Origin of the sequence: Pseudomonas sp., assembly GCF_046581935.1 — a bacterium.
Lineage (GTDB): Bacteria > Pseudomonadota > Gammaproteobacteria > Pseudomonadales > Pseudomonadaceae > Aquipseudomonas.
Map to the genome: position 1 here is coordinate 172,214 of NZ_JAYGFK010000012.1, position 115,343 is coordinate 287,556.

The following is a 115,343-nucleotide window of genomic DNA, read 5'->3' on the forward strand; positions in this document are numbered from 1 at the left end:
AGTCGACAATCTCACCCTCTGGTTTGTAACCACTAACAGTCTCGCGCAACAACTGGCGGACCCGATCATAGTCATCTCGCTCTACCGCATTCAAAAGCGCGCTCAACACCGACTTGAATGCCTCCCAAGACAGATGTTCCTCATTAGCACGCATGATCATCGGGTGCTCGGTAGGGCTAACGTTATCGCCGATCAGCAGCTCCTCATACAGCTTCTCGCCAGGTCGTAAGCCGGTGAACTCGATAGCAATATCACCATGGGGATTTTTATCTGAACGCACGCTCAGGCCGCTGAGATGAATCATCTTTTCGGCCAAAACAGCGATTCTGACTGGTTCCCCCATATCCAGCACAAACACATCACCACCCTCGCCCATAGACCCGGCTTGGATGACCAGCTGCGCGGCCTCAGGGATAGTCATAAAGTAACGAGTGATATTGGGATGGGTAACCGTGACGGGCCCACCCTTGCGGATCTGCTCGTGGAACAAAGGGATCACCGAACCAGATGAACCCAACACATTGCCAAACCGCACCATTGTAAAGCGTGTTTTGTTGAGCCGATGCAGCGCCTCATCATCGTCAAATAACACGGGAGCGGACTCACAACTTAAAGCCTGCAGGACCATCTCAGCCAACCGCTTGGTACTGCCCATCACATTAGTCGGACGCACCGCTTTATCGGTGGAGATCAGGACGAAATTATCAACGTTGGCCTTAACTGCCGCCTGAGCCGTGAACGTCGTTCCCAACACATTGTTCAAAACACCTTCTGCGATATTGTGCTCAACCATGGGCACATGCTTGTAGGCCGCAGCGTGATAAACAGTATTCACAGACCAAGTAAACATCACATCGTATAAACGACCTAGATTGCGAATAGAACCCAGAACAGGCACTAAACGAACCGATAAAGACTCACGTTTAACACGTTGCTCCAGTTCTGTATGAATACTATAAAGATTGAACTCACTATGTTCGAAAAGTATCAATGTAATCGGCGAGTTCGCAACAATCTGCCTACACAGCTCCGACCCAATTGAACCGCCAGCACCGGTAACCATAACAACCTGGCGAAGGAGACAGCGCTCAAATAACTCCCTGCGAGGTGGCACTGAATCTCGCCCAAGTAGATCAATAACATCGACCTCCTGCAGGTCACTCACACTGACCTGGCCACTGGCAAGGTCCATAAACCCCGGGATTGTCCGCACATGTAAAGGGTAAGACTCTAGCTCCGCCAATATTTCCCGACGCCTACTACGTGATGCAGAAGGAATGGCCAACAGCACTTCCTGGGCATCGGTCTGCAAAATCATCTGCTCAATTTCACTCGACCTATAAACCTTGACGCCACTGATGACTCGCCCAACAACACCCGCGTCATCATCAATAAAAGCTACTGGCTCCATGCGCCGCCCGATACGAAGCGCTGCAAGCAACTGATTTCCGGCAGCGCCTGCCCCATAAATCGCGACCTTAGGTGAACAGTTGCTAATAGTGCGACGTACCGAGAACAACTCACCACTGAAATACTGCCGCATAAACAGGCGAAGACCGCCCGCAAAAAATAACGAAAGCGCCCAATAAATAAAGATGACCGAGCGCGGCATAAGCTCTTCTGGTCTCATCAGGTATATCACCACCGCCAAGAGTAACGCAGAAAGGCTGACGGCATTGAAAATGGTGACTAGTGCGTCGCTGCCAAAATAACGCAACACTGCGCGATAAAGTCCAAAGCGGATAAATAACGGGATAGCAGTGACAGGCGCGGCGACGAACAGCCAGAGGTAATCACCAAAGGGATTAATCATCCCATCGAACCCCAACCGGATAAAGAACGCCAGCCAGAGCCCCCCCCAGAGCAGCAATACATCAGCTAAAACCTGTAGGGCACGCTTTCGCTGCCGTGACATCTGCAGAAGAGAACTGCGCAGCATTTAAAACCTCTTTAGAAAATATGACATAGGCTAAATACAGGTACAGCACACCTGAAGAAGCAAAGATTAAACAGGACGACGCAGAGTACTTAACCGTATTAATTAATTGCTCCAGCCAAAGACCGCTCTCAATCTTCCGCCTTGCCTGCATTGAACCTGAGTGCCAAAACAACCAGTGGGGCATAGGCCAGCAATACACCAAGCAAACCATCTAGCCAGCCGAGTGATACCACCAGTGCCACCGGGAATAGCCAAAACAGGTTGATCGCAAGTACGCCCATGGTTACAGGGAAGTGCCGCCCTAACTGACGAGTTGCAAATTGATAAGCATGACTACGATGAGCTTCATACACCTTTTCTCGACGTAACATCCGGCGTAATAAAGTTAGGGTTGCATCGACAATAAAAACCCCAAGCAGAATCAACCACCCCCAGAACAGCATCGGGTTTGCCCAGCCGGCCTGCAACGAAAAAATGCCAAACACAATTCCGAGAAAACCGCTACCTGCGTCCCCCATAAATATCCGCGCAGGAGGAAAGTTCCAGATCAAAAAGCCTGTCACACCAGCCGCCAACATCAACAGTGAGAGCACGGTAACTGGAATGAGCGAACTGGTACTCGTCACCGCGTAGAGCACTGCGCCGCCTAGGCAAACACAGATCGCCTCAACACTGGCAATGCCATCGATGCCGTCCATAAAGTTGAACAGATTCAACAACCAAACCAGATAGAACGCAGCTAGCGCATGACCAACCCAGCCCAAATGCAGGATGCCACCGAATACAGTTAATGTCGGCATACCGCCAAGCCAGTAAAGCGCCCAAGCAGCCGCAGCAAAATGTCCGAGTAAACGCCAGCGCGCAGCAATATGGCCGTGATCATCAAGAAACCCGAGCATAGCAATACTCAAGCCAGCACCAGTAAGAGCATAGAACAGATCGGAGTAAATGCCCAAGCCAGTGAAGAAGGCAACACACAGGCCGAACAGGAACGTGATAACAATTGCCACCCCCCCCCCACGTGGGGTTGGCAGGCTATGCGAGCTTCGAGCATTAGGCACATCCATCAAACTGCGAACGAGTGCATAGCGGCGTAACAAGCCAGTCAAAACCCAGGACAGCACAGCCAATACAGCAATAAAAAGCACAAAAGTCATGATTTCAGCTGTTCCAAAAAATGCGCCGCAGTCAAAGCCAGTGCCTGATTGACGGTAACAGGAGGTGTCCAATTGAGTCGCTCACGGGTCTTGTCGATATTCACTTGTAGCGAACCGCAGATACGCTGGCTCAGGTCCTCACGACCAATAAACCGCGCACCGCCCTCCAACCAAGACTGTGGTACCGGCAGCAAGTGTGCAGGACGGCCCAGAGCCTGTCCTATACGGCGAAGCAATTCACTGGTCGATAAGTCCTCGCCATCACTCACAAGGAAGCGCTCTCCAACTGCGGCTGGGTGCACGAGGCAAAGAACCAGCAAATCTACAAGGTTATCCAGAGCCACCAAGCTGCGGCGATTTTCAATAGCTCCAAGTGGCAAAGGAATTCCCTTATTCAGCCAACGCAGCATGCTCTGGAAGTTGGCCTTGACTCCCGGCCCATAGATAAGCGGTGGGCGAACGATGACCACTTCAAGTCCACTCGCAGTCGCCAGAGCCAGCAAGCCTTCTTCGGCTTCTAGCTTGGAGATACCGTAAGGATCATTTGCAGCGGGCGCATCATCGGCACTGAACGCTTCACCCGGCAGAGTCCCCTCACCATTAACTTTGATTGAACTGACAAAGACAAATCGCCGCACTCCTGCCTCAACAGCCTGCTGCGCTAGACGCAGCGTCCCCTCGACATTTGTGCGGCGAAACTCGGCCAACGGGTCAGCCGCCTGCTCCTGCATCACATGCACTCGCGCAGCGCAATGGATCACTGCATCGACATCTTGCAGAGCCATATTCCAGTCGGCATCTGGACCTAACGCTGGAGCGACGCAGAACTCAAGCTTGCTGGGCGTCTTACCTGGAAGCTGGCGCATAGCACTACGCAACGAATGTTGATTGTCCGAAAGCAGGCGCGCCTGTACGGCGCGCCCGACAAATCCGCTAGCGCCAGTTAGCAACACGCGCATGCTCAGCCCTTACGCCAGACGGTACGATTCACATAATCCGTGTAGCTCAGCACCACGCGTACAACCTGCTGCGATACGGGGCCACCTTCGTAGTCAGGCACAAGCGGTATAACCCGCTCACCTGCCTGATGCTGACTAGTAATGACTTTGACCGCCGCCAGCACCGAAGCCTTTTTAAGACCGCTCATGATGAGCGTGCCTTGATCCATACCTTCGGGACGCTCATGGGCATTACGCAGTGTCACCGCCGGCAGGTTGAGCAGCGAAGCTTCCTCTGTAATGGTGCCGCTGTCTGATAAGACACAGAACGCCGACATTTGCAGCTTGATGTAGTCAAGCAAACCGAACGGCTTAACAAAACGAATTAGCGGATGCTCCAGCGATTCCCCTAGCGCTTCAAGGCGCTTACGGGTGCGCGGGTGAGTCGAAACAATCACTGGATAGCCATATTCATCAGCCAGTGCACGCAAGGTTGCAAGCAAGTCGCGCAGGTTATCCGGCGTATCGACATTTTCCTCGCGGTGAGTGCTGACGATAAAGAACTTTCCAGCGTCAAGACCGCTACGCGCAAGCACGTCAGACTGCTCGATCTTCGGCATGTAGTAGCTGAGCACTTCCTGCATATGCGAGCCGGTCTTGATGATTGTTTCGGGGCGGATACCCTCGGCAATCAGGTAGCGACGTGCATGCTCGGTCAGCACCATATTGATGTCGGATAAGTGGTCAAGAACCTTGCGGTTAAGCTCTTCTGGTACACGCTGATCAAAGCAGCGATTACCCGCTTCCATGTGAAACACCGGGATTTTTCGGCGTTTAGCTGAAATTACCGCCAAGCAGGTATTCGTATCTCCGTAGAGTAACAGCGCATCGGGTTTCTCTAGCTCAAACACTTCATCGGCTTTGGAGATGACCTCAGCAATGGTCTTTGCGGCGGTTTCGCCAGCAGCACCGAGGAAGTGGTCCGGTTTACGAATTTCCAGATCGTCGAAGAAAACCTGATTCAGCTCGTAGTCATAGTTCTGCCCGGAGTGCACCAGTACATGATTAACCTGGCGATCTAGCTCAGCGATTATCCGGCTCATTTTGATCAATTCTGGGCGGGTACCCACCAGGGTCATGACCTTAAGCATCAAGCTGCTCCTTGATGTAGTCGAGTTTCAGCAGTAACTGTTTAATACCCGCCACATCCAGACGCTCGGTGTTATGCGAGGTGTAATCGTCAAACTCGGAGATTCTCTCCTCACCCTCGACGAAGTATTTCTTGTAGTTGAGGTCGCGGTTGTCCGCAGGGATACGGTAATAGCGCCCCATGTCCTCGGCTTTGGCCATTTCTTCGCGAGAAACCAGCGACTCATAGAGTTTCTCACCGTGGCGAGTACCAATAACGCGTACCGGATTCTCGCGGCCAAACAGCTCCTTAAGCGCCTGTGCTAAGTCACCGACAGTAGATGCAGGCGCCTTCTGCACAAACAGGTCGCCCTGCTCGCCATGCTCAAAAGCATGCAGCACCAGATCAACGGAATCTTCCAACGACATCAGAAAGCGCGTCATCTGCGGGTCAGTAACAGTCAATGGTTCACTGGTGCGCATCTGCTCGACGAACAACGGAATTACCGACCCCCGTGAGGCCATTACGTTGCCGTAACGAGTAGCGCAGATTACAGTGCCACCAGCAGGAATCATGCGTGACTTGGCAACCATCAATTTCTCAGCCATGGCCTTAGAAATGCCCATGGCATTGATCGGATACACCGCTTTGTCCGTAGACAACACCACCACACGTTTCACGCCACGAGCAATCGCCGCATTAAGCACATTTTCGGTGCCGTTGACGTTGGTACGCACCGCCTCCATCGGATAGAACTCGCAGGAAGGGACCTGCTTCAATGCCGCCGCATGGAAGATGTAATCGACACCTACCATGGCCTGCTTCAGGCTGTCATAGTCACGCACATCACCGATGTAGAATTTGACCTTATCGTTGGCCAAGGCAATGCGCATATCTTCCTGCTTTTTCTCATCACGGGAGAAGATACGAATCTCGCGCACATTGGTATTAAGGAAACGCTTCAACACCGTATGACCAAAAGAACCGGTGCCGCCCGTGATCATCAATACCTTGTCGTCGAACATAAAACCTTCCAAGTCGTTGGAGCGCGGCCTGCTAGGCCGACGAATAAACCCCCTCCTGATTAGGAGAAGGCTGGCTAGGGGTTCTATCCCCTCCGCAATTTTACCGCTTGGCGCTTAACGGCTCGCATGCATACTGCGAATCAGCTCGGGCCATGCTGGAGCAACGTAACCGGTCGCATCGCAAAACCGTGATCCATCTAGAGAGCGGTCAATAACCAGTGCATCATCCGGACGAATATCGATCTGCTTGCCATATTCAGCAGCGACCAGTTGCAACAAATCAAGCTTAGCGATCGGCTCAGCAGCGACATGATACAGACCATTGAGTTGCGGGTGCGGAACAATGAAGTCCTTCATAACTCGAGCCAGCTCGACGGTGGGCAAACCAGAGAACACCGCCTTGCGGAACCCACGCACGCTGCCCTGCTGAGCCAGGAACCAATCCACCAAAGCATAGTTTGAGCCCAGCTCGTGGCCGATGATGGAGGTACGCAGCGTGATAGCGTGCGGCAGGTCGTGCAGCTCGCCGATGTATTTGGATTTACCGTAGAGGTCATCGGCATCGGACGGATCGCTTTCCAAGTAGCCGCCTCTCTGCCCGGAGAATACGCAATCGGTGCTCACATGGATCAACCTTGCCCCAGCCACTTCACACAAGCGAGCCAGCCGGTGGGGCAGCATCGCGTTGATCGGCAAGGCCGTGAGCGGGTCTTGGGCATCGGCCAGCTGCTTGATCAAACCGATGCAGTTGATCACCACCTGCGGGCGGGATTTTGCCAAGGCGCCAAGTAGCGAGTCCTGATCGAGCACATCTACACCCGACAGCAGACGCTCACGCCAGGCCGGCACAAACTCCTTGGCGGCTGCGGAGCTGCGCAACGTGCCCCACACCTCGTGCGTAGCGTCAGCAGAAAACACCTTGAACACGGCATTGCCCAACATGCCGGACGCGCCCAGAACCAGAACTCTCATGCGCTGCCATCCTCTTCAACTTGGCGGCCCAGGTGCTCCACCAATATGCGCACCTGACTGTTCATCTCAAAATTAGCTTCGAAATAGGCTTTGCCCGATTCGCCCATAGCCGCGCGCTGCGTCGCGTCCAACTCCTGCAGGCGGCGAATGTTGGCCACCAGCGGCAGCACTTTTTGCGCCGGCGAAGCAAAGCCGGCGCCGGCCTCGGTAACCACGCGGGCACACTCGCCGTTCATGCAGGCCAGAATCGGCCGACCTGCGGCGAGATACGCCTGAATCTTGCTGGGAATGGTCTGGGCAAAGACCGGCTCGTCATTCAGCGACACAAGCAGGGCCGAGGCGCGCTCGAAGATCTGGGGCATGGTGTCCATCGGAAATCGTCCCGGTAGTATCAGGTTGTCCAGGCCCAACTCCTGCTTCTGGGACTGGAGCCAGGCCAGACGGCTGCCGCTGCCCACCAGCACCAGTCGAATGTGCGGCTCATCACGTAGCTGCACCGCTGCCTGCAGCAGAGTATCGAGGGCCTGGGCAGTGCCCAGGTTGCCGGCGAACACTACGCAAAAATGCTGTTCAAGCAGCTCAAGAAGCTCGGAAGGCACCGGAATGACAGCCTTCGGGCTGCTGATGTTCATAGAATTAGGGTAATAGTGGATTTTCGCGCGATCAGAATACTGCGCCACCGGTTCAACGAATGCCCGCGACTGCACCAGCAGGGTGTCGCATGGGCGGTAGATGGCGCGCACCATCCAGCCTACCGCACGCAACAGGTACGGATTACGCACAAAGCCGGTGGCCGAGAGACTCTCCGGCCACAAGTCCTGCACCCACAGGGCCAGCTTTGCCTTCTTCAGCCACGTGAGCAAGATCGCCGGGATCGCCTGGGTGATCGGCGATGGGGCAAACACCAAGATGGCGTCGAACTCGCGCTTGCGCAGCATCCAAGGTAAGCACAGCAGACCGCTGAATACAAAGGACAGATAGTTGAGAATCAGATTCTTCGCCCCACCCTGTCCACGCGGCCACAGGGGCACCCGTAGCACATCGATACGCCCTAGATAGCGCTCGCACTGGGTACCCGCAGCGCGATAGCCCTCAAAGACCTTGCCGTCTGGATAGTTGGGCTTGCCGGTGGCGACCACCACCTCATGCCCCTGCTCGTCGAGCGTACGCACGATGTCGTTGATGATGAAACTTTCGGGCCAGAAATATTGGGAAAGGATCAGGATGCGCACTGGGACCTCATGACAAAGGCTTCAATTGACGGTAATGACCAAGCAGCCTTTGGACCAAGCGATCCCAGCTGTAGGTAGACACCACCAATTCGCGCAGCCGTGCCCCTCGTGCTTCCAGTTCACTAGGCGAACTGAGCAATTGGCAAAGCCCCTGCGCAATAGCTGAAGCTTCTGCCGCAACAACCGCACCACCGTCCACGTCAGCCACCTGATCAAAACCGCATTGGTCGGTTAACAGCACCGGGGTACTCACCAGCCCCGCTTCCAGCGCCACCAAAGACATTGCTTCATGGCGCGACGGCACCACCAGAAGATCTGCACCGGCTAATGCGTCCTGCTTCTGCTGACCGCCGACAAAGCCGGTGAAGCGAACGCGATCAGATATTCCATAGCGTGCCGCTAAGGCTTCCAGCTCTGTTCGCATACCTTCATCAGGACCGGCGAGGACCAACACAACACTCGGAAATCTTTGAGCGATCTGGTGGAACGCATCGAGCAAAAGATCAGGTCCCTTGATTAGGCTCAAACGCCCAAGAAAAAGCACAACAGTGGCTCCTCCCAAGCCATGCTGCCGCCGAAAGGCATCAGGCTGCGGCACCAGCGCATCGGCTACATGCACGCCGTTGGGTAATACCTGAAATTTGCTTTGGGGGACACCGAACGTACGAAACTGATCCAGCTCCAGTTCCGTTACCGCCAAACAGGTCGCGGCCCCCATCACAGCACTACGTCCGAATAACCAATTGAAAAGGCGCTTTATAAAAGCTGAACGCCCGAAGATACCAAGTGAACCAGCAGGACTGTATACGTAGGGCTTACTTTGACGCTGGGCCGAAAAACAAACTCTCGCCCCCAACAGGCTCCAGTGTCCCATCACGTGGATGGCATCTGCACGCGCCACCAACTGATTGATACGCTTAGTCGAAATTATCGGCATCAAGAAACGCTTCAGCAACGTCGGGACTGCCAACACATCGACCCCGTCCATCTCTTTAATACGCGCGTCGCTTAAACCCAGGTTAGTGCAAAGTACAGTGCAGGTTGATCCCAACCGCACGACAGCTTTGGCCATCTGGAAGGTTCGCTCCGCTGTGCCCCCACCGAACTTTGGATCAAGAAAATCCACAACATGCAAAATATGTTGCTGCACGCTCTTACCCCGCCAGTGCTTTATCAAGAAACCCGAAGCAACGGGCGCGTTCAGAGGCCAAGCGGGCGTAGGCCTGGTCGAAGTCGAGCACCTGAGACACTCGCTCAAAATCAGCGGGCTCCGAGACAAACTGACTCTCCAGTCCCAGTACCTTTAAAAGGCTCTCCACCCGATTGGAGTGCGTTCCCGGTGAAACTGCAACGAACGGGCAGCCGAAAATGATCGAAAAACAAACCCCGTGAAAGGAGTCCGTCAGCACAAACTCTGCGCCACTGAACAAGGCCAGAAAGTCCAAAGGACCGGCATCACGGATCTGCTTATCCACCCTGGCAACAGAACACACGTCTTGGTCGATGGAAATCACCTTCAAGCCCTTTTTAGCAGCGAAGTAATCGACAGCCTGACGCAATAGACTGGTACGCGGAACGCTATACACCAGGATGTACTTGCTTGTCGGAACAAGCGACGGCTCCACAAGCTCTCGCCATTGTTCAGTACCCAGCAGCAAAGTAGGGTCAAGCACATGCTGCACGTGACTAATCCCCAGATCGGATAGGTATTGCTGCGAATCTTGCTCACGAACCGAAACAGCGTTGAATCTCTGTAGATAGGAGTGGACCTTGGGAATCTCCTGTTCAGTAAATTTGTAGCCTCCCAGGCTCGATGCATAGGAAATCTTGATCGCGTCCTGCGGTGCAAACCCCAGAAAATAGATGGGGTCGAGCGCTCCATCGAGGCTGACGCAGTTCGAGTTCCACACCTGATCACTGCCAACCACATAACAGTTGTACTTCGAGCAGGCTCGAGCCATCAGGGCCGACTGGGAATATTTGGCTGACAACCGGTAGCGGGTTCGAATAAAACAGTTGAACTTGGCAAGCAGCCGAACTCGGGGCGCAAGCCGCACAAGGTCCTTAGCAATACTCAGGAAACTTCGCGCGCCACCAATCCAGCGCAACGGCCAAAGGGTCCGACCAATATAACGGTTGTCGTAATCAATTATTTCGACCTCTCCATACTGTGCCAGGCATTGCTGTAGCGCATACGCCTGTAGAACGGCCCCATAGTTATTCGCCTTATGGACCGTCACCATTCCAATCTTCAAATTCACCCCCAAAACAAGCCCGAGCATTTATTGCCTTCGTACCCCGAAGCACCCCAAAAGCGAAACTATACTCGCTTGGGGTTGGTCCCCAAGACTTCCCCGAACTCTGCTAGAACTATGCGAAACACTTCTGCCGAGTCCTGCCGCAGGAGAGAATCCGGGCTCAGCAACTTGTGATTGACAAAGCAGGCCAGAGGCTCAGGCCCCTTGGTCCCTGTTGCGAAGTCACCCACAACATTCTTAAGGAACATAGGCTGCGTTAAATCGACACCGGGTGCTGCAAACACCTCCTGTTGGGTATTACAAGTCACGCCATCCGGTGCTTGGACAACAATGTCCGGAAGGTACTTCGCATATTTAGATTTTGCCGGCCTTTGAGTAATGACCGCCTTCAATCCAAGCTGGAGAAATTCTCTTTCCGCATTCAGTCGGCTCGCGATCCGTTGCGCAACGGCAGTAATGCCAGCGCTATCCACTGGGCCACCAAACCGCACCCAGTCATTTACATAAATGCCCAAGAAACTGGAACCACGGCCAGGGCAGAAAGCCTCGCTTCGCTTACTGTCGAAATTGCTGATCGCCGCATATTCCCTAGCAACCGCCTGATTGCCCTTGAGCTTCTGGCGAAGCGCGTAAGGAACCAAGTGTTTATAACGTTGCGCTAATGCCATCAGTCCATTCTTACCAACTGGCGGATATTGAAATCCGAGACTTCTGAGGATCGCGTTCAGGTTTACACGAGTATGGGCGACTACCGTTCCATGGTCCGATACCAGACCCACCCGTTCTGTGCCTACGGATTCAATTAGGCGCTTTAACGCACCATCAAAGTGCGCATAGAAATCCTGCATGGCCTCAATAAGGCGCGGATTAAAATCCCCCTGCCCAGAAAGAAACTTCTTGTACTCACCGATACAGATGTTCTCAACCACCACCACAGACCTGAACACAATAAAACCAAAATCAATCTGATACTGCTCACCAAGCTTGATGAACGCATCAACCCGACGATCCGTCATCAACTTCAGGCGACTGAAGAACGCTGTTTCATCATAAAGTTTCTTTTCAAAGAGCAGCGACGGAACCCTTTCGTCAACGATATATTCCAAGTCATCTAGCGTTTTTTTCACATCTGCGGGGTAGCACTGCGAAGGGCAGATTTCATCACGCAGTTGGGAGCCACCACCGCCACCCGATACAAAAAAACCATCAACTGCCGGCGCAGGATTGGTGGTAGGTACGTTCATCACCCCGACCCGTATGCCAAGACAATTCAGCCTGCTCCAGAGGGTAGGAATATCAGGATCTTTGCTAATCTGCTCCAGGAGGTTGTATTTGGTTGTGGAGGCCGAGGTGCCGTTCAGGCGTGCTCGCTCGTAATATCCATCGCTATCGATGGCATGCTGCCCGGTACAAATCTCGACCCAGCCCCGACTAAGCAAATCCTCGTGCAGCTTCAGAGAGACCCCCTGCGCAAGCAGCCCTTGAGTATAAGGCATCGGATAGCGTTGAATGGTTTCGGCCTGACAGCCATCAATCCCGATTAGCAAATACTTCATTCATCCTCCGACGAGAAAACAAGCTCGATAGCTCGCGTGGTGGAAAGGCTAGCGATACGCCCACATGACGCCTTACATAAAACGCAGCCAATATATTTTTGATCGATACCCCCAATGAGGTCGCCAACGCTGCGCCTAGCGCATCAAAGAAGTGAAGCAGTGGCCAAGTGAAAAACAGCGCAAACAGCGCCGCAATTACAGAGGCACGCCGATAGTACCGAGCATTGCCCGATAACATGAGCAGATAGCCCACCGACCCGGTGGCCACGTTAACCAATTGCCCAAGCGCCAGGATAATCAATAGCAGATACGCCGAGCGGTACACCTCACCGAACAGGCTCAACAAAAACTGCGGAAACAGCAAATAAACCGCCAGCGGGAGGACTGCCACGCCCAGTGCCAACATGCTGCTATAGCGATATACATCGACGACAGCTGGTAGATCCTGACGATCAAAAGCGCGCGCATAGACAGGTGCCGAAATGCTGTTGACCACGATCAGAACAAATGAAATCAGGATCGCCAACCGTTGCGCCACGTGGTACTCAGCCACTGCCTCCATGCTCGACACCATCGTCAACGCCAGCCCCGAGCACCAGATCACACAGAAGTCGAGCAGTGTTGCAGTCATAATAGAGCTGCCTTCACGAAAATCCCCAGCGGTAGGTAACTCTGCTCCTGGCTTGCCTCGCAGGGAAAGCACGATGATAACTACAGCCAATACTGCGACGAGAACCGTGACTGCCGCATAGGCGATTGCAGAAGATCTCAGATCCACTCCGGTGATCGAAAGCAACGAGACAATAAGCAGCGTAGGCACTGCTCCCGCCTCCAGAAAATTCGCCAGCGGAGCATGTCCGCGCGCCTTGGCGTAGCCTGCCGAAAGCCAAATGATCGATACCGCAGGCGAACAATGAACAAACATCCACAGCGGCGACGGAATATGAGCGCCCCAGATCGCCCGAACCCCATAGGCCAGCGGCAATACCAAGATCACGTACAGCAACAGCATAGCGATGGCATAACCGACGAAAACACGCGTGACTCGGTCAGGGTTGGCGGCAGAGCGAATGATCAGCTGGTCCAGCCCGCAGCGCAGAACTATCGCCAACGCCGCCACCACCGTCATGCCTGTGAAGTACACCCCAGCCGCATCTTGCGAAAGCAGTCGGGTAATCAGCAAGCTGAGCAAGAGAGCAGCGACAGCAGACCAGCCACGCGCCATGAAGGACATTAAGACAACTCTCACCACTAATTCCCAACACCGCCGTGAGAAGCAAAATCGAATAGCAAATAGCTGCCGGGAAGCACTTGGAGCAGTGGTCCAGAACCAGTATTCGAGAAGACAGGGTTGGCTTGGCCAAACCACCGATCAGTAACTGACAGACATTCTAACAGCGACAACCGCCCCACGCATGGGTTTAGCGCCAGGAGAGCCAAGCGTTAACCGCAGGAGCCTAAGGAAGTCAGATGATGAGACTCAAGCCGCCGGGCATCGGCACGCCTAAATTTTAATTCAGCCTGCCTAAGTTGATACCTAAGCAGTGACACCACCAGTCCTGCGAGCAACAAGCCGACCAGCCCACCGAAGACAAAAGCCGCGATCACGAACAGCGAAACACACACTTGCTGAGTAACACCCCCAGACAGATCAAGACCGAGTCTTGCTGAATCTCAAGCACGAGCACCAGCGTCGCCAGAGCCAAAATGGCCACAAGGGCGAAACCCAGTGCGCGCTTAAACTAGAGCATAGCTACCTCGTCAGGAGAAGAAGATCGGATCAATCATTGACTCTATCACGCAACTCCTTACCCGGTTTAAAGTGCGGCACGAACTTACCATCCAATCGTACAGAATCTCCAGTCTTAGGATTGCGCCCCACCCGCGGCGCACGGAAATGCAGCGAAAAACTACCAAAGCCACGGATTTCGATGCGATCGCCTGTCGACAGCGACTGCGACATTTGCTCAAGCATGGTCTTGATCGCCAGTTCGACATCCTTGGACGAGAGCTGCCCTTGATGGGTAACGATGCGCTCGATCAACTCCGACTTGGTCATGGTTTTCCCTTCTTTTTCAAGCGGCTAGATCACTAGATAGAAAGGTTTTAGCATGCTTGATCAGATTTGAACAGCCTATAAAACAATACGTTAGCGATTTTCAGGCACAAAAAAGGGCGACCGAAGTCGCCCTTTTTCTGGATTACCTGAACTTAGTTCTGGTTTTCCATTTGTGCGCGGATCAGATCACCAATGGTGGTCGGACCAGCAGAAGCAACTTCGTCCTGCTTAGTGCGCATTTCTTTGATTGCTTCTTTTTCGTCTTCAACGTCTTTCGACTTGATCGACAAGCTAATTACGCGGCTCTTACGATCAACGCTGATGATCTTGGCTTCTACTTCTTCGCCTTCTTTCAGTACGTTACGCGCGTCTTCAACGCGGTCACGGCTGATTTCGGAGGCTTTCAGAGTTGCTTCGATGCCATCGGCCAGGGTGATTACAGCGCCCTTGGCGTCAACTTCTTTCACAGTACCGCGAACGATAGTGCCTTTGTCGTTGACTGCAACGTAGTCGGAGAACGGATCTTCTTCCAGTTGCTTGATGCCGAGGGAAATGCGCTCACGCTCCGGATCAACGGAGAGGATAACGGTTTCCAGCTCGTCGCCCTTCTTGAAGCGGCGTACAGCTTCTTCGCCTACTTCGTTCCAGGAGATGTCGGACAGGTGAACGAGGCCGTCGATGCCGCCATCCAGACCAATGAAGATACCGAAATCGGTGATCGACTTGATGGTGCCGGAGATTTTGTCGCCCTTGTTGAACTGACCGGAGAAATCTTCCCACGGGTTAGTTTTGCACTGCTTGATACCGAGGGAGATACGACGACGCTCTTCGTCGATATCAAGAACCATAACTTCCACTTCGTCGCCGACGTTAACGACTTTCGAAGGATGGATGTTTTTGTTGGTCCAATCCATTTCGGACACGTGCACCAGGCCTTCCACGCCTTCTTCCAGCTCTGCGAAGCAGCCGTAGTCGGTCAGGTTGGTTACGCGCGCAGTAACACGGGTGTCCTGCGGGTAACGCGCCTTGATGGCAACCCATGGATCTTCGCCCAGCTGCTTGAGGCCGAGGGAAACGCGGTTGCGCTCGCGATCGTACTTAAGGATTTTGACGTCGATTTCATCGCCAACATTGACGATTTCAGACGGATGCTTGATGCGCTTCCAAGCCATGTCGGTGATGTGCAGCAGGCCGTCGACGCCACCCAGATCCACGAACGCGCCGTAGTCGGTGAGGTTCTTGACGATACCTTTGACTTGCTGACCTTCCTGCAGGGATTCCAGCAGAGCTTCGCGCTCGGCGCTGTTCTCGGCTTCCAGTACGCTGCGGCGGGAAACGACAACGTTGTTGCGCTTCTGGTCCAGCTTGATGACTTTGAACTCGAGTTCTTTGCCTTCCAGGTGAGTAGTATCACGCACCGGACGGACATCGACCAAGGAACCTGGGAGGAACGCACGGATGCCGTTAACGTCGACAGTGAAGCCGCCCTTAACCTTACCGTTGATAACGCCCGTAACCACTTCCTCAGCGGCGAAAGCTGCTTCCAGAACGATCCAGCACTCTGCACGCTTGGCTTTTTCGCGGGACAGCTTGGTTTCACCAAAGCCATCTTCAACCGCGTCCAGGGCAACGTGAACTTCGTCACCGACCTTGATGGTCAGCTCGCCAGCGTCGTTGTGGAACTGTTCCAGTGGGATGAGGCCTTCAGACTTCAAACCAGCGTGAACGGTTACCCAACCAGCTTGGTAATCGATGTCGACGATGATAGCGGTGATGATCGAGCCAGCCTGAAGATTCAGGGTTTTTAGGCTTTCTTCAAACAGTTCAGCAAAGCTTTCGCTCATTTTAATTCCTGTTGATTCAGGGCGGGGAATCCGCCCAAACCACACTCCAGACAATGTGGGTACGTTTATATAAAAAGAAACAATCGGGTCGAGGACTGGGTTCCCGAAAGCTTCCTTGGCGAGCTGGTCAGCTTAAAGCAGCTGTAGCTCTGATCATCCAGCGAGGTCGCGATTGGCGACTTCACTGAGAATTCGTTCAAGCACTTGTTCGATCGAGAGCTCAGTGGAATCCAGCTGAATTGCATCGGCTGCCGGCTTGAGCGGAGCGACTGCACGCTGGGTATCGCGTTCATCACGCGCCTGAATCTCGTCAAGAAGACTCGCGAGGTTAACATCATTGCCCTTGGCCTTCAACTGCAAGTAACGACGGCGAGCACGCTCCTCGGCACTCGCGGTGAGGAAAATCTTCAGCGGTGCATCGGGAAATACCACTGTTCCCATGTCGCGGCCATCGGCCACCAGCCCTGGCATTTCTTGAAACGCTTGCTGTCGCTGCAGCAGCGCATCACGCACTGCAGACAGTGAGGCAACCTGCGAAGCACCGGCACCAACCTGCTCGTTGCGGATCAGGTCAGTGACCTCTTCACCCTCAAGAATGATGCGCTGGCCATGGCCGTTACCGGCGGCAATAAACTGCACATCCAGATGAGCGGCGAGCAGCTTCATCGCTTCTTCATTGGTTAGGTCGACACCGTGATTACCCGCCGCAAACGCCAGCAGACGGTACAGCGCACCTGAATCCAGCAGATTCCAGCCCAGCTGCTTTGCCAGCAGGCCGGCAATAGTGCCCTTACCCGAGCCGCTAGGCCCATCGATGGTAATAACCGGTGCGACGATCATGCTTTGCCCTCCTCGACCACGCGAATACCCACCTGAGCCGACAACGCGAGGAAGTTGGGGAACGAGGTGGCTACGTTGGCGCAATCATGAATGCGTATTGGCGCAGTGGCGCGCAGCGAAGCAATGCTGAAAGACATAGCAATACGGTGATCACCGTGCGCCCAGACTTCACCACCACCGATGCTGCCACCTTCGATAATGATGCCATCCGGGGTTGGCTCGACCTTGACGCCGAGGGCGATCAAGCCATCTGCCATCACTTGGATACGATCCGACTCCTTGACCCGCAGCTCTTCGGCGCCACGCAGCACAGTACGCCCTTCAGCGACAGAGGCGGCAACGAACAACACCGGGAATTCGTCAATGGCCAACGGCACGAGGTCTTCGGGGATGTTGATGCCTTTAAGTTTGGCGCTGCGCACGCGGATATCGGCCACCGGCTCGCCGCCCACTTCACGCTGGTTTTCCAGGGTGATGTCGCCGCCCATCAGTTTGAGGATATCGATCACACCCGTACGGGTCGGGTTAATTCCGACATGCTCCAGCAGCAACTCGGAATCTTCGGCAATGCTGCCGGCTACCAAAAAGAACGCGGCGGAAGAAATATCCGCTGGGACTTCGATAGAACTTGCCGTCAGCTTGTGGCCGGATTCAACACTCGCCGTGCTGCCATCCACCGTAACGGGATAGCCAAAGCCGCGCAGCATACGCTCGGTGTGGTCACGGGTCGGCGCTGGCTCGGTCACCGAGGTTGTGCCTGCGGCGTAAAGCCCGGCCAACAACAAACAGGATTTAACCTGGGCGCTGGCCATGGGCATCTCATAGTTCATACCGGTCAGGCGCTGACCACCCTTGATATTCAACGGCGGACGGCCTTCAGGCCCGGTTTCGATCACCGCCCCCATTTCCCGCAGTGGCTTGGCTACGCGATTCATCGGGCGCTTGGACAGCGAGGCATCACCGGTCAGGGTCGTATCGAAAGACTGCGCCGCCAACAGGCCGGACAACAGGCGCATGGAGGTGCCGGAATTGCCCATATATAGCGGGCCGACTGGAGCCTTCAGACCATGCAGACCAACCCCGTGCACGGTAACCCGCCCATGGTGCGGGCCTTCGATAACCACGCCCATATCGCGGAACGCTTGAATGGTCGCCAGCGCGTCCTCACCTTCCAGGAAACCTTCAACCTGGGTTGTACCTTCAGCCAGCGAGCCGAGCATGATCGAACGGTGAGAGATGGATTTGTCACCCGGAACGCGAATACGCCCTGAGAGTTTGCCGCCTGGGCTTGCCAGGAAAATCAGATCATTCGAGTGCATAGCGTCCACATAGGCCCTGCGGGCGAGAATTTTGCCGAAATGCTCACGGGCCACCCGGGCGCGGGTAAATACGCCCAGCAGTTGATGCCCGTCCCCTGCGTCGACCGCGTCGCGCAAGGCGTCGAGGTCGTCGCGAAATACGTCTAACGTGCTCAACACCGCCTCACGATTGGCAAGGAAGATGTCGTGCCACATAACTGGATCACTGCCAGCAATTCGTGTGAAATCACGAAAACCACCGGCGGCGTAACGAAATATCTCCAGGTTCTCACTGCGTTTGGCCAGCGAATCAACCAGGGTAAATGCCAGCAAATGCGGCAAATGGCTGGTCGCGGCGAGCACCTGATCGTGGTGTTCGACCTCCATGTGCTCAACATCCGCGCCCAGCTCATGCCACAACGCGTCAATCATCTCCAGCGCCGGCGCATCACTCTGCTCACACGGCGTAAGAATCACCTTATGTCGACGGAATAGCTGTGCATTGGCCGCTTCCACTCCGCTCTGTTCGGAGCCGGCAATCGGATGCCCCGGCACAAAGCGCACCACCTTGCCGCTAAAAGCCTGACGCGCCGCACGCACCACATTACCCTTGGCGCTGCCGACATCGGTGAGCACCGACGCTCCCAGATCAAGCTTGGCCAGCTCGGCAAGCAACTTTTCCATGGCGAGAATAGGCACTGCCAACTGGATGACTTCAGCCCCCTGACAGGCAGCGCGCAGATCGACCTCACAGCGATCAACAACGCCAAGTTCAACCGCCAGACGACGTGATTCAGGGTCCAGATCGAGGCCTATCACCTCACGGAACAAACCACTCTCACGCATCCCCTTGGCAAAGGAACCACCGATCAACCCCAGGCCAATAACCACCAGGCGACCGAGCTTAGGGGGCGCAGATTGCACCAGAGTGACAGCAGACTTGGCCTCGCTCACACGCTTAACGCCCCGGCCAGAGCCTCAAGAAAGCGAGCATTTTCAGCAGGCAAGCCAATTGAAACACGCAGGAAGTTCGGCATGCCGTAACCAGCCACCGGCCTAACGATAACCCCAGCTTGGAGCAGCGCCTGATTGATCGCAGCTGTGTCACGACCAAAGTCCACTGCAATAAAATTGCCTTTCGAGGGAATCCAGCTCAAGCCCAGCTCACGCAAACCGGCTTCCAACTGCAGCATGCCGGCATCGTTTAGCTGACGGCCTTGCAGCAGGTAATCCGCATCGTCCAACGCCGCACAGGCAGCCGCCAGGGCCAAACTATTCACGTTAAACGGCTGGCGCACGCGGTTGAGCACATCGGCAATCTGCGCCGAGCTGATCGCATACCCCACACGCAGCGAGGCTAAACCATAGGCTTTGGAGAACGTACGCGAAACCAGCAGGTTGTCATAACGCGCCAGGTACTTGAGGCCGTCGGGCAGCTCATCACCTTCGGCGTATTCGATATAGGCCTCATCGAGCACTACCAGCACATTGCTTGGCACGCGAGCCAAGAAATGCTCTAGGGCGTCAGGGCCGAACCAAGTGCCCGTCGGGTTGTTTGGGTTGGCGATAAACACGACGCGCGTATTGGCGTCGATAGCCGCAAGCATGGCCTCCAGATCGTGGCCAAACGCTTGCGCCGGCACCACTTTGCCCTGTGCACCCACCGCCTGAGTGGCAATCGGGTAGACGGCAAAGGCGTACTGACTGAACACCGCATTAAGCCCCGGCGCTAAGTAAGCGCGGGCGACCAGGTCAAGAATGTCGTTAGAGCCATTACCCAGGGTGACCTGATTCAGCTGTACAGCACAACGCTTAGCCAGGCGGCTTTTCAGCTCGAAGCCATTGCCATCGGGGTAGCGGGTCAGCTCGGCCAATTCTTCACGAATCGCCGCCAATACTTTGGGGCTAGGGCCAAGCGGGTTTTCGTTGCTCGCCAGTTTGACGATGCTGGCTGGATCTAGATCGAGCTCACGCGCCAGTTCATCAACCGGCTTACCCGGCACATAGGGCGACAGCTGCTGTACACCTGGCTGGGCCAGGGCGAGGAAATCGGTCATAGCAAGGCCTCACGCTTAAAGCCGCAAGCCCCAGGTACAGCCCGGCGTCGATGCGCGTTTAGCTTGAGACCTGAGGCATGCCGCAGCAGTTTTAAAGTACCGCTTTGGGGTAGGAGCCCAGCACTTTCAGCGCCACAGCTTCCTGATTGATTTTTTCCAGCACACCCTTGACCAGCGGATCACGGTGATGACCTACGAAATCGATAAAAAACACATAGGTCCACTTACCGCTGCGCGATGGGCGGGTTTCGATGCGTGTCAGGTCAATACCACTGTTGTGGAACGGCACCAACAGCTCATGCAAAGCACCCGGCTTGTTGCGCATCGAGATGATGACCGAGGTCTTGTCGTCGCCAGTGGGCGGTACTTCCTGGCTACCGATGATCAGGAAGCGCGTGGAGTTGTCCGGGCGGTCCTCAATCTTCTCTGCCAGCTTGCTCAGGCCATACAGGCTGGCCGCCATATCGCCGGCAATGGCCGCACTGTTCCACTCGCTTTTTACCCGTTTGGCCGCATCGGCGTTGCTCGATACCGCTACACGCTCAACATTGGGGTAATGCGCATCCAGCCACTTGCGGCACTGCGCCAGGGACTGAGCATGGGAATAAATGCGGGTGATCTTGTCGGCTTGGGTGGTTTCGCCGACCAGCAGGTGATGGTGAATGCGCAGCTCAACTTCGCCGCAAATAACCATATCGTGCTCAAGGAAACTGTCGAGCGTGTGATTGATCGCACCCTCGGTGGAGTTTTCCACTGGCACCACGCCAAAGTTAACGGCACCAGCCGCCACTTCACGGAACACTTCATCGATGGCGGCCATCGGCACGCTGATCACCGCATGGCCGAAATGCTTCATCGCTGCTGCTTGGGAGAAGGTGCCTTCTGGGCCGAGGTAAGCAACCTTGAGCGGGTTTTCCAGCGCCAGGCAGGAAGACATGATTTCGCGGAATAACCGCGCCATTTCCTCATTACCTAACGGCCCCGGATTGCGCTCCATGATGCGTTTGAGCACCTGAGCTTCGCGTTCGGGGCGATAGAAAACCGGCTTCTCGCCTTCCGGCAGGGCCTTCATCTTGACCCGCGCGACTTCTTCGGCGCAGCTCGCACGATCACTGATCAGCTCAAGAATTTTCTCATCGAGGTTATCGATGCGCACACGCAGTGCCTGTAATTCCTGCTCGGAGATTGCATCTGCCATCAGCCGTGCTCCTTCTCGAACTCGGCCATGTAGGCCACCAGCGCTTCGACAGCGTCCAGGCCCACGGCGTTATAGATAGAAGCACGCATACCGCCGACCGAACGGTGCCCTTTCAAATTGAGCAGGCCGCGCGCATCAGCACCGGCAAGAAACGGCTTATCCAGCTTCTCATCGGCCAGACGGAACGGCACGTTCATCCAGGAGCGGGCATTTACCGCAATCGGATTGCTATAGAAATCGCTGGTATCGATGGCCTTGTACAGCAGGTTTTTCTTAGCGCGATTAATCCGCTCCATGGCAGCAACCCCGCCCTGCTCTTTCAGCCACTCAAACACCAAGCCGGACAGGTACCAGGAGAAGGTTGCCGGGGTGTTGTACATCGAGCCGTTGTCGGCGGCGATTTTGTAGTTGAGCATGGTTGGGCAGACGCTACGGGCACGGCCCAGCAGGTCTTCACGCACAATGGTCACTACTAGGCCGCTGGGACCGATGTTCTTCTGCGCGCCGGCGTAGATCAGGCCGAACTTCGACACATCAATCGGACGCGAGAGAATGTCGGAAGACATGTCGGCAACCAACGGGACGTCGCCAACCTCAGGAATCCAGTCGAACTGCAAACCACCGATGGTTTCGTTGCTGGCGTAGTGCAGGTAGGCGGCGTCTTTCGACAATTGCCATTCGTTCTGCCCTGGAATGGCGAAATAGTCATACACCTTGGCGCTGGCAGCGACATTGATGTTGCCGTAGCGGCTGGCTTCTTCGATGCTTTTCTTCGACCAGATGCCGGTATCGATGTAATCGGCAACACCGTCTTCTGGTAGCAGATTGAGAGGGATTTCCGCGAACTGCTGGCTGGCACCGCCCTGCAGGAACAGCACCTTGTAGTCGGATGGAATAGCCATGAGGTCGCGCAGATCCTGCTCGGCCTTTTCCGCAATGGCTGTGTATTCCTCACTGCGGTGGCTCATCTCCATGACTGACAGGCCTTTGCCCTGCCAATCAAGGAGCTCCGCTTGGGCGCGCTGCAGAACAGCTTCAGGAAGCGCGGCAGGGCCGGCGCAGAAGTTAAAGGCTCGCTTGCTCACATCCACTCTCGCTCAAAATAGTGGGCGGGCTGGTGCGTGCCAGCAACCGCCAAATCCTTCCAGCCTGTTACGCAATCAGGGGTGAGCGTACCCACCCCGGCAGATCACTCTTCGCTGATTGGGCTTTCGTCTTCGCTCGTTTCGGCTGCATCAACTGCATCCTCACTGACCTCGACAAAACCTTCTTCACCTTCCAGCAACTCGACCTCATCTTCAACCGAAGGCTCCTGCACACGCTCAAGGCCAACCAGGGTTTCATCCTTGGCCAGCTTGATCAGTGTTACACCCTGGGTGTTACGACCAAGGCTGGAAACTTCGCTGACACGGGTACGTACCAGGGTGCCCTGATCGGAAATCAGCATGATTTCCTCGCCCTCAAGCACCTGCACAGCGCCGACCAGCTTGCCGTTACGCTCGTTGCTGACCATGGCGATCACGCCCTGGCCGCCACGACCACGACGCGGGAACTCTTCCATGGCGGTACGTTTACCGTAACCACGCTCGGAGGCAGTGAGAATCTGCGCATCGGCTTCCGGAATCAGCATGGAGATAATCTCCTGGCCTTCCGGTAGACGCATACCGCGCACACCGCGAGCGGTACGGCCCATGGTGCGTACTTTGCTTTCTTTGAAACGAATCACCTTACCGCCATCGGAGAACATCATCACTTCGCGCGCACCGTCGGTAACGGCGGCGGCGATCAGAGTGTCATCTTCATCCAGTTTGAGGGCGATCAGGCCCGAGCTACGCGGACGACTGAACTGCACCAGCGGAGTCTTCTTCACAGTACCTTTGGCCGTGGCCATAAAGATGTAAGCACCGGTCGGTTCGTCCGGAGTTTCGTCGTCGGCATCATCGCCTTCGACCAACTCTTCAACCTCTTCAGCCTCAACCAGCACGCCTTCGATATCGTCCGGCTCGTCACCTTCAGGAGCCTGCTGACGCAGAGCCTCCAGATCAATCTGCAGCATGGCGGTGATGTGCTCACCCTCACCCAACGGCAACAGGTTAACCAGCGGACGACCACGGGCAGCACGGGAGGCTTCCGGAATTTCGTAAGTCTTCAGCCAGTACACCTTGCCCTTGCTGGAGAACAGCAACAGGGTGGCGTGGCTGTTGGCGACCAACAGGTGGGCGATGTAGTCCTCATCCTTGATCCCAGTAGCCGACTTGCCTTTACCGCCACGACGCTGGGCTTGGTAGGCGGTCAGTGGTTGCGACTTGGCATAACCGGTGTGAGAGATGGTGACCACCCGCTCCTCTTCAGTAATCAAGTCAGCAAGGGTCAGGTCCAGTCGGTTGTCGAGAATTTCGGTACGACGGGCATCACCAAACTCGGCCTTAATCGCTTCCAGCTCTTCACGGATCACTTCCATCAGGCGCACGGCGCTGGTGAGGATGCGGATCAGCTCACCGATCTGGGTAAGAATTTCTTGGTATTCGGCCAGCAGCTTTTCATGCTCAAGCCCGGTCAAACGGTGCAGACGCAACTCAAGGATGGCCTGAGCCTGCTCCGGCGACAGGTAGTACTTGCCTTCACGCAAACCGTACTGCGGATCGAGATCATCCGGACGGCAGGAGTCAGCCCCGGCACGCTCAACCATCGCCTCAACTGCGCTGGATTCCCAGGCATTGGCAATCAGCGCGATTTTAGCTTCAGCCGGGGTCGGCGACGCCTTGATCAAGGCAATTACCGGGTCGATGTTGGACAGCGCAACGGCCTGACCTTCAAGAATATGCCCGCGCTCACGCGCTTTGCGCAGCTCGAACACGGTGCGCCGGGTAACCACTTCACGGCGGTGCAGAATAAAGGCTTCGAGCATGTCCTTGAGATTCAGGACCTTCGGCTGACCGTCGATCAGCGCCACCACGTTGATGCCGAACACGCACTGCATCTGGGTTTGCGCGTAGAGGTTGTTCAGCACCACTTCTGGCACTTCACCACGACGCAACTCGATAACGATGCGCATACCGTCCTTGTCGGACTCGTCGCGCAGCTCGGTAATACCTTCGAGTTTTTTCTCTTTAACCAGCTCGGCGATCTTCTCGATCAGACGTGCTTTGTTCAGTTGGTACGGCAGCTCGCTGACGATGATCTGCTGACGACCACCGACCTTGTCGATGTCTTCGATAATCGCGCGGGCACGCATGTAGATGCGGCCACGACCGGTGCGGTAAGCCTCGATGATGCCGGCGCGACCGTTGATGATCGCCGCAGTCGGGAAGTCCGGACCGGGGATGTACTGCATCAACTCATCGACAGTCAGCTCGCCGTTGTCGATCAGCGCCAGGCAACCATTGATCACTTCAGTGAGGTTGTGCGGCGGGATGTTAGTAGCCATGCCCACAGCGATACCGCTGGAGCCGTTGACCAACAGGTTGGGAACCTTGGTCGGCATGACCGCTGGGATCATTTCGGTGCCGTCGTAGTTCGGCACCCAGTCCACGGTTTCTTTGTGCAGGTCAGCCAGCAGCTCATGCGCCAGCTTGGTCATGCGTACTTCGGTGTAACGCATGGCGGCCGCGTTATCACCGTCCACCGAGCCGAAGTTACCCTGGCCATCAACCAGCAGATAACGCAGGGAGAATGGCTGCGCCATCCGCACGATGGTGTCGTAAACCGCGGTATCACCATGCGGGTGATATTTACCGATTACGTCACCGACCACACGGGCAGACTTCTTGTATGCCTTGTTCCAGTCGTTGCCCAACTCACTCATGGCAAACAGCACACGGCGGTGCACGGGCTTCAAGCCATCGCGTGCATCCGGCAGTGCGCGCCCGACAATTACGCTCATTGCGTAGTCGAGGTAGGACTGCTTGAGTTCGTCTTCAATATTGACCGGGAGGATTTCTTTGGCCAGTTCGCCCATGAGTAGCCTTGTTCCTTTTTCTGGTGAAACTCCGCGCCGCTCGTCCTGAGTGGTGGGGAGCCTGTCGCCGTGCTTTGCGGCTTACAGCGACTCACGACAAATCAATAAGTTATGCCATGTATCTGCGCAGGTAAGAGGCCCGCAATGGGCACCCTCGAAAACCGCCGGAGCTTACCACAATCACTGCCGCGCACCTATCCCCAGCGGCAGCGGACCGACTAGGTGCACATGACTGGAGAAAACCTCAATGCAGGCGCTTGCGACACATCAATTGCGCCATTTTTTCTGTATCCGGCCGGTCGACCACACCCTTTTCAGTGACCAAGAAGTCGATCAGGTCTGCAGGCGTCACGTCGAACACCGGATTGAGCGCGTTGATGCCACCGGCAATACGCTTACCACCCAGCTCCAGCAACTCTGCGGCATCGCGCTCTTCAAGCACGATGTCATCGCCGTGCTCCATGGTCATATCGATGGTCGAACTCGGCGCCACCACCATAAAACGCACGCCATGGTGCATGGCATTTACCGCCAACTGGTAAGTGCCGATTTTGTTGGCTACGTCACCATTCGCCGCAATGCGATCAGCGCCAACGATGACCCAGGTGATGCCACGGGTTTTCATCACGTGCGCAGCGGCTGAGTCAACATTGACCGTGACCGGGATGCCATCTTCCGCCAATTCCCAAGCAGTCAGACGCGAGCCCTGCAGCCAAGGCCGGGTTTCATCGGCATACACACGCTCAAGCAAGCCGTCGTGAAAGGCCGCGCGAATCACCCCGAGCGCCGTGCCAAAGCCCCCCGTGGCCAGGGCACCAGCATTGCAATGGGTCAGCAAGTTTTGCTGATTAGCCTGATGCTTACGAATCAGCTCAAGGCCCAACTGGGCCATGGTCAGGTTGGCCTCGCGATCACTCTGGTGAATGCCGATGGCTTCGGCCTCAAGCAGTGCCAGCGCATCATCACCCGCTTTGAGCCGATCCAGCCGCTCACGCATGCGACCGAGCGCCCAAAACAGATTAACCGCCGTCGGCCGCGAGGCGGCCAGCAGGTCGAAATCCTCTTGCAGCACCGCACGCCAATCGCCGCCAGCTTGCAGCCGCGCGCGCAAGGCCAGGACAACCGCATAGGCCGCGCTAATACCGATGGCCGGCGCGCCGCGCACCACCATGCTGCGGATTGCCTCTGCCACATCCGCTGCCGAGTGATAGCTAAGCCAGGTTTTCTCGAAAGGCAGCGCGCGCTGATCGAGCAGGTGCAGAGCGCCGTCACGCCACTCGATGGCCTTGACCGTCTCTGCCGCTAGCAATTGCTCGCGCATCTCACACCTCCGTCGGAAAAAGCCGACCATTATACGCACAGCGCCCTGCCTATCACGCCAGATCAGGTGCGCGTGCTTCAAGCCTAGGGCGTTCCCCTATAAACTCGCGACTTTAATGATCGCCGGAAGCCGCTCTTATGCCCCAAGCACCGCTCGACCTTCTGCTCCTGCCCACTTGGCTGGTCCCGGTCGAACCCGCTGGCGTAGTGCTACTGGAACATGGCCTGGGCATCCGTGATGGGCGCATCGCCTTGATCGCACCACGGGCCGAAGCCCTTACCCACAGCGCCCTGCAGGTTATTGAGCTGCCAGGGCGACTGCTCACGCCCGGCCTGATCAACGCCCACGGGCATGCCGCCATGACGCTGTTCCGCGGCCTTGCCGATGACCTGCCATTGATGACCTGGCTGGAGCAGCACATCTGGCCGGCCGAGGCCAAATGGGTCAACGAACAATTTGTCCAGGACGGCACCGAACTGGCCATCGCCGAACAGCTCAAGGGCGGCATCAGCTGCTTTTCTGACATGTACTTCTTCCCGGAAACCGCCAGCCAACTGGTGCATAGCAGCGGCATCCGCGCACAGATCACCATTCCCGTGCTGGATTTCCCGATTCCCGGCGCACGCGACGCTAACGAGGCGCTACGCAAAGGCCTGAGCCTATTCGACGACCTCAAGCATCACCCGCGTCTGAAAATTGCCTTCGGCCCCCACGCGCCTTACACCGTGAGCGACGACAAGCTGGAAAACATCCGTATGCTCGCCGAGGAGTTGGACGCCGGCATCCACATGCACGTGCACGAAACCGCCTTCGAGGTGCAGCAGAGCCTTGAGCAACGCGGCGAACGCCCATTGGCACGCCTGGCACGCCTCGACCTGCTCGGCCCGCGCTTCCAAGCCGTGCACATGACCCAGATCGACGATGAGGATGTGGCCCTGCTGGTGGCAAGCAACAGCCACGTGATCCATTGCCCAGAATCCAACCTCAAGCTGGCCAGCGGCTTCTGCCCAGTGGAAAAGCTCTGGCAAGCCGGCGTCAACGTCGCCATCGGCACCGACGGCGCAGCCAGCAACAACGACCTCGACCTGCTCGGCGAAACCCGCACAGCCGCGCTGCTGGCCAAAGCGGTTGCAGGTTCCGCCACCGCCCTGGACGCCCATCGCGCGCTACGTATGGCCACCCTTAACGGTGCCCGCGCCCTCGGCCTGGATAGCCAGATCGGCTCACTGGAACTGGGTAAAGCGGCCGACATAGCGGCATTCAACCTTTCCGGCCTGGCCCAGCAACCGGTCTATGACCCGGTATCGCAACTGCTCTATGCCGGCGGACGCGCCTGCGTCGAACACCTGTGGGTGGGCGGCAAGCAACTACTGGACGCCGGCCAACTGACGCGCATGGATGAACAACGAATCATCGCCAACGCCCAAGCGTGGGGCGCGAAAATCGCTGCAAAATAAGCGCAAGCTCAGGAAATACGAGCACTGCGACAAACTGACATATATTGATCGCCCAACAGGCGTCCAATCCACCCGGCGAAACTGGCAACATGGGCATCTTGCGCCCACCACCTCGCCGCAGCCTGACTCAGGGATTTATATGAGCAACGTCGACCACGCCGAAATCGCCAAATTTGAAGCCCTCGCCCATCGCTGGTGGGACCGCGAGAGCGAATTCAAACCCCTGCATGACATCAACCCGCTGCGGGTCAACTGGATCGACGAACGCGTCGGCCTGGCCGGCAAGAAGGTATTAGATGTCGGCTGCGGCGGTGGCATTCTCAGCGAATCCATGGCTCAGCGTGGCGCAACCGTCACCGGCATCGACATGGGCGAAGCACCGCTGGCAGTGGCCCGACTCCATCAACTAGAGTCAGGCATGAACGTCGAATACAGGCAGATCACCGCCGAAGCCCTGGCCGATGAAATGCCCGGCCAGTTCGACGTGGTCACCTGCCTGGAGATGCTTGAGCACGTACCCGACCCAGCCTCGGTGATTCGCGCCTGCTACCGCATGGTCAAGCCTGGCGGCCAGGTGTTCTTCTCCACCATCAACCGCAACCCTAAGGCTTATATGTTCGCCATCATCGGTGCCGAGTACCTGATGCGCTTGTTGCCGCGCGGCACCCATGATTTCAAAAAATTCATCCGCCCTTCCGAACTAGGCGCTTGGAGTCGCGACGCCGGCCTGCAGGTCAAAGACATCATCGGCCTGACCTACAACCCGCTGAGCAAACGCTACAAGCTGGAAGCTGATGTGGACGTCAACTACATGATCCAGACCCTGCGCGAGGAGTGATGCGCATGCGCTTACGAGCAGTTTTATTCGACATGGACGGCACCCTGCTCGACAGCGCGCCGGACTTTATCGCCATCAGCCAGGCCATGCGTGCCGAGCGCGGCTTACCGCCGATAGCCGACAAACTAATCCGCGATCAAGTATCCGGCGGCGCGCGCGCCATGGTTGCGGCCAACTTCGCTATGGACCCGGAAGCCGAAGGCTTCGAAGCATTGCGCCTGGAGTTCCTCGAACGCTACCAGAGCCACTGCGCGGTATTTACCCAGCCATTCGATGGTATGAGTGAACTGCTCAATGACATCGAACAAGCCAAGCTGATCTGGGGCGTGGCGACCAACAAACCGGCGTGCTACGCCGAACCGATCATGCAGCAACTTGGTCTGGCGCAGCGCTCGGCTGTACTGGTCTGCCCGGACCACGTAAGCCGCAGCAAACCTGACCCGGAAATGATCCTGCTGGCCTGCGCGAAGATGGGTGTAGAGCCCGCCGCCACCCTGTTTGTTGGCGATGATGAACGCGATATCGAAGCCGGCCGTGCGGCAGGCTGCAAGACCGCAGCCGTCACCTACGGCTACATCCACCCACAGGACAATCCACGCAACTGGGGTGCCGATGTAGTGGTGGACCATCCACTGGAACTGCGCACAGTGCTCGACCGTGCATTGTGTAGCTGCTAACACCGCACACTGATCAATCAAGACCGGGCGCAACGCAAATCCGGTCGTTCCTGAAAAACGAGGCTTTACCCATGTTCGACTATTCCGTTCGCCCCGACTTACTCAAGGGCCGCGTGATTCTGGTGACCGGTGCCGGTCGTGGCATTGGCGCAAGCGCTGCCAAGACCTTCGCCGCCCACGGCGCAACGGTGTTACTGCTGGGTAAAACCGAGGAGAACCTCAGCCGGGTATACGACACCATCGAAGCGGCCGGGCACCCGCAAGCGGCGGTAATCCCATTCAACCTGGAAACCGCCCTACCGCATCAGTACGACGAACTGGCGGCAATGATCGAAGCCGAATTCGGCAAAGTCGACGGCCTGCTGCACAACGCCTCGATTATCGGCCCACGCACACCACTGGAGCAGCTGTCCGGCGACAACTTCATGCGCGTCATGCAGGTCAACGTCAACGCCATGTTTATGCTCACCAGCACCCTGCTGCCGCTGCTGAAGCTCTCAGCGGACGCCTCAGTGGTGTTCACCTCCAGCAGCGTCGGCCGCAAGGGCCGCGCTTACTGGGGTGCCTATGCGGTATCCAAGTTCGCCACCGAAGGTTTGATGCAGGTATTGGCTGACGAAATCGACGGCATCTCCAGCGTGCGCGCCAACAGCGTCAACCCAGGCGCAACACGAACTGACATGCGCGCGCAGGCCTATCCAGGAGAAAACCCAGCCGCCAACCCACTGCCCGAGGAGATCATGCCGGTGTATCTCTACCTGATGGGCCCGGATAGCGCAGGCGTTAATGGCCAGGCATTTGACGCGCAATAAACCCTGACGAATGCCGCCAGTTTTCCGGCGGCATCCACCCCACTGGCATCAAACTGCCAGCAACCATGCCGGTTAACCGGCAAAACCTTGCCGCATCCAACCTGGAATACGCATAACTAATTGAAATAAAAGGAATTTATAAACACATCCAAGATTGGCATGAAATTCGCTCTACCCAAGCTATCGCCGCGTACTGCGCTAGAGGTAGAGCTTCATGGCCCCGCACAACCAGTCCAACACTATTGATTTCGACGCCGCCAAACTGCAGCGCCTCGGTTACGCAGGACGCCTGCAGAAAACCTTGAAACCAATCAGCCTGGCGCAACTGCGTCAACAGCTGAACCTGCGCCTGCAGACCTGCCTGGAAGCCGAACGCATTCTTGAGCTGTTTTTCACGGAAGTGCAGCGCCTGGTACCACTCTGCGCAATGAGCTACCACCTGGCTTCTTGCGACTTGCGTTTGGACCTGGGTGAGCGCGCTAACCACTCGGCGGGCTATCGCCTGAACCATGACGGCGAATACTTGGGCGAACTGACTTTTCGCCGCAATCAGCGCTTTAGCGAAAACGAGCTTGGCCAGCTTGAGTCGTTGCTTGCTAGCCTGCTGTTCCCACTGCGCAACGCCTTGCTCTACCGCACAGCTGTGCAAAGTGCACTGCGCGACCCGCTGACAGAAACCGGCAACCGTATCGCCATGCAGCAGACGCTCAAACGCGAAGTGGACATCGCCCGACGCAATCAGCAGCCACTGTCCGTGCTAATGGTGGATATCGATCACTTCAAACGCGTTAACGATGAGCACGGCCACATAACTGGCGACCAGGCACTAAAAGCCGTTGCCAGCGCACTGAAAGATAGCCTGCGCAATGTCGACATGGTCTACCGCTACGGCGGCGAAGAGTTCGTGGTGCTGCTTTCTAACACTAGCCGCGAAGCTGCGTCGATGGTTGGTGAACGTCTGCGTCTCGCGGTATTGGGCATCCAATACCTAGTCGAAAATCGCGCCATCGAACTGTCTGTCAGTCTCGGCTGTGCCACCCTGCTACCGGGCGAATCCATGGACAGCCTGCTACGCCGCGCCGACAGCGCGCTCTACGTATCCAAGCGTGACGGCCGCAATCGCTTGTCGATGGCTGGGTGAAAGCCCCACGTAATAAAAAAATGGCCGGGAGACATTTTTAACGTCGCGCAGCGACGGCCCGCAGGGTGACCGCCATGTATCGCAGGACATAAAAAAGGCGACCCGTGGGTCGCCTTTTTATTACCTACAATCCATGACAGCGCCGCAAAGGGCTACTGCGCAGCAGGACTATTCCGACTTAGGACCACGACCAAAGCCCGGGCGCTGACCTTCGCGGGTCGGCTGGCTACGACGCTTAACTGGCGCACCGGCTGGTTTTCGCGCTGGACGATCGGTCAACTCAACGCTTGGACGCTGCGCACCAGGCTTAGCCGGGCGCTTTTTGTTGACGTCACGTGGGCGCTCGGCAACCGGCGTACCCTTGCTCTGATCATCACGCGGCGCACGTGGGCTACGTACCGGACGCTCGCCACGCTCAGCACCTTCACCACGCGCAGGACGCGAACGGCCCTGATCACTGCCCGCTGCCGGGCCGCTGCCATGAGCAGGACGCAAAGTCCGCTCTGGACGCGCGGCACGACCAACTGGCTTAGCCGATTTGCGCTGCAGACGGTCAATCTTGTCGCGGGCTTTTTCCTTCATATCCGGCAAAGCCACTGACTTGAGGCCGACTTCCTCGCTGAGGATATCCACTTCGCGCTGGCTCATTTCGCGCCAACGGCCCATGGTCAGATCCGAGGTAATAAATACCGGACCGAAACGCACGCGCTTCAGACGACTGACCACCAACCCTTGAGACTCCCACAAGCGGCGCACTTCACGGTTACGGCCTTCCATCACTACGCAGTGGTACCAATGGTTAAAGCCTTCGCCGCCTGGCGCTTCCTTGATGTCGGTGAACTTGGCTGGACCGTCTTCGAGCATCACGCCGGCTTTCAGGCGCTCAATCATCTCTTCATCGACTTCGCCACGCACACGTACGGCGTACTCGCGGTCCATCTGGTAGGACGGGTGCATCAAGCGGTTAGCCAGCTCACCATCGGTGGTGAACATCAGCAAACCGGTGGTGTTGATGTCGAGACGACCGATGTTGATCCAACGGCCATCTTTCGGCCGTGGCAGACGGTCAAACACCGTCGGACGGCCTTCTGGGTCGTCGCGGGTGCAGATCTCGCCTTCGGGCTTGTTGTAGATGATCACGCGGCGCACGCTTTCGGCGGCTTCTTCGCGGCGGATCACCTTGCCATCGACGGCAATCGCGTCGTGCAGGTCAACACGCACGCCGAGACTGGCAACCGCACCGTTGACCTTGACGCGGCCAGCACTGATCCAGTCTTCGATTTCACGGCGTGAAGCCAGGCCCATGCGCGCCATGACTTTCTGTAGTTTTTCGCCTGCGGGGCTGTATTCTTCGATTTCACTCATCTGGGCACCTCCCGGTGTTATCTCTAGTGATTAGGACGACATAGCAGAGTGTGCTATTCGTCGAAGGGGCGCGGAGCATACGCGAAACACGGCGCTTTCGCACGGATTGAGGCTAGCTGATCGCTGGCCGTCAGCTTTTCTTCCGACCAATGGCAGCCAGACTCAACAAACGCATATCCGCCTCAGCCAGCACAGCTCGCCGCGCCTCCTTGCCAAGCTTCTTCCAACCTTTGATCTCGGCCTTGCTGCGCCCACAACCGCGACAGATATCACGCTCGAACTTGCACAGTTTGATACAAGGATCTTTCACCGTAGCAACCCCTCGCTGACGCGGCATATGTCAGTCAGGCAGTTGTTCTTTATCCAGCGTTTGCTGGTGCTCATCAGCATCGACATCGGCAAGCGCTTCGTCCTGCTCGGGCAAATCGTCGAAGTCGGTCTTCAGACCCTGCTCCATCGAATCGAGTTCAGCCAGCAGGCTACTGAAGCTGGTTTCCTCGCCCGCCTCGACCGCCGGCTCATCGGCCAAGGCCATATCAGCACGGGCCTGCAAGCTTTGTGGTACTTCAGGGTCATCCTCAAAGGCCAGTGCCGGTTCGGGCTCCAGCTCACGCAAGGCAGCCAACGGCGGTAGTTCGTCGAGGCTTTTCAGATTGAAGTGATCAAGAAAGGCCTTGGTGGTGGCAAACATGGCCGGTTTACCGGGTACATCGCGGTAACCCACCACGCGAATCCACTCGCGCTCCAACAGGGTTTTGACGATATGGCTGTTAACCGCCACACCACGCACATCCTCAATCTCGCCACGGGTGATCGGCTGGCGGTAGGCAATCAGCGCCAGGGTTTCCAGCATCGCCCGCGAGTAGCGCTGCGGCCGTTCTTCCCATAGACGACCAACCCAAGGCGCATATTTTTCGCGCACTTGCAGGCGGTAGCCAGATGCCACTTCAACCAGCTCAAAAGCACGTCCATCACAGGATTTGCCCAGATGCGTCAGGGCCTTCTTGAACACCGCAGGCTCCGGCCGCTCGGCCTCTTCGAAGAGTTCGAACAAACGCTCCAATGATTGCGGTTTACCGGATGCCAGCAGGAAGGCTTCAAGCAGACTGGCCAGTTCACGCGGTTCGTTTAGGTTCATGCTTACTCAGCCCGTGCACGCACATGAATTGGTCCGAAAGCCTCATTCTGCACAAGCTCGACCAGCGATTCCTTGATCAATTCGAGTACTGCCATAAAGGTCACCACCACACCAAGCTTGCCCTCTTCAGCGCTGAACAGGCTAACAAAGGGCACAAACGCGCCGCCCTTGAGGCGCTCAAGCACTTCGCTCATACGCTCGCGGGTCGACAGTGCTTCACGGGTGACCTGGTGGCTTTCAAACATATCAGCGCGGCGCAGCACCTCGGCCATCGACAGCAACACCTCTTCCAGGCTGACATCCGGCAGCAGCTTGCGCGCCCGAGCTTCGGGGGCATCCAGGCGCGGCACGGTCAGGTCACGGCCAACCCGGCTAAGCCCGTCAATACCTTCCGCGGCGGCCTTATATCGCTCGTACTCCTGCAGGCGGCGGATAAGCTCAGCACGTGGGTCGTCTTCCTCAGCCTCAATCTCACTGGAGCGAGGCAGCAACATCCGCGATTTGATCTCAGCGAGCATGGCTGCCATCACCAAATACTCGGCGGCCAATTCCAAACGAACGGATTGCATCAGCTCGACATAGCCCATGTATTGGCGAGTGATTTCCGCCACGGGAATATCCAGCACATCAATGTTCTGTTTACGAATCAAGTACAGCAACAGGTCCAACGGCCCCTCGAAAGCTTCTAGAAAAACCTCCAGAGCATCCGGCGGAATGTACAGATCCAGCGGCATTTCGGTAACCGCCTGGCCATACACCAAGGCAAATGGCAGCTCTTGCTGGGCATTGGCCTGATCCTGGGGATGGCTATCGGGGTGTTCCTGGGCGGGCACGCTGGACATGGTCACTCTCGACAGTAGGCTCAGCGGTAATTCAAGCCAAGGGCAAGACGCACTTCACTGAGGGTTTCGCGCGCTTCAGAACGCGCACGCTCAGCGCCGTCGGCGAGGATCTGCCGAACCAGGTCAGGGCTGTCCTGATAATCCGCCGCACGCGCCTGCAGTGGTTGCAGTTCCTGCTGCAGCGACTCGACCAGCGGCCCCTTGCATTCGAGACAACCAATACCCGCACTGCGACAGCCTTGCTGAACCCATTCGCAGGTTTCATTGCTGGAATACAGCTGATGCAGCGACCACACGGGGCAATTGGCCGGGTTGCCAGGATCATCGCGATGCACCCGCGCGGGGTCGGTGGGCATGCGGCGGATCTTCTCCTCAATCACCGGGGCGCTGTCGCGCAGGAAAATCGCGTTGTTATTGGACTTGGACATCTTGCTGCCATCCAGCCCGAGCAACTTAGGCGACTCACCCAGCATGGCCTGCGGCTCAATCAGCAGAATTTTGCCACCGCCCTCAAGGTAACCATAGAGACGCTCTCGATCACCCAAGGTAATACTTTGCTGCTCTTTGAGCAGTGCCCGCGCGGTTTCCAACGCTTCGCCATCACCTTGTTCCTGATAGGCCTTGCGCAGGTTGTTGTAGAGCGTGGCGGTTTTCTTACCGAGCTTGATGATCGCGGCCTCAGCCTTTTCCTCAAAACCTGGCTCGCGCCCATACAAATGGTTGAAGCGCCGCGCTATATCGCGGGCGAACTCGATATGTGCCAGTTGGTCACTGCCCACCGGCACCACACCGGCGCGGTACAGCAGAATGTCCGCAGCCTGCAGCAAGGGGTAGCCAAGAAAACCGAAAGTACTCAGGTCCTTGCCGTGCAGCTGCTCCTGCTGTTCCTTGTAGGAAGGCACGCGCTCCAACCAGCTGAGCGGGCAAATCATCGACAGCAGCAGGTGCAACTCGGCGTGCTCAGGTACTTGCGACTGAATAAACAGCGTCGCCGAGCTGGGGCTGACACCGGCCGCCAGCCAATCCACAGCCATGTTCATAACCCGCTGCGGCAACGGGCCGACATCATCATAGTCAGTGGTCAGGGCGTGCAGATCGACAATGCAGAAGAAGCATTCATAGCTGTGCTGCAACTTCACCCAGTTTTTCAGCACACCCTGATAATGCCCTAGGTGCAGCAGCCCACTTGGGCGCATGCCAGACAGCACGCGACGTTCAGCGTCAACAAGACTCAAAACTGGTTACCTGAAAACTCGAAAGAACTGGATTATATAGAGCCAAGCTCAAAGATCATCCGTAAAAGGCGACGGATCACCGCAACCCACCCGAAACACCTCAGGCTCATCATCAAGCAAGCTGACCACGGTGGACGCTTCTAAGCCACCAAAACCGCCATCGATGATCAGATCGACCTGATGTTCAAGCATCTGGCGCATCTCATAAGGGTCGCTCATTGGTAGTGTTTCGCCAGGCAAAATCAGGCTGACGCTCATCAGCGGCTCATCAAGTTCAGCTAGCAAAGCCATGGCAATCGGATGACTAGGCACCCGCAGGCCGATGGTGCGGCGCTTGGCATGCAGCACCATGCGCGGCACTTCACGGGTGGCATTGAGAATAAAGGTGTAAGGCCCGGGCGTGTGGCTCTTGAGCAGGCGAAAAGCTGCGGTATCGACCTTGGCAAAGGTACTCAGCTGCGACAGATCGCGGCACACAAGGGTGAAATTGTGCTTGTCATCCAGCTGGCGCAAACGACGGATACGCTCCACCGCGTTTTTGTCGCCAATATGGCAGCCAACGGCATAGGAGGAGTCAGTCGGATAGACCACAACCCCTCCGTTGCGGATAATTTCCACGGCCTGTTTAACCAGGCGCGCTTGCGGGTTTTCCGGATGAATCTGGAAGAATTGGCTCACACTTGGATCCTGGTCAAATGGCGGTAGGCTGCTGGACATGTTGAAACCGTACCCACAAGGGCGGTAGATCCTCGGGCACCGGGCGGTAAACACCCAGCTCAGACCACTGACCCGGCGCATGGAAATCACTGCCTGCGGTGACGAACATGCCAAATTCCCTCGCCAGAATCGCCAGACTACCCACCTGTTCGGCCGGCTGCATACCATTCACAACTTCCAACGAATGCCCACCCGCGCCAACAAAGTCAGCGATCAATTTACGGCGTTTACTCCGAGTAAAGTCGTACTGCCAAGGATGTGCCAGGCTGACCCATGCGCCAGCGCGTCGCAGGGTATCGACGGTCTGCGCAAGCTCTGGCCAATGCTGTTTAACATCGCCCAATTTGCCCGAGCCCAACCACTTGCGAAACGCTTCAGCGCGATCCTTCACATAACCGCCGCGCACCAGAAAATCTGCAAAGTGCGGGCGCGCCGGGGCATTACCACTGTCACCCAATTCCTGCTGTAGCGCGCGCGCACCTTCAAGTGCTCCGGGCATACCCTTGGCCGCCAAGCGCTTACCGATTTCTGCGGCACGCAACCAGCGCCCCTCATGCAGCTCCGCAATAGACTGCTGCAGGGCTGGCGCATCACGGTTAAAGGCATAGCCCAACACATGGATAGTGGCACCGCCCCAGGTACAAGACAGTTCTATGCCATTGACCAACTGCATGCCCAACGCTTGGGCGGCAGCAGCGGCCTCATCCAAACCATCAAGCGTGTCGTGATCGGTCAATGCGAGCATACGCACACCGCGTTCGAACGCCCTCGCCACCACCACAGCAGGCGCAAGTGCGCCATCCGAAGCGGTGCTGTGGCAATGCAAATCAACGTCCATAGGTGGCACTTTCCGAGTTATTTATGTTTGTTATTATGCCGGCAGATGTAGATTCTTGCTGGCTTACACCAATATTTCCTCGACTTTGCCCAAGCAGGCTGCTTTTCTCCCCTAACTTCGTTCTGTACTTACCACGTTATTAAGGATTGAGATGCTCTACGCGATCATTGCCACCGATGCAGAAAATTCCCTAGAAAAACGCCTGAGCAACCGCCCAGCACACCTCGCTCGCCTGGAACAGCTGAAAAGCGAAGGCCGCCTGATCCTTGCTGGCCCGCACCCGGCCGTCGACAGCAACGACCCGGGCCCAGCAGGCTTTTCCGGCAGCCTGATCGTTGCGGAATTTGAGTCGCTATTCGCTGCGCAGCAGTGGGCCGATGCCGATCCTTTCCGCACCGCCGGGGTGTATGTCTCGGTGGCGGTAAAACCCTTCAAGCTGACGCTGCCTTGACTCCACCCAACTGAACACCCACAACCGCCACCAAGATAGGAGTTCCGATGCGCTCAGGCCTGCTGCTCTTACCCCTGTTGTGCTTACCGCTTATCACCCAGGCCGAAGAAAGCGCGCCTCAGCCCATATCTGAAGACACGTCAATGCAGGCGCAAATTGATGAGTTGCAACAACGTCTGGCGCTCAGTGAGGGACAGCGCGAAGCGCTCAATGCGGAATTGCAAAGTAGCGCCAACGAACGTGAAGCGGCCCAGTTACAGCGCCTGCGCCAGGAAAATCAGCGACTCAAGCTGGAACTGAAAAAGGTTCAAGCCAGCTCGCCGCAACCCCTGATCAGTGAGCAGCAAATGTGGTTTTCGATTGGCACCGCTGCCGGGCTACTCGGGGTATTGATTGGCGCACTGCTGCGCCGTGGCCGGGGTTCGCGTAGAGAGTGGCTCAATTGACGCCATGAGCAACTTATTACTTATCGACGACGACGTAGAGCTCTGCGAATTACTGACCAGTTGGCTGACCCAAGAAGGCTTTCACGTCAGCGCCTGTCATGACGGTAACAGCGCCCGTCAGACACTCGTCGAGCACAGCCCAGATGCCGTCATACTGGATGTAATGCTGCCCGACGGCAGCGGCCTGGAACTGCTCAAGCAACTGCGCAGTGATCACCCAGAACTGCCGGTATTGATGCTTTCGGCACGCGGCGAACCACTGGATCGAATTCTCGGTTTGGAACTGGGGGCCGACGACTATCTAGCAAAACCCTGCGACCCCCGCGAACTCACCGCCCGGTTACGCGCGGTATTGCGCCGCAGCCTGCCCGTTACCCCGGCTAACCAGTTCGACCTCGGCGACCTGCATTACAGCCAGGCCCGTGGCACGGTAAATCTGGGCGAGCAAGAAGTACTGCTGACCCTGTCGGAAAGCCGCATCCTCGAAGCGCTTCTACAGCAGCCGGGCGAACCGGTGGATAAACAGGAACTGGCGCAACTGGCCCTCGGCCGCAAACTGACACTGTATGACCGCAGCCTGGACATGCACGTCAGCAACCTACGCAAAAAACTCGGCCCACATGCCGACGGCCGCCAGCGGATTTTGGCTTTGCGTAGCCGCGGCTACTACTACAGCGCTTGAGTAAAGCTGTCGCGCTGCGCTCTTTACCTAAGCTTTACCTTGCCCTGACCGCCCTTGACCTTGACCACCCTAGACTGAGCTCATCCGGTATAGGCCGGTTTCAGACAAGGAGATACACCATGCGTAAAGCCCTGACTGCAGTACTGTTCGCCATGACCCTGCCAACCCTGGCCATGGCGATGCCAATGTCCATGCCTGAAGGCGGCCCACGACACGGTGGACCCGAGGCGGGCATGTTCAAAGAGCTCAACCTGAGCAAAGAGCAGCAGCGTGAAATCCGTAAACTGATGGGCGAGCAGATGCATGGTCGCCATGAAATCACCCAGCGCTACCTGGCAAAACTTTCCGCCACCGAGCAGAAAGCCATGCAGGACGAGCTGAAAGCAGCCAAGGACAAACAGCACAGCGCCATCCGCTCACTATTAAATCCTGAACAACAGAAGGCGTTCGACGAGCATCAGAAAAAGATGGAGGAGCGCCGCGCTGAAATGGCCGAGTTCAAGGCTTGGAAAGCTGAGAAAGCGCAAAAGGCTAACTAATATCTGAGTGCAAGCTCTTAGCCCACCCCAACCGCCGAGCCACGATGGCCCGGCGGTTTTTCTATGAGGAATCCCCGTGCGCTCACTGTTCTGGCGTATTTTTGCCAGCTTTTGGCTCGCTATCGCGCTGGTAGCGGGGCTGTCTATGCTGCTTGGGCGCATGCTCAATCAAGATGCTTGGTTACTCAGCCAACACCCAGCCCTGCAGGACTTCGCCGAGCACTGGGCACAAAGCTATGAAACACAGGGTCCGCGAGCCGCACAGGCACTGCTGGAGCAACGCAAACGTGAGTTTCGCATCGATGTGCAGGTACTCGACGACAGCGGCCAGCCACTGGTCAAAGGTACTTTTCCACCTCGCGCCGCCGCTTTTGAGAGGCGTCACGGCAATGAAAAACACCTACCCTGGCGACGCCTGAGTGCCGAATACACCAGCGCGCAAAGTGGTGAAACCTACCTGTTGATCTACCGCATCCCTCAGCCAGAGGTCGATGCCTGGCAACACGAAAGCCTACTCTGGCCCTTGAGCGCACTCGGCATCGCCATGTTGGTGCTGACCTTGTTCAGCCTCTGGCTAACACTCTCCATAACCCGCCCCCTGAACCGTCTGCGCGGCGCGGTACACGACCTCGGGCAAACCGCTTACCAGCAAAACAGCCTGGCTCAGCTAGCCGGACGGCGTGATGAACTCGGGGTATTGGCAGCCGACTTCAACCGCATGGGCGAACGCGTACAGGGGCTGATCAGCAGCCAGCGACAACTGCTGCGTGATGTTTCCCACGAGCTGCGCTCACCCCTCGCCCGCCTACGCATTGCCCTGGCACTGACTGAGCGCGCGGATGCTGTCGAGCGCGAAAAATATTGGCCACGCCTGAGCCAGGAATGTGATCGGCTGGAAGCGCTCATAAGTGAAATCCTCGCCCTCGCCCGCCTGGATGCCGAACCCGGTGCAGCCCAAACGATCAATCTCGATGAAATGCTGCACAAACTGCAAGAAGACGCTCACCTCGATGCCCCTGAGCAACAGATCAACATTCACCTGGAAAGCGGCCTGCAACTCAATGGCTGGGCGGATATGCTGCAACGCGCACTGGATAACCTGCTGCGGAATGCGCTGCGCTTTAACCCAGCTGCTCAGCCCATTGAAATCAGCGCATGCAAACAGGCTGGCCACTTGGAACTGAGCATCCGTGATCACGGCCCAGGCACCGCCGCCGAACACCTGGCGCGCCTTGGCGAACCCTTCTTTCGCGCCCCAGGCCAGACCAGTAGCGGCCATGGCCTGGGACTCGCCATCGCCCGCCGCGCCGCCGAACGGCATGGCGGTCAGTTGGAGCTGAGCAACCATGCGCAAAGCGGCTTTGTCGCCACCTTGCGCCTACCCCTCACTCAGCCGCAGCAACCGGCGGCCAAGCCCTGACAAAGTCACTGGGTTGGACTTGAGGCACCGCACGCAATTCGCGCTCAGGGGTACCCAGATAAAGGTAGGCGATCAGTTGCTCATCGGCAGCCAGGCCCAAGCCCTCGGCCACCTGCCGGTTGTAGGCCATATCGCCGGTGCGCCAAACCGCCCCGATGCCCTGGGCATAAGCTGCCAATAAAATGCCGTGAGCGGCGCAGCCTGCCGCCAATACCTGCTCCTGCTCCGGCACCTTCAAGCCAGCCTGCACACGAGCAATCACCAGCACCAGCAAAGGCGCACGCAAAGGCATGGCACGCGCCTTGGTCAGCGCCTCAGGGCTGGCGTTGGCAGGTAATGCAGTGGCAAACAGCTCGCCCAGTTGAACCAAGCCCTCACCTTCCACCGTAAGAAAGCGCCAAGGCCGCAGTTGGCCATGATCAGGCGCACGCAAAGCGGCACGAAACAGCAATTCCCGCTGCGCAGCATCGGGTGCCGGCGCCATCAGGCGCGGCGCGGATACACGGTTTAACAACGCATCAAGAGCGTCCATCAGCCACCTCGTAGATTGAGTCAGGCGAGCATTCTAGTGCCTGCGCTGCGCAGAGGGGTAACCCCTACTCAGGCCACCCGCTCCGGTGAAACGCTCGGCGTAACAGGCGGCATCAACGGCGGCAAGCCATGTGCGGCGCGCGCCGTATCACAGTTCGGGTTATGTTCGCCGTTGACCCAGGAGGCCTCGAACTCGCGACAAGTGCTGGAGCGCTCCTGATAGAGTGTGCAGCGCACACCCTGGCCCACATCACCCAGCAGAGCCGTACATCGCGTAGGCTTGCTTTCCGTACCACGCATGGCCACACGGTGCGGGGTGATCAGCACCACCTGATCGTCTGGCATCAAACCTCCAGCCGATTGGCACTCACCCCAGAAAAATGACACACGAAAATGCGCGCAGCACGCGCCACAGCTAAGACAAGGATTGTTATCGGACATGATTTTGATAGGCTCAGAAACCGGCAAGGGCCGGCACCTGGCGGCTATTCTATGCGCAGCCAAGCGCTTGTAAAGCGCGTATTTCAGCTGCTGTACAGCGGCTGCAGCACGGGTAGAATAGCGACCCTTTGCCCCAGAGCCTGAGCCGAATCCATGTCATTGCCGACACTGCGCGTCATTGCTTTTATTCTCGGCATATTCCTGATCACCCTGGCCGTCAGCATGCTGATTCCCATGCTGACGCTGCTGCTGTATTCGCGCACAGACGACATCAACGCATTTCTCTGGTCCAGCCTGGCAACGGCCATCGCCGGCCTTGCCATGGTTATCCCTGGCCGGCCCACGGACGCACAGCTGCGCCCGCGTGATATGTATCTGCTGACCACCTGCAGCTGGCTGATTGTGTGCATCTTCGCTGCCCTACCCATGGTGCTGACCCAACATATCAGTTACACCGACGCCTTCTTCGAGACCATGTCCGGGGTCACGACTACCGGCTCAACCGTGTTGGCGGGCCTGGATCACGCCTCACCGGGGCTGCTGATCTGGCGCTCCATGCTGCAATGGCTCGGCGGCATCGGCTTTATCGGTATGGCGGTGGCGATCCTGCCGCTATTACGGGTAGGTGGCATGCGCCTGTTCCAGACGGAGTCATCCGATTGGGGCGAGAAAGTCATGCCGCGCTCACATATGGCGGCCAAGTACATCTTGTTCATCTACCTGAGCCTGACCTTGAGCGGCTTCCTCGGCTTCTGGTTCGCCGGAATGAGCCCCTTCGACGCGATCAATCACGCGATGACATCAATCTCTACCGGCGGCTACTCGACGTCAGATGCCTCGCTGGCCAACTGGAGTCAACCAGCGGTGCACTGGGTGGCTGTAGTCCTGATGATCAGCGGCGGCCTGCCATTTACCCTCTACGTGGCGACGCTGCGCGGCAACCGTAAAGCGCTGCTCAAAGACCACCAGGTACGCGGCTTTCTCGGTTTTCTGCTGGCAACCTGGCTAATCTTCGGCACCTGGCTGTGGCTGCACTCGGAGAACAGCTGGCTGGATGCCTTCCGTATCGTCGCGGTGAATGTCACCTCGGTGGTCACCACTACAGGGTTCGCGCTGGGCGACTACACCACATGGGGTAGTTTCGCCGTACTGCTGTTCTTCTACCTGACCTTCGTTGGCGGCTGCTCGGGCTCGACCGCTGGCGGCTTGAAGATATTCCGCTTCCAGGTGGCCTACGTCCTGCTCAAGGCCAACTTGCAGCAACTGGTGCACCCACGCGCGGTGATCAAGCAGCAGTACAACAACCACAACCTCGACGAAGAAATTGTCCGCTCGCTGATCACCTTCTCCTTCTTCTTCGCCATCACCATCGGTGTGATTGCCCTAGGGCTGGCGCTGATCGGCCTGGACTGGGTTACTGCGTTAACGGGAGCCGCCACGGCCGTGTGTAACGTAGGCCCGGGATTAGGCCCGACTATTGGCCCTGCGGGGAATTTTGCTAGCCTGCCAGACTCAGCCAAGTGGCTGCTGGCACTTGGCATGCTGCTCGGACGCTTGGAAATTCTTACCGTGCTGGTGCTGGCAACTCGGGCATTCTGGCGACATTGAGGAATACTTGAGCAAACAATAAACGCTCACGCGCAAGCACAGCCCTCTAGACTCTTGCTATTAATGGAATGGAACCCGCTTAGATGGCTTGGCCAACCTTACGGATCATCGCGTTTATCAATGGCATTTTTCTCCTAACGCTGGCCATCAGCATGGCCGTGCCAATGCTGACCTTGGTGTTGTTCGATCGTCATCAAGAACTCGATGCCTTTCTCTGGTCCAGCCTGATCACCTTTGCCGCCGGCATCACAATGATCGCCCAGGGACGACCTGAAGATGTGCAGCTGCGCCCGCGCGACATGTACATGCTGACGGTATCCAGCTGGGTGCTGGTGGGGCTCTTCGCCGCCCTGCCCTTTATGTTCTCCCAACACCTGGGGCTGACCGATGCGGTGTTCGAAAGCATCTCGGGCATCACCGCTACTGGCGCTACCGTGCTGGTTGGCCTGGACAGCATGTCACCGGGCATTCTGATCTGGCGCTCGCTGTTGCACTGGCTTGGTGGCATCGGTTTTATCGCCATGGCCGTGGCGATCCTGCCGATGCTGCGCATCGGTGGCATGCGCCTGTTCCAGACCGAGTCGTCGGATCGTTCAGAGAAAATCATGCCGCGCTCGCACATGGTCGCCAAGTACATGGTCGCCGCCTATCTGGGCATTAGCCTGATCGGCTGCCTGTCGCTATGGCTGGCCGGCATGAGCCTGTTTGATGCGATCAATCACACCATGTCGGCGATCGCCACCGGCGGTTTCTCCACCTCGGATCAATCCGTGGGCAAATGGACAGAGCCGGCGGTGCACTGGGTCATCATCACGTTGATGATTCTTGGCAGCGTGCCGTTCGTATTGTTCGCCTCAATGCTGCGCGGCAACTACAGAGCGCTGATCAACGACCAACAAGTGCGTGGCTTCCTCGCCATTCTGCTGAGCACCTGGCTTGCCCTCGGCACCTGGTACTACTTGAGCACCGACCTGCATTGGTTGGAGGCCATCCGTCACGTCGCGTTCAACACCACATCCGTGATGACCACTACCGGCTTTGCCCTGGGTGACTACACGCTCTGGGGTGGTTTTGCCGGCATGCTGTTCTTCTATCTGGGTTTTATCGGCGGCTGCTCGGGCTCCACCGCTGGCGGGCTGAAGATCTTTCGCTTCCAAGTCGCCTACACCCTGCTCAAGGCCAACCTGATGCAGCTGGTGCACCCGCGCGCGGTGATCAAGCAGCAATACAACGGCCACAACCTCGATGAAGACATTGTTCGCTCGATTCTGACCTTCTCATTCTTCTTCACCACCACCATCGCCATCCTCGCGTTGGGGCTTACGCTGTGTGGCCTGGACTGGATAACCGCACTCAGCGGTGCAGCCAGCACCGTCTCAGGTGTCGGCCCTGGCATGGGGCCAATTATCGGCCCGTCGGGTAACTTCTCTAGCCTGCCAGGCACGGCCAAGTGGCTGCTGACCTTTGGCATGCTGCTAGGTCGCCTGGAAATCCTCACCGTCATGGTGCTGATGCTCCCGGCCTTCTGGAAACATTAAGGGCGCATCAGCGCGCAGCTACAACCGCGCGCGGTACTCGCCCGGCGTGGTGTCAAACCAACGGCGAAAGGCACGGAAGAAGTTGCTCGGATCAGAAAAGCCCAGCAGGTAGGAAATCTCCAACAGGGTCAGGTTAGCCTGACCAAGGTACTGCCCCGCTAACTCACGCCGGGTGTCATCGAGCAACTGCTGATAGCTGGTACCCTCATCCTGCAAACGCCGCTGCAAAGTCCGCTCAGACAACAATAATGCCTGCGCCACGGCTTCGCGCTTGGGCTCACCTTGCGGCAGCAAACGGCACAACACCTGACGGACCTGATGGATCACCCGCGTGCCGGAAAATCGCGCCAGATAATCACCGGCAAAACGATCATGTAATTGTGCCAATGCCTCATTGGCCGATGGCAGCGGCGCATCCAGATCAGCCCGTTCAAACAGCAGCGCATAGTGCTCGGCGTTGAACTTCAGCGGGCACTGGAACACCTCTTGATAGGGCTGCAGATCCTCCGGGGCAGGCCCCATAAAACTGACAAGTCGCGGTTTCAGCGGCTTGCCCGTCAACCAGCGGCAGAAGGCCAAAGAGTGCGCCAGCGAGGCTTCCGCACTCTGCCGCGCTGACGGCAAGCGATCACCATGGATCGCCAGGAGCATTTCATAACCTTCATGAGTCGGGTGAAAACTGAGATCGGCGCCCTCAGCAATAATCCGCTGATAACGCACCAAGCGGGCAAAACCCTCCTGCAGATTGCGGCTACTCATCACCGCGTAACCCACCACATTAAACGCCGATGGTCGTTGAATTTTCGCCATATTCAGGCCAATTGCCGGGTTACCGGAAGCCTGCACCGCCAGATGCCAGAGCCGGGTCATGGCATCCTGAGCAAAACGCGCATCAGGGTCGCTCAGCGCGGCATAGTCGAGGCCTAGTTGGGCAAACAGGTTATGGCAATCAACGCCACCCAGCTCCAAGGCTGCAACAATGCCCGAAGCCCAGCTGGAGGAAGTGGTTCGTTCGCTCATCAGTTGTTCTTATTAGGGTAAGAAGGACGACAGAAGGATACTAAACTGGCACCGAATGTCAGTGGCCCGGCACGCCAGGCAATCTAGACTGCTAGCAAGCCGCTGGCACTGCAACCCCGGCGGCTGCCAGAACAATAAGAGGAGCCCCAGCATGACCAGCGAAACCCACGAACACTTCAACAGCTTCGCCGAGTTTTACCCCTACTACCTGCAAGAACACAGCAACAGCACCTGCAGAAGGCTGCACTTCATCGGCACAACGCTAGTCTTGGCGATTCTTGCTTATGTGATAGTCACAGGCGCGCTCGGCATGCTTATCGCTTTGCCCTTTGTCGGCTACGGATTCGCCTGGATAGGCCACTTCTTCTTCGAACACAACAAACCCGCCACCTTTCTCTACCCACGGTGGTCGCTGATGGGCGACTTTGTCATGTTTAAAGACATGTTGATCGGGCGGGTAGCGTTCTAATATCTGAGCACATAAATAAAACCGCAGCAGACATGAGTGACAGTGCTCATTGTCCGCACTGCCGTTCAGCTGCTGCACTTGGCGGCGTTGGTGGGCTTGGTTATGATCCCTGGCTATTTTTCACGCCTGCTACGGCGTGTAATCCAGGCACCCGCTAGAGGTGCATGAGAACGCAGTAGGGATAGCCCCATCGGATGAATGTCAAAAGCCTCACACGACTTCCGGCATTGCCCGTATCGCCGCTACGTGAGTACTACACGCGCGTATTGGCTTATATCGCCATGGCCGCCAGTATTGCCGCGGGCACCTACACCCAACACTTTAGCTACGACATCCTCTGGATGGTGCCCTACGCGCTGCTTTACCCGCACCTGGCACACCACCTGAGTCTACGTTTCAAACGTGATCAGCCGCAGCGCACCACGCTCAGCCTGCTGTTTCTCGACGCCCTGCACTGTGGTGCGGCGCTAACTCTACTGGGCTTTTCAGTGGTTCCGTGCCTGATGGCATTGCTGATTATGACCTTTAGCGCACTGGTGATTGGCGGCCTGCGCTACCTCGGGCTTTCCGTGCTGATTGCCTTCAGCAGCGCTGTATTAACCCTCGCCCTGGTCGAAATCAAACCGAATTTTGACACTCCATCGCTGGTGTCCCTGGTCAGCATTGCCTTTACCGCGCTGTATATCTGCATCACGGCCTACTTTGTCCACCAGCAGAGCATACGCTTGGCCCAGGTGCGCATCGAAATCAGCCGCGAGCAGGAGAAAGCCGCCCGCCTCGCGCGCAACTTGGCCAAATACCTGTCGCCACAGGTATGGGAATCGATCTTCACTGGCAAGAAGAACGTGCGCCTAGAAACACAGCGCAAGAAGCTCACGGTGTTCTTCTCCGATATCAAGGGCTTTACCGAGTTATCCGAAGAGCTGGAAGCTGAGGCCCTGACGGACCTGCTCAACACCTACCTCAATGAGATGTCGAAGATCTGCCTGAAATATGGCGGCACAATCGACAAGTTCATCGGCGACTGCGTCATGGTGTTCTTTGGTGACCCCAGCAGCAAAGGTGCGAAAAAGGATGCGGTGAACGCGGTGTCCATGGCCATCGCTATGCGCAAGCACATGAAGGTGCTACGCCAGCAATGGCGCGCCCAGGGCATCACCAAGCCGCTGGAAATTCGCATGGGGCTGAACACCGGCTACTGCACTGTGGGTAACTTCGGTGCCGATACGCGCATGGACTACACCATCATCGGCCGTGACGTAAACCTCGCCAGCCGCCTGGAAAACGCCGCCGAATCCGGCGAAATCCTGATTTCCCACGAGACATATTCGCTGATCAAGGACGTGATCATGTGCCGCGACAAGGGCCAGATCACCGTCAAGGGTTTCACCCGCCCGGTGCAGATTTATCAGGTGGTGGATTTCCGCCGCGACCTGGGCGCCACCTCCAGCTATGTCGAACATGAGCTGCCGGGCTTTTCCATGTACCTGGACACCAACGGCATCCAGAATTTCGACAAAGAAAAGGTTATTCAGGCGCTCAATCAGGCAGCCGATAAGCTGCGTGACAAGGTAATCATGTAAGCGCCTGATCACGCCCTAATGCGTGTACGTCCTGCGCAACCGGTATGCAAAGCTCACCATCGAGCAACGGCTGCTGTGCGAGAAACTCCAACGCCGATGCGCGCCAGGACTGGCGCGCGGCTAACTCGGCGCAGCGCGCACGATCCAAGGCCAAGGCCGCTATACAGGCTGCACGCAAATCCTCATCCATGACCCCGCTAACACCCGCCTGCAACACATCCAACGGACCAGCTACCGGAAACGCCGCCACCGGCGTGCCGCAAGCCAGCGCCTCAAGCATCACCAACCCATAGGTGTCCGTGCGCGAAGGGAATACCAGCACGCTTGCCTGCTGAAAAGCCTGCGCCAGCGCCTGACCGTGCTGATAGCCGAGAAAGCGCACCTGTGGATAGGCCGCTTGTAGCGCATCACGCTGCGGCCCGTCGCCAACCACCTGCTTGTGCCCCGGTAAATCGAGGGTTAGAAAGGCCTCGATATTCTTCTCCGGGGCGATGCGGCCGACATACAGAAAGACCGGTTCAGCCACGCTCGGCGGCATTGATGATCGGCGAAACAATTGCGTATCGACACCCTTGCGCCAGAGCACCAAACGCTTGTAACCCCAACCCGCAAACTCGTCACGCATGCGTTCGGTGGTCACCAGCACGGCCTGGCTCGGTCGATGGAATGCTCGCAGAAAGGCATATCCCCAGCCCAGCGGTATCCAAGGCCAGCGGGTGTGCACGTATTCGGGGAAGCGCGTGTGAATGGCGCTGGAGAACGCCAAGCCGCGCTTGCTCAACCAGCGCCGCGCGGCCCAGCCCAGCGGCCCTTCGGTGGCCAGGTGGACACAATCCGGCTGGAACGCCTTGATCGCTGGCCCTACCCGCCAGAGGTCCCACACCAGCGGAATCTCTGGGTAACTGGGGCATGGCAGCGCGCGAAAATTAGCCGGTGACAACAGCTTGACCTGATGCCCCAAGCCTCGCAGTTCACTGATCAGTGCCTGCAAGCTAGTGACCACGCCATTAACCTGCGGCGACCAGGCATCGGAGACGATCAGAATCCTCACAAGGCCGGCTCGACAGCGGCAACTGACGATTCTTGCAGCTGCCGGGCCTGATCATCAGCTAGGCGATAGAGTTCAATGCTGCCATCCAAGTGTTCAATCAGTGCCGTGCAGGACTCCACCCAATCACCGCAGTTCATGTATTCCACCTCGCCCATCGGGCGAATTTCAGCATGATGGATATGCCCACAAACCACACCATTAAAGCCGCGTTTAGCACACTCATGCACGATGGCTTCTTCAAAGTCACTGATAAAGCTCACCGCCGTTTTGACCTTGTGCTTGAGATACGCCGACAACGACCAGTAACCGTAGCCATAACGTCTGCGCCAGTGATTCAGCCAACGATTGAGGGTCAGCGTGAACTCGTAGGCCGAGTCGCCGAGGAAGGCCAGCCAGCGGTGATAACGGGTAATCACATCGAACTGGTCACCGTGAATCACCAGCAGTCGGCGGCCATCAGCCGTGACGTGTTCAGCCTCGTCAACCAGCTGAATATTGCCGAGTATCAGGCTGGAGTAACCGCGCAGAAACTCGTCGTGGTTGCCGGTGACATAAATCACCTCGGTGCCACGCTTACTCATGGTCAGCAAACGGCGAATCACATTGGTATGCGCCTGCGGCCAATACACCCCGCTGCGTAGTTTCCAACCGTCAATGATGTCGCCCACCAGGTAAATCTTGTCGACCTGATAACGCTTGAGAAACGCTGCCAGGTGTTCCGCCTGACAGTCCCGGGTACCCAGGTGCACATCGGAAATCCACAAGGTGCGGACACGTTGTTTACGGCTGGGCTTGGCGAGCTGAGCGCTGGTCATGGGCGGCCTCCTGCTGGGTTTTTTCGAGTCTGCGCAGCCGCGGTGAAACGTGCATGACAGTGCCATGGCAATTCAGTGACAACGCACCGCTAACCTGCAACACCACGTCGACAACCCATATCGTCGTCCAACAGCCTGTTAGACTTGCCGACCTGAACAAGGAGCCCACCATGCCCTCGCTGCTCTCGTTGCGTCACTACAGTCATGACCTGCTCAGTCACAGTCATGACCACGCACAATTGGTGTTTGGCCTGAGTGGCTTACTGGATTTCGAGATTGCCGGGCATGGCAGCCAAGTAATCCGTCAGACCCTGGCAGTGGTGCCCAGCGATGCCCAGCACGCATGCGGCAGCAAGCGTGGCAGCCAATGCCTGGTGCTTGATGTGCCCTCCGAGAGCTGGTTGCAGCAACAGTTAGGCAAGCACCTCGACAGCACTCGCCGCCTACTGGAAAAGCCTGCAGCACTCAGCCTCAATCCCGCCCAAAGCCAGCTGGTGAGCTGGCTGGCGGCCAGCCCGATCAATGACCCGGTAATTGCCCAACAAGGCGCGGCGCTGCTACTGGCCAGCCTGGCCAATCAAGGCGTGCCGGCCCATGAAAGTAGTCGCCTGCCGCTGGCTGCCGTGGATGCCCACATCGACCAACATGCCGCCCATCCGCTGCAGGTTAGTGATCTGGCACGCCTGGCCGGCCTATCGGCGGCGCGTTTTCATGTGCGCTTTCTCAGCGAAACCGGGCAAACGCCCATGGATTACGTGCGCCAGCGCCGCCTTAACCTGGCGCGCCAACTGCTGCAAAGCAGCAACCTGGCGATCGGTGAGATCGCCGCACGGGTTGGCTACAGCTCGCAAAGCGCCTTTACTGCCGCCCTCTCCCGACAGTTCGGGCTGTCCGCGCGCGCCTTACGTTTGCGCCGCGAGTAACGCGACAAGCGCCGCAAGTTCTGCGACAGACTTCTACCCAGCCACACCCTAGACTGCAGCCATCAGTCCGAGGAGCCGTGGCATGCAACAGATCGAGTGGGAAGACTTTCAACGGGTGGAGCTGCGCGTCGGCACCGTGCTGTCCGCAGAGGTCAACGAAAAGGCCATCAAGCCGGCCTACGTGCTGCAAGTCGACCTCGGCGAGTTAGGCGTTAAACAATCCAGCGCCCAGCTAACTGCCCATTATCAATGCGCGCAATTGGTCGGTCGCCAAGTGCTTTGCGTGTGTAATTTTGCTGCCAAACGTATTGCCGGCATACGCTCCGAAGTACTGGTGACGGGCGTGTATGACGCCGACAACAAGGTGGTACTGGCCAGCTTCGACAAACCTGTAGCCAATGGCGCACGCCTGGCATGAAGCAACGTAACGCGCTGTGGGCCATCCATCTTGGCGCCCTGCTGTTTGGCTTGTCGGGCATTTTTGGCAAGCTGGCCAATACCACTCCCCAGATGATTTCTGCCGGCCGTGCGCTCTTCGCCGTTGTCGCATTGCTGCTGTTCGCCAAACTGATCAGCAAGGCTCGCTTGGTGCGCCTAGGCCTGCGCCAGAGCAGCTTGCTGGCGCTCGGTGGGCTGTTGTTGGGTGGCCACTGGTGGAGCTTTTTCGAGTCGGTACACATCTCCGGCGTGGCCATCGCCACCCTCGGCTTTGCCAGCTTCCCGGCCTTTACCGTACTGCTGGAAGGCTTGCTGTTCCGTGAGCGTACCCGAGCGGTTGAGTACGCCATGGTGGCGCTGGTATGCCTGGGCCTGGTGCTGGTTACCCCGGAGTTCAACCTGAGCAGCCAGGCCACCAGCGGCCTGCTTTGGGCTGTGCTTTCGGGTTTTCTGTTCGCCTTGTTGTCCTTGCTCAACCGCGCCAGCACGCGTGGCATCGAGCCGGTACAAGCAGCGCTGTACCAGAACCTGACGGTGTTGCTGGTATTTATGCCACTGGCTTGGCCAACTCTGCCCAGCGTGCAGGCACAGGACTGGCTGTGGATAGCGATGCTGGGGATTTTCTGTACAGGCCTGGCACATAGCCTGTTCGTCGCCAGCCTGCGGGTGCTCAAGGCGCGGACTACCGCAGTAATCTTCGCCCTGGAACCGATCTACGGAATTGCCTTCGCCTGGCTGCTGTTCAGTGAAGTACCGACGCTGCGCATGCTCGCTGGCGGCCTGCTGATCGTCAGCGCAATCTTTCTTTCGGCGCGACTGGCCAAGTAATTCGGGGTTTACTTACTAGCCCAACACTCAGTTCGCAGGGCGGTCGCTATGGCCTAAATCCCGGGCTGGGTCGATCTGATCGCGCAGACGCTGCTTGAGTACTTTGGCCTCAGGGAAACCAGCATCGGCCTTGCGTTCCCATATCTGCACACCGTCGCAGGTAATACGGAACACGCCACCTGTGCCCGGTTCCAGACTGACTCTGGACAGGTCATCACTAAAGGTTGAAAGCAGCTCCTGAGCTAACCAAGCCGCGCGCAGTAACCACTGGCACTGGGTGCAATAAGTAATAACCACTTCAACTTTGGGACTGGACATAGGCGCTCTCATAGTAAGTTAAGCGGAGATAATACGCCCCTGCCGGTAACAAAAACGCCCGCGTACCAGAGGCACGCGGGCGTTTATTAGCCTGGCAACAATCAGGCGATTTTTGCCAGCAGCTGACGCGCTTCCTGTTTCTGCTGCTCGTCGCCGTCATTGATCACTTCATTAAGTATCTGGCAGGCGCTGTCCAGGCTGCCTTGATCGATATAGGCCAGCGCCATATTCAGTTTGGACAGGTTGTCATGATTACCGGCCAACTGATCGAGGTCATCAAGCAGTTCGCCGCTGAACTCATCATTGTTCCAGTCGTCATGGGAGGATTCCTCCACCAACATGCTTTCAGCAAACGGGCTGCGGACGTCACGGTGACCAGAAAAGTCCAGGATCTCAGAGGCTTTTCGCTTGGCTGGCGTATCAGCACTGCTGCTTGCCTTGCCAACAATCTTGCTCGGTGCAAACGGACTGACCAGATCCCAGTCAGCATCTAGAGACAGATCATCCAAGTTGAGTTGGCCGTCATTGACCTCTTCCTCAGACACCGGCGACAGCTCAATTTCATCGAGTTGCAACACAGCATCGTCGAGCAAGCTGGCCGGCGGTGCACTGAACAACTCAGCGTGCCGGGCCTTCAGTTCATCAATACGCGACGGCGTAAAACCCGCTTCCCGCACGCGCACTTCTTCGGCTACAAAACCTTGTGCATCACCTAGCAGAGCCAGCACTTCAAGCAAACGAAAGCCGATATCGCTGCGTTGTGGCTGGTCTTCCCAGGCGTTACGCAAGGTATCTGCAGCCTCACTCAGACGGCCATAGGCGATATACACATTGGCACTCTGCAGTGCATCGTCCCCTTCAGTTGGCCACACCGGCCCGCCACGCGGCACCTCCGGTAATTTCGGCGCTAGCGCGGCTGGTGCGGCGACAACGGCTACGCTCGGCGCAACCGGCATAGGCGCAGCATGCACAGGTTCAACAGATGCTGGTAATGGTGCTCGTGCTGGCGCATCGACTTTTCTGCCGCGCCAAAACAGACCGACAACACCTGCCAATAGCAACGCCAGCAAACCGGCAATAATCGCCAGCCAGTTACGGTCTGAATCAGCCGCCGGAGGCGTCAGCTCAGTAGGTACAGGTGCAGGACTGACGTCGGCCTCTACCCGCCGAGCAGCCAATTCAGCTTGCAAGCCAGCAATCTGCTGATCACGCACCTCCATTTGCGCTTGCAGCTTTTGCATCTGCACACTCAACTCAGCCAAGCTCTGCTGCAGTTGCAGGGTTTCGTTAATCTGCCCAGCCAACTCCTGCTCGACGCGAGTCTGCTCCTGCTGTTGCAGCTCATCGACGGGGGCAAGCGGCAGCTCAGCATTGGCCTCAGGAGCGGTTTCAGGTTCCACTACGGTAACGGTGGCAACAGCCTGTTGCTTAGCTGATGCAGCGGCCAAGCTGTCTGGCAGTAATAAGCGCGCGCCGGCACTCAGTTGGCTACTATCACCGTTGATAAAGGCTTGGGGATTGAGTACATAGAGGTCGTCCATCAGCGCAGAAACAGCAACCTGCCCACCAGCATCTGCCGCCAGCCGCGTAGCAATTTTCCACAGACTGTCGCCACTCACCACGGTATAGCCGTGCCCCTGCTGCGCCGCTGGCAATACCGCTGGCCGAGCACGTTCAGCGGCGCTTACGCGGGGCGCCGCTGATCCAGCAGGCGCGATGGGTGCGGCAAGACCGCGATAAGCCGTGGAACTGGGTGGGTCCAGCAGCACAGTGTACTCGCGGTACAACTGGCCATTGGGGCGCGTTACTTCAACAATAAAGTTCAGGTAAGGCTCGCGCACCGGCTGGCTAGACACCACCCGAATCACGCTCTTGCCGCCACGTAGCAACGGGGTAAAGCGCAGGTCATTGAAGAAATACAACCGATCCACCCCAGAGCGGGCAAATACATCGGCGGGGGCCAGACGCACACGCATATCAGCGTCGGCCAGGTCACCCGCATCAAACAATTCGATTTCGGCATCCAGCGGCTGACTGAGCGCCGAATGCAGGGTGATTTCACCCAAACCCAGGGCAGGAACCAGCCCAGAGTACAAGGCCGAGCTAGATGCCAGGCCAATTAGCAGTTGACGAACATTTGCCATAAAAACGCTCCCGGTGAATCCGTCTCCTGAGCCTGCGCTACTACACGCCGCAAACGTGCACCTTCAGCATTTGTGAAGGGTAGAAGACAGCAGATGCTAGCGTGAGAAATACGCTCCATGTCGAGCCCGGCTTGTGCATGGCAATAGTTACGGTGAACTGAATACAGAAATGCTAATAGCCGTTTGGCAACACGTCATCACAGGCGTGAAGCATAGGCTTGCAGTCAAGAAAATGACAAGTACGTCACACTATCGAGCCCCGTCAGGCCCTAGTCGACTTAACGCCCCAAGCAGCCACAACGGTAATCGTAAACACCCCTGCCACCAGCCAAAAACTCTGCTTGAAGGCGAGCAGTTCCGCCCATTGATCGCCACCTTCGGCGCTGTGTCGCCACTCCAGAAAGAAGGTCAGCAAGTTGACCCCAAACGCCCCACCCAATTGACGAACAAAGGTAATAGCCCCTGCGCCCTGCGCCAGCTCTTCCGAACTGAGAATATCTAACGAGCCTGTACTCAGGGCCGGCAGCAGGACGCCAAGGCCGATACGCCCCACGCAAGCCCAGAAGCACAGGAGGACAAACGAAGCGCCCTGTCCAACCCAGGCTAATCCAGCCGCTGACAGGGCAAAAATCAGCAGACCAGCACTCAGCAGCACCGCAGCGGAAAGCCGGTCGCTAAGCCAACCACCAAAAAAGGATGCCATTCCCATCAACAATCCGGCCGGCAACAACAGCATGCCCGCTCGTCCGGCACTGAACCCTTCGACAGTCTGTAGATAGAGTGGTATCAGGTAAGTCGAACCATATAGACCTAGCCCCAGAGTAAGAGCGACCCAACTGGCACTGCGAAATCCGCCATGCCGCCACAATGTGAGAGGCAACAGCGGCTGAGTGGCGCGACGGCTACGCCAGATAAACAACCCAACCGTTATCACCGCCAGGGCACCCGTTAGCCAGACGCGGGGCGCTATCCAAGCAAAGCGCTGCGCTTCAGCCAAAAAGCCCAGCGCAGCAAAGATCGCTACACAGAGTAAAACGAAAGCCAGGACATCCAGGCGCGGAGTGCTGCGCAGGCGCTGGTCAGGCAACAACCATTGCCCCGCCAGCATAGCCAGTAGACACATCGGCAACGGCATCCAGAAGATCGCCGCCCAACCGAAGTTATCGACCAGATAGCCACCAATAGCCGGCCCCAGCGAGGGAGCAAGCATCACACCCAGTCCGTAGATACCTAGCGCCATACCGCGTCCGCCATCGGCAAACACACGAAAAATCAGCACCATGGCCAACGGCTGCACAATCCCAGCGCATAGCCCCTGAACAATGCGTAGAGCAATCAATTGCCAGGCCGCAAACGCGACCAACGCCAGCAGAGAGCTGATGATAAAAAGCAGCAAGCCACATTGCGCCGTACGCCGCGCGCCAAAGCGTGCCTGGGCCCAGGCAGCCAGCAGCAGACCAGCAGTCATCGAAGCGAGAAAGCCAGTCGATAGCCATTGCGCCAATGGCCGGCCAATGGCGAAATCCGCCATGATCGCCGGCAGAGCAACATTGATGCTGGTAGCGGCCAAGATCATGGCCATGCTGCCAACCATCAAAACCGCTAGCAGCCACTGCGGATAACGCGGACCAAAGCGCTGCTGCAACGTCTGCAGGTCATCCCCCATCAGCGTTTTTCCAGATTGCTCAATACTTGGGCATGAACCGCCTGACAGCGACGCAATTCATCTTCATCGATGCCGGCAAACACTTCCGCCCGCAGCTGTGCAGAGATGGCCTCAATCTTTTCAATCAACGGCTGAGCTTGCGGGCTGAGGGCAATCTTCTTGGCGCGACGGTCTTCGGGTACGGCCTGGCGGCTGACCAACCCCTGAGCCTCCAGACTGTCGAGCAGACGCGCCAGGGTCGGCCCCTCAACGCCGACGCTCTGCGCCAATTCACGCTGGGTCGGCAACTCAGCAAAGCGCCCCAAGTGCAGCAGCACCAACCAACGAGCCTGGGAGAGTCCCAGGCCGACGAGGCGGCGATCCAGTTCAGCGCGCCAGGCTCGGGATAGTTGGGCGACTTGCATGGCGAAACGGTGTTGATCGGTATGTGACATAGAAGCGGCTCTTAACTATAAAAACTAATTATTAGCCAGCTAACCATAAGCCCTTTAGCGAGGCAAGCCTGCAAAAGGTTTCACCACTTTACATATTGATCTTCGACAAAGCCCCAGAGGTTATCGATGCGTACTTCGGGGCGACCACAAGGGCGTAACACCCCGCTGAACTGGCCAAATACCTGTTTGAAGTTGCTCGCTAGCAGCCCCACATTCAAGCGTTCCTTGTGCAAGCCACGCCCTTCGAAACGCAGCTCCACCTGACCGTCATGGGAGTAAATCATCCAGGGCTGCAGCGGCTGGTCGCGATCAAAAGCAAAGCGCACCGTATCAACCTTAAGCAGTTCACCGTCAAGCCAGAAACAATTCTCGGTAAAACTGGTTTCATTGACTCCGCTAGACAGATTCAAGCCCACCCGCAGTTCGCCAACCTGAGCGGACAAACACGCCCAGTGCCAATGGGTTTCAGGCCGCATATAACCAGCTGACCAGTCGTGATGGGCGAAAGCGTCAATCTGCGCCAAGTCGAAATTCCCCAGCGCACTGCGCACTTGCCCCGTGCAACGTACACCGGCCACCTTTTGCGCATAAACCCAGCCATTGGCCCCAGCCTGCGTATTGATACACATCGGCTGGAACGCCGGCTGCGCTTCGGAGAAACATGCATCAATACGCGTGCCGTCATCCAACTCAACCAGCAAACGCTTCTCCTTAGGCATTGCGCTGTTCTCTAAACGCAGCAAATTGCCGCCACTGCGTAACTCACACACACCCTGATCCGGGGTTTGCGAAAATCGGCTACCAAAGGCCAATGGCAGCTTGAACTGTCGCTCAATCATCCGTCCGCTGGCGGGATGAAACAGATAGACAAAGCCAACACCCAGCAGGCTTAAGTTGGCCAACGCACAGCCGCCAATCAACTCATCGCTGATCAACCCGAAATACTGGAACTGATGAAACCGCCGCCATTTGGCGAACACTCCCAGCTTGCGCCCCATGGGCGAGCGAAAATCAAAATTGCGGTAATTGATCAGCACCGGCGCTGCGGGAAAGATGCCGTAATGGGGTTGGCCATTGGCTTGAATCAAACGATCCATTGGACTATTCATTCGAAGGGAAGCCCAGGATCCTAGCACCGGCACTTGCGCTCCGGCACTCACCTGACGCGCCAAACACAGCGACAAAATCGGCCATGCTCAAGGCTGAACAACAACGACTAATCGCACTGAATATTGGGCTTAGCCGATACGTGATTCAGCCTACGCAACGACCTGGTTACGGCCAAAAGCCTTGGCCTCATAGAGCGCGCGATCAGCGTGCTCATACAGCTGCGCAAGTGCACCGCCTTCATCAGGCTGGATGCAGGCAATGCCAATCGACATGGTTAGCATACTTGCTGTGCTGGACCCTTCATGCTCAATATTCAGGGCCAGCAAGGTCTGGCGCAACGCTTCAGCGTGGTTCCGCGCTTCAACCTCAGCAATGTCATATAACAACACAGCAAACTCCTCGCCACCCAAGCGAACGGCCATGTCCAACGGACGCCTCGCGGCATCCTGCAACAAACCGCCTATACGTTGCAGCACGTTGTCCCCGGCTTGATGGCCATAGCGGTCGTTATAGGCTTTGAAATGATCGATATCGCACAGCAACAGCGCCAGACTGCGCTGCTCACGCTGAGCCTGACGCCACAGCCGCTCGAATTGTCGGTTAAAGCTACGCCGGTTATTTAACCCGGTCAGGCTGTCGTGGTCAGCCAATACACGCATAAGCCGGCTAATCAGAAAATGCTCACGAGACTTGAACTCCAGCAGGTAACAACCCACCGCACCGACCAGATTTCCGGACAGTAAAAACAAGCTGTTGTTGATCAAACGAGCCAGGTCCACGCCACCCATAGTCAACTCGACAGCGATATACAACAGCATGACCAGCAAGGAACAACAAAGCGCCTCGCTCAGGCGTAACCCGGCCAAAAAGTATGCGGCCATGCATATCAACAAGAGCCCCTCATAGGGGTAATTGGGGTCAACACGATGGGCAATACCGACGACCAAAGATGCTGCGGCCCCCAACGCAAGCAAGCTGGCGAGACTAAGCGGCTGCAACAAATAAGTGTACTTGCGCTGAATCAGCAACCAGCCGAATAGACACAGAAGCAAGAGCACCCCCATGCGGATGGAAAAAATCCACCAGACTTCAGGTGCCTCGACCAAGACAAAGTCAAATGCGGCAAAGGCCAGCCATACCAAGATGCCAACGCTAAGGGCGATACGCTTCAGCTCGAGGCTATCGCCACGTAGGTAATCTCGATATTCCTGCTCTAGCGGCCGAGAGAAACGCAACCAACGAAACCCCAAAGCGAGTTGATCCGCATAGGGGCTGGGGCGTACATCGTCTAGCCAGGCATGAGAAAGCGGCACCGGAACCTCGAAGCGCAAGATAGCTCAAACCACCTTAGCTACTCACACACGGTGCCACAAGCGCTAACAGCGCTGAAAATAGCCGCCGAAGCAACCGGTCTCAGGCTTCGAACTCAGACTGCAGAGCCGCACGCACACAGTGCAAAATACCCAGTTCAACACGCCCGGCAAACTGCTCGCTGATTGTGGCGACTGGCGGTAACTCACCCTCACCATCGAGGAAAGCATCCTGAATTTCGCCGAGCAGTTGCTCCGGCACATCCAGGGCTTGCTCTAGGGAAAGCTGCTGGCGGCCAATGGCTTCAGCCAGCAGACCATAAACATTTTTTTCGCTGCAATTGAGCTGACCGGCGATCTGCGCAGGCGTCATCCCGGCACGGGCCAGGCTGACCAGTTCGTGACGTAAATCAACCACGGCGCGCGGCGCTTCATCTGCCGCGCCGAGCACGTTGAGGAAGGCCTCGCCGTAACGCTCTAGCTTACGCGCACCAACGCCACTGACCTGCGCCATCTCGGCCAAGGTGCTGGGCTTGCTACGCAGCATTTCCAGCAAGGTGGCATCCGGGAAAATCACATACGGCGGCACGCCATGCTCTTCCGCCAACTTGCGCCGCAAGGCACGCAACGCCTCCCACTGGCCACGTTCCTCGCCACGGACCAATTGGCTGGCAGCGCTACTGGAAGCCTTGGCGCTTTGCTGCGGTTTCAGATCGCGGCGTAGCTGCAGGCTGACCTCGCCCTTTAGCAAGGGCCGGCAACTGTCAGAAAGACGCAAACCACCAAAACCGTCGAGATCGACATCGGCCAAACCCCGCGCCACCAACTGGCGAAACAACGAACGCCACTCGCCCTCAGCCATTGCCTTACCGATGCCGAACACCGCCAAATGTTGATGACCGACGGAGCGAATCTTCTCGTTATCGCGCCCCAGTAACACATCAACCAGATGCCCCACACCATAGCGCTGCCCAGTACGATAAACCGCCGACAGCGCCTGGCGTGCCGGCTCGGTGGCATCCCAGGTTTGCACGCCGTCCATGCAGTTGTCGCAATGCCCACAAGGTTGCGGCATGTTTTCATCGAAATAGGCCAGCAGCGCCTGACGCCGACAGCGGGTTTCCTCACACAAGGCCAGCATGGCATCCAGCTTGTGCTGCTCCACACGTTTGTGACGCTCATCGCCTTCGGAGTTGTTGAGCATCTGTTTGAGGAAAATCACATCCTGTAGGCCATAGGCCATCCAGGCATCCGCCGGTAAACCATCGCGACCGGCACGGCCAGTCTCCTGGTAATAGGCTTCCAGAGATTTGGGCAGGTCGAGGTGGGCAACGAAGCGCACGTTGGGTTTATCGATGCCCATGCCGAAGGCAATGGTCGCCACCATGATCAGCCCTTCCTCGTTGAGAAAGCGCTTCTGGTGGTAAGCGCGCAGCTCATTGGCCAAGCCGGCGTGATACGGCAATGCAGGAAAGCCCTGCTCGGAGAGGAACGAGGCGACCTCTTCAACCTTCTTGCGCGACAGACAATAGACGATACCGGCATCGCCTTTGCGCGCGGCGAGGAAGTTCAGCAACTGCTTGCGCGGCTGCTCCTTGGGCACGATGCGGTAGAAAATGTTCGGCCGATCGAAGCTCGACAGAAAGCGTTCGGCATTCTGCAGATGCAGGCGCTGGACGATTTCCTCGCGCGTACGCATGTCCGCCGTGGCGGTCAGAGCGATTCTCGGCACGTTGGGGAACAGTTCGGCGAGCTGGCCCAACTGCAGGTATTCCGGGCGGAAGTCATGCCCCCACTGCGACACGCAATGCGCCTCATCGATGGCGAACAAGGCAATTTCAAGGCCCTGCAGAAAGCTCAACATGCGCGGCTGCACCAGCCGCTCCGGGGCCAGGTAGAGCATCTTGATCTCGCCTCGCTTGATCCGCTCGGCGATTTCACGCTGTTCGTCAGCACTCAAGGTGGAGTTCAGTGCGACGGCGGCCACACCCAACTCATCAAGGGTGGAGACCTGATCGTCCATCAGCGCAATCAGCGGCGACACCACCACTGCCAAACCATCACGCAGCAGGGCCGGCACCTGAAAACACAACGACTTACCGCCCCCGGTGGGCATCAGCACCAGGGCATCACCGCCACTGGCCACACGCTCGATAATCGCACCCTGCCGGCCACGGAAGCTGTCGTAACCGAATACGTCTTTAAGGATGCGCTGTGCGTGCTCGAGCATGAAAGGTCTCCGAAACAAGCGGCGCATTATACGCAAGTGCCGGAAGGCACGCGCAGCAGTGACCGCGTTTGATCTGATTTTCACTTGCCAGGGCCGCAGCTATGGCCGCTATGGCCGCTCTAGACTAGAATTCAGCCTCGTTTACTCCTTCAAGGTAGCCCCCGATGTCCTTCGCCGAGCAACTCTCCCGCCTGCAAGCCTTCCTCGATGCCGATGAGCTGCATGAAGAGGCACTGGACTACATCGCCGCCCATGGCTACCTGACCGCCCTGTCGATTTGCCCGGAGCAGGTTGCCGAGCGCGAATGGATCGACGCCCTGTTCTCCGAGCCGCCGCATTACCGCAGCGACGCCGAGCGTGAAGAGATCGAAGCCACCCTGATCCAACTGCAAAGCCACATCGCCCGCCAACTGGCCAGCGACGATGAGCCGGAAGTACCGTGCGATCTCGACCTCGGCGATGAGCCGGACGATTCCGACCTGCGCGGCTGGTGCATCGGCTTTATGGAAGGGGTATTCCTGCGTGAGTCGGTGTGGTTCGACGACGCTGAAGATGAAGTCAGTGAACTGCTGCTGCCGATCATGGTGGGTTCCGGGTTGTTCGACGAGCAGCCTGAGTTCGCCGAGATCGCCAGTGACCGCGACTTGGTCGACAGCATGGTCGAGCAAATCCCTGAGCTGCTAACGGCGCTGTTTCTTCTGTGCAATGCGCCAGAAGAAAAACCAGCGCTGTTGAAGCCGCGTCACCACTAAGACTGCGCCATGGCGCGCACGATCCAGGAACAACGCAACCCAGTTATTCGCTACGCTTTGCTGGCCATTGGCTGGTTGAGCGTAGCGCTGGGGGTGATTGGTATTTTCCTCCCCGTCTTGCCCACCACCCCGTTTCTACTGCTGGCTGCCGCCTGTTTTATGCGCAGCTCGCAGCGTTTCTACTTGTGGCTAGTCAATCACCGGCAACTTGGCCCGTGGATTGTCGACTACCTTGAAGGCCAGGGCATCCCGTTCAAGGGCAAGGTTTACGCCATCAGCCTGATGTGGCTAAGCATTGGCCTGTCGTGTTACCTGGTGCCGCTGTTCTGGGCCAGGGCTTTTATGCTGACCAGTGCGGTTCTGGTCAGCCTGTACATCCTCAAGCAGAAAACCCTGGTCAAACCCTGAACCAGGTTTCTCGTCAGCCATATTGAGTGCCGCATAAACACGCCATAGCAGGCGCTCATTCACCCCAGCAAAAACCCGCCCCAGCACCTAGACTTCTCGCATCTCGGATCGAGGCGCGGTACATGCAACCTCGTCAGCTCATTCACGGATGGTTCAAGCGCCTTAATCGAGCGTTACTAGGTGGCTGCATCCTGCTGATTGGTTTAGCCAGCGCGTTGGCCAACTGGGACTTCGAGCTGATCCTGCAAAAGGCCGAAAGCCGCTACGGCAACCTTGGCCCAGGCAAACAACGCATTCAGGCCTGGCAAGCGCAAATCAAGGCCAGCAGCGCCAGCAATGAATTGGACAAACTCACCGAGATCAATCGTTTCTTCAACCGGCAGATCCGCTTCTCCGACGACATCAACGTCTGGCAACAGAATGACTACTGGGCTACCCCCGTCGAGATGCTGGTTAAGGGCGAAGGCGACTGCGAAGACTTCTCCATCGCCAAATATTTCACCCTACGCCAGCTCGGCATCCCCAGCGACAAGCTGCGTATCACCTATGTCAAGGCACTCAACTACAACCAGGCGCATATGGTGCTGACCTACTACGCCAGCCCCAGCGCCGAGCCACTGGTGCTGGACAATCTAATCAACCAGATCAAACCGGCGTCGCAGCGCCGCGACCTGCTACCGGTCTATGCATTCAATGCCGAAGGGCTCTATCTCCCAGGCTCCAGCAGCAAAAAAAGCGACACCAAGAAACTCTCGCGCTGGCAGGACCTGCTTAAAAAAATGCGCACGGAGGGCTTCGCCATCGGCGAAGGCTAGGAGGAACCTATGTCTCTACTCAAGCAACTATTTCTCGCCATCTGCCTGTTCTTGGTCGTGGCCTTTACTGGGAGTTTTATCGCTGGGGTAGAGAGCTCGCGTGAGCAACTGCTCAGCCAACTACGCTCGCACGGCCAAGACGCTGCCACTGCGCTGGGCCTATCAATAACGCCACACGTAGATGACCCGGCGATGATTGAACTGATGGTCAGCTCGATCTTCGACAGCGGCTACTTCACCAGCATCCGTGTCGTACGCATTCCCGGTAACGAGGTGATTATCGAGCGGCGCAGCAGCGATGCCAGCGAAGAAAGCGTACCGGCCTGGTTTAGTCAATTGGTTGACCTGCAGCCGCAAGGCGGCGATGCCCTAATCATGCGCGGCTGGGAGCAAGCGGCACGAATCGAAGTACTCAGCAATCCGCAGTTCGCCCTGGCCAAGCTCTGGGACAGCGCCATCGGCAGCCTGCTCTGGCTACTGCTCTGCGGCATTGTCAGCGCAATACTCGGTGGCTGGCTGCTACGTACGCAATTGCGCCCACTGGACAACATGGTGCAACAAGCCCAGGCAATCTCCCGCAGAGAGTTTCTCACCCTGCCCAAGGTGCCGCGCACGCCAGAACTCAAACGCGTGGTCACCGCCATGAACCAGATGGTGGAGAAGCTGAAAACCCTGTTTGCCGAGGAAGCCGCACGCAGCGAAAAACTCCGTGAAGAAGCCTACCAAGACAGCATCACCGGCCTAGCCAATCGCCGCCTGTTCGATATTCGCTTGGCCAACCAACTGGTCGTCAGCGAACAAAATGCCGAGGGCTACCTGATCTTGCTGCGCGTCAACGACCTCGGCGGACTCAACCAGCGCCTCGGTAGCCAGCAAACCGACGCGCTGATTGCAGCCATCGGTGAGCTACTCAAGCGCCTGCTCAGCCAAACCCGTCGCTCTGACTGGCTGGCTTCGCGCAGCCGTGGCGGTGAATTCAGCCTGCTTGCACCCGGTATTGCCAGCGAGGAAGCCGACCTACTCGCCAGCGAACTGCACAACGGCCTGGAAAGCCTGCGTCAAACAGGTGCCAGCGATTGCTCCCCGGTAGCCCACATGGGTATTGCCGCGTTCCGCCCAGGCGAAGAACCCAACCAGGTCATCGGCCGCGCCGATCAGGCCCTAGCGCAAGCGCAGAACGACCCAAGCCGCGACTGGGTGCGTCTGGACGATTACCACGCACAAGCGACTCAGGGCCTGCATGACTGGCGCGGCTGGATTGATGAAGCCCTGAGCACACGCAAGCTGCAGCTGTACTTCCAACCGGTCATGTTATGCGCTGAGCGCAAACAGGTACTGCATCACAAGATACTCGCCCGCCTGCTTGACCCGCAGGGCGAGGCAATCGTTGCAGGGCGTTTTCTGCCCTGGATTGAGCGCCTGGGCTGGACCGCCCGCTTTGACTTGGCCATGCTCGAACACAGCTTGGCGCACCTGAGTGCGCATGCCGCACCCCTGGCCCTCAGCCTATCTGCCGCCACCCTGCGGGATACAGCAACGCTCAAACGCATACTGGACATTCTCAAGCAGAACCCCCAGCAGGCTGGCCGATTAACTCTTGAGGTGGACGAGCGTCACCTGCCACCTGCAGCTGAGCTGGAGGCGCTCAGCCAGCGTATTCGCGATAGCGGTTTCAGCCTCGGCTTACAGCACTTTGGCGGGCGTTTCAGCCTAATCGGCAATCTGACGCACCTCGGCCTGGCCTATCTGAAACTTGACGGCACCTATATCCGCGCCATCGACCAGGAAAGCGACAAACGCATGTTTATTGAGGCGGTATTCCGCGCCACTAACAGCATCGACTTGCCGTTGATCGCAGAAATGGTGGAAACCGAAGGGGAGCTTGCGATGCTCAAAGAGCTGGGCTTATACGGTGCTATGGGCCGCCTGCTGGGTGCACCGATGCCGTGGAAGGATTAATCAGAGTCGTAGCCGGATGTAATCCGAGGGAAATCTCGAGGATCACTCCCGGATTGCATCCGGGCCACACAAGCACTCGCGATCAGGCGTAGGGGGATGACGCTTTACCCATCCACCAATAGCGACCTTATGGTGGATAAAAAGAGCGTCATCCAGCCTACAGCTCTACAACATGCAGGCATGCTTGAATGCAGTAAGCCGAACCCTGCCTACTTAGCTGGCAAATAAATAGCTCTCTACATCCATGCCCGCATCACGCATCTGCGCCAGCTTGTAGCGCAGGGTACGCGGGCTAATGCCCAGGCGCTCGGCAGCCTCCTTACGGCGACCGCGTTCGGCACGCAGGGTATCGATGATCATCTGGAACTCATGCCGGCGCAGGTCATCGCCCAGTGCGCCGGCTTCTGCTGCCGCAGTCTCCTGCAGCTCAGGTGCTCTATTAGCTACCACAGCCAACAACGGCTGCACTGCCGGTGCCAGCGCAGAACCGATAGGCGCTAGCAGGCAGAGGTCCTGCGGCTGAATCAAACCACCCTGCTGCAGAATCAGCGCACGCTGAATGGCGTTATCCAGCTCACGCACGTTACCCGGCCAGCTATGGCTTATCAGGCTCATCTGCGCTTGAGGGGAAAGACGAATCGGCGCGTGATTCATTTTCTTCACATACTTGGCCAGCAGACGTTCGGCCAGTGGCACGATGTCCGCAGGACGCTCACGCAACGGCCGCCAAGCCAATGGGAACACCGACAAACGATAATAAAGGTCTTCGCGGAAACGCCCCGCCGCCACTTCCGCCGCCAAGTCGCGGTTACTAGTGGCCAGCACGCGAATATCCAAGATGATTGGCTTACGTGCGCCAACACGCTCCACCTCACGCTCCTGTAGCACACGTAGCAGCTTGGCCTGCAGCCCCAGCGGCATCTCGGAGATCTCGTCGAGCAAGATGGTGCCACCTTCGGCCAGTTCGAACTTGCCTGGCGCGCTGGCAATCGCGCCGGTAAATGCGCCCTTCTCATGCCCAAACAGAGTCGCTTCCAACATGTTGTCCGGGATCGCCGCACAGTTGATGGCGATAAAGGGTTTATTCGCCCGCGGAGACTGCTGATGAATAAAGCGCGCCAGCACCTCTTTACCGGTACCGGACTCACCAGTAATCAGCACCGTGGAGTCGCTCTGCGCCACCCGCGTGGCCAAGGCCAACAGCTGCACGCTGGCCGGCTCCTCTGCAACCGGGCCATCTTGCTCGCTTGCCGCCACGCGCCCCAGCGCATGGCGATCGACCAGGCTCAGCAACGCCTTGGGCTCAAATGGCTTAACCAAATAGTCTGCTGCGCCCTGACGCATGGCATCCACCGCCCGCTCAACCGCGCCAAAAGCAGTCATCAACAATACCGGTAACTGCGGCAGACGCTGACGAATTTGCGCAAGCAACTGATGGCCATCCATGCCAGGCATGTTCACGTCACTGACCACTAGGCTGAAGGACTCTTCAGCGATAGCCAGTAACGCCGCTTCGGCGCAATCAACCGCGCGGTAATCATGCCCACCCAGCGCGAGGGTATCGGCCAGCGCCTCGCGCAGTGCGCGGTCATCTTCGACCAATAGAATTTTGTTCGCCATGGATGGTTACTCCTGAATCAAAGGATGCACAGCACCGAGCAGTGGCAACGTCAGAATGGCGCAGGTACCGCGCCCCGGCCGCGAGCGCAGCTGCACGTCGCCCTGATGGGCCCGCGCCACTGCCTTGACCACGGCTAGGCCAAGGCCAGTGCCGGTGGTTTTGGTAGTAAAGAAGGGTTCACCGAGCCTCGACAACGTCGCGCTATCGATACCAGGCCCGTTGTCGCTGATGCACAGCCGCACAGTCTCGCCGCGCGAATAAAGATGAACTTTTAAGCGAGCTTCACGACCTGCTGCCTGAATCGCATTCTCGATCAAATTGAGCACCGTACCGACTAGCGTGTCGCGATTGCACAACAACTCACCGGCACGGCTATCGCACTGCCAGCGCACCTGCATATCCAACACATGCGGTTCGGCAGCGCTACGTAGGGCATCGAACAGCGCATTGGGTGCCAGGCGATCCGGCAGCGGCAACTCACCACGGGCAAAGATCAGCATGTCGCGCACCTGATGCTCCAACTCGTGCAAGCGCTCTTTCAAGCGACCGGCAAAACGCTGTTGCTGCTCCACCGGCAGAACGTGCTCGGTAAGGTGGCTGGCATAGAGTAAGGCAGCAGAAAGCGGCGTACGAATCTGGTGAGCAAGGGAGGCCACCATGCGCCCTAAAGCAGACAAGCGCTCGTGACGAGATAGCTGATCCTGCAAGCGCCGGGTTTCTGTCAGGTCAGTCAGCAGCACCAACTGCCCTGGCTCAGCGCGCAGTGAGCGGGTGGCGATCGACAGACGCCGGCCATCCTTCAGGGAGATTTCGTGCCCATCATCCTCGCGTGGAGCAAAGTTACGGGCGATTACTTGACGCCAGAGCATGCCAACCAGGGGCTGGCCCAGAAGATTGCGGGCAACCGGGTTGGCTTCACGTACCACGCCCTGGCCATCAATGACGATCACTCCACCAGGGAGCAAATCCAGCAGGCTCTGCAGACGGTTGGCCAAGCGCTCCTTTTCGGCCAACTCCTGCATTCGCTGGGCACTGACCAGAGCCAGTTGACCTTTAAGCTCGGTTACACGCGCTTCCAGCATGCTGTAAGAGCTGCTGAGCTGGGTCGACATTTGGTTGAACAAAGCAAAGGCGTGCTCAAGCTCGGCACGGCTGCCCTGCTCCACAGGTAACGCAGGCGCTTCAGAATGTTCAGGGCGTTGGAAGTTGCTGTTCATCGTTATCTCTCGCGCAGCGAGCCGTCATAAGACAGTCAGTTGCAAGAGAGTTAGCAATACCCGTGCCTGAAAAAATATCCTTTAAAATCAATGTGGTAAAAATAAAGCCGAGGGATTCGTCAATCCTTCGGCTTTATTTGACAGGTAACCGCCAAGTCACTGACGAATGAAGGAGGAAAACTTCAGTCGTCGAGCCCCTCGTCATCGCGCCGGCTCATGCCGTACTTGCGCATTTTCTCGACCAGCGTGGTGCGGCGAATACGCAAGCGCTCGGCAGCACGCGCGACCACACCACTGGCATCATCCAGCGCCTGCTGAATCAAGCCTTGCTCAAGGTTGCCCAAGTAGTCTTTAAGGTCTAGCCCTTCAGGCGGCAACATGGCGACCGAATCTACGCCTGGCAAACCGGCGATGATCGCACAACGCTCCTCGAGCTCATCGCGTAGGCCGGCAACCATACCCTCGCCTTCATCATCCACATGGCGGAACTTCTTCGGCAGCTCGCCCACGCCAATGACGCCATAAGGATGCATGATCGCCATACGCTCGACCAAGTTGGCCAACTCACGTACGTTGCCCGCCCAATCATGCTGACAGAGCGACATAATGGCTGCCGAGTTGAAACGGATAGAGCCGCGCTTCTCGAACTCCATGCGCGAGATCAACTCGTTCATCAATAACGGAATATCTTCAATGCGCTCACGCAGCGGAGCCATTTCGATGGGGAACACGTTCAAACGGTAGTACAGATCCTCACGGAAACTGCCGTCCTCAATCATCTTCTCGAGGTTTTTGTGGGTGGCGGCAATGATCCGCACATCGGCGCTCTGAGTTTTGTTGCTACCCACACGCTCAAACGTGCGCTCCTGCAACACACGCAACAACTTCACCTGCATGGGTAGTGGCATGTCGCCGATTTCGTCGAGAAATAGCGTGCCACCATTGGCCAACTCAAAGCGCCCGGCACGGCTGGTAATAGCGCCGGTAAAGGCACCCTTCTCATGTCCGAACAGCTCACTTTCCAACAACTCGGCGGGAATAGCCCCACAGTTGACCGGTACAAACGGTGCCTCGCGACGCTTGGAATGGTAATGCAGGTTACGCGCGACCACTTCCTTGCCAGTGCCTGACTCACCCAGAATCAACACGCTGGCCTCGGTATCGGCCACCTGCTGCATCATCTGCCGAACCTGTTGGATAGCCCGACTGGTGCCAACCAGGCTACGGAAAAGATTCGTCTCGCGCTGACGGCCGCGCTCACGAGCCTGGTCATACATTTCACGGTAGACCTGGGCGCGGTGCATCGAGTCGAGCAGTTTATTGTAACTCAGTGGCATTTCCAGTGTTGCCAACACACTGCGACGCTGCTCTTCAGGCCACTCAGCAGCCGCGTGCTCATTGAGCAACAAGGTCGGTAAAAACTCATCCCAGGCAGCTAACTGCTTGAGCATCTCCAGTACACCGCCCTTGGTTTTCACCTCCCCGAGCAGAACGCTAAGCACCTCGCGACTAGAGCCAAGTTCTGCAACACACTGCTGCCAGCCCTGGCTATCACACGCTAAATGCTCTTCACCTAAAAAATTCAGGATTACCGTCAGGTCGCGACGGCGCTCACTGTTGTCGTCAATCAGGAGGATTTTGGTTTCACGCCACATAGTTTTATTTGCTGATCCTGGAGTGAAGAACATGCCACTGACAAAAAACTCAAGCCAGTTCCGGCAACTGCGCCACTAGTTAAGTCATTTTCCTGCTCGTAGTCAATTTTATGGCGTGCTTTTTATTCTGCCTTAGAAGCAGTCTAGGCAGCCGCTTAGATCAAAGAAGGAAAAATAGCAGAAGTCGACACCGAACGACGTCGACCGGGCGGACCGCTCAACCAAATAGCTGGTAGACCTTCGCACCTTGTTGCGACTGATTCAACTGAACCAGTTCCTGAGCCAAACGCTGCTGCTCAGCCTGACAAACAGCAACCAGCTCACGATAGAGCTCCAGCAATTCCTGCATTCGTATACGCAAAACGCCTTCATCACTAGCAGACTCCACCATAGCTTCATCAACCACTTGGCGGCACTGCACGTCCAACTCGGCAATAACTGCCCAGTTACGTGTAGCCAGAGCATCGCGCATTGCAGTACCGGTGTCTTGTAGACGCTGCACAGAGGTAGTCATCGAAAAGCTCCCAAAAGGCTCTGGCGGCTTATTGGCTAATAGCATCCCAGCCAGTTTTTACGTTGCGCAACAGATCCGCGACTTCGTCAAGCGGCTCTGGTACGTTCTTTACATTGGCTTCAAGCAGGCGGGACACCATATATTCGTACAAGCTATCCAGATTAGCCGCCAACTCACCGCCAGCACTCATATCCAGACCGTTACGCAAACCACCGATGATGCCAATGGCCTTACCAATTAGCTCACCTTTGAGGGCAGTTTGCCCACGATCCATGGCACCACGCGCCTGAGCCAGACGCGTCAGACCGCCCTCCATGAGCATCTGAATCAAACGATGCGGCGTTGCTTCAACCGCTTGTACGTGGGTGTTCACATGCTGGTATTGGCGTAGGGCTGCCATTGCGTTCATCGTCACGTCTCGCTGTGCTGGATGCAGATACTTCTATATCGACACCCAACCCGGAAACTTTAATCCTTTCAGCCCGCCAAAGGCTCTACTTCGGCCCCTATCGCAAGCCAGGCGTCTTGCAACTGAACCAACAGCCCTTCAACCTCTTCAAGACTGCCGGCTTCGCGCTCAATGGCCACACCCGCCAAACGGCGCGTCATGTAGGCGTAAAGAGCATCTAGGTTTTCGGCAATTTCACCACCGAGCTGCTTATCCAAACTGGCCTGCAGAACACCAAGGATGGTAATAGTAGTGCCGACAGCCATACCGCGCACTTCACTGTTACCTTCGCGCTGCGCCAGACGTGCCAGTTTCACACGTTCAACAGCCCCTTCAAGCAGCAGAGCCACCGCACGGTACTGCGAGACCTCCTGACTGGTTTTAACCTTCTTGTAAGTATCGATTGGGCTTTTCATGGGTTAATTACCTTTTTTTACAACACCCGGCAGGCTGTCCAGCGCACTGGCCAGCGAATCACTGGTTCGGGTCAGCTGCCCCACCAATGAATCCATGGCATTGTATTGCTTGTAAAGCCGCGCTTGGATGGCTGCAACGCGGGTTTCCAGATCGGCTTTCTGCTCTTTAATGTCAGCATCGGTTTTCTGCAAACCATCAATACGCTGCTGCAGTACTCCGCCCGTTTTCACGTAACCATCAACGCGCCCACTGAGACGATTCATTAGCCCATTATCGCCAGTGATAAACGCCCCAACCGCATCGTAATTATCCTCAAGCGCAGCCGTGAGCTTGGTGTCGTCGATGGTCAACTTGCCATCCTTCTGTGTGGTAATCCCCAGATCAGCCAAGGCACGGAAAGCATCGCCGCTTTGACCTGCCGAGATATCCGTCAATTCCGAACGCAAGCCACTAAGCACATTGCGCACCGAGGAATCACCGACCAACCCTCCGACCAACGGTTCCTTGCCTTCACCGACAGATACCACACTGGTTAAACTATTGGTCGTTGTGATGAGTTTGTTATATGCATCAACAAACTTCTTCAGACTGTCCTTAACCGCAGACGTATTCTCACCCACGTTAAGCGTGGTGCTAACGCCTTCCTCGGCCTTAGCCAAAGTAAAGGTCACACCTTCAATCGCTCCACTGACTTCATTGGTAGCGCTTTCGAGAGCAAGCCCATCGATCGTGAACTTGGCATTCTGCGCCTCGCTAAGCGCAGCCGGCATGTCAGTTACCAGCCCTTGCAGGTCGGCCCCCGTTGCCGAAAGCGTCAAATCGTTGCCAGCACCAGTTTTACTGGACGAGAGAACCAGCTGCGACGTCCCGCCGGCAGGATCACTGACGATATTGGCACTAATACCCTTTTCACCAAGTTTGGTATTAATGGCATCGCGAATATCTTTTAGCGTGGCACCAGCCGCGACATCGACATCAAAACTATCGTCCCCCAGAGCAATGCTCAGGGTACCGCCAGAAGCGAAAGTACTACTCGAGTCGCCACTAACACTGCCCGAAGCGATCTTAGACGAACTGGCAAGCTGGCTGACCTCAACACGGTAAGCACCTGTGAGTGCTGTTTTCTCGGCACTGGCTGCTACACGTGCAGCATCGGAAGATGTAGCCTTGCGAGTACCGAACAAACTGGCATCATTTAGGTTTTTGGCCGCTGTCTGAAACTCACTCAGGGCACTTTTGAAAGTACCCAGCGAGGTAATTTGCGTTGTCGTCTTGGTCGTTAGTCGTTCCAGCTGCGCGTCCTTGGGCGCACGCTCAGCCGCGACAGACGCCTTGACGATTGCATCAATGTCGATGCCTGACCCTATACCTGTGATACCAGCCATGTTAGTTGCCTCGCCAAAGGGTTGACACCCTATTCCTGTTACCTAAGCGGTAAACAAGTTTCATGCCACTGCACTTATGCCTCAGCCGTAAATAACAGACTACGAACCTCCGTTAGGTTCTCGGCTAGCTTGAGTGCTTCCTCCGATGGTATCTGTCGAATCACGTCGCCAGAGGTGGCGTCAGTCACTTTTACTACGACGCGACCATTACCATCATCGAGGGAAAAATTGAGATCGCGCCGCACGGACTGCACGAACTCCTGAATATTGCTCATTGCAGTTTCCAGCTCGGCTCGACTTGCCGGCTGCTGCTCAGCCTGTTGCTCAGCCGCCACCTTAGCCTGCGCTGTATCTGCAACTGCCGACACAGTACTGCCCTTATCTGCCACATCAGTGGGCCGCGGCTTGACTGCCTCTGGTGCCAAACCACTCTGTACCTTCGAATCACGTATCGAACTAATGTCCATAGTCTTTTCCTCAAAATGAGGGAATGGGGAGGCAGGTCACCCTGGCTCCCCATCGATGCTACCCCGGACTTAGCCCAGCAGGCTAAGCACTGCTTGCGGCAACTGGTTAGCCTGGGCCAGGATCGCAGTACCTGCCTGTTGCAGGATCTGGTTCTTGGTCAGGTTAGCAGTTTCCGCAGCGAAGTCAGTATCCTGAATTCGACCACGGGCTGCCGACACGTTCTCAGCAATGTTTTGCAGGTTACCAATGGTGTTTTCGAAGCGGTTCTGCACCGCACCGAGGTCTGCTCGCTGGGAATCGATCGTTTGAATCGCCTGATCGATTACCAACACAGCCTCCTGAGAGTTCTGCACGCTGCTCACGTCAATATCGGAAATCTTATCCGTCGTCACTGCACTGGCAGCGCTATAAGTGCCTGCAGTGATGCCAGCAGGAGCGCCGCTAAAGGTAAGTGCAGTCAGCTCGTTAGCACCATCAGTTTGTTGCGAGATGATCTTCATAGTGCCGTCATCAGCGACGAAAGCACCCACACCCAAGTTGGCATCGTTGATTGCTGCACCCAGTTGACGCGCAGCTTCAACAGCGGTTGCACCGCTGGCGATATTGGTTGTGACAGTGACGGATTTACCATCAACGGTCATGGAGACAGTCGCCTCCCCAGAAGCAGTTGCTGTACCCGAGGTAGCCGAGACACTGCCCTCGTAATATTTACCGGTCAACGAGTCAGTACTCATCTCGTCGATTTTCACACTGATGGTTTCGTTCGCGGCACTACCCACCTGGAAGGTAGTAGTTTCGAAGGTACCGTCAAGCAGCTTCTTACCACCGAAGGTGGTGGTGTTGGAGATACGATTAAGCTCTTTCTTCAGCTCGGTTACTTCCGAGTTCAGCGCGGTACGCTCATCATCGCTGTTGGAACCGTTAGCCGATTGCAAAGCCAAGTCACGCATACGCTGCAGAATGCTGGTGGACTGCTGCAAAGCACCTTCTGCGGTTTGCGACATGGAGATGCCGTCATTGGAGTTCTTGACTGCAACGTTTAGACCGTTGATCTGGCTGCTCAGGCGGTTGGAAATCTGCAGGCCGGCGGCATCGTCCTTGGCACTGTTGATTCGCGAACCCGTGGACAGACGCTGCAAGGAGGTGTCCAAGGCCTTCGAGGAAGTGTTCAAGTTGCGCTGAGTGTTGAGGGACGCAATGTTCGTGTTGACTGTAAGAGCCATGATGTATGTCCTCCATCGGACCTAGCTTGTTTGCCTGAGGCTGCGAAACCCGACTCTGCAGTTCTCAGACAGCCATTGAGTTCGCATTCGTAAATCTTATCGGCCTGTGTTGCGGGAGCTTTAGGGACAAAGTGAATTTTTTTTCATCTCGCCTTGACAGCACCCGTACATCTCACCCGCGCATTAGATCTATCGGCATAACTCGCAACAGCTTTAAACAAAACTTGAAACGCATCAGGCCGCTCGGTAGCGGCCTGATAGGTTCTCAATCGGGAAGCCAGGCCGCTCGCCAGGCCCGCAGGTTCTCGCCCTCAAGCATCCAGTCACGCCGCACCGCGCTACGTAGCGCGTCTCCTGCTTGCGCACAGGCATCAAGATCAGCGACATGCATACGAATGGCATCAACCCAATCGCGGAAACGGTTTTTCACCCGTGTAACAGGTAATGTGCCTTGATAACAACGCACATCACTGCTAATCACCGGAAATCCACAGGCACCGTATTCCAACAAGCGCAGGTTGCTCTTGCACTCATTGAACAAATTCTGTTCAACAGGTGCCAGGGCAAGGTCCAGATTAAGAGCGGCAAGGGCCTGCGGGTAGCGGTTAATCTCCACACCAGCATGGAACTCTTTCACCAAAGGACGAATTACCTCCGGGCACATACCAAAGAACACCCAGTCCACCTCCCCTGCCAGCTCCTTGACAACGTCAATGATCATTTCCAGATCACCGGTATGGCCCGCACCACCAGCCCAACCGACCCTCGGCCGTGCAGAAGTTCGTCGCTGACTCTTCAAGTCGCCCCACCAGTGGGTGGGCAGCATGTTGCGAATAACCCTGATCTGCTCATGCGTGCCAGCGAACGCCTCCGCCAACATATCAGTGGAAACCACAAAACGATCCACACATGCAAAACCCTGACGCAGAGAACGCAAGATATCCTTGGGCATGTGCTGACGATGAGCATTCTTCAGTGGCAGGTTGGGCAGGTAGTCATCCAACTCGTAGACCTTGAACGCCGACGAAAACGCTTTCATTCGTCGCATGGCAGCCAACCGCTCATCACCAACCTGACGCTGCAACAGAATGACGTCGGGCTGGAAGCGCTCAAGCTCGGTTAACGGCAACAAACTGGTGGACATTGCCCCTTCCAGCAAACTGGCATCCTCCAGCGCCTTGAATGGCTGAACGACCCGATAGTGACCGCAACCGGATAGATCGGCCGGGTGAGCAAGAATTCGCGGTAAGGGCCGCCATGATTCCAGCGGACGCCAAGCCAAACCGGGATCGGCCAGCTTGAAACCGCCAGGCTGCATCAAGGAGAAATTAGGGTTGTATGCGGGGTCCCTGGCTAGCGCAGGCAGCCAGCGGGCGTAGAGATCATCTTCCTCCTCAGCACTGGCACTAACCATCGCACTGGCGTCCAACATTAACGTCGCATTGGCCGCCCAAACAGTCAGATAGCCGGCCTGAAGTGCCCGCAGGCAAAGGTCCGCATCGAGGTAGCGGTCGGGCAAATCAGGCGCGCAGCCTCCCAATTCGCTGTAAAGCTCGCGAGCGATCATCAGGCACTCGCGGCTGACGGCACTGTAATTCTGGTCCACCCGAAGACGCTGAAGATAACCGGGCGCATCGAGCCCTTCGCCCACGAAAGGCCGCCCCACCGGCCCATCCAGCCCAAGGACCAAGCCGGCATGGCGAATCGAACCATCCGCTGCCATCAGCTTGGCACCTACCACTCCCACTTCAGGGCGCAGAGCATGGTTGATCAGTTCGTCCAACCAGCGCTCGTCAATCACTGCAGTTTCTGGCGACAGCAGCAACAGGAAATCACCTCCAGACTGAGACGCTGCCAGATTAAGGGCCGCCGCAACACTCAACTGCGAGGCATCTGGCCAGACGGCTCTCAGGCGAGGCTCGCCCAACCCGGACATTGCGGCTAACCATTCATGGACCTCGCGTGCAGCCGGATCGCTCTCAATCAGCAGCAACTCGTAATGGGGATAACGCGTACTCTCCAGCAGGCTTTCCACGCAGCGCTGCAACTGCGCCAACTGGCTACCCGCCAACATAAGTACCGATACTAAGGGCTGCTGGGCATGCCCGTAATGAATGCGGTACTGCCCCGGCTGGCTCGAGTCGATTCGCGACTGCTCATAACCCCGCCCCTGCAGGTGACGCAGGATTGCCAAGCGCTCATGCTCCACATCCATGAGCAGCGGTGTATCCGTTATCAGCAGCGGCTCAGCGACATGCCCAAGCCCGACAAGGCCATCAGCGTTAATAAAACGCAGAATCATATCCAGCTCAACGGCGCGGGGCAGTTCGATATCGAACCCGCCCTCTTTAAGCAGAAGATCCCGACGGAACATCCAGTGATGAGCCATACCGGCGGGAAAGCTCAGCAGATAATCCAGATTGAAGGCAGGACGGAAACCGGCCACCAGCCCGCCGTCGGCCTGACGATAAGCCTGATCGCAATATATCGCTCGGCAATCGGGCGCTGTCAGCAGTTCCAGAGCGGCCATTAGCAGGCCATTAGCAGTGAACTCCTCACCCGCATTGACCAGTACCAGCCAATCGAAATCGGCCTCTTGCAACACTTGGTTAAGCGCGACCACCCAAGCCTCGGCAGTCACACTAAGCACTTGGCAATCACAGCCCTGCGACGACGGCTCGACGGACAAGAGCAATGGACGTAGGTTGGCGTAGCCATTACGGGAGGGTGCTAGGGAATCCAGGGTACGCGTTGCAGCAGCGTTATCACCCTTCAGGTCCAGCACCACCACCCCGATGCAAGGACCGCCCGCATGTTCCTGCAGGCGCTCCTCAACCAGTCGCTGCTGAGTCGGATTCAGCTGCCGCGCTTGCAGCCACCCCTGCATACCAGGCTTGCGTGGCGGCACAGCATTATTCGCCAGCCCCAAGCGCCTGAGCATATCCTCACGACCGAGGCGCACCCGCTCACTACCAAAGTCGCCATGGCGTCGATACAGCTCCTGATAGAGCACTCCGAAATTTTTCTGCTCACGCCCAAGCATGTGATCAGAACCGGTATTCGGCGCGTCTCGCAGACGCACCTCGGCGGTTATCCAGGGCTGGTGTACAAAGGGATAACGTGCAGCTAAGCGCAGCAACATGTCCCAGTCTTCAAACGCCGATAGACCGATATCGAACTCGCCGACCTCCGCTAGCATGCTGCGCGGATGAGCCCAAGTATTCACCGGAATGTAGTTCTGGACGAACAACCGATCCTTATCGAAGGCTTCATGAACGAATGGTGCCTGACGACCAAGTTCGATTCGCACATCTCCTTCCAGCCGCTCGTTGACGTACTCGACCCCGGTATAGGCCACGCTCTGCGGCTCGCGCTCGAAAGCGGCAGCCAGGGTCGCGAGGTGTTCGGGCAAATAGACGTCGTCATCATCCAGGTAGCAAATGTAGCGGCCGCGCGCCAACCTGAGCCCAGCGTTACGTGCCGCCGACAAGCCTTGATTACGCCCCTGGTAGAGATAGGTAATAGGGAAATCAAACTCCGCCAGCAGCGATTCCACGGGATCACCGTGGTCGTTTACCAAGATCACCTCAAAGTCACGCAGGCTTTGCTTACCCAAACTGGCCAGGGCATGGCGAAGCAATCCGGGCCGGTTGTAGGTAGTCAGAATGATCGAGAAGAGTGCTGCCTCCGACTCTCGTGCCTGACTTTCCAGGCGTTCACAGAGCTCGCGAGCCTGCTGACCCAGCTCTGTATGCTGCTCCTGTGGGTACTGCGCGAGACGCCGGTTGATATGCGCCGCCACCTCGCGTTCGCGCCCCTTGAGACAACCTTGCGCGTCGCGATTGAATACCCCCTGGACGATGGCGAGGTGCGCGGCCAAAGGCTCGGACGATGCGTAAAACTGGGTCGAGGCCTGCCCGCCATGCCAGCGATAGCTGACTCCGGGGGCATCCACATAGGCGAAGTCTGGATAGCGTTCGGCCATCTGCACGACCATTTCCCAGTCGCCAGCACTGTAGGTCTTGTCGGGGTTCCAGGTAGTGCAAAAGGCTATACGTCGATAGATAACGGCGGATGGGGCCATGTAGCAATCATGGATCAGCAGGTCAGCAACCTCGTTGCGCCCGCCCACATAGTCGCCACCGCGATAACCCGGATGACGGGGTTGGTTCAACGGCTGGCCGTTACCATCGACCCACGAGATGCCGGTGTAACCCACCGCAACACTAGGCTGCTGTTCCAGAACAGGTAGGAGACGCGACAGGTGACCAGGATTGAAATAGTCGTCCGCCGACAGGAAGGTCATGTAGCGCCCACGAGCGATCCACATACCATTACGCCAGTTGAAACCAGGCCCATAGTTATAACGGTTACGCATGAAGCGAACACGCGGATCACCGGCAAATGCACTCAACACTTGCGGGGTATCGTCAGTGGACGCGTTGTCCAGCACCAGAATCTCGATGTCAGCAAAACCCTGATCCAACACTGACTGGATGCACTGCCCAAGAAAGCGCCCGTAGTTATAAGTCGGAATGATCACGCTAAGCAGCGGCTCGTCACCCCGCAGTTTCGCCGCATCAGCAGCGATGACGGAGGTCACACGATGAATCCAAAAGTCGGCAGAGCGGTTATAGGGCAGAGAATAATCACGTTCCTCTGCATCCCGAGAAATCGCCCACTGCTCAGCGTCAGCGCTGGCGGGGTCGGTTAACACAAGAGAGTTCAGGTAGACCAGTCGCTCATCCCAGAAAGGAACCAGCGCAGGTAAGAACAATGCTGTGAAGCCGGCCTCGTTCTCCAAGTTATCCCACTCGGAGCGTTCCTGAAGGACCAAGTAACAGCGCAGATCAGCGGCCGGACTTACCACCACCTGGCCACGATACTCACTGGCAATCAGCAACAACCCAGAACACTCGGCAAGCGGTGTATCAGTGAGACGTTCGAATGCCAGGCCATTACCTCGACCGTAACTTGCCAGAGGATCAAGCGGCATCCGCTGCTTAAGCTCGCACCAGTCTTCCTCGGATAACAGGAACACCTGCTGGGCGTTCGTGTCGAAGCCGGCAATTGCCACATGCCAGGGTTGCTTACAACGCCCCCCTGCGATCAAGGCCCAGTCCGTCATGCTTTACCACCTAGGTTGGAGCTATCAAATTCTATTTGCTTATCAATTGACCGAAGGGGGAGGTGCCTGCGTCAATCAACAGCGTTTCCCGGCTGGGGTTAAACCTGTTCCAGCACTGCGCACAAATTACCGGCTGAGGAACTGAGAGCACCAATCGGTAACACCGCATCACCTGCCAGCACGTCCAAGGAGAGATTCACCAGGGCCTTCCAGGAGACAATCAACGCCTCACTGTCCAGGTTTTGCCTGATAAGCGCCTCGATGTAATGCTCATGGTCTCGCTCGGAGCTTATTACGATGACATCAGTGGCGCGGACATTCTCACGTATCCAAACCAGCGGCTGGATAGGTACGCCCAAGAGCCTGCGACCCTGCCGATTGACATTGGAGTCCAGGCACGCAAGCACCTCGCCACCGTTCTTGCGCGCCTCAAGCACGAGTAACGCTGCGATAAAGGCACTGCCAAACACCACAATACGCCGCCCGGCAACAGCAGCCAAAATACTCGCGACCGGATCAGCTTCATGCCTCTGCGCCCAGCGCAACAGTTGGCGTGTGGCGCTGCCATGTCCCTGCGCCGACAACGTATGCAATCTGTCAAAGCGCTCAGTTGGCGAGAGCATGTTGTTAAGCAATACGATCGGTAATCCGGCGAGAAATGCGTCGGATGAAACATCAACGTTCATCTTTAGCTTATGCGTTGCTCGAGCGATTTTGTCCAAGATACGTTTGCCGACAACGGGACGCTCCTGGGTAGTAATTACCTCTTGGATATCAAAGCGCTCCACGAATGCATCGAAATGCAAGACGTCAGGACGACTGCCGGGAACCTCATTGGCGATTTTTTTTAGCCGGCGGTAGAGGTACAGGCCTGGACGAGACAGGCTAGCTAAGTGCGTGAACTGATTGGTATGAATGCGGCGGCGCAGCAGCGGCGAACAGATATAGCCAATCGAATGACGCTTATTGACGCGAGCCGGCAACAGCACATCGGCAATCCCCGCGATATCCATTGGGTTTCGCACTGACGACGCAACGCGAAATGGCGAGTCTACGGAATAAACCTTTGGAAGATAAGCGCGCTCCAACATCACACCGCTGGGCATAGGCCAAAGACGCTCCTTGAGGAAGCTGGCGATATACTCCCCTGGCCCGAACACACGGTCCTCCGCCGACTCAGCAATGCCTGCAACTATCGGCCGGCCATCTTGATCGATATCGCTGACACAGCTCCAGACCAAACGCACTTCGGGGCGAGCATCCAGAAATGCCATCTGCAGTGCCAGCATATCGGGCTCCATGATGTCGTCGTCATGGGTGACGATTACTCGCTTGCCGATAGCAATATGGAAAGCCGAGCAGCAATTAAACTCTACAGTTGAATAGTTCGTAGAATTGCGCACGTAACGAATTCTCGGGTCCTGTAAACCCAGAATGTAAGCCCCGCTTCCGTCACTGCTGCAGTTGTCCAATACCAGCAACTCAAAGTCCCTGTAGCTCTGATTGAGGATCGCCTCAATGGACTCCCTCAGATAATGCAGTCGGTTGTAGGTCAACAGGGCAACCGTAAGCGGCGGTACGGACAGCCTCATAAAGAGCCCCCTAGGTTTGCATCAAAAGAGATATAACAATGCGGCTCCGCGTGAAGAAAGACTTGAATATTCCAATAGGTCATAAAGTAAGAAGAAGGACTCATTTTGTAGGCGCGAAAATTCATTAGGGTATATGCCGCTAGGCAATAGAAGCTGCTCAGCATCATCTGATCGGGAATATCACTGGCAAAAGCGAAACTGCACGTTTGGCAAGCCACCACATCGTAGTGCACGGCCTGCGCCTGACTTGGGAAAAAGAAATGCTGATAAGGGGTGAGATCCATATCTACGCCAGCGCAAACTTCACAAGGTCTTGTGGACAAAGCTTGGCACCTCAGGCGCTCAATCGTTCAACCAACGATACAAGGGGGATCCCGCTACTATCTGGGAACGATACTGCTCCAGAGGAACCCGGATTGGATCGCCCACCAGGTAGTAAGAATGTCGGGTTACGGGATGCTCGATGCTTTGTACCCGAACCAACTCCGAAAGCTGAACAGCAGCCTCCTCAAGGATTGACCCGTACTGCGCACGACTCTGTGCAAAGTGCTCCTGGGCGACGGCATACAACATCGCATCATATGCCAACGCCTTAGCCAGACGCGCCCGGAGTTCAGGGCTAATCGTATCGCCAGCATCAGGACGCACATTACTTAGCTGTGGAACAACATGCCTCCAGCCGAGCTTCTTCGCCATGATCAGCAACGATATCTCGAAGTGCTCGCTGAGGCCGACGAATTCACTGCCCCACAAATTATCGATGGCAACCCCAAGCTGCATCATGGAAATCGTCTCAGTGGTAAAAGCGCCGCTCACATAGTGGGTCATATTGTTTCGGTAATAGGTGATGTCCAATGCTTTGCTGATGCGTTCACTACTGGAAAGCTTTGGTTCGGCAAGCACTTGATGATACCCATGACTGTCATCGCGTACTGCATGGGCGACATCAGAGAGAAAACGTGCAATGGGCTCCCGTAGAAATGTGAAATAACGAGGATGGCGGACGCCCAAGAATCTATGAGTACCATAAGGCGTATGCCCCTGGACAAGTCGCACCCCCTGCATCTGGCCAATATTCAACGCCGTCGTCGCCAAAATATCCTTAGGATCGCCATACAGACTAAGAACTTCGTCCGGCTGGTAGTTTTCCGTAATAAGCGTACGTAGGGTGCTGCCGGCCGTCTTCGGTATGTGAATAAAAATGGGCATGGACATGTTGGTGGTAGTAACTCCATTTCAAGATGTGGCGCAATTATCGATGAAGCGTACGGGGCCACCCACGCCCCCCCGGCAACGTCTGGAGTAAATGCCTGAGCATCCTAATGCCCCCCGATTCAGGGCAATGAACGGGCTTTATCGATATCGCCTTTGAAGACCTGTGGTGGCAAATCACAGTAGGTACCGAACAGATCCGGTATCGTACCCGGGCAAAAAAGCCCCCTATACAAAGAATCATCAGCATCCATAGCCACGACTCCGAGCCCAGTTAGCCATGCTATCGATTGAAGTATCCAACGACGTCCATACATCCAACCCAAGCCCCCGCGCAAGTGATATGTCCGGCACATAAAACGAACGCATAGAGCCATCAGGCTGCCCTAGTATCTGCACCGGCTTTTCTGGCGCAATCCTGGCTGCCACACGACGAGCAAGATCGGCGATACAGATAGCCTGGTCGGAACCTACGTTGTAGGCCATCCCTGCCTGCCCGCGGGAAAGCAGTGTCAGTAGCCAACCTGCCAGGTCAGCACCATGCAGATAACTCCGTAGCGCTTTACCATTGGATTTCAACACAATGGCATCTTTACACAGCGCATCGCGAACGAAGTTACCGATTGCGAAATGCCCATCCAACGGCAATCCAGGCCCTGAAAACGCAAAACAGCGCGCCATAACCACGTCCAGTCCATGGCACTTGACATAAATCGCGCCAAGGGTTTCCTGCGCGCGCTTGGCCTCACCGTACACACTGTCAACAGCATTACTAGGGCACGCCCCCGGGTAGTATTCGGTAACAGCCTGAATATCGGATAGGGCGCCGTACTGAGCACCTGAGCCTGTTAAAAGAACGCGCCTGATTCCGCTGCGAACGGCCAAGTCGAGAACGTTTCGCGCACCACCGACAATACTATCGAACAGCTCAAGTGGCTGGGCATGGGCAGCGGCGGACGTATCAGCAGCAGCATGTAAGATCATGTCAGGCGGCCGTCCCGATAACTCCTGGAGATCACGAACATCACTCGTTAGCCATTGCAGCCAAGAGCAATGCAGGTACTCAGGGTTATCAGCAAGAAAGCGTGCCGGACTGCGCGAAACGACCGAAACCTGGATGAACACGCCTTGTTGATTGAGCTGCGCCAGCAGAGCCAGTAGCCACTTGCCAAAAAAACCAGTTGCACCAGTCAGAAGCAGATGCTGCTCCGCCAATACCTCACGCAGACCTAGACTCTCTGGTACCAGCTGCAAATCGGCTTGAATCTGAGCCGAGCCTGCTATTTGATGAAAGCTCTTCATCTCATGCACGCCTCGCCAACACACCCATCACCTCTCCTTGACGCCAACCTAAGTTGACTGGAAGAAAGTAACTGTCCACCAGAACCAGTCCAGCCCTATCGAGCAAGCAATGCAAAGACTGCTCACTGAAAAAGTTGACGTGCTCATGCCAGTGCCGCTTTAACCGAGCAAGATCCAGGCTGCCTCGATGCTCACGCATCAAAGCTTCATGCGGAACCTCTAGATACAACAATGTTTGCGGGCCAAGTGCAGCATGTATCTCTTCTATCAACGCCAAAGGGAACGACACATGCTCCAACACCTGGCTACAGACGACCAGATCATATCGTCCTTTAACGACTTGCTCGGGCCCTACTCGCTCAGCCCCTTTGACCAACTCTACTGCAGAAATATCATGCACATGAAGCAAGCTGTGCTGTAGAAGAAACGGAGTATTGATGCCACTGCCGCCGCCCCAGTCAAGCACGGCAGGTAACGCTGGCAAATGCGGAGCAAGCCAAGCCTCGACATCGCTGATATAAGCCTCACGCCCCCGGTAATGCTCGGCCACCGCCGCATATCCCGGCTCAAAGTGGTTGCGCTGGCGCGTATATGACTCGTCACGGTAACCCTGGTATAGCGCAGTCATCTGCTTATCGGTAAATCGGTAGTCGAGAAACAAAGCACCACAACCCTGGCATTGCAACGAATTACAAAGGGTATAAGCCATACCCTGACGCAAATCACGTAAGCCCCAGTCAGCAGTAATCTCCAGCGGCTCATGGCCAAACACCCTCAAAGCAACAAAGGGCATCAGCACAGCAGGGGATTTGCTCAACCGATTACCATCACAACAGATACAAGACCCTGCGATCAGTTCAGGACTCTCCATATGTTCCGGGCTCCATTCATTATAAGTGTTAGACCAAAGGAACTCAGGGGAGCTCATAAATGCTTTCAAGACCGATAATTCGCTCCGGAGCAATGCCCATAGCGATCAGGTTTTTCTTTATCTCCGCTACAAATCGGATGGAGCAGACAAGTATCAGCAACTCCTTATGCTTATGCTCATCGTAAGCCCCAACACTATGACTACCGAAGTGCTGCCCCCACTTGCTCGGTGACGAATCCAGCAGTGCCTGAATATCCAACGACTGGGCCAGCGGTGCCACGTAATTGAGAAAATCACCACCGATACCGTAGACGGCAAACGGGCCGTCAATTTTGTCGCGAAAGCGTTGTATCAGCTGACGCTTCTGACAATCCTCTGTGAGTTGGGCCCGCGCGACAACCCGGAGCGAATCGGAATAAACCGGCGACTCGTAATGGCCCACGGACAGCTCATGGCAGTCAAAGCCGCAGCGGGCCAGCAAGATGGTTAGAGAGGCCGAAGTGAACTGGTGCAGATGCTCAGGATTATGGTCATTACCCAGTAGCGGATGACCTGATCGATTGGGCACCTCGATCAGTATGCGTCCATGCTCCGAAAGCAGCCGCGACCAGGCTGCCAGCTCCTGCTCCGGCTGGGCGATATGCTCCAGCACATGGAAGGATGCAATCAACTCATAGGGTAACGTGCTCAATTGGCTCGCCGGCGTTTGAAAAACCTGATCCAGCTTTTGCTCGGCAATTTCCCTGTCGCGGGAGAGCTCTACACCGTCATAGACGACGTTAAATCGCGCTTTGATCGCCGCGCCCAACTCACCTTCAGCGCAACCAACTTCCAGCACCCGCTGCACACCGGACTCAAGCAGCACGGACAGTGCGGCCACACGCTCAGCGATTTTGCGCCTAAACCAAGGTGCCTGTGGGTCGTTACGCGCCACCAGTGTTTCGTAATAGCCGGCCCCAGCCGTCTCTAGGGGTAAACGCCAGCGGTGCCCACAGCGCATGCAGTGCGTGTAAGCCGGACTGGGCAAAAGCACTGCACCAGCGCAGCAACAGGGGCATGCACTGGCTGCAGATGACGGCGCAGTCACACCGCTCATGCGCTCACCAGCCGCTCCAGCAACTGCTGCGGCGAATGCAACGGCTGCTCCTGACTGGCAAAACGCCCGTAGCCCCAGGCTACCGGCCAAAAATCCACGGCATTGGCGGCAGCAGCTCGGCCATCCTGTTCGGTATCCCCGACATAGATAGCGGCTTGCGGCGCTATCGCAGCATCGTGCAGTAAAGCGGCGATCATCCCAGCCTTGTCGGTATAGCGTTCAGGGTAAGAGTCGCTGGCGAACACCTCGGCAAACAGCCCTTCCCAGCCCAAAGCGGCAATGATCTTACGGGTAGGTAACAGGCGTTTATTGGTTGCAATCGCGAGGGTAAAACCGAGCTCACGCAAACGTTCCAGACTAGCCTGGCAGCCTGAGTATGCGGGCGTTTCCAGGCACGCCTGGGTATCGTAGATATCCTTGAAGCTGGCGCTCAGGGCATCAAGTAATGCGGGATCACTCTGCCCACTCAAGGTTGCCAACGTTTGCCGTAAAGGCGGCCCAATCAGGCTCGCCTCAATGACACGGCAAGCGGTCAACCCATGTGCCTGCAGCACGCGGCTGAAGCAGGCAAGAATAGCCGGTGCTGAGTCAACCAGAGTGCCGTCGAAATCAAACAGAATATGGGTCTTCATCGGGCCACCTGACGCGACACCTCGGCAAGCCTGCCGTCCATTTCCGCCTCAAGGACCTCAAGCGGCAACAGTGGGCTCATATCCTCCAACGGCATTGAGGTCATCGAGCCATTGGCCTGCGGTATGGCAGCGACTTTAGGACTCAGTACCTCATCGTTCATTAGCATCACCTCAACGATCATCGGTCGCGGCTGGGCCATCGCCTCTCGTAAGCCCTGGGCCAGTTCAGCGGCATCGCTAATGCGCTTGAACGGTAAATGGTAGGCGCGGGCCACTTCTTCCAGATCGGGCAACCACAGACCCGCTTCCGGCCCAGTACCAACATAGCGGCCTGCAAAATAATTACGCTGGGTATTGCGGATCGAGGCATAGCCGCCGTTATTCATCACCACCAAACAGATCGGCAGAGCAAAACCGCGCAAGGTAGCCAGCTCCTGGATATTCAGTTGTAGGCTGCCATCACTTTCTACCGCCACCATCGGCTGGCGGCCATTAGCAAAACAGGCACCAATCGCTGCTGGCAGACCATAGCCCATGGCACCAAGCCCCGAGGTGAGAAATACCCGCTGGCCTGGCCGGTTACGGAATACGGTGTAGAACACCTCGACCGCGAGCCCAGAGCTGCCGGTACTAACCAGCGTGTTGGCAGGCACCGCATCGGACAGCGCATCGGCAAAGTGAAAGTGGCTGATTGCCCCAGTTTCAGCGAACGCTCGACCATCGTTGACACTGTAACGACGCTTCCAGTCCTGGCAGCGCTCGACCCAGCTCGTATATGGCCCGGGAACATTTACCAGCAGCGGTTGCAAGGCCTTTAGAAAACGTTTGGCATCACTGACCAGCGCTACGTCGATGTCCATATCCAGCTTATTCAGCTCGTTAATGTCGACATCGACCACGACTTTCTTCGCCCCACGAGCAAAGTCACGCGGCGCATAGGCAGTAATGATGTTATCCAGACGACAGCCGATGGCTATCAGCAAGTCAGCATTTTGTACCGCAAAATTAGGCGCGCGTAGCGCCACCACACCGGGGCGGCCAACGTACAGAGGATGCTCATGGGGTAACAGGTCCATGGCATTCCAAGTGGTCACCACGGGTACGCCCAAAGCCTCCACCGTCTGCTTAAAAAGCGTTGCACCGCCACTCAGGCGCACGCCATGACCAGCAAGAATAAGCGGTCGTTTAGCCTGGCTCAGCAAGCCAGCGATAGCGGCCAGTGCCTCGGCCGGCAAAGCAGCTTCAACCGCCGTATCGTCATGCCAGCCAACCAAGGTCAGCGGGTCAATCGGCGCGCCTTGTACATCAAGCGGCACATCAATCCACACCGGCCCCGCTCGCCCGCCACGGGCCAGGGCCACAGCACGTTCCAACTCACAGCGGATATCTTCAGGACGCTCCACGGTAACCGCGTACTTGGTAATCGGTTTCACCACGCTGACGATGTCAACTTCCTGCACACCCTTCTGCCGCAGCGGCGCACCGCGCAACATGTCCTGGCGTTTGACCTGACCAGAGATCACCAGCAACGGCACTGACTCGATCCAGGCACCGGCCACGGCAGTGACTGCGTTGGTTGCGCCAGGCCCGGTAGTGACCATGCACACCCCGATGTTTTCGCTAATTCGGCAATAAGCTTCAGCAGAGATCGCGGCAGCCTGCTCGTGTAAGCACGCTACAACTTCTAGCTTTGGGTGTTTGCCGACAGCGTCGTTAAGAAACATAGCGCCGCCGCCAGGCAGTAAAAACACATGCTCGACTCCCAGACTGGAGATGAAGTCGGCAATGTAATCGGCAACACGATAAGGGGTCGGCACTTTAGTCCATCCAATAACTAAGAAGAGTCTTGCGGTCGAGGTTGGCGTTAATCGTCTCGTCTGTGTAGAAGGAGTCATTACGCAGGTGGGTCGAGGAAATTTCCTCGATGATCGCCCCATCCGTTGAGCTGAATGCATGACGCACGCCGGGCTCCACAGTGGCTACATCACCCGGCAGACAGATGCGCTCAACACCATCCAGAACTAGGCTCACTTCGCCTTGCAGAACATGAAAGGTCTCTTCCTTCTCAAGGTGATACTGCTCGGGATGCCGTTGCCCAGGGAACAGCAGCAGCAGTTTCTTGCAATACCCACGATTGATGATGGTCAGCATGCACAGCCCAAATTCGTCGAAACGGTCCAGCCCATAATGGTGTGAAATTTCCAGGGTAATTCGCCCTGGCACCACCACACGCCCATCACGCAACTGGGCCTTGACGCGCTGCACGATGTCCCAAACCTTGTCACGAACACCGCGTACCTGCGTATTGCCGCCATCCAGCGGAGCATCCGCAGTAATCGCCTGGGAGGCCGTGAAGATGCTGTATTTGGAAAAGTCGTTGGCGGTTAACTGGCCTTCCTGAGGCGGGAAAGCAAAATAGACATCGCTGGCCTGCACAACCTCGCCAGCGGCAATTGCACGACGCGCAAACATGCCACGACGTAATGACTGCAAACTTGCCCGTTCGGCCTGATTGAGCGGCAGACGCTGCGCGCCCTCACCACAAAGTAGCAAGGTGGTTTGTACCGCCTCAAGCCACGTATTCACCTGCTCGGGACTGGCCGAATAGGCATTCAGTGGATACTGCGTGGTCGGGAGGCCTACATGTTTCTCGAATATCTGCGCGCCTTTGGCCAGCGCGATCTTAACGATATCTGTGTTATCGGGGTTTTCATGGGTGGAAAAGCCGATGTGGACATCCGGGTAGCGTCGACGCAAGTAATCAATCTGCGACAAATGCATATTGGCGTCGGGCGTCGGGTACTCACCGACACAATGCAATACAGCGAAGGTTTTCTCGCGATGAGCCAGGAAGCTGATGACTCGATCAATGTCCTCGATACTAGAACCGGCGGTGGAAACAATGATCGGCCGGTCACTTTGTACCACCCGTTCCAACAGCGGCCAGTCCGTCATCGAGCAACTGGCAACCTTGATGCAATCGAGCCCCTGCGCCTCAATCACTTCCACCGAGGCCTCGTCGAATGGCGTAGCCATAGCCAGGAAACCGTTAGCGCGGATCTCCGCCACCAAGGTATCGAACTGGTCGCGGGACAAGCGCGTCTCACTGAAGCGCTTGATGTACTTAACGTCATCGCGCCCCTGCATCGCCGGGTGGATAAAGGTGTCGAGATCGCGGTACTGCAATTTAAAAGCAAAGGTAAAAGGGAAACGTCGGCAGACCTCACCAAACGCGCGAATGACCTTAATACCGTGGTCAACATCGCCCATGTGGTTGTTGGCCATTTCCAGAACGAACATCGGCAGAGCAAAGGGGGCAGTCATGGTTTTCTCGCTCGTCAGGTGGGCACTCATCGCGCGCTTCCGAGGCTGAACCAGGCCTCTAAATGCGTCGCCACATGATTCAGGTGATCGTCGGTCAATCCAGGCCAAACGCCCAGCCAGAACGTATCGTTCATCACCTTATCGGTAACGACCAACTCACCACAGGTTCGGTAATTTTGGCTCTTCATGTAAGGCTGACGAGTCAGGTTACCGGCGAACAGCAGCCGCGTACCAATTCCCTGGGCATCAAGGTAGCGCAACAGCTCAACCCGCGAATGGCGCTTGCCGTCACGTAGCGTAAGAGGAAACCCAAACCAGGATGGCTCGCTACCAGGGGTTGCCTGCGGCAGGATCAAATGCTCGCTGCAGCTAGCCAAACGCTCACTGAGCCAAGCAAAATTACGCTGACGGGCCGCGATAAAATCATCTAGCCGATCCATCTGTGCCAATGCACAGGCCGCCTGCATGTCGGTGATTTTCAGGTTATAGCCCAGGTGCGAGTAGGTGTACTTGTGGTCATATCCCTCAGGTAGATCACCCAACTGCCAGCAAAAGCGTTTACCGCAGGTATTGTCTTCGCCAGGCGCACAATAGCAATCACGGCCCCAGTCACGGAACGACTCCATGATGCGTTTTAACAGCGGGTTGTTGGTGAAGACCGCACCTCCCTCACCCATGGTGATGTGGTGCGCGGGGTAGAAGCTCAGGGTGCCGATGTCGCCAAAAGTACCCACACCTTTGCCCTCAAAGGTCGACCCCAGGGCATCGCAACAATCCTCGATTAGCCACAGGCCATAGCGATCGCACAGCTCGCGAACCACTTGCAGGTTGAATGGATTACCCAGCGTATGGGCCAACATTATGGCCTTGGTCCGGGGGCCAATAGCCGCCTCGATCAATTGCGGATTGATGTTGTAGGTGGGTAGCTCGATATCGACGAATACCGGCACGGCCCCGAACTGCAGGATGGGATTGACCGTTGTCGGAAATCCCGCAGCCACTCCGATGACCTCATCATCCTTACCAATGGCACGATCACCCAGCCGTGGCGAGGTCAGAGCGGAAAACGCCACAAGGTTCGCCGATGAGCCGGAGTTAGTCGTCAATACACTGCGGCATCCCAGATAACGGGCTAAACGCCGCTCGAAGGCCTCATTGAAACGGCCAGTGGTCAGCCAGCCATCCAGCACAGCCTCTGTCATGGCCTGCAACTCAGGCGCGCCAATCACCTTGCCAGATGGCGGTACTTTGTCTTGTCCTGCGACAAACGGTTTCGGCGCCATTTGCAATTGCGCATAACGCCCGACCAGTTCGGCAATCTGCATACGCAACTGCTGCGCTGCACTGTCACTCATAACGTTTCGCCTTCATAGGCCGCTATCTGTGCGCGGCTAAATTTCTGCATATCATCAGCCGCTTGCCAGGCTTGATGCCATGCAAGGGTCTGCGTCAAAACCGTGCTCAGCGGCCAGGATGGGCGCCAGCCAAGCTGCTGACGCGCCTTGGATGAGTCGAGAGCAAGCAACGATGCTTCGTGCGGTTGCGCCGACGGGCATAATGCCCAGTTCGCGTCACCGCCCCATTGCTCAGCAAGTTGACCAACAATCTCGGCAACCGTGGCAGTGCCATCGGCATCAGGTCCAAAATTCCAAGCCGAGGCATAGGCATCGCCCCTTTCGATCAGCGCCTGCGCCAACAACAAGTAGCCCTTTAAGGGGTCCAGCACATGCTGCCAGGGACGCGTAGCGTGGGGATGACGCAACGTAACGGTTTCCTGCTGCTGCCAGGCGCGCAGAATATCGGGAAGCAAACGCTCTGGCGACCAATCGCCACCGCCGAGGACATTTCCCGCACGCGCGGTAGCGAGCGCAACGCCGGCCTTACGCAAAAATGACTCGCGATAAGACGCACAGAGCAACTCGACACATGCCTTGCTGCTGCTGTAGGGGTCGTGTCCACCAAGCGCATCATGCTCACGGTAGGGCCAGAACCACTCACGATTTTCATAGCACTTGTCGGTTGTTACCACGACAACTGCGCGAACAGCATCGCACTGGCGCACAGCTTCCAGCAGGTTGAGTGTGCCCATGACGTTCGTGGCATAGGTATCGGCAGGCGTACGGTAGGACTCCCGGACTAACGGCTGCGCCGCCAGATGGAGGATCAGCTCAGGTCTGAAATCACTGACCGCTTGGCACAGCTGTGCAGCATCACGGATATCAGCGAAACGCCCTGTAATACTCGCCTCCAGGTTTGCGCTCTGCCAAAGCGACGGAGTAGTCGCCGGGGGCAGTGCATAACCATAAACCTCAGCACCCAGCTCACGTAACCAGAGCGCCAGCCAGCCGCCCTTAAACCCGGTATGTCCGGTCAGGAAAACCTTACGCCCGGACCAGAACGCGGCGCTCAGCGCCATACTTGCCACTCTGCCTTGCCACTCTGCCAGCGTTCTTCCAGAAGGACACGGTCGCGTAGCGTGTCCATTGGCTGCCAGAAACCACGGTGTAGGTGACTCATCAGTTGACCATCACGTGATAATCCGCGCATGGGCTCATGTTCCCAAGTCGTGGCGTCAGCGCTGATATAGTCCAGAACTTGAGGCTCAAGCACAAAGAAACCGCCATTGATCCAGCCACCATCGCCCAATGGTTTTTCCTGAAAGCCAATGACTGACTGCCCCTGCACATCTAGCGCGCCATAACGGCCAGGTGGCTGCACTGCGGTGACCGTAGCCAGCTTGCCATGCTGACGGTGAAACTCGATAAGAGCCGGAATATCAACGTTGGAAACACCATCACCATAGGTAAAACAAAAAGTCTCATCACCCAAGTAATCGCGCACCCGGCGCAACCGGCCGCCGGTGCCGGTGCTCTCCCCGGTATCAACCAAGGTGACACGCCACGGCTCGGCATGACGCTGGTGGATGTGCATGCTGTTTTCGACCATGTCGAAGGTCACATCGGACATGTGCAAGAAGTAGTTGGCGAAGTACTCCTTGATTACATAGCCCTTGTAGCCGAGGCAAATCACAAAATCATTGATGCCGTAATGCGCATAGATTTTCATGATGTGCCAGATGATGGGCTTACCGCCTATTTCAATCATCGGCTTGGGCTTGAGATGGGACTCTTCACTGATCCGTGTACCCAATCCACCCGCCAAAATCACAGCCTTCATCAACCTCTCCAGACAGGTAAACAGGGCAAGATCATGCCTAAAACATAGTCCATTACTAGGCTGCTAAGATGCCATAAAGCACTATTTAATAAGTGCTTTTTCTCGAAATAGCGCGGTTATTTTTATCGAGCCATAACCGTGAACAGCTCAAGATTCACTCAAAACGGGGCGAGCCATTGTGCTGACCAACACCAGCAATCAAGCGTAATACGAATGGATATGGAGGAAGCAAAACTGACACAGCCATGCAACCACAAAACAATACCTAATATAAGAACGACAGTTTCTGAGTAAACGCCTTGGTCGCTCCTGACGCGTCAAAGCTTATTAAACAAATTCAAACTGGCAATCTTCACATAACTCTGCTGCGACGCCTCTAGGATGATCGTTTGGAACGACAGCCGCGATAGGGCCTCAGCATAGTCCAGCTCACGCAAGTCAGCCTGGATGCCTTTATTAACCAAGGTGACGTCTTCGTTGTCAGTCTTAGTGGTTTCGATGATATTGCGCCGAGCGCCGATGGTGCCTCGCACGCTATCCACATTAACCATGCCGTTATCCAGGTTGGTGAGGCTTTCAGCCACGCTGTCGCGGATCTGCGCATTGGTACTGGAGGGGTCTTCCAATGCGCGACGCAGGGTAGCAATGGTGTCGAGAATGCCTTGCTTCTGCTGCGTAGGATCAAGCGTAACCTGCAAGCTTTCACCACCGACTGGAACGCCGTCAAACTGGATGCTGACGCCACGAAAAACCAGTTGATCCGTGGTGTCCGGATCATCGTCGAGCGTACCACTGGCCAAAACCGGGGCGGGGGCGGCAGCACCAATTTCGAATACTTCGTAGCTAGTAGGGTCAGGGTTACCAAAGATGACCTCCACCCCTGCGTCAGGAAACGGCGGCGTACTGCCGAAGGCTACTTCATCCTGCACCAGCGGCGTCGAGGCGCTCAGGGTCGAACCGGGCGCGCCGGTAAGGTCCAAGGCGCCATCCAAACGACCGGCGTTGGTGATGTTTTCGAAAATAGCCTTGCCACTGTCGCTGATGGGCACCTGTAGAGAGCTGGCAATCTGCAACTTGCGCTGGCCTTCATCACCTTGATAGCTATAGGTGCCGTCAGCATCGCGGACAAACGCCTGACTCTTGCCCTGAAAACCAGAGAACAGGTATTCGCCTCGCGCATTGCGCGTATTGGTCAGAGCAAAAAGCTCTTCTTCACGCTCACCAAGCTCCGCCGCGATGGACTCACGGTCCTCCTTACTGAGGGCGCCATTACCAGCCTGCACGGCCAACTCACGGACACGCTGCAGCACCGTATTGACCGAGTTGAGGGTAACTTCTTCCTGGGTCAGGCTGCTGTCGGCGGCGGTGAGGTTTTCGTCGTATTGCCCCAGTACACTCTGCTGCTGCTCAAGCTGCAGCAAGCGCACAGACGCGACCGGGTCATCCGCAGGGGTAAGGATGCGATTACCGGTACTGATCTGCTCTTGTGTACGGGTCACGTCGGCGTAGTTGCGCTGCAGGCCGGACACACCGTTATTGAACGCCTGAATAGTGGAAATGCGCATAAAACCTCACCTCATGGATGGCCGGGCTATACCCGACGTCCGCTAGCGGATTGCCAGTAACCTGGCGCTATAACAAAACCTGTTCAGCGTTTATCTGAAAGCGCCAATCAGGGTATCGAACAATGAGCGCGCAACTTGAATAACCTGAGCCGAGGCATTGTAGTACTGCTCGAATTTGATCAGGTTGGCAGCCTCTTCGTCGAGGTTGACCGCCGACAACGAATCACGATTGTCAGTGGCTTGTTTAAGTATCGAACTGGTCGCCAGGCTGTCTTGCCGCGCTTGAGCGGTCAGGGTGCCAACACGCTCGACGGTGTCGCCATAACTGTCGACGAAGCTACTCCCGGTACTTATACCGGTAATAGTCGAATCAATGCCCACCGTCGCCTTGCTCTGCAAGTCAGCCAGGGCCAGAGCGTTGCGGTTATCCGATACGCCATTCTGGTTAAACGAAACATTGAAGGTGTCACCATTTTCGGGACGCCCACTGAGCGTCATACGAACCCGGCTGCCGTCGCTTAATTGCAACTCATAGGTATTCTGCTGACCGGACTGGAAGGTCGCCGGAGTAGCTGCCGTACCGTCATTAGGATTGATGCGCGTCAGCGTAGCGCCTGCCGGTACGGTGAAGTCAGAGGTTGCCGTATCAAAAGTCAGGGTGACAGGTAACGCGGCCTGCAACGTAGTCGGGTCAATATTACTGCCGGTGCTTTGCAACGCTGGCTGGCCAATGGTCGCGGTGCCACGGTTCTGCACATTGGCATCCGCGCGCACCGGGGCGGCGAAGGCCAGTTGATCTGGCTGATCGAGAACTGCAGTAATCGCTGTGGCACCACGTCGGGTTGGCTGCAACAAGTAGCGGTCATTAGCCGCTGGAGCGCTATCCAGCGCAATCTCAAAGCCCTGATCGCGACCGCTGGCATCGGTGAAGCTCAGCGCTGCAGGGTAGCTGCCCGGCGGATTGGGGTTGACGGTCAGGGTTGCGCCATCGCTCAAACGCCTGGCTGAGTATTGCGTACCATCAAACTCCAAGCGGTAGTCGCTGGTAGTTAGCACGCTGCTATCGGTGATGTTTAGCGCGGGCTGCACGTTGCTGGTATTACCGCTGGAAGCGCGCACCCGTAGCTGCGCAGTGGCCAGGTCATTGAAGTCGCCGAACAGGGCCGTTCCTACCTGGCCCTTCAAATCCAGCCCTTGCCCCAATTGACTGTTTACTTGATCGGAGACAGCCAGCGCCAAACGACCGATGGAGTTGAGCGTCGGATCTAGGGTTTCGCTGCGATAACGAATCAACCCACCCAGCTCGCCACCGGTCAGCAATGATGTAACGCCTTGGCGCGAGCCGCCGCTAACGAACTCAATTTCAAAACGGGTTGGGTCATCACTGCCTGCGACAGCTTCCAGGCGGCTGGCGGTATTGCCTACCACCAGCGGCTGACCTGAGCCGACAAACACGTTCAGCGAATTATCGTCTTGCGCCACCACACTCACGCCAACGTAAGTGGCCAACTGACGCACGGCCTCCTCGCGGGCATCGAGCAGGTCATTGGGCTGCTTACCATTAGCGGCTGCGATGGAGATAGCGTCGTTATAACTGGCAATCGAGGTGGCGAGCCGGTTGACCTGCTCGGTCACGGCCGACATCTGTTTGTTGATGAACTCGTTCTGCTCGCTGATGCGGTCGTAGACCGTATTGAAGCGTTTGGCCAAGCCCTCGGACTCAGACAATACCAACTGCCGTGCCGGAATGTTCGCGGGGTCCTCAGCAGCGGTTTGCAAGGCAGAGAAGAACGACTGCAGCGACGGCGTGATACCCGTGGTAGAGCCGGCCAGTAAGGAGTCGAGCTGCTCAATCTGTGCTTTATAAGACTCCACGTCGGCGCTCAGCGCCGTGCTACTGCGCACCTGGGTAGTGAGGAACTCACTGTAGGTACGACGGACATCCACCAGCGTCGTACCGGAACCGATATAGCCGACACCACTGAACTGCGGCACGCGCGTAGCCTGTACGGCGTCCTGTCGCGAGTAGCCGGGCGTGTTGACGTTGGTGATGTTATGGCCGGTAACTGACAGCGAGGTCTTGTTCGCAGACAGTCCTGAAAGGCCAATATTGAGAAGGTCAGCCATGATTCATCATCCGCTAGTGGACGGCGTACTGACTGCCGCAACTGTTTGATAGGTCTGCATCTGCCGCGCTATCTGGGCAATCTTGCGGGCGTACTGCGGGTCCGTGGCATAGCCGGCCTTTTGCAACTCACGGGCAAATTGCTCAGGCTTATCAGTGGTAGCCAAGGCTTTTTCGTAACGACCATTGCCCTGCAAAAAACTCACATAGTCGTCAAAACTGTGCGCGTAAGACTCATAAGCACGGAAGGTCGCTGCCTCCTTAACCGCCTTACCGTCCTCGAACTCGGTAGTCAGCACCCGCGCAGATTCACCATCCCAACTGTTGTGGGTTTTGATGCCAAACAGGTTGTGGCTGCTGGTGCCATCCTGTTGACGGATGATCGACTTACCCCAGCCAGTTTCCAGGGCGGCCTGCGCCACCAGGTAACGGGGATCGACACCAATCTTGTCAGCGGCTTTCTCGGCCATCGGTAGCATGGCGGCAATAAACTCGTCCTTAGAACCGAAGGCAGCCTTGGCAGGAGCCAATGGCGGCTGAGCAATCCGCCGGCCGGTAATGGCATCAGTACCATCCAGCCCCAGCGCCGTATCAGCCGGCGCGGCAAAAGACTTAGCGGGAATCCAGTCGTTCTGCGCCAACGCCTGGCCATCAGTTGCGCTAGCGGAAGGCACGATACCGGCTAGCAACCGATCAGTGAGTTTGCTTGGAAGCGCCAGACGACGCTGATTGAGCAACGAGGAATCATCACGACTGCTATCGACCTTGGCCAGCGGCTTGCTTGGCGCACTCGGCACCGGCTCGTCAACTTGGGCAAAGGGATTTGGACGGTTATCCGCCTGTTTCATCTTCGACATCTGCCGCACCAGCACATCCGCCAGCCCGATACCGTTCTGATGATTAGACAGAGTTACCGATAGCTGCTGGTCGTACATATCCTGATAGGTTTTGCTCTCGTTGCTGTTCATGAAGTTACCTTCACCGAACGCTTCGTTGGCTGAGCGCATGGCCTTGAGCATTTCATTGAGAAACAGCGACTCGAACTCCTGAGCCACTTTCTTAATGTTTTTTTCGCTGTCGCCGCCCACTTTGAACTGGTTGAGACGATTCAGATCGTTATACGAGCCACTGTCGACGGTGCTGGTACCGCCGAGCAACCCGGCTGAAAGTCGAGAGTCCATAGTGTGCGCTCCCTTAAATCACGATCAGATCGGCCTGCAAGGCGCCGGCTTGCTTCAGCGCCTCCAGGATGGCCATAAGGTCGGAAGGCGAAGCGCCAACCTGATTCACCGCACGGACAATTTCATCCAATGTGGTGCCCGGGCCGAATTTGAACATCGGCTTTAATTCTTGATCAGCATTGACCTTAGAGCGAGGCACTACAGCCGTCTGACCACCGGACAAAGCATCCGGCTGGCTGACAATCGGGTCCTCGGTAATGGTCACAGTCAGGCTGCCATGTGTCACCGCAGCTGGCTGCACGCGCACGTTCTGGCCAATCACGATGGTGCCGGTGCGCGAATTGATGATGACCTTTGCAACCGCCTGACCAACCTCAACCTCGAGATTTTCCAGGATCGACAGGTAGTCCACCCGCTGATTGGGATCAAGCGGTGCACTCACGCGAACTGATCCGCCATCCACCGCCTGAGCCACGCCAGGGCCAAGCAGCGCATTGATATGGTCGACGATATTTTTTGCGGTGGTGAAATCCGGGCGATTGAGATTGAGCGTCAGGCTATTGCCCTGATCGAAACCGCTTGGCACCGGCCGCTCCACCGTCGCCCCGCCGGGGATACGCCCGGCCGACGGCACGTTGACGGTAATCCGCGAACCATCTGCACCACCGGCATCAAAACCACCCACAACCAGGTTGCCCTGAGCAATCGCATAGACGTTGCCGTCAATCCCTTTGAGCGGGGTCATCAACAGGCTGCCGCCACGTAAGCTCTTGGCGTTACCAATCGAGGAGATGGTGATATCGATGGTTTGTCCTGGTTTGGCGAAAGCCGGCAGGTCCGCATGGATCGACACTGCCGCCACGTTCTTCAACTGCACGTTGCCGCCCTCCGGCACCTTGATGCCAAACTGCGCCATCATGTTGTTGAAGGTCTGTACGGTAAATGGCGTTTGGGTGGTTTGGTCACCACTGCCGCTCAAGCCAACCACCAGGCCATAACCGATCAGTTGGTTACTGCGCACACCCTGAATGCTGGCGAGGTCCTTGAGGCGCTCGGCCTGAGCGACAGAAGCTAGCAACAGAGCAGCAGCGGTGATCAGGTATTTGCTAAACGTCATGTTGGCCATCCTCAGAACGGCCACATTGGGCTAAGAAAGAAACGGCTCATCCAGCCAGGCTGGGTCGCATCGGCAAACGCGCCAGTACCCGAGTAAGTGATGCGCGCATCGGCAATACGAGTAGAGGAAACGGTGTTGTCAGTAGCGATGTCATCAGCCCGAACCAAGCCGGCAATACGCACCAGCTCATCGCCAGTATTGAGGGTCATCCACTTTTCCCCGCGCACTAGCAGAATGCCGTTAGGCATCACTTCAGCGACCGAGACGGTAATCGAGCCGGTCAAGCTGTTGCTTTGCCCGGCCTGACCAGAACCATCCGCCGAGCGCGTAGCATCGAAGCTGGCATCCAAGCCCAGCGTGTCATTGGTCATGCCCAACGCACCAATCGATGCCAACGGGTTCTTCGGCGAAACCGCCATACCGAACAAATTAGGTACACCGAGATTTGCAGAGCTGTCCTTGCTGAGCTTGCTACTGCTGTTCTTGCTGGCCTGAGTTCGCTCATTCAGGGTAATGGTGATGATGTCACCCACGCGGTAAGCCTTACGGTCACTGAACAGACCGTTTTCAAAACCGGCTTGATAAATCGATCCGTTGTTTTGTGCTGCTGGCAGTGGCGTGCGCGGCATGACCGGGGCGTAATAGGGATCATCCGGCTTAGCCGCTGGCGCCATGCAGCCGCTCAGGGCTAATGGGCCAAGCAGTGCACTTATGATTATCAGCCGGTTCATATCTACTACCTCATGCGTTGCCTGGGGTGGCGTTTGTAACGAGAGCCACCAGTGCCAGTTCAAGCGATTCCTTGCCGTATTCAAAGCCAAACCAATCGCTGCGCGACTAGCCAAACTTACTTATCAAAGGTTCTGCGAAATAAAGCCGAGCATCTGGTCAGCGGTCGAGATGACCTTGGAGTTCATCTCATAGGCGCGCTGCGTGGTAATCATGTTCACCAACTCTTCAACCACACTGACGTTGGAGTTTTCCAAGGTGTTCTGCAGTGTGGTACCCAAGCCGTTCAAGCCCGGAGTACCAACCTGCGGCGCGCCACTTGCCGCGGTTTCCAGAAACAGGTTGTTACCGATGGCTTCCAACCCAGCCGCGTTAATAAAGTCAGCAGTTTGTAGGTTGCCGATAACTTGCGGCTGGGCATTACCAGCGGTGGTCACCGACACCGTGCCGTCTTCGCCCACAGTAAAGGTGCGCACCTCGTTGGGCAGCACAATGGCGGGTTCCAAGGCATAGCCGTTGGACGTCACCAATTGACCATCGGAATTAAGATGGAAACTACCGTCACGGGAATAGGACACCGTGCCATCGGGCAGCAACACCTGAAAGAAGCCGCGACCGTTAATCGCCATATCCAACGGCTGCTCGGTGGTCTGCAGGCTACCGGCAGTAAAGATCTTCTGCGTACCGACAATCCGCACACCAGTACCCAACTGCAAACCGGATGGCAGTTGGCTGTCTTGACTGGTCTGACCGCCAGGTTGCCGACGGATCTGATACAGCAAATCTTCAAACTCGGCGCGATCGCGCTTGAAGCCAGTAGTCGATACGTTGGCCAAGTTGTTGGAAATGGTGGTCAGGTTCATGTCCTGGGCGGACAGACCGGTCTTGCTGACCCAAAGTGCCGGAAGCATATAAATTCTCCTCGGGTGTCGTTTTAACGACGCCGCGTGCTGGTAATTAGCTCATCTGCAAGACGCGCGCCATGGCCGACGAATTGTCTTCGGCGGTGCGCATCATCTTCACTTGCAATTCGAATTGGCGAGACAGCGAGAGAATTGCCGTCATTTCTTCCACGGCATTAACGTTGCTCGACTCCAGGAAACCCGAGGTGATTTCCGTCGTTGCATCCGCCAGAACCGGACCTTGGCCCTTGAAGCGAATCAAGCCATCAGTACCCTTCTCCATCTGCTTAAGATCAGGGTTAACCAGCTTCAGGCGATCTACCTCAGCCAGTACGCTTGGCGCCTCACCGAGAGCACGAATACTGATGGTGCCGTCCTTGCCGATCTCGATTTTCTGCTCTGGCGGTACAGCAATCGGCCCAGCGTTGCCCATCACCGGCAAGCCATTGCCGGTGCGCAACATACCCAAAGCATCGACATTCAGACTGGCAGTACGCACATAGGCTTCGCTGCCGTCAGGGGCTTGCACAGCTAACCAACCCTTGCCACCTACCGCCACGTCAAGATCACGGCCGGTTTCCTGCAGAGAGCCCGGAGTGAAATCAGTACCCGGGCGCTCACTCATGGCGTACACCCGCGACGGATAACTGTCACCAAAGATCGGCATCGAGCGCGCCTGTTCAAAATCCCGACGGAAGCCGTTGGTGGATATGTTCGCCAAGTTGTTGGCGTGGGCACGCTGAGCCAGGGTGTTGTTGTGGGCCCCAGTCATGGAAACGTACAGCATCTTGTCCATGGTCATTCTCCGAGTTGGGCTTGCCGCCCGTTGCTCTATACAAGCTATAAAGCAATGGCTATGCCAGCATTCAGAAAATAATCATAAGCATCTGAAATAAATGAATTTTTAAATAAAAAAAGGGCTCCAAATGGAGCCCTTTTGATAGTGTAGTGGCGTATTTTTGCCGCCTATAGCAGCCCGCTTGCCGGCCGCCTAGCGCCTATCAACGCAAGTTGATAATGGTCTGCGTTACCGCACTCTCGGTCTCAATGGTTTTCGCGTTAGCCTGATAGTTGCGCTGCGCCACAATCAGGTTGACCAACTGGTCCGACAGCTCCACGTTAGAGTCCTCCAGCGCACCTGCCTGCAACGAACCCAAGGTACCGCTGCCAGGCGGGTTACGCACCGGCTCGCCCGACTCGAAGGACTGCACCCACTGAGTCTTGCCTACCGGGGTTAGCCCCTGCACGTTAGCAAAATTCGCCAGAATCACCTGCCCTTGCACCTTGGACTGGCCATTGGTATAGCGCGCGAACACTACTCCGGTCTCGTCAATCTCAAGGCCCGCCAACTCGCCAGTGGTGTAACCGTCCTGGCTAACGCGATTGACCGCGAAAGCGCTGGAAAACTGCGTCGAACCACGCATATCAAAGGTAAAACCACCCGGATTACTCTGCGCCCCGTTGAGCGACCAACCGGTCGGCGAGCCCGTATCCGGCGCGGCCGGATTCCAAGTAGCAATGGTGAACTGTCCAGCCGGAGTGATCGGAGCCCCCACGGTCGGCGGGACGGTGGTGATATCAGTAATCTGTGCCAGCGAGCTGATCTGCCCAGCAGCATCAAAATTCAACTGATAGCGATCCGGCTCAGTGCCAGTGGGTACCGCAGCAGCAGGATCGGACGGGCTACGACCATCGATCAGGATATTCATCTGCCACTCGTTCGCACCACTCTTGACGAAGTACTGCGTCATGACGTGGGCATTACCTTGAGTGTCATAGATATTGGTCGAGGTGGACGAGTTGTATGTAGTCGGATCACCCGGGTTGAACGGTGTATTGGTCGGACTCGTTAAGGTCGAATTGAGGTTGAAGCCTTGCGTCACACTGGTTGTGGCCTTGGGCTCCTGGCTGGCAGTCTGTATTTGCAGATTACCCACCACCCCCTGCTGCAACACGCCATTGGCATCGGTCGTATAGCCCTGCAGGTTGTAGCCGAAGTTATCGACAATAAAGCCATCACGGTCCGTACCAAAATAGCCAGCCCGCGTGTAACTCAAGGCGCCATTGTTACTCACCTGGAAGAAACCATTGCCATTGATCGCCAGGTCCAGAGCGTTCTGTGTGTAATTGATGTTGCCCTGATTAAACAACTGCGACACATCACCCAGTAGCACACCGCTACCCTGAGGGTTTTTGCCAGTACCCAGCACTGACGAAGCGTAAACATCGGCGAATTCGGCGCGCGACTGCTTGAAACCTGCAGTACCGGCGTTGGCGATGTTGTTGCCTGTCACGTTTAGATCATTGGTAGCTGCGCGCAGACCGCTAAGACCGATATTGAACGCCATGGATGTCTCCTTGTGCCGGAATCCCGACGACTAAGCTTATTAGTTATTGACCAATGACCTGCACCTGGGAAAGCGCAACGCTGCCAACTCCCGCCAGATTGAGCATCAATTCGCTACCACCAAGGACCACGCTGTCGACATTGGCTGGCAGCATGGTGTAAAGCCCCTTCGCCTCGCCGTCATAGGTCGCCTGCGCTTCAAATTTGTAGGTGCCAGGCGGCATCAGATTGCCGTCGCTGTCCTTGCCATCCCATATAAAGCTGACGTTGCCGGCTTCCTGCGCACCCAAATTGACGCGTGAAACAACCGCACCAGCCGAGTCATAGACATTGACGTAGACATTGCTGCTGCTCACCGGCAGAACAACACTGGCCTTGAAGCTCTCACTGGTATCGACCACCGCCTTGTCCGTCGCGACGATGACCTTGCGCCCCACCAGCGACGATGCTTGCAGCGCTTGGGACGACTGATAGCCAGTCAGCAACGACTCCATACTGGTGTTGAGCTTCTCAATACCCTCAACCTGGCTGAACTGCGCCAACTGGGCAATAAATTCACCGTTCCCCTGAGGTTCCAGCGGATTCTGGTTATTCAATTGTGCAACCAGCAGGTTAAGAAACTCGTTCTTACCTAGGTCATTGCTCTTCGTGCCACTGTCCTGTTTTACCTGATACTGATCCAGAACCGAGCTAGTGCCGCTTACTGTACTCATCGTCATCGTCCTCGCTGGGTTACTGACCCAGAGTCAATACGCGCTGCATCATCTGCTTGGCGGTGTTCATCATTTCAGTGTTGGTCTGAAAGGCGCGACTGGCAGAAATCATGTCCGCCATCTCTTCCACCACATTGACGTTTGGGTAGTACACGTAGCCGTTTTCATCAGCAGCCGGATGATTCGGCTCGTAACGCGGCATCAAGGAGCTTTGATCCTCGACCACACCCAACACTTGAACGCCTGCACCGGAACTATCCTGGTCGGCAAACAGCGAGCCACGATCATTACCCTTCGCTGACTGATACACCGTGGCGAACACCGGATGACGCGCCCGATAAGTCTGGTCAATGCTCGAGGAAACCGTCTCGGCGTTGGCAATGTTGCTGGAAATGGTGTTTAGACGAGTGCTCTGCGCACTCATGCCCATCCCGGCGATATCGAAAACACTGGCAAGTGACATGGCATCAGACTCCTATTATTCGCCGCGCAGGGCGCTGACCAGGCTTTTGAATTTGCTGTTGAGGAGAGTGAAACTCGCCTGGAACTGCACCGCGTTTTCGGCGTAGTTGGACTGCTCAATCTGCAGGTCGACAGTGTTCTGATCAATCGATGGCTGGAACGGCGTGCGATACGCCAGACTGGCATCAGCGACCACTGCCCCGTCAGCAGGAATATGCTGGCTATTGGTACGGTTCAGGCTGACCTGACCACGCTGCCCCTTAGCACTCTGCTCAGCCAACACGCTGGCGAACTCAATATCACGCGCCTTGTAGTAAGGCGTATCAGCGTTGGCGATGTTATTAGCTAGCACTTCAGCACGCTGAGTGCGAAAGCCCAGTGCCTGCTCGTGAATACCGAGTGCCCGATCAAAACTGATGCTCATGGTCAGAAACCTTTGCCGGTTGGCGTTGCTGTTTTCCGTGCAAGACCATAAGCAAAGTGTATGCCATTATTTTTTTATGTTATTTATCAGATACTTATGAATAACTTTATGCATTGACCCATGAGAAGCGGCAAAGGCTTTCCGCCTACTGGCAAAGAAAGCGGCAATCGCAGCTCGCCCTATCCAGCAACACAGACACGATCTTGACAGCACGCCGGTATTGCGCCGGCAAACCAAGACAGTCAGACACTGAATAAGAGACATGCCCGCCCACAACTCAATCGATAATGCTTAGAAACAACAGCACGACGCACTGACCCTGAAGGCCGTAGCAGATTGAAATACACCATTCATCAGTCAATCACATACATTTTTGACAAGCATTCTCATTAACATTAGTATCCATCTCATCTTAATCCTCCTGTCACGAGCCTTAGTCATGTACGTCTGTCTCTGCGAAGGTGTTACTGATGGTCAGATTCGCGAAGCTATCTATGAAGGTTGCTGCAGCTACCGTGACGTGCGCGCCACCCTCGGCGTTGCAAGCCAATGCGGTAAGTGCGCCTGCCTGGCCAAGCAAGTGGTACGTGAAACCCTGAGTGAAGTGCAAAGCGGCCAAGCCGCACTCGCCTATCCGGCAAATTTTGTTGCCGCCTGACTCAGCGCTATTTGAAAACCGGACCTCGTGTCCGGTTTTTTTATGCCCGTTATTTATGATGAGCCCACTCAGGCGCGTCGTGGCGTGACGCTGAATACGCCTGGCAAATTTTTATAGTTTTAATTCAATACCTTAGCGCCAGGATGCAGAACTTAAACATTCGCATTCATATTAATTTTAACTTTAGATTCAAACACTTAGGTTTGACAGCCGAAAATCATCGGCCCAGAATTTAGCGCTAAATCACTTACAAGGCAGGCCCAGACATGAAAGGCGACAAGAAAGTCATCCAGCATCTGAACAAGATCCTCGGTAACGAGCTGGTCGCGATCAACCAGTATTTCCTACATGCACGCATGTACGAGGACTGGGGCCTAAAGAAACTCGGTGAGCACGAATATCACGAGTCCATTGACGAGATGAAGCATGCGGACAAGCTGATCAAGCGCATTCTGTTCCTCGAAGGCCTGCCCAACCTGCAAGACCTCGGCAAAATCCTCATCGGTGAAAACACCAAGGAAATGCTTGAGTGCGACCTGAAGATCGAACACAAAGCACACATTGATCTGAAAGCGGCGATTGCCTACTGCGAGAGCATCGGCGACTACGCCAGCCGCGAGCTGTTAGAAGATATTCTCTGCTCCGAAGAAGAGCACATCGACTGGCTGGAAACTCAACTCAGCTTGCTCGAAGCGGTGGGCCTGCAAAACTACCTGCAGTCGCAGATGGACGAATAAACACAAAACATACAGTCATAAACAACAAACCCCGCACTTGGCGGGGTTTGTTGTTTATGCACGGCCAGCTTATGCGCTGGCTTTCTGCATTGCGTCCTTGATCAGGGTCTGCAGCTCACCCTTCTCGAACATTTCTACCAGGATGTCGCTGCCGCCGACCAGTTCGCCACCAACCCACAATTGCGGGAAGGTTGGCCAGTTGGCGTACTTCGGCAGATTAGCGCGGACTTCCGGGTTTTGCAGGATGTCGACATAGGCGAACTTTTCGCCACAGGCCATAACAGCCTGCGCAGCCTTGGAGGAAAAGCCGCACTGCGGAGCGTTCGGCGAGCCTTTCATGTACAGCAGAACAGTATTGTTAGCGATCTGCTCTTTGATGGTTTCGATGATATCCATTGGGCACCTCAGGACTTAACTTCCCGACTCACGGGTCGGCACGGTGGCCGCATTGTAGCGAAAAGCCGAGCGCAATGCTCGGCCTTCCCCGCGACTTTCCTACGCATTAAAAATAGCAATTTAGAACCTGTTTTATGGGCTCGCGAGCTAGAGCCATGCAAGGCAAAAACAGGCGAGGAAGCGGAGTGTGCTGTTGCACATGAGCATTCTGAGCCTGTTTTTAACGCAGCAGGGCCGACGCGCAGCAGCTCATAACCGGGTTCTCAGGCGGCCTCAACCTCCACAGGCACACCATTAAGCGCAGCATTACCAGATAACGCATCGAGTTGCCGCTCATCAGTCAAGTCATTGGCACTGGCACCCGGTTGTTCGCTGGCGATAGCCATCTTCACCCCCGGTCGCGCATGCCCCCAACCATGCGGCAGGCTCACTACGCCGGTCATCATGTCTTCACTCGCGGCCACTTCCACCTCAATCACTCCAATCCGGGAACGCACACGCACACGCTGCCCATCAGCCAGCCCACGCTGACTTAAATCGGCTGGATGCATTAGCAGTTGATGGCGCGGTTTGCCTTTAACCAGGCGGTGATAATTGTGCATCCACGAGTTATTGCTGCGCACATGGCGACGTCCGATCAACAGCAGCTCGCTAACCGCGGCTACCGGCTGCGCTGAAAAGCGCTGCAGGTCAGCCATGATCACCGTGGGCGCGGCCTGCACGTGCTTGTTTGCGGTTTTTAGCCGTCCGGCCAGATTAGCCTTTAACGCACCTAAGTCGAGTCCATGAGGGTGCTCGCGCAGCGTCGCCAGCGATAGTTTGTGTTCTGACTTATCGCCGTAAGCACCAAAACGTAGACCCATGTCGATCATCTGCTCAGGGGGCATAGTCGGCTTGAGCTCTCCCCCAGTTTTGGCGGCAAAGGCCTTAGCCAGGCCGATAAAGATTTCCCAGTCATGCAGTGCATCCACTGGCTTTGGCAGAATGGCCTCATTGAAGCGGGTGACATTGCGTACGGCGAACACATTGAAGGTGGTGTCGTAGTGATCGTGCTCCAGCGGCCCGGTTGGCGGTAGGATCAGGTCGGCATAGCGGGTGGTTTCATTAATGTAGAAGTCGATGCTGAGCATGAACTCAAGGCCATCCAGCGCCTGCTCTAACTGCCGGCCGTTGGGTGTCGACAACACCGGGTTACCGGCCACTGTAACCAACGCACGCACCTGCCCTTCACCCTCGCTGAGCATTTCCTCAGCCAGCGCCGCTACTGGCAATTCGCCGCCGTACTCCGGCAAACCCGATACCCGGCTTTGCCACCGATTGAAATGCCCGCCAGACGTCGAGGCCACCAGATCCACGGCAGGCTCGGTACACAGCACACCACCGACCCGATCCAGGTTGCCGGTAACCAGATTGATCAATTGCACCAGCCATTGGCACAACGTACCGAAGGCTTGAGTGGAGACGCCCATACGGCCGTAGCACACAGCGGATTCAGCGGCAGCAAAATCACGCGCCAACTGGCGAATCGTCTCAGCTGGCACACCGCAACGCGCACTCATCGCTTCAGCGCTAAAGCCGGCAATGGCATCACGCACCTCATCAAGCCCGTCAACCGCCAAGTGGCTGCTGCGCCCGAGGTTTTCCTCAAATAGGGTATTAAGCAGCCCGAACAACAGCGCGGCATCCTGACCTGGCCGCACGAAAACATGCTGATCAGCAATCGCTGCCGTTTCGCTACGCCGAGGATCAACCACCACAAGCTTACCGCCGCGTTTCTGGATGGCTTTCAGGCGTTTTTCCACATCCGGCACGGTCATGATGCTGCCGTTGGAAGCTAGCGGGTTACCGCCAAGGATCAGCATAAAGTCGGTGTGGTCGATGTCCGGAATCGGAATCAATAAACCATGGCCGTACATCAGATGGCTGGTCAGATGGTGCGGCAACTGGTCGACCGAGGTGGCCGAGTAACGGTTACGGGTTTTCAGCTGGCCGAGAAAGTAATTACTGTGGGTCATCAGGCCATAGTTGTGCACACTCGGATTACCCTGATACACCGCCACGGCGTTTTGCCCATGCTGCGCTTGAATTGCGCTCAAGCGTTCGGCAACCAGCTCGAATGCCTCATCCCAATCAATAGCCTGCCACTCATCACCCACACGGCGCATCGGCTGACGCAGGCGATCCGGATCGCTCTGAATATCCTGTAGGGCTACCGCTTTAGGGCAGATATGGCCACGGCTAAAGGTGTCTTGAGCATCGCCCTTGATCGAGCGGATCAGTACATTGCCGTCAGGCTGTGTTTCGGTTTCGATGCTAAGGCCGCAAATAGCCTCGCAGAGATGACATGCACGGTGATGAAGGGACTTGCTCATGGCCTGGCCTCTTGTTCTGACTCGAGACGACCAGTCGGGTCGCCAGAATTGAACTATGGTGCCAGCCATGAAAGGACACCAGTAGGCTTTGTTCTATGAATCGGCAGGCATCATGCCCACCGATTCATTACAGCATCGAGACCTTAACGGATCGAAGTGATAGTGCCTTTGTTGCCAGTCACTTTGACGTTAACAGTCTTGTATACGAAGTAATCCTGCACATTTACTTCATAACGCGGGGCAACGATCACGTCAGCACCCGATGCTTTAACAGCCTTGTAGGCTGCTGCGGACTTAGCGGAAGCAACCGGATCAAGACCCAGTGCAAAACCACCTTCACCGCCACCGTAAGTTACGCCATCAGCAAACTGTGTATCGCCACCCAGCTTGAATACGCTGAACAGGATATTTACCGAGGACTCACCGGTGATGGTTTCGCCGACTTTTACATCTGCTTTCAAACCAGTTTTGACTGCGCCGCCCAGCGGCAGAGTTGGTTGGCTGACGTTCTGGCTAGCACAGCCAGTCAGCAAGGCAAAAGCGGAGATAGCGGCGATAGATGCAAAATGCTTCATATAAATGAAACTCCGTTTCATTACGTTCCATGGATACCCCATTGCGGGGCAATGCATTGCCTCGAAAAGGCGTCGGCATCCTAAGTAACGGATATATCGACTTCAACCTCAGATGTCATTTTTATGACATCTCTCACAGCGATCTAGGCCCAGGCTTACAAAACAGTTACAGCCGGTGTAGTCGCGAGTGGTTTGCGCCTACTCGTCATTTCCTTATAAGATCGCGCCTTCCCCGTTTCGTCGCATAGTGCGGCCCCAAGCCGTAGGTTCTGCCGTTTTCTCGATTATTTATGGCTGTTGAACCTGCGCCTCTGCTGTCAAAAGGTAGTTAACGATGAGCGCAAGACACTTTCTCTCGCTGATGGATTGCACACCGGACGAACTGGTGGGGCTGATCCGCCGCGGCATGGAGCTGAAGGACTTGCGTAACCGCGGCGTACTTTTCGAGCCGCTGAAAAATCGCGTACTGGGCATGATCTTCGAGAAGGCTTCAACGCGTACCCGCCTGTCATTTGAGGCTGGCATGATCCAGCTCGGCGGCCAGGCCATCTTTCTCTCGCCACGCGATACTCAACTGGGCCGTGGTGAGCCGATCGGCGATGCAGCCATCGTCATGTCGCGCATGCTTGATGCGGTAATGATCCGCACCTTCGCCCACAGCACCCTGACTGAGTTCGCCGCGAATTCGCGCGTGCCGGTGATCAACGGCTTGTCCGATGATCTACACCCCTGCCAGTTGCTGGCAGACATGCAGACCTACCAAGAACATCGCGGCAGCATCAAAGGCAAGACGGCGGTGTGGATCGGTGACGGCAACAACATGTGCAACTCCTACATAGAAGCGGCCATGCAGTTCGACTTCCAACTACGCGTAGCTTGCCCTGAGGGTTATGAGCCGAGCGCAAGCTTGCTGGCACTCGCCGGTGAGCGCGTGCAGGTACTGCGCGACCCACTTGAAGCCGTGGCCGGTGCCCACTTGGTGAGCACCGACGTATGGGCCTCCATGGGCCAGGAAGATGAGGCAGCTCAGCGCATCAAGCTGTTCCAGCCCTATCAGGTTAACCGCGCCCTGCTCGATGCTGCCGACAAGAACGTGCTGTTCCTGCACTGCCTGCCGGCACACCGCGGCGAAGAGATCAGCGAAGATCTGCTCGACGACCCACGCTCGGCAGCCTGGGATCAGGCAGAAAACCGCTTGCATGCACAGAAGGCGCTGCTCGAATTTTTGGTTGAGCCGGCGTATCACCACGCATGAGCCTCCCCCTGCTGAACCTACGCGAGCTGAGCTGTGGCTACCCTGAACACCGAGTGGTGCAACACCTCAACCTGCACCTGAATGCCGGCGATATCGGTTGCCTGCTTGGCCCGTCGGGCTGTGGTAAAACCACCACGCTACGCGCTATTGCAGGCTTTGAGCCGGTTCTGGAGGGGGAAATCCAGCTGGCTGATCAGGTTATCTCCAAAGCCGGCTACACCCTGGCCCCCGAGAAACGTCGAATTGGCATGGTTTTTCAGGATTACGCGCTGTTCCCGCACTTGAGCGTGGCCGAGAACATCGGCTTTGGTATCCGCAAGCAAGCAAACTGCGAGCGCGTTACTCAAGAACTGATGGAGCTGGTGAAACTCGGCCACCTGGGCAAGCGCTACCCGCACGAACTGTCCGGCGGGCAACAGCAACGCGTCGCCCTAGCCCGGGCACTGGCGCCCGAGCCACAGCTACTGCTGCTCGACGAGCCCTTCTCCAACCTCGATGGTGAATTGCGTCGGCGCTTGAGTCATGAAGTACGCGACATCCTCAAGGCCCGTGGCACCAGCGCCATTCTGGTCACCCACGATCAGGAAGAAGCCTTTGCCGTAAGTGACCACGTAGGTGTGTTCAAGGAAGGCAAGCTGGAGCAATGGGATACCCCATTCAACCTCTACCACGAACCGCTAACGCCATTTGTCGCCAGTTTTATCGGCCAGGGCTACTTTATTCGCGGCCAACTGCTCAGCCCGGACTCGGTGCAGACTGAACTGGGGCTGATTCGCGGCAACCGCGCCTACACCTGGCCAAGCGGTAGCGCAGTGGATGTATTGCTGCGCCCGGACGACATCGTTTATGACCCGGAAAGTACGCTAAAAGCCTTGATCGTCGGCAAGACCTTCCTCGGCGCGGCAACCCTATACCGCCTACAACTGCCTACTGGCAGTCAACTGGAGTCAATCTTCCCTAGCCACTCCGACCACCTGCCCGGCCAGCAGGTCGGCATTCGCGTCGCCGCCGACCATCTGGTGGTATTTGCCGCTCCGGGCAGCATCGCCGCCCAGGTTAACCTCGGTGAGTCAGGCGTGCGGCGTTACAGCAGCGACAGCTAGGGTCTTAACAGGGCTCTAGCTCGCTAGAACGTAAGGAGGCTCTAAGTGGCTGACAACAATAGCCGGCCACTGGCAATCAACAGCGCCTGACCAGCGATTTTCACCCGCTCACCCGCAAGCTCGCAGTGCAACTCACCCCCACGTGCCGAACACTGAAATGCGCTAAGCGCCTGCTTGCCAAGTTGCTGCGCCCAATACGGCGTAAGAATGCAGTGAGTCGAGCCGGTAACCGGGTCTTCATTAATGCCGATAGCCGGGGCAAAGTAACGCGAAACAAAGTCGTGCTGCTCGCCGGGCGCGCTGATCAGCAGGCCCAACCCTGGCAACCGAGCCACCGCCGCCAAATCCGGCCGGCAATCGCGCACTGCAGCCTCCGAAGCCACAATCGCTAGCAACTCCTGAATGCCCGGCCCTTCATGTAACGCCAGCACATGCTGTACTGGTAGGCCCAACGCCTGCTCGACCTCTGCGCGCAACTCACAAGGCTGTGCCCGCCGTACCGGGAAATCCAGCACCAGCTTGCCGTCGAGGCGACTGACCCGCAGAGCACCAGACAAACAGGTGAAATCGAGCACATCACCCGGCTCACCATACAACTCGAACAGCACATGGGCGCTGGCCAACGTGGCATGTCCGCACAATGGCACTTCCGCTGACGGGGTAAACCAGCGGATATGCCAAGCCGCACCCTCTTTCACCACAAAGGCGGTTTCCGCGAGGTTATGTTCGGCGGCAATCTGCTGCATCAGGGCAGCATCAAGCCAGCTGTCGAGGCGATAGACCATCGCCGGATTGCCACTGAAAGGGCGCGTGGTGAACGCATCGACTTGGTGAAATTCAAGCTGCATGGGCTGGGCTCCTGATTGATCGTGCCCCAGAGCATGCCCAAAGCGAACGCGATATACCCGCTACAGCCGTCAGCAATTGCAACAGTACAGTTTTATATTTATCGAATTCATGGAAATACTGTTATGGCTTTTGCACGCCATAGGCGGTTAAAAGTGTTTGTAAGCGACCATTAGCACGGTAGCGCTGCAAACCTTGTTCGAAGAGCGCGGCATAACGCTTACTGGACTCCAGCGCTGGAGAAAATGCCAGATAGATCGGTACATCAGGCACACGACAACCCGCCTCGCGCAGCTCGCCGACACGCGCCTGTCGAGCCAGCAAGGCCTGGATCACCCAGGCGTTCTCCAGCACCGTATCAACCCGCCCCAGCCTCAGTTTGCGAATGCTTAACTCCAGCGCCCGATCGCCAGCCGCCACCTGAATACGATCACTGCGATGACGATAACGCTCGATGTAGGCATTCAACTGGTCGCCGTAGCTGTAGTCATTGATCACGCCGAGTCGCTGCTGAGCTAATGACTCGGGGCCAGTGAATAACCAAGTGGAATCCTGCCGGGTATAGAAACAATTACGCGAGAGCGTCACCGGCGTGGCACTAAAAATAAAATCCGCAGCATCTTCAACGCCTGCGCCGATGGCCGCATTCACTTCGCCGCGTCGCACCAGTTGCAGAGCACGCGCCCAGTTGAGGGCCTGGTAATGCACCTCAACACCGGATTCGGCAAAAATCTGCTGGGCTAGCTCTACGAAAATCCCCGGTCGCTCAGCACCTGGCTGGCAATTGATCGGGCACCAAACATCCCCGGCAATCACCAACGTTTCTGCCTGCGCCAACTGGGCGCCAGCAAATAGCAGCAAGAGCAATCCACGAGCGATAAGCAGACGGCACAGCAACATGCAGGGGTCCATCATCCAAAATAATACTTGACCGAGGTTTACCACCCTCAGCCTTCGCTGCGCACCCTTTTCACCGCATCCAACCAGCCGTCATACAGTGTGCGGCGATGGCTATCAGCCATGCCCGGCTCAAAACGCTGTTGCCTGTGCCAGTGCTGCGCGATGCTTGCCAGGTCCGGATAAAGCCCGGCTTGCAAACCAGCCAGGTAAGCCACGCCAAGCGCCGTGGTTTCTGTCACTTCAGGGCGCTCCACCGGCACCCCGAGGATGTCAGCGAGAAACTGCATAACCCAGTTGTTTTCCACCATGCCGCCATCCACCCGCAACGCACTGGGTTCGGCAGCGCCGTCCTGGCGCATGGCTTCGAGCAGATCACGAGTTTGGTAGCACACGGACTGCAAACCAGCGGTGACGATTTCCTTGATGCCGGTATCGCGGGTCAAACCGAAAATGGCGCCACGGGCTTTCGGGTCCCAATACGGCGCACCAAGGCCAGTAAAAGCTGGAACCAGGTACACCCCGCAGGCATCGCCGGTCTGCTCAGCCATGGCTTCCGAGTCACGGGCATGACTGATCAGCTTGACACCATCGCGCAACCACTGCACGGCAGCGCCAGCAACGAAGATGCTGCCCTCCACCGCGTAGGTCACCTGACCATTGAGACGATAGCCAACAGTGGTCAGCAGGCGGTTCTGCGAAGTGACCGGCGTAGTGCCCGTGTTCTGAATCATGAAGCAACCCGTGCCGTAGGTGCTTTTCACCATACCGGGCGTAAAGCAGGCCTGGCCGATCAGCGCGGCCTGCTGGTCACCCGCCATACCCAGCACAGGAATTGCAGCACCGAGCAGATCAGCCTCGGCAACGCCAAAATCAGCGGCGCAATCAAGCACCTCCGGCAGCAGGCTGACTGGGATCTCGAAGAGTTTGAGCAGCTCCGCGTCCCATTGCTGGGTATGGATATTGAACAGCATGGTCCGCGAGGCGTTGCTGGCGTCCGTCTTGTGCGATTTACCGCCGGTCAGACGCCACAAGAGGAACGAGTCCACCGTGCCGAAACGCAGTTCACCGCGTTCAGCGCGCTCCCGCGCACCTGCTACGTTCTGCAGAATCCAACGCAACTTGGTCGCCGAAAAATACGGATCAATCAGCAGGCCGGTTTTGCCCGCCACTGTAGGCTCATGCCCAGCGGCTTTAAGCTCAGCGCAGTAATCCGCGGTGCGCCGATCCTGCCAGACAATCGCCGGATGAATCGGCGCACCGCTCTGCGCATCCCACACCAGCGTGGTTTCACGCTGGTTGGTGATGCCGATGGCGGCTATATCACCAGCACTCAAACCACTCTGTTTAAGCGCCTCACGGCAGACATTAAGGGTACTCGACCACAGTTCTTCACCATCATGCTCAACCCAACCATCTTGGGGAAAATACTGCTTGAACTCCTGCTGCGCGCGCGCCACAGGCAAACCTTCAGCACTGAAAACCATCGCCCGACTGCTCGTAGTGCCCTGGTCGATAGCCAGCAGGTAGTGAGACATGCGAAGTTCCTTGTTCTTATAGGTTTAAAGGTTGAACGACTAACCGCGACCAATAGATGCAAACAATGCCTGCGTCAGCTGCGCCAGCACGGCGGCATCCAACTGCACTTCTAAGCCACGCCGACCGGCACTGACGTAAATGCTGGGAAACTGCTGCGCGGACTCATCAATAAAGGTGCGCAAGCGCTTCTTCTGCCCCAGCGGGCTAATACCACCGAGCAAATAACCAGTGGCCCGCTGCGCCGCAGCCGGGTCGGCCATATCGGCCTTTTTCACCCCTGCAGCCTGGGCCAAAGCTTTTAAGTCGAGCGTGCCCGCCACCGGCACCACCGCCACTAGCAGCTCGCCT

Annotated in this window: 103 protein-coding genes and 1 pseudogene (2 of these 104 running past the window's edge); 25 read left to right on the plus strand and 79 right to left on the minus strand. The window is 56.7% G+C overall.

The features are described 5' to 3' along the window. From VCA57_RS08650 to mtnA, 20 genes are all read right to left on the minus strand, one after another. Positions 1 to 1,939 carry the 5' portion of a polysaccharide biosynthesis protein gene (locus tag VCA57_RS08650; protein ID WP_411184567.1) on the minus strand. The gene continues 35 nt to the left of window position 1, outside the view, so the window shows 1,939 of its 1,974 coding nt (coding positions 1-1,939); its start codon is at positions 1,937 to 1,939; its stop codon lies off the left edge, out of view. Positions 1,940 to 2,067: 128 nt separating this feature from the next. Next, entirely contained in the window at positions 2,068 to 3,096 is a 1,029-nt protein-coding gene (locus VCA57_RS08655) for an MraY family glycosyltransferase (RefSeq protein ID WP_411184568.1), read from the minus strand. Next, entirely contained in the window at positions 3,093 to 4,055 is a 963-nt protein-coding gene (locus VCA57_RS08660) for a UDP-glucose 4-epimerase family protein (protein WP_411184569.1), read from the minus strand. Before VCA57_RS08660 ends, VCA57_RS08655 begins: the two co-directional genes overlap by 4 nt. 2 nt (positions 4,056 to 4,057) lie before the next feature. Continuing rightward, entirely contained in the window at positions 4,058 to 5,185 is a 1,128-nt protein-coding gene (wecB, locus tag VCA57_RS08665) for a non-hydrolyzing UDP-N-acetylglucosamine 2-epimerase (protein ID WP_411184570.1), read from the minus strand. Beyond that, positions 5,178 to 6,188, minus strand: a complete 1,011-nt coding sequence (locus VCA57_RS08670; protein WP_411184571.1) for a polysaccharide biosynthesis protein — start codon at positions 6,186 to 6,188, stop codon at positions 5,178 to 5,180. Before VCA57_RS08670 ends, wecB begins: the two co-directional genes overlap by 8 nt. Positions 6,189 to 6,302: 114 nt before the next feature. Next, positions 6,303 to 7,160: a dTDP-4-dehydrorhamnose reductase family protein gene (locus VCA57_RS08675; RefSeq protein ID WP_411184572.1), complete on the minus strand. Its 858-nt coding sequence runs from the start codon at positions 7,158 to 7,160 to the stop codon at positions 6,303 to 6,305. Further along, positions 7,157 to 8,392: a glycosyltransferase family 4 protein gene (locus VCA57_RS08680; RefSeq protein WP_411184573.1), complete on the minus strand. Its 1,236-nt coding sequence runs from the start codon at positions 8,390 to 8,392 to the stop codon at positions 7,157 to 7,159. Before VCA57_RS08680 ends, VCA57_RS08675 begins: the two co-directional genes overlap by 4 nt. 7 nt (positions 8,393 to 8,399) lie before the next feature. After that, a complete protein-coding gene (locus VCA57_RS08685) occupies positions 8,400 to 9,542 on the minus strand; it encodes a glycosyltransferase family 4 protein (protein WP_411184574.1) in 1,143 nt (380 codons plus the stop codon). Between the two features lie 4 nt (positions 9,543 to 9,546). Continuing rightward, on the minus strand, positions 9,547 to 10,674 hold the full coding sequence (locus tag VCA57_RS08690) for a polysaccharide pyruvyl transferase family protein (protein ID WP_411184575.1): 1,128 nt from the start codon (positions 10,672 to 10,674) through the stop codon (positions 9,547 to 9,549). A gap of 38 nt (positions 10,675 to 10,712) precedes the next feature. Continuing rightward, on the minus strand, positions 10,713 to 12,206 hold the full coding sequence (locus tag VCA57_RS08695; RefSeq protein WP_411184576.1) for an alkaline phosphatase family protein: 1,494 nt from the start codon (positions 12,204 to 12,206) through the stop codon (positions 10,713 to 10,715). Then, a complete protein-coding gene (locus VCA57_RS08700) occupies positions 12,181 to 13,440 on the minus strand; it encodes a lipopolysaccharide biosynthesis protein (protein WP_411184577.1) in 1,260 nt (419 codons plus the stop codon). Before VCA57_RS08700 ends, VCA57_RS08695 begins: the two co-directional genes overlap by 26 nt. Positions 13,441 to 13,986: 546 nt before the next feature. After that, entirely contained in the window at positions 13,987 to 14,265 is a 279-nt protein-coding gene (gene ihfB, locus VCA57_RS08705) for an integration host factor subunit beta (RefSeq protein ID WP_411184578.1), read from the minus strand. A gap of 152 nt (positions 14,266 to 14,417) precedes the next feature. Next, entirely contained in the window at positions 14,418 to 16,109 is a 1,692-nt protein-coding gene (gene rpsA / locus VCA57_RS08710) for a 30S ribosomal protein S1 (protein ID WP_411184579.1), read from the minus strand. 153 nt (positions 16,110 to 16,262) lie between these two features. Continuing rightward, a complete protein-coding gene (cmk, locus tag VCA57_RS08715; protein ID WP_411184580.1) occupies positions 16,263 to 16,949 on the minus strand; it encodes a (d)CMP kinase in 687 nt (228 codons plus the stop codon). Continuing rightward, entirely contained in the window at positions 16,946 to 19,201 is a 2,256-nt protein-coding gene (locus tag VCA57_RS08720; protein WP_411184582.1) for a bifunctional prephenate dehydrogenase/3-phosphoshikimate 1-carboxyvinyltransferase, read from the minus strand. Before VCA57_RS08720 ends, cmk begins: the two co-directional genes overlap by 4 nt. Beyond that, on the minus strand, positions 19,198 to 20,304 hold the full coding sequence (hisC, locus tag VCA57_RS08725) for a histidinol-phosphate transaminase (protein WP_411184583.1): 1,107 nt from the start codon (positions 20,302 to 20,304) through the stop codon (positions 19,198 to 19,200). Before hisC ends, VCA57_RS08720 begins: the two co-directional genes overlap by 4 nt. A 91-nt stretch (positions 20,305 to 20,395) precedes the next feature. Next, positions 20,396 to 21,502 carry a prephenate dehydratase gene (gene pheA, locus VCA57_RS08730; RefSeq protein WP_411184585.1) on the minus strand — a complete coding sequence of 369 codons (1,107 nt, stop codon included), beginning with the start codon at positions 21,500 to 21,502 and terminating at the stop codon, positions 20,396 to 20,398. Next, positions 21,502 to 22,587, minus strand: a complete 1,086-nt coding sequence (gene serC / locus VCA57_RS08735) for a 3-phosphoserine/phosphohydroxythreonine transaminase (protein ID WP_411184587.1) — start codon at positions 22,585 to 22,587, stop codon at positions 21,502 to 21,504. The genes pheA and serC overlap by 1 nt, the downstream gene beginning before the upstream one ends. A 104-nt stretch (positions 22,588 to 22,691) precedes the next feature. Next, positions 22,692 to 25,460: a DNA gyrase subunit A gene (gene gyrA, locus VCA57_RS08740; RefSeq protein WP_411184588.1), complete on the minus strand. Its 2,769-nt coding sequence runs from the start codon at positions 25,458 to 25,460 to the stop codon at positions 22,692 to 22,694. Between the two features lie 244 nt (positions 25,461 to 25,704). Further along, positions 25,705 to 26,781 (minus strand): S-methyl-5-thioribose-1-phosphate isomerase, encoded by a 1,077-nt coding sequence (gene mtnA, locus VCA57_RS08745; protein WP_411184589.1) that lies wholly within the window; start codon positions 26,779 to 26,781, stop codon positions 25,705 to 25,707. Positions 26,782 to 26,918: 137 nt separating this feature from the next. Between mtnA and VCA57_RS08750 the strand changes: the two genes are divergently transcribed. From VCA57_RS08750 to VCA57_RS08770, 5 genes are all read left to right on the plus strand, one after another. Beyond that, positions 26,919 to 28,238, plus strand: coding sequence for a TRZ/ATZ family hydrolase (locus VCA57_RS08750; RefSeq protein ID WP_411184591.1), 1,320 nt, complete (start codon positions 26,919 to 26,921; stop codon positions 28,236 to 28,238). 139 nt (positions 28,239 to 28,377) lie between these two features. Further along, complete coding sequence (gene ubiG, locus VCA57_RS08755) at positions 28,378 to 29,076, plus strand: bifunctional 2-polyprenyl-6-hydroxyphenol methylase/3-demethylubiquinol 3-O-methyltransferase UbiG (protein WP_411184592.1); 699 nt, start codon at positions 28,378 to 28,380, stop codon at positions 29,074 to 29,076. Between the two features lie 5 nt (positions 29,077 to 29,081). Further along, on the plus strand, positions 29,082 to 29,753 hold the full coding sequence (gene mupP, locus VCA57_RS08760; RefSeq protein WP_411184593.1) for an N-acetylmuramic acid 6-phosphate phosphatase MupP: 672 nt from the start codon (positions 29,082 to 29,084) through the stop codon (positions 29,751 to 29,753). A 71-nt stretch (positions 29,754 to 29,824) separates the two neighbouring features. Continuing rightward, positions 29,825 to 30,565: a YciK family oxidoreductase gene (locus VCA57_RS08765; protein WP_411184595.1), complete on the plus strand. Its 741-nt coding sequence runs from the start codon at positions 29,825 to 29,827 to the stop codon at positions 30,563 to 30,565. Positions 30,566 to 30,779: 214 nt separating this feature from the next. After that, positions 30,780 to 31,706, plus strand: a complete 927-nt coding sequence (locus VCA57_RS08770) for a GGDEF domain-containing protein (RefSeq protein ID WP_411184597.1) — start codon at positions 30,780 to 30,782, stop codon at positions 31,704 to 31,706. Between the two features lie 168 nt (positions 31,707 to 31,874). Here VCA57_RS08770 and rluB read toward each other — a convergent pair whose 3' ends face one another. The 7 genes and pseudogenes from rluB to VCA57_RS08805 all read right to left on the minus strand — a co-directional run bounded on the left by rluB (position 31,875) and on the right by VCA57_RS08805 (position 37,841). After that, positions 31,875 to 33,071: a 23S rRNA pseudouridine(2605) synthase RluB gene (rluB, locus tag VCA57_RS08775; RefSeq protein WP_411184598.1), complete on the minus strand. Its 1,197-nt coding sequence runs from the start codon at positions 33,069 to 33,071 to the stop codon at positions 31,875 to 31,877. 130 nt (positions 33,072 to 33,201) lie between these two features. Then, positions 33,202 to 33,408 carry a DUF1289 domain-containing protein gene (locus tag VCA57_RS08780; protein WP_411184600.1) on the minus strand — a complete coding sequence of 69 codons (207 nt, stop codon included), beginning with the start codon at positions 33,406 to 33,408 and terminating at the stop codon, positions 33,202 to 33,204. 15 nt (positions 33,409 to 33,423) lie between these two features. Next, positions 33,424 to 34,209: pseudogene (scpB, locus tag VCA57_RS08785) on the minus strand (SMC-Scp complex subunit ScpB); the annotation flags it as partial. 2 nt (positions 34,210 to 34,211) lie between these two features. Beyond that, complete coding sequence (locus VCA57_RS08790) at positions 34,212 to 34,910, minus strand: segregation and condensation protein A (protein WP_411184941.1); 699 nt, start codon at positions 34,908 to 34,910, stop codon at positions 34,212 to 34,214. A gap of 161 nt (positions 34,911 to 35,071) precedes the next feature. Next, positions 35,072 to 36,286 (minus strand): tryptophan--tRNA ligase, encoded by a 1,215-nt coding sequence (locus VCA57_RS08795; RefSeq protein ID WP_411184602.1) that lies wholly within the window; start codon positions 36,284 to 36,286, stop codon positions 35,072 to 35,074. A gap of 48 nt (positions 36,287 to 36,334) precedes the next feature. Beyond that, a complete protein-coding gene (locus tag VCA57_RS08800) occupies positions 36,335 to 36,964 on the minus strand; it encodes an L-threonylcarbamoyladenylate synthase (RefSeq protein ID WP_411184603.1) in 630 nt (209 codons plus the stop codon). A 13-nt stretch (positions 36,965 to 36,977) separates the two neighbouring features. After that, positions 36,978 to 37,841, minus strand: coding sequence for a PHP domain-containing protein (locus VCA57_RS08805; protein ID WP_411184605.1), 864 nt, complete (start codon positions 37,839 to 37,841; stop codon positions 36,978 to 36,980). A gap of 151 nt (positions 37,842 to 37,992) precedes the next feature. Here VCA57_RS08805 and VCA57_RS08810 point away from each other — a divergent pair, with 151 nt between their 5' ends. From VCA57_RS08810 to VCA57_RS08830, 5 genes are all read left to right on the plus strand, one after another. Continuing rightward, complete coding sequence (locus VCA57_RS08810) at positions 37,993 to 38,292, plus strand: YciI family protein (protein WP_411184606.1); 300 nt, start codon at positions 37,993 to 37,995, stop codon at positions 38,290 to 38,292. Between the two features lie 47 nt (positions 38,293 to 38,339). Further along, positions 38,340 to 38,738, plus strand: a complete 399-nt coding sequence (locus VCA57_RS08815; RefSeq protein WP_411184607.1) for a translation initiation factor 2 — start codon at positions 38,340 to 38,342, stop codon at positions 38,736 to 38,738. A gap of 4 nt (positions 38,739 to 38,742) precedes the next feature. Continuing rightward, the gene (locus VCA57_RS08820) at positions 38,743 to 39,420 is read left to right on the plus strand and encodes a response regulator transcription factor (protein WP_411184608.1); all 678 of its coding nucleotides are present in this window, start codon (positions 38,743 to 38,745) and stop codon (positions 39,418 to 39,420) included. A 119-nt stretch (positions 39,421 to 39,539) separates the two neighbouring features. Next, positions 39,540 to 39,959, plus strand: coding sequence for a Spy/CpxP family protein refolding chaperone (locus VCA57_RS08825; protein ID WP_411184609.1), 420 nt, complete (start codon positions 39,540 to 39,542; stop codon positions 39,957 to 39,959). Positions 39,960 to 40,035: 76 nt separating this feature from the next. After that, complete coding sequence (locus tag VCA57_RS08830; RefSeq protein WP_411184610.1) at positions 40,036 to 41,379, plus strand: sensor histidine kinase; 1,344 nt, start codon at positions 40,036 to 40,038, stop codon at positions 41,377 to 41,379. Here VCA57_RS08830 and VCA57_RS08835 read toward each other — a convergent pair. Continuing rightward, positions 41,345 to 41,911, minus strand: coding sequence for a nitroreductase family protein (locus VCA57_RS08835; protein ID WP_411184612.1), 567 nt, complete (start codon positions 41,909 to 41,911; stop codon positions 41,345 to 41,347). The genes VCA57_RS08830 and VCA57_RS08835 overlap by 35 nt on opposite strands. A 68-nt stretch (positions 41,912 to 41,979) precedes the next feature. Then, positions 41,980 to 42,351 carry a YkgJ family cysteine cluster protein gene (locus VCA57_RS08840; protein ID WP_411184613.1) on the minus strand — a complete coding sequence of 124 codons (372 nt, stop codon included), beginning with the start codon at positions 42,349 to 42,351 and terminating at the stop codon, positions 41,980 to 41,982. A 153-nt stretch (positions 42,352 to 42,504) separates the two neighbouring features. Here VCA57_RS08840 and VCA57_RS08845 point away from each other — a divergent pair, with 153 nt between their 5' ends. Continuing rightward, the gene (locus VCA57_RS08845; RefSeq protein WP_411184614.1) at positions 42,505 to 43,959 is read left to right on the plus strand and encodes a TrkH family potassium uptake protein; all 1,455 of its coding nucleotides are present in this window, start codon (positions 42,505 to 42,507) and stop codon (positions 43,957 to 43,959) included. Positions 43,960 to 44,042: 83 nt separating this feature from the next. After that, on the plus strand, positions 44,043 to 45,497 hold the full coding sequence (locus tag VCA57_RS08850) for a TrkH family potassium uptake protein (RefSeq protein WP_411184615.1): 1,455 nt from the start codon (positions 44,043 to 44,045) through the stop codon (positions 45,495 to 45,497). 18 nt (positions 45,498 to 45,515) lie between these two features. Here VCA57_RS08850 and VCA57_RS08855 read toward each other — a convergent pair whose 3' ends face one another. Then, complete coding sequence (locus VCA57_RS08855; RefSeq protein ID WP_411184616.1) at positions 45,516 to 46,517, minus strand: AraC family transcriptional regulator; 1,002 nt, start codon at positions 46,515 to 46,517, stop codon at positions 45,516 to 45,518. Positions 46,518 to 46,668: 151 nt separating this feature from the next. Between VCA57_RS08855 and VCA57_RS08860 the strand changes: the two genes are divergently transcribed. Next, entirely contained in the window at positions 46,669 to 46,986 is a 318-nt protein-coding gene (locus VCA57_RS08860; RefSeq protein WP_411184617.1) for an Mpo1-like protein, read from the plus strand. 194 nt (positions 46,987 to 47,180) lie between these two features. Continuing rightward, positions 47,181 to 48,569, plus strand: a complete 1,389-nt coding sequence (locus VCA57_RS08865) for an adenylate/guanylate cyclase domain-containing protein (protein WP_411184618.1) — start codon at positions 47,181 to 47,183, stop codon at positions 48,567 to 48,569. Here VCA57_RS08865 and VCA57_RS08870 read toward each other — a convergent pair. Both VCA57_RS08870 and VCA57_RS08875 read right to left on the minus strand, forming a co-directional pair. Continuing rightward, entirely contained in the window at positions 48,562 to 49,620 is a 1,059-nt protein-coding gene (locus VCA57_RS08870) for a glycosyltransferase family 4 protein (protein ID WP_411184619.1), read from the minus strand. The genes VCA57_RS08865 and VCA57_RS08870 overlap by 8 nt on opposite strands. Next, positions 49,617 to 50,435, minus strand: coding sequence for a UDP-2,3-diacylglucosamine diphosphatase (locus VCA57_RS08875; protein ID WP_411184620.1), 819 nt, complete (start codon positions 50,433 to 50,435; stop codon positions 49,617 to 49,619). Before VCA57_RS08875 ends, VCA57_RS08870 begins: the two co-directional genes overlap by 4 nt. 170 nt (positions 50,436 to 50,605) lie before the next feature. Here VCA57_RS08875 and VCA57_RS08880 point away from each other — a divergent pair, with 170 nt between their 5' ends. From VCA57_RS08880 to VCA57_RS08890, 3 genes are all read left to right on the plus strand, one after another. Further along, on the plus strand, positions 50,606 to 51,358 hold the full coding sequence (locus VCA57_RS08880; RefSeq protein WP_411184621.1) for an AraC family transcriptional regulator: 753 nt from the start codon (positions 50,606 to 50,608) through the stop codon (positions 51,356 to 51,358). Positions 51,359 to 51,440: 82 nt separating this feature from the next. Further along, positions 51,441 to 51,776 (plus strand): tRNA-binding protein, encoded by a 336-nt coding sequence (locus tag VCA57_RS08885; protein WP_411184622.1) that lies wholly within the window; start codon positions 51,441 to 51,443, stop codon positions 51,774 to 51,776. Next, entirely contained in the window at positions 51,773 to 52,624 is an 852-nt protein-coding gene (locus VCA57_RS08890; RefSeq protein WP_411184623.1) for a DMT family transporter, read from the plus strand. The genes VCA57_RS08885 and VCA57_RS08890 overlap by 4 nt, the downstream gene beginning before the upstream one ends. A 27-nt stretch (positions 52,625 to 52,651) precedes the next feature. On the opposite strand, the gene VCA57_RS08895 is transcribed toward VCA57_RS08890, so the two are convergent. The 7 genes from VCA57_RS08895 to recQ form a co-directional block, all read right to left on the minus strand. Further along, positions 52,652 to 52,942: a SelT/SelW/SelH family protein gene (locus VCA57_RS08895; RefSeq protein WP_411184624.1), complete on the minus strand. Its 291-nt coding sequence runs from the start codon at positions 52,940 to 52,942 to the stop codon at positions 52,652 to 52,654. A gap of 101 nt (positions 52,943 to 53,043) precedes the next feature. Next, a complete protein-coding gene (locus VCA57_RS08900) occupies positions 53,044 to 55,086 on the minus strand; it encodes a FimV/HubP family polar landmark protein (RefSeq protein WP_411184625.1) in 2,043 nt (680 codons plus the stop codon). 262 nt (positions 55,087 to 55,348) lie between these two features. Beyond that, positions 55,349 to 56,752 (minus strand): DHA2 family efflux MFS transporter permease subunit, encoded by a 1,404-nt coding sequence (locus tag VCA57_RS08905; RefSeq protein ID WP_411184626.1) that lies wholly within the window; start codon positions 56,750 to 56,752, stop codon positions 55,349 to 55,351. After that, on the minus strand, positions 56,752 to 57,186 hold the full coding sequence (locus VCA57_RS08910; RefSeq protein ID WP_411184627.1) for a MarR family transcriptional regulator: 435 nt from the start codon (positions 57,184 to 57,186) through the stop codon (positions 56,752 to 56,754). Before VCA57_RS08910 ends, VCA57_RS08905 begins: the two co-directional genes overlap by 1 nt. An 80-nt stretch (positions 57,187 to 57,266) precedes the next feature. Further along, entirely contained in the window at positions 57,267 to 58,283 is a 1,017-nt protein-coding gene (locus VCA57_RS08915; protein WP_411184628.1) for a DUF2804 domain-containing protein, read from the minus strand. A gap of 162 nt (positions 58,284 to 58,445) precedes the next feature. Further along, on the minus strand, positions 58,446 to 59,627 hold the full coding sequence (locus VCA57_RS08920; protein ID WP_411184629.1) for a diguanylate cyclase domain-containing protein: 1,182 nt from the start codon (positions 59,625 to 59,627) through the stop codon (positions 58,446 to 58,448). An 82-nt stretch (positions 59,628 to 59,709) separates the two neighbouring features. Next, the gene (recQ, locus tag VCA57_RS08925) at positions 59,710 to 61,836 is read right to left on the minus strand and encodes a DNA helicase RecQ (protein WP_411184630.1); all 2,127 of its coding nucleotides are present in this window, start codon (positions 61,834 to 61,836) and stop codon (positions 59,710 to 59,712) included. 164 nt (positions 61,837 to 62,000) lie between these two features. On the opposite strand from recQ, the gene VCA57_RS08930 reads away from it, so the two are divergent. From VCA57_RS08930 to lapD, 4 genes are all read left to right on the plus strand, one after another. After that, complete coding sequence (locus VCA57_RS08930; protein WP_411184631.1) at positions 62,001 to 62,588, plus strand: UPF0149 family protein; 588 nt, start codon at positions 62,001 to 62,003, stop codon at positions 62,586 to 62,588. A gap of 9 nt (positions 62,589 to 62,597) precedes the next feature. Continuing rightward, positions 62,598 to 62,996, plus strand: a complete 399-nt coding sequence (locus VCA57_RS08935) for a YbaN family protein (protein WP_411184632.1) — start codon at positions 62,598 to 62,600, stop codon at positions 62,994 to 62,996. A gap of 122 nt (positions 62,997 to 63,118) precedes the next feature. After that, positions 63,119 to 63,811: a cysteine protease LapG gene (gene lapG / locus VCA57_RS08940; RefSeq protein WP_411184633.1), complete on the plus strand. Its 693-nt coding sequence runs from the start codon at positions 63,119 to 63,121 to the stop codon at positions 63,809 to 63,811. 9 nt (positions 63,812 to 63,820) lie between these two features. Continuing rightward, a complete protein-coding gene (gene lapD / locus VCA57_RS08945) occupies positions 63,821 to 65,770 on the plus strand; it encodes a cyclic di-GMP receptor LapD (RefSeq protein ID WP_411184634.1) in 1,950 nt (649 codons plus the stop codon). A gap of 213 nt (positions 65,771 to 65,983) precedes the next feature. On the opposite strand, the gene VCA57_RS08950 is transcribed toward lapD, so the two are convergent. The 33 genes from VCA57_RS08950 to flgB form a co-directional block, all read right to left on the minus strand. Next, positions 65,984 to 67,390 (minus strand): sigma-54-dependent transcriptional regulator, encoded by a 1,407-nt coding sequence (locus tag VCA57_RS08950; protein ID WP_411184635.1) that lies wholly within the window; start codon positions 67,388 to 67,390, stop codon positions 65,984 to 65,986. A gap of 6 nt (positions 67,391 to 67,396) precedes the next feature. Continuing rightward, positions 67,397 to 68,608: a sensor histidine kinase gene (locus tag VCA57_RS08955; RefSeq protein WP_411184636.1), complete on the minus strand. Its 1,212-nt coding sequence runs from the start codon at positions 68,606 to 68,608 to the stop codon at positions 67,397 to 67,399. A gap of 182 nt (positions 68,609 to 68,790) precedes the next feature. Further along, positions 68,791 to 70,263: a sigma-54 dependent transcriptional regulator gene (locus VCA57_RS08960; RefSeq protein WP_411184637.1), complete on the minus strand. Its 1,473-nt coding sequence runs from the start codon at positions 70,261 to 70,263 to the stop codon at positions 68,791 to 68,793. Positions 70,264 to 70,480: 217 nt separating this feature from the next. Then, the gene (locus VCA57_RS08965; RefSeq protein ID WP_411184638.1) at positions 70,481 to 70,777 is read right to left on the minus strand and encodes a flagellar protein FliT; all 297 of its coding nucleotides are present in this window, start codon (positions 70,775 to 70,777) and stop codon (positions 70,481 to 70,483) included. Positions 70,778 to 70,805: 28 nt separating this feature from the next. Further along, complete coding sequence (gene fliS, locus VCA57_RS08970; RefSeq protein WP_411184639.1) at positions 70,806 to 71,186, minus strand: flagellar export chaperone FliS; 381 nt, start codon at positions 71,184 to 71,186, stop codon at positions 70,806 to 70,808. Positions 71,187 to 71,254: 68 nt separating this feature from the next. Beyond that, on the minus strand, positions 71,255 to 71,641 hold the full coding sequence (fliS, locus tag VCA57_RS08975) for a flagellar export chaperone FliS (protein WP_411184640.1): 387 nt from the start codon (positions 71,639 to 71,641) through the stop codon (positions 71,255 to 71,257). Positions 71,642 to 71,644: 3 nt separating this feature from the next. Beyond that, the gene (fliD, locus tag VCA57_RS08980; RefSeq protein ID WP_411184641.1) at positions 71,645 to 73,027 is read right to left on the minus strand and encodes a flagellar filament capping protein FliD; all 1,383 of its coding nucleotides are present in this window, start codon (positions 73,025 to 73,027) and stop codon (positions 71,645 to 71,647) included. A 74-nt stretch (positions 73,028 to 73,101) separates the two neighbouring features. Beyond that, a complete protein-coding gene (locus tag VCA57_RS08985) occupies positions 73,102 to 73,494 on the minus strand; it encodes a flagellar protein FlaG (RefSeq protein ID WP_411184642.1) in 393 nt (130 codons plus the stop codon). A 69-nt stretch (positions 73,495 to 73,563) separates the two neighbouring features. After that, positions 73,564 to 74,718 carry a flagellin gene (locus VCA57_RS08990; RefSeq protein ID WP_411184643.1) on the minus strand — a complete coding sequence of 385 codons (1,155 nt, stop codon included), beginning with the start codon at positions 74,716 to 74,718 and terminating at the stop codon, positions 73,564 to 73,566. Positions 74,719 to 74,983: 265 nt separating this feature from the next. Then, complete coding sequence (locus VCA57_RS08995) at positions 74,984 to 79,846, minus strand: glycosyltransferase (protein WP_411184644.1); 4,863 nt, start codon at positions 79,844 to 79,846, stop codon at positions 74,984 to 74,986. A 98-nt stretch (positions 79,847 to 79,944) separates the two neighbouring features. Continuing rightward, positions 79,945 to 81,438 carry a glycosyltransferase family A protein gene (locus VCA57_RS09000; RefSeq protein ID WP_411184645.1) on the minus strand — a complete coding sequence of 498 codons (1,494 nt, stop codon included), beginning with the start codon at positions 81,436 to 81,438 and terminating at the stop codon, positions 79,945 to 79,947. Next, positions 81,435 to 81,722, minus strand: coding sequence for a hypothetical protein (locus tag VCA57_RS09005; RefSeq protein ID WP_411184646.1), 288 nt, complete (start codon positions 81,720 to 81,722; stop codon positions 81,435 to 81,437). The genes VCA57_RS09000 and VCA57_RS09005 overlap by 4 nt, the downstream gene beginning before the upstream one ends. 58 nt (positions 81,723 to 81,780) lie before the next feature. Beyond that, positions 81,781 to 82,653: a hypothetical protein gene (locus VCA57_RS09010; protein ID WP_411184647.1), complete on the minus strand. Its 873-nt coding sequence runs from the start codon at positions 82,651 to 82,653 to the stop codon at positions 81,781 to 81,783. Between the two features lie 240 nt (positions 82,654 to 82,893). Then, positions 82,894 to 83,952, minus strand: a complete 1,059-nt coding sequence (locus VCA57_RS09015; protein ID WP_411184648.1) for an NAD-dependent epimerase/dehydratase family protein — start codon at positions 83,950 to 83,952, stop codon at positions 82,894 to 82,896. Position 83,953: 1 nt separating this feature from the next. Then, the gene (locus VCA57_RS09020; protein WP_411184649.1) at positions 83,954 to 84,880 is read right to left on the minus strand and encodes a class I SAM-dependent methyltransferase; all 927 of its coding nucleotides are present in this window, start codon (positions 84,878 to 84,880) and stop codon (positions 83,954 to 83,956) included. Continuing rightward, positions 84,867 to 85,919 carry a class I SAM-dependent methyltransferase gene (locus VCA57_RS09025; protein ID WP_411184650.1) on the minus strand — a complete coding sequence of 351 codons (1,053 nt, stop codon included), beginning with the start codon at positions 85,917 to 85,919 and terminating at the stop codon, positions 84,867 to 84,869. Before VCA57_RS09025 ends, VCA57_RS09020 begins: the two co-directional genes overlap by 14 nt. Then, entirely contained in the window at positions 85,916 to 86,551 is a 636-nt protein-coding gene (locus VCA57_RS09030; RefSeq protein WP_411184651.1) for an HAD family hydrolase, read from the minus strand. The genes VCA57_RS09025 and VCA57_RS09030 overlap by 4 nt, the downstream gene beginning before the upstream one ends. Further along, on the minus strand, positions 86,548 to 88,368 hold the full coding sequence (locus VCA57_RS09035) for a thiamine pyrophosphate-binding protein (RefSeq protein ID WP_411184652.1): 1,821 nt from the start codon (positions 88,366 to 88,368) through the stop codon (positions 86,548 to 86,550). Before VCA57_RS09035 ends, VCA57_RS09030 begins: the two co-directional genes overlap by 4 nt. A gap of 1 nt (position 88,369) precedes the next feature. Beyond that, the gene (locus tag VCA57_RS09040; RefSeq protein ID WP_411184653.1) at positions 88,370 to 89,875 is read right to left on the minus strand and encodes an N-acetylneuraminate synthase family protein; all 1,506 of its coding nucleotides are present in this window, start codon (positions 89,873 to 89,875) and stop codon (positions 88,370 to 88,372) included. Positions 89,876 to 89,901: 26 nt separating this feature from the next. Next, positions 89,902 to 91,230, minus strand: a complete 1,329-nt coding sequence (gene rfbH / locus VCA57_RS09045; RefSeq protein WP_411184654.1) for a lipopolysaccharide biosynthesis protein RfbH — start codon at positions 91,228 to 91,230, stop codon at positions 89,902 to 89,904. Next, on the minus strand, positions 91,227 to 92,291 hold the full coding sequence (gene rfbG / locus VCA57_RS09050) for a CDP-glucose 4,6-dehydratase (protein ID WP_411184655.1): 1,065 nt from the start codon (positions 92,289 to 92,291) through the stop codon (positions 91,227 to 91,229). Before rfbG ends, rfbH begins: the two co-directional genes overlap by 4 nt. Next, positions 92,282 to 93,052, minus strand: coding sequence for a glucose-1-phosphate cytidylyltransferase (rfbF, locus tag VCA57_RS09055; protein ID WP_411184656.1), 771 nt, complete (start codon positions 93,050 to 93,052; stop codon positions 92,282 to 92,284). The genes rfbG and rfbF overlap by 10 nt, the downstream gene beginning before the upstream one ends. Before the next feature lie 317 nt (positions 93,053 to 93,369). Further along, positions 93,370 to 94,617: a flagellar hook-associated protein FlgL gene (gene flgL / locus VCA57_RS09060; protein ID WP_411184657.1), complete on the minus strand. Its 1,248-nt coding sequence runs from the start codon at positions 94,615 to 94,617 to the stop codon at positions 93,370 to 93,372. A 90-nt stretch (positions 94,618 to 94,707) separates the two neighbouring features. Next, the gene (flgK, locus tag VCA57_RS09065) at positions 94,708 to 96,744 is read right to left on the minus strand and encodes a flagellar hook-associated protein FlgK (RefSeq protein ID WP_411184658.1); all 2,037 of its coding nucleotides are present in this window, start codon (positions 96,742 to 96,744) and stop codon (positions 94,708 to 94,710) included. Positions 96,745 to 96,750: 6 nt separating this feature from the next. Continuing rightward, entirely contained in the window at positions 96,751 to 97,923 is a 1,173-nt protein-coding gene (gene flgJ / locus VCA57_RS09070) for a flagellar assembly peptidoglycan hydrolase FlgJ (protein WP_411184659.1), read from the minus strand. A gap of 13 nt (positions 97,924 to 97,936) precedes the next feature. Continuing rightward, complete coding sequence (locus VCA57_RS09075) at positions 97,937 to 99,040, minus strand: flagellar basal body P-ring protein FlgI (RefSeq protein WP_411184660.1); 1,104 nt, start codon at positions 99,038 to 99,040, stop codon at positions 97,937 to 97,939. 11 nt (positions 99,041 to 99,051) lie between these two features. Then, positions 99,052 to 99,771, minus strand: coding sequence for a flagellar basal body L-ring protein FlgH (gene flgH / locus VCA57_RS09080; protein WP_411184661.1), 720 nt, complete (start codon positions 99,769 to 99,771; stop codon positions 99,052 to 99,054). A 123-nt stretch (positions 99,772 to 99,894) separates the two neighbouring features. Then, positions 99,895 to 100,680: a flagellar basal-body rod protein FlgG gene (flgG, locus tag VCA57_RS09085; RefSeq protein ID WP_411184662.1), complete on the minus strand. Its 786-nt coding sequence runs from the start codon at positions 100,678 to 100,680 to the stop codon at positions 99,895 to 99,897. A gap of 46 nt (positions 100,681 to 100,726) precedes the next feature. Then, positions 100,727 to 101,467 carry a flagellar basal body rod protein FlgF gene (locus tag VCA57_RS09090; RefSeq protein WP_411184663.1) on the minus strand — a complete coding sequence of 247 codons (741 nt, stop codon included), beginning with the start codon at positions 101,465 to 101,467 and terminating at the stop codon, positions 100,727 to 100,729. 205 nt (positions 101,468 to 101,672) lie between these two features. Continuing rightward, positions 101,673 to 103,019 (minus strand): flagellar hook protein FlgE, encoded by a 1,347-nt coding sequence (gene flgE / locus VCA57_RS09095; protein WP_411184664.1) that lies wholly within the window; start codon positions 103,017 to 103,019, stop codon positions 101,673 to 101,675. 43 nt (positions 103,020 to 103,062) lie between these two features. Beyond that, positions 103,063 to 103,731: a flagellar hook assembly protein FlgD gene (flgD, locus tag VCA57_RS09100; RefSeq protein ID WP_411184665.1), complete on the minus strand. Its 669-nt coding sequence runs from the start codon at positions 103,729 to 103,731 to the stop codon at positions 103,063 to 103,065. Between the two features lie 19 nt (positions 103,732 to 103,750). Continuing rightward, positions 103,751 to 104,194 (minus strand): flagellar basal body rod protein FlgC, encoded by a 444-nt coding sequence (gene flgC / locus VCA57_RS09105; protein WP_411184666.1) that lies wholly within the window; start codon positions 104,192 to 104,194, stop codon positions 103,751 to 103,753. A gap of 15 nt (positions 104,195 to 104,209) precedes the next feature. After that, positions 104,210 to 104,617, minus strand: coding sequence for a flagellar basal body rod protein FlgB (gene flgB / locus VCA57_RS09110; RefSeq protein ID WP_411184667.1), 408 nt, complete (start codon positions 104,615 to 104,617; stop codon positions 104,210 to 104,212). A gap of 439 nt (positions 104,618 to 105,056) precedes the next feature. Between flgB and VCA57_RS09115 the strand changes: the two genes are divergently transcribed. Both VCA57_RS09115 and bfr read left to right on the plus strand, forming a co-directional pair. Continuing rightward, positions 105,057 to 105,275: a bacterioferritin-associated ferredoxin gene (locus tag VCA57_RS09115; RefSeq protein ID WP_411184668.1), complete on the plus strand. Its 219-nt coding sequence runs from the start codon at positions 105,057 to 105,059 to the stop codon at positions 105,273 to 105,275. Positions 105,276 to 105,541: 266 nt separating this feature from the next. Then, complete coding sequence (gene bfr, locus VCA57_RS09120; protein ID WP_411184669.1) at positions 105,542 to 106,012, plus strand: bacterioferritin; 471 nt, start codon at positions 105,542 to 105,544, stop codon at positions 106,010 to 106,012. 69 nt (positions 106,013 to 106,081) lie between these two features. Here the strand turns inward: bfr and grxD are convergent, their stop codons facing one another. From grxD to VCA57_RS09135, 3 genes are all read right to left on the minus strand, one after another. Next, positions 106,082 to 106,408, minus strand: coding sequence for a Grx4 family monothiol glutaredoxin (gene grxD / locus VCA57_RS09125; RefSeq protein ID WP_411184670.1), 327 nt, complete (start codon positions 106,406 to 106,408; stop codon positions 106,082 to 106,084). A gap of 263 nt (positions 106,409 to 106,671) precedes the next feature. Next, positions 106,672 to 108,780 (minus strand): molybdopterin oxidoreductase family protein, encoded by a 2,109-nt coding sequence (locus VCA57_RS09130; RefSeq protein WP_411184671.1) that lies wholly within the window; start codon positions 108,778 to 108,780, stop codon positions 106,672 to 106,674. Positions 108,781 to 108,923: 143 nt separating this feature from the next. Then, positions 108,924 to 109,355, minus strand: coding sequence for a hypothetical protein (locus VCA57_RS09135; protein WP_411184672.1), 432 nt, complete (start codon positions 109,353 to 109,355; stop codon positions 108,924 to 108,926). 334 nt (positions 109,356 to 109,689) lie between these two features. Between VCA57_RS09135 and argF the strand changes: the two genes are divergently transcribed. Together argF and VCA57_RS09145 are read left to right on the plus strand one after the other, a co-directional pair. After that, entirely contained in the window at positions 109,690 to 110,610 is a 921-nt protein-coding gene (gene argF / locus VCA57_RS09140; protein ID WP_411184673.1) for an ornithine carbamoyltransferase, read from the plus strand. Next, complete coding sequence (locus VCA57_RS09145) at positions 110,607 to 111,713, plus strand: ABC transporter ATP-binding protein (protein ID WP_411184674.1); 1,107 nt, start codon at positions 110,607 to 110,609, stop codon at positions 111,711 to 111,713. The genes argF and VCA57_RS09145 overlap by 4 nt, the downstream gene beginning before the upstream one ends. Before the next feature lie 41 nt (positions 111,714 to 111,754). Here VCA57_RS09145 and VCA57_RS09150 read toward each other — a convergent pair whose 3' ends face one another. From VCA57_RS09150 to ybaK, 4 genes are all read right to left on the minus strand, one after another. Further along, positions 111,755 to 112,561 carry a PhzF family phenazine biosynthesis protein gene (locus VCA57_RS09150; protein ID WP_411184675.1) on the minus strand — a complete coding sequence of 269 codons (807 nt, stop codon included), beginning with the start codon at positions 112,559 to 112,561 and terminating at the stop codon, positions 111,755 to 111,757. A gap of 121 nt (positions 112,562 to 112,682) precedes the next feature. Next, entirely contained in the window at positions 112,683 to 113,459 is a 777-nt protein-coding gene (locus VCA57_RS09155) for a substrate-binding periplasmic protein (RefSeq protein ID WP_411184676.1), read from the minus strand. 47 nt (positions 113,460 to 113,506) lie between these two features. After that, the gene (gene glpK / locus VCA57_RS09160; RefSeq protein WP_411184677.1) at positions 113,507 to 114,994 is read right to left on the minus strand and encodes a glycerol kinase GlpK; all 1,488 of its coding nucleotides are present in this window, start codon (positions 114,992 to 114,994) and stop codon (positions 113,507 to 113,509) included. Positions 114,995 to 115,033: 39 nt separating this feature from the next. Then, positions 115,034 to 115,343: the 3' portion of a Cys-tRNA(Pro) deacylase gene (gene ybaK, locus VCA57_RS09165; protein ID WP_411184678.1), read on the minus strand. Its footprint extends 161 nt past the window's final position; only the last 310 of its 471 coding nucleotides appear in the window; its start codon lies beyond the right edge, outside the window; its stop codon occupies positions 115,034 to 115,036.

Bases quoted from the DNA above. Each gene is read 5' to 3' on its own strand.
- VCA57_RS08655 (WP_411184568.1), bottom strand. From the start codon at position 3,096: ATGACTTTTGTGCTTTTTATTGCTGTATTGGCTGTGCTGTCCTGGGTT.
- VCA57_RS08660 (WP_411184569.1), bottom strand. From the start codon at position 4,055: ATGCGCGTGTTGCTAACTGGCGCTAGCGGATTTGTCGGGCGCGCCGTA.
- wecB (WP_411184570.1), bottom strand. From the start codon at position 5,185: ATGCTTAAGGTCATGACCCTGGTGGGTACCCGCCCAGAATTGATCAAA.
- VCA57_RS08670 (WP_411184571.1), bottom strand. From the start codon at position 6,188: ATGTTCGACGACAAGGTATTGATGATCACGGGCGGCACCGGTTCTTTT.
- VCA57_RS08675 (WP_411184572.1), bottom strand. From the start codon at position 7,160: ATGAGAGTTCTGGTTCTGGGCGCGTCCGGCATGTTGGGCAATGCCGTG.
- VCA57_RS08690 (WP_411184575.1), bottom strand. From the start codon at position 10,674: ATGCTCGGGCTTGTTTTGGGGGTGAATTTGAAGATTGGAATGGTGACG.
- VCA57_RS08695 (WP_411184576.1), bottom strand. From the start codon at position 12,206: ATGAAGTATTTGCTAATCGGGATTGATGGCTGTCAGGCCGAAACCATT.
- VCA57_RS08700 (WP_411184577.1), bottom strand. From the start codon at position 13,440: ATGTCCTTCATGGCGCGTGGCTGGTCTGCTGTCGCTGCTCTCTTGCTC.
- ihfB (WP_411184578.1), bottom strand. From the start codon at position 14,265: ATGACCAAGTCGGAGTTGATCGAGCGCATCGTTACCCATCAAGGGCAG.
- rpsA (WP_411184579.1), bottom strand. From the start codon at position 16,109: ATGAGCGAAAGCTTTGCTGAACTGTTTGAAGAAAGCCTAAAAACCCTG.
- cmk (WP_411184580.1), bottom strand. From the start codon at position 16,949: ATGATCGTCGCACCGGTTATTACCATCGATGGGCCTAGCGGCTCGGGT.
- hisC (WP_411184583.1), bottom strand. From the start codon at position 20,304: ATGACCGATTTCCTCGCCCTGGCCCAGCCAGGTGTACAGCAGCTGTCG.
- pheA (WP_411184585.1), bottom strand. From the start codon at position 21,502: ATGGCAGATGCAATCTCCGAGCAGGAATTACAGGCACTGCGTGTGCGC.
- gyrA (WP_411184588.1), bottom strand. From the start codon at position 25,460: ATGGGCGAACTGGCCAAAGAAATCCTCCCGGTCAATATTGAAGACGAA.
- mtnA (WP_411184589.1), bottom strand. From the start codon at position 26,781: ATGCGCGAGCAATTGCTAGCGGCAGAGACGGTCAAGGCCATCGAGTGG.
- VCA57_RS08750 (WP_411184591.1), top strand. From the start codon at position 26,919: ATGCCCCAAGCACCGCTCGACCTTCTGCTCCTGCCCACTTGGCTGGTC.
- ubiG (WP_411184592.1), top strand. From the start codon at position 28,378: ATGAGCAACGTCGACCACGCCGAAATCGCCAAATTTGAAGCCCTCGCC.
- mupP (WP_411184593.1), top strand. From the start codon at position 29,082: ATGCGCTTACGAGCAGTTTTATTCGACATGGACGGCACCCTGCTCGAC.
- VCA57_RS08765 (WP_411184595.1), top strand. From the start codon at position 29,825: ATGTTCGACTATTCCGTTCGCCCCGACTTACTCAAGGGCCGCGTGATT.
- VCA57_RS08770 (WP_411184597.1), top strand. From the start codon at position 30,780: ATGGCCCCGCACAACCAGTCCAACACTATTGATTTCGACGCCGCCAAA.
- rluB (WP_411184598.1), bottom strand. From the start codon at position 33,071: ATGAGTGAAATCGAAGAATACAGCCCCGCAGGCGAAAAACTACAGAAA.
- VCA57_RS08780 (WP_411184600.1), bottom strand. From the start codon at position 33,408: ATGCCGCGTCAGCGAGGGGTTGCTACGGTGAAAGATCCTTGTATCAAA.
- VCA57_RS08805 (WP_411184605.1), bottom strand. From the start codon at position 37,841: ATGGACGTTGATTTGCATTGCCACAGCACCGCTTCGGATGGCGCACTT.
- VCA57_RS08810 (WP_411184606.1), top strand. From the start codon at position 37,993: ATGCTCTACGCGATCATTGCCACCGATGCAGAAAATTCCCTAGAAAAA.
- VCA57_RS08815 (WP_411184607.1), top strand. From the start codon at position 38,340: ATGCGCTCAGGCCTGCTGCTCTTACCCCTGTTGTGCTTACCGCTTATC.
- VCA57_RS08820 (WP_411184608.1), top strand. From the start codon at position 38,743: ATGAGCAACTTATTACTTATCGACGACGACGTAGAGCTCTGCGAATTA.
- VCA57_RS08825 (WP_411184609.1), top strand. From the start codon at position 39,540: ATGCGTAAAGCCCTGACTGCAGTACTGTTCGCCATGACCCTGCCAACC.
- VCA57_RS08835 (WP_411184612.1), bottom strand. From the start codon at position 41,911: ATGGACGCTCTTGATGCGTTGTTAAACCGTGTATCCGCGCCGCGCCTG.
- VCA57_RS08840 (WP_411184613.1), bottom strand. From the start codon at position 42,351: ATGTCCGATAACAATCCTTGTCTTAGCTGTGGCGCGTGCTGCGCGCAT.
- VCA57_RS08845 (WP_411184614.1), top strand. From the start codon at position 42,505: ATGTCATTGCCGACACTGCGCGTCATTGCTTTTATTCTCGGCATATTC.
- VCA57_RS08850 (WP_411184615.1), top strand. From the start codon at position 44,043: ATGGCTTGGCCAACCTTACGGATCATCGCGTTTATCAATGGCATTTTT.
- VCA57_RS08855 (WP_411184616.1), bottom strand. From the start codon at position 46,517: ATGAGCGAACGAACCACTTCCTCCAGCTGGGCTTCGGGCATTGTTGCA.
- VCA57_RS08860 (WP_411184617.1), top strand. From the start codon at position 46,669: ATGACCAGCGAAACCCACGAACACTTCAACAGCTTCGCCGAGTTTTAC.
- VCA57_RS08865 (WP_411184618.1), top strand. From the start codon at position 47,181: ATGAATGTCAAAAGCCTCACACGACTTCCGGCATTGCCCGTATCGCCG.
- VCA57_RS08875 (WP_411184620.1), bottom strand. From the start codon at position 50,435: ATGACCAGCGCTCAGCTCGCCAAGCCCAGCCGTAAACAACGTGTCCGC.
- VCA57_RS08880 (WP_411184621.1), top strand. From the start codon at position 50,606: ATGCCCTCGCTGCTCTCGTTGCGTCACTACAGTCATGACCTGCTCAGT.
- VCA57_RS08885 (WP_411184622.1), top strand. From the start codon at position 51,441: ATGCAACAGATCGAGTGGGAAGACTTTCAACGGGTGGAGCTGCGCGTC.
- VCA57_RS08890 (WP_411184623.1), top strand. From the start codon at position 51,773: ATGAAGCAACGTAACGCGCTGTGGGCCATCCATCTTGGCGCCCTGCTG.
- VCA57_RS08895 (WP_411184624.1), bottom strand. From the start codon at position 52,942: ATGTCCAGTCCCAAAGTTGAAGTGGTTATTACTTATTGCACCCAGTGC.
- VCA57_RS08900 (WP_411184625.1), bottom strand. From the start codon at position 55,086: ATGGCAAATGTTCGTCAACTGCTAATTGGCCTGGCATCTAGCTCGGCC.
- VCA57_RS08905 (WP_411184626.1), bottom strand. From the start codon at position 56,752: ATGGGGGATGACCTGCAGACGTTGCAGCAGCGCTTTGGTCCGCGTTAT.
- VCA57_RS08910 (WP_411184627.1), bottom strand. From the start codon at position 57,186: ATGTCACATACCGATCAACACCGTTTCGCCATGCAAGTCGCCCAACTA.
- VCA57_RS08915 (WP_411184628.1), bottom strand. From the start codon at position 58,283: ATGGATCGTTTGATTCAAGCCAATGGCCAACCCCATTACGGCATCTTT.
- recQ (WP_411184630.1), bottom strand. From the start codon at position 61,836: ATGCTCGAGCACGCACAGCGCATCCTTAAAGACGTATTCGGTTACGAC.
- VCA57_RS08930 (WP_411184631.1), top strand. From the start codon at position 62,001: ATGTCCTTCGCCGAGCAACTCTCCCGCCTGCAAGCCTTCCTCGATGCC.
- VCA57_RS08935 (WP_411184632.1), top strand. From the start codon at position 62,598: ATGGCGCGCACGATCCAGGAACAACGCAACCCAGTTATTCGCTACGCT.
- lapG (WP_411184633.1), top strand. From the start codon at position 63,119: ATGCAACCTCGTCAGCTCATTCACGGATGGTTCAAGCGCCTTAATCGA.
- lapD (WP_411184634.1), top strand. From the start codon at position 63,821: ATGTCTCTACTCAAGCAACTATTTCTCGCCATCTGCCTGTTCTTGGTC.
- VCA57_RS08950 (WP_411184635.1), bottom strand. From the start codon at position 67,390: ATGGCGAACAAAATTCTATTGGTCGAAGATGACCGCGCACTGCGCGAG.
- VCA57_RS08955 (WP_411184636.1), bottom strand. From the start codon at position 68,608: ATGAACAGCAACTTCCAACGCCCTGAACATTCTGAAGCGCCTGCGTTA.
- VCA57_RS08960 (WP_411184637.1), bottom strand. From the start codon at position 70,263: ATGTGGCGTGAAACCAAAATCCTCCTGATTGACGACAACAGTGAGCGC.
- VCA57_RS08965 (WP_411184638.1), bottom strand. From the start codon at position 70,777: ATGACTACCTCTGTGCAGCGTCTACAAGACACCGGTACTGCAATGCGC.
- fliS (WP_411184639.1), bottom strand. From the start codon at position 71,186: ATGAACGCAATGGCAGCCCTACGCCAATACCAGCATGTGAACACCCAC.
- fliS (WP_411184640.1), bottom strand. From the start codon at position 71,641: ATGAAAAGCCCAATCGATACTTACAAGAAGGTTAAAACCAGTCAGGAG.
- fliD (WP_411184641.1), bottom strand. From the start codon at position 73,027: ATGGCTGGTATCACAGGTATAGGGTCAGGCATCGACATTGATGCAATC.
- VCA57_RS08985 (WP_411184642.1), bottom strand. From the start codon at position 73,494: ATGGACATTAGTTCGATACGTGATTCGAAGGTACAGAGTGGTTTGGCA.
- VCA57_RS08990 (WP_411184643.1), bottom strand. From the start codon at position 74,718: ATGGCTCTTACAGTCAACACGAACATTGCGTCCCTCAACACTCAGCGC.
- VCA57_RS08995 (WP_411184644.1), bottom strand. From the start codon at position 79,846: ATGACGGACTGGGCCTTGATCGCAGGGGGGCGTTGTAAGCAACCCTGG.
- VCA57_RS09000 (WP_411184645.1), bottom strand. From the start codon at position 81,438: ATGAGGCTGTCCGTACCGCCGCTTACGGTTGCCCTGTTGACCTACAAC.
- VCA57_RS09005 (WP_411184646.1), bottom strand. From the start codon at position 81,722: ATGGATCTCACCCCTTATCAGCATTTCTTTTTCCCAAGTCAGGCGCAG.
- VCA57_RS09010 (WP_411184647.1), bottom strand. From the start codon at position 82,653: ATGTCCATGCCCATTTTTATTCACATACCGAAGACGGCCGGCAGCACC.
- VCA57_RS09015 (WP_411184648.1), bottom strand. From the start codon at position 83,952: ATGAAGAGCTTTCATCAAATAGCAGGCTCGGCTCAGATTCAAGCCGAT.
- VCA57_RS09020 (WP_411184649.1), bottom strand. From the start codon at position 84,880: ATGAGCTCCCCTGAGTTCCTTTGGTCTAACACTTATAATGAATGGAGC.
- VCA57_RS09025 (WP_411184650.1), bottom strand. From the start codon at position 85,919: ATGAGCGGTGTGACTGCGCCGTCATCTGCAGCCAGTGCATGCCCCTGT.
- VCA57_RS09030 (WP_411184651.1), bottom strand. From the start codon at position 86,551: ATGAAGACCCATATTCTGTTTGATTTCGACGGCACTCTGGTTGACTCA.
- VCA57_RS09040 (WP_411184653.1), bottom strand. From the start codon at position 89,875: ATGACTGCCCCCTTTGCTCTGCCGATGTTCGTTCTGGAAATGGCCAAC.
- rfbH (WP_411184654.1), bottom strand. From the start codon at position 91,230: ATGAGTGACAGTGCAGCGCAGCAGTTGCGTATGCAGATTGCCGAACTG.
- rfbG (WP_411184655.1), bottom strand. From the start codon at position 92,291: ATGGCGCTGAGCGCCGCGTTCTGGTCCGGGCGTAAGGTTTTCCTGACC.
- rfbF (WP_411184656.1), bottom strand. From the start codon at position 93,052: ATGAAGGCTGTGATTTTGGCGGGTGGATTGGGTACACGGATCAGTGAA.
- flgL (WP_411184657.1), bottom strand. From the start codon at position 94,617: ATGCGCATTTCCACTATTCAGGCGTTCAATAACGGTGTGTCCGGCCTG.
- flgK (WP_411184658.1), bottom strand. From the start codon at position 96,744: ATGGCTGACCTTCTCAATATTGGCCTTTCAGGACTGTCTGCGAACAAG.
- flgJ (WP_411184659.1), bottom strand. From the start codon at position 97,923: ATGGACTCTCGACTTTCAGCCGGGTTGCTCGGCGGTACCAGCACCGTC.
- VCA57_RS09075 (WP_411184660.1), bottom strand. From the start codon at position 99,040: ATGACGTTTAGCAAATACCTGATCACCGCTGCTGCTCTGTTGCTAGCT.
- flgH (WP_411184661.1), bottom strand. From the start codon at position 99,771: ATGAACCGGCTGATAATCATAAGTGCACTGCTTGGCCCATTAGCCCTG.
- flgG (WP_411184662.1), bottom strand. From the start codon at position 100,680: ATGCTTCCGGCACTTTGGGTCAGCAAGACCGGTCTGTCCGCCCAGGAC.
- VCA57_RS09090 (WP_411184663.1), bottom strand. From the start codon at position 101,467: ATGGACAAGATGCTGTACGTTTCCATGACTGGGGCCCACAACAACACC.
- flgE (WP_411184664.1), bottom strand. From the start codon at position 103,019: ATGGCGTTCAATATCGGTCTTAGCGGTCTGCGCGCAGCTACCAATGAT.
- flgD (WP_411184665.1), bottom strand. From the start codon at position 103,731: ATGAGTACAGTAAGCGGCACTAGCTCGGTTCTGGATCAGTATCAGGTA.
- flgC (WP_411184666.1), bottom strand. From the start codon at position 104,194: ATGTCACTTGCCAGTGTTTTCGATATCGCCGGGATGGGCATGAGTGCG.
- flgB (WP_411184667.1), bottom strand. From the start codon at position 104,617: ATGAGCATCAGTTTTGATCGGGCACTCGGTATTCACGAGCAGGCACTG.
- VCA57_RS09115 (WP_411184668.1), top strand. From the start codon at position 105,057: ATGTACGTCTGTCTCTGCGAAGGTGTTACTGATGGTCAGATTCGCGAA.
- bfr (WP_411184669.1), top strand. From the start codon at position 105,542: ATGAAAGGCGACAAGAAAGTCATCCAGCATCTGAACAAGATCCTCGGT.
- grxD (WP_411184670.1), bottom strand. From the start codon at position 106,408: ATGGATATCATCGAAACCATCAAAGAGCAGATCGCTAACAATACTGTT.
- VCA57_RS09130 (WP_411184671.1), bottom strand. From the start codon at position 108,780: ATGAGCAAGTCCCTTCATCACCGTGCATGTCATCTCTGCGAGGCTATT.
- VCA57_RS09135 (WP_411184672.1), bottom strand. From the start codon at position 109,355: ATGAAGCATTTTGCATCTATCGCCGCTATCTCCGCTTTTGCCTTGCTG.
- argF (WP_411184673.1), top strand. From the start codon at position 109,690: ATGAGCGCAAGACACTTTCTCTCGCTGATGGATTGCACACCGGACGAA.
- VCA57_RS09145 (WP_411184674.1), top strand. From the start codon at position 110,607: ATGAGCCTCCCCCTGCTGAACCTACGCGAGCTGAGCTGTGGCTACCCT.
- VCA57_RS09150 (WP_411184675.1), bottom strand. From the start codon at position 112,561: ATGCAGCTTGAATTTCACCAAGTCGATGCGTTCACCACGCGCCCTTTC.
- VCA57_RS09155 (WP_411184676.1), bottom strand. From the start codon at position 113,459: ATGTTGCTGTGCCGTCTGCTTATCGCTCGTGGATTGCTCTTGCTGCTA.
- glpK (WP_411184677.1), bottom strand. From the start codon at position 114,994: ATGTCTCACTACCTGCTGGCTATCGACCAGGGCACTACGAGCAGTCGG.